The sequence below is a fragment of the Glaciecola sp. 1036 genome, assembly GCF_050306235.1.
Lineage (GTDB): Bacteria > Pseudomonadota > Gammaproteobacteria > Enterobacterales > Alteromonadaceae > Glaciecola.
The window spans coordinates 461,372-576,714 of record NZ_JBLWFH010000001.1; the positions used below are offsets into that span (position 1 = coordinate 461,372).

At 43.6% G+C, this 115,343-nt stretch carries 109 protein-coding genes, 2 tRNA genes and 5 pseudogenes (2 of these 116 running past the window's edge); 40 read left to right on the plus strand and 76 right to left on the minus strand.

Going from position 1 to position 115,343, the window contains the following annotated elements; translation table 11 throughout:
* Both ACNKW3_RS02015 and fadR read right to left on the minus strand, forming a co-directional pair.
* A protein-coding gene (locus tag ACNKW3_RS02015; RefSeq protein ID WP_427397616.1) for an FAD-dependent oxidoreductase crosses the window boundary here: on the minus strand, window positions 1-645 show its beginning. The gene continues 1,395 nt to the left of window position 1, outside the view; only the first 645 of its 2,040 coding nucleotides appear in the window; its start codon is at window positions 643-645; its stop codon lies beyond the left edge, outside the window.
* A gap of 56 nt (window positions 646-701) precedes the next feature.
* On the minus strand, window positions 702-1,412 hold the full coding sequence (fadR, locus tag ACNKW3_RS02020; protein ID WP_427397708.1) for a fatty acid metabolism transcriptional regulator FadR: 711 nt from the start codon (window positions 1,410-1,412) through the stop codon (window positions 702-704).
* A 261-nt stretch (window positions 1,413-1,673) separates the two neighbouring features.
* Between fadR and nhaB the strand changes: the two genes are divergently transcribed.
* Together nhaB and dsbB are read left to right on the plus strand one after the other, a co-directional pair.
* Complete coding sequence (gene nhaB / locus ACNKW3_RS02025; protein ID WP_427397617.1) at window positions 1,674-3,275, plus strand: sodium/proton antiporter NhaB; 1,602 nt, start codon at window positions 1,674-1,676, stop codon at window positions 3,273-3,275.
* A gap of 77 nt (window positions 3,276-3,352) precedes the next feature.
* Window positions 3,353-3,874, plus strand: coding sequence for a disulfide bond formation protein DsbB (dsbB, locus tag ACNKW3_RS02030; protein ID WP_427397618.1), 522 nt, complete (start codon window positions 3,353-3,355; stop codon window positions 3,872-3,874).
* On the opposite strand, the gene ACNKW3_RS02035 is transcribed toward dsbB, so the two are convergent.
* From ACNKW3_RS02035 to ACNKW3_RS02090, 12 genes are all read right to left on the minus strand, one after another.
* Entirely contained in the window at window positions 3,849-4,358 is a 510-nt protein-coding gene (locus tag ACNKW3_RS02035) for a YcgN family cysteine cluster protein (RefSeq protein ID WP_427397619.1), read from the minus strand. The genes dsbB and ACNKW3_RS02035 overlap by 26 nt on opposite strands.
* A complete protein-coding gene (locus tag ACNKW3_RS02040) occupies window positions 4,358-5,014 on the minus strand; it encodes a fumarylacetoacetate hydrolase family protein (RefSeq protein ID WP_427397620.1) in 657 nt (218 codons plus the stop codon). The genes ACNKW3_RS02035 and ACNKW3_RS02040 overlap by 1 nt, the downstream gene beginning before the upstream one ends.
* A gap of 3 nt (window positions 5,015-5,017) precedes the next feature.
* Window positions 5,018-5,314, minus strand: a complete 297-nt coding sequence (locus tag ACNKW3_RS02045) for a YcgL domain-containing protein (protein WP_427397621.1) — start codon at window positions 5,312-5,314, stop codon at window positions 5,018-5,020.
* Window positions 5,295-6,482, minus strand: coding sequence for a ribonuclease D (rnd, locus tag ACNKW3_RS02050; protein ID WP_427397622.1), 1,188 nt, complete (start codon window positions 6,480-6,482; stop codon window positions 5,295-5,297). The genes ACNKW3_RS02045 and rnd overlap by 20 nt, the downstream gene beginning before the upstream one ends.
* A 3-nt stretch (window positions 6,483-6,485) precedes the next feature.
* The gene (gene fadD, locus ACNKW3_RS02055; protein WP_427397623.1) at window positions 6,486-8,147 is read right to left on the minus strand and encodes a long-chain-fatty-acid--CoA ligase FadD; all 1,662 of its coding nucleotides are present in this window, start codon (window positions 8,145-8,147) and stop codon (window positions 6,486-6,488) included.
* Window positions 8,148-8,298: 151 nt separating this feature from the next.
* Window positions 8,299-9,198: an alpha/beta fold hydrolase gene (locus ACNKW3_RS02060; protein ID WP_427397624.1), complete on the minus strand. Its 900-nt coding sequence runs from the start codon at window positions 9,196-9,198 to the stop codon at window positions 8,299-8,301.
* On the minus strand, window positions 9,131-9,847 hold the full coding sequence (locus ACNKW3_RS02065) for a Slp family lipoprotein (protein ID WP_427397625.1): 717 nt from the start codon (window positions 9,845-9,847) through the stop codon (window positions 9,131-9,133). The genes ACNKW3_RS02060 and ACNKW3_RS02065 overlap by 68 nt, the downstream gene beginning before the upstream one ends.
* Window positions 9,848-9,926: 79 nt before the next feature.
* A complete protein-coding gene (locus ACNKW3_RS02070) occupies window positions 9,927-10,226 on the minus strand; it encodes a hypothetical protein (RefSeq protein ID WP_427397626.1) in 300 nt (99 codons plus the stop codon).
* A gap of 2 nt (window positions 10,227-10,228) precedes the next feature.
* Window positions 10,229-10,918 carry a tRNA (adenosine(37)-N6)-threonylcarbamoyltransferase complex dimerization subunit type 1 TsaB gene (gene tsaB, locus ACNKW3_RS02075; RefSeq protein ID WP_427397627.1) on the minus strand — a complete coding sequence of 230 codons (690 nt, stop codon included), beginning with the start codon at window positions 10,916-10,918 and terminating at the stop codon, window positions 10,229-10,231.
* Window positions 10,919-12,844, minus strand: coding sequence for an ATP-dependent DNA helicase (locus tag ACNKW3_RS02080; RefSeq protein WP_427397628.1), 1,926 nt, complete (start codon window positions 12,842-12,844; stop codon window positions 10,919-10,921). It abuts the gene before it with no gap.
* Between the two features lie 50 nt (window positions 12,845-12,894).
* On the minus strand, window positions 12,895-14,100 hold the full coding sequence (locus ACNKW3_RS02085) for an ABC transporter permease (protein ID WP_427397629.1): 1,206 nt from the start codon (window positions 14,098-14,100) through the stop codon (window positions 12,895-12,897).
* Window positions 14,100-14,882: an ATP-binding cassette domain-containing protein gene (locus ACNKW3_RS02090; RefSeq protein ID WP_427397630.1), complete on the minus strand. Its 783-nt coding sequence runs from the start codon at window positions 14,880-14,882 to the stop codon at window positions 14,100-14,102. The genes ACNKW3_RS02085 and ACNKW3_RS02090 overlap by 1 nt, the downstream gene beginning before the upstream one ends.
* Before the next feature lie 196 nt (window positions 14,883-15,078).
* Between ACNKW3_RS02090 and ACNKW3_RS02095 the strand changes: the two genes are divergently transcribed.
* A complete protein-coding gene (locus ACNKW3_RS02095; protein WP_427397631.1) occupies window positions 15,079-15,795 on the plus strand; it encodes a YIP1 family protein in 717 nt (238 codons plus the stop codon).
* 46 nt (window positions 15,796-15,841) lie between these two features.
* Here ACNKW3_RS02095 and ACNKW3_RS02100 read toward each other — a convergent pair whose 3' ends face one another.
* Entirely contained in the window at window positions 15,842-16,633 is a 792-nt protein-coding gene (locus tag ACNKW3_RS02100) for a DUF3025 domain-containing protein (protein WP_427397632.1), read from the minus strand.
* 80 nt (window positions 16,634-16,713) lie between these two features.
* On the opposite strand from ACNKW3_RS02100, the gene ACNKW3_RS02105 reads away from it, so the two are divergent.
* A complete protein-coding gene (locus ACNKW3_RS02105) occupies window positions 16,714-18,381 on the plus strand; it encodes a M28 family metallopeptidase (RefSeq protein ID WP_427397633.1) in 1,668 nt (555 codons plus the stop codon).
* A 341-nt stretch (window positions 18,382-18,722) separates the two neighbouring features.
* Complete coding sequence (gene asnB, locus ACNKW3_RS02110; RefSeq protein ID WP_427397634.1) at window positions 18,723-20,399, plus strand: asparagine synthase B; 1,677 nt, start codon at window positions 18,723-18,725, stop codon at window positions 20,397-20,399.
* Between the two features lie 80 nt (window positions 20,400-20,479).
* Here asnB and ACNKW3_RS02115 read toward each other — a convergent pair whose 3' ends face one another.
* Window positions 20,480-21,358, minus strand: coding sequence for a LysR substrate-binding domain-containing protein (locus ACNKW3_RS02115; protein WP_427397635.1), 879 nt, complete (start codon window positions 21,356-21,358; stop codon window positions 20,480-20,482).
* Between the two features lie 120 nt (window positions 21,359-21,478).
* Between ACNKW3_RS02115 and ACNKW3_RS02120 the strand changes: the two genes are divergently transcribed.
* Window positions 21,479-22,600 carry an S-(hydroxymethyl)glutathione dehydrogenase/class III alcohol dehydrogenase gene (locus ACNKW3_RS02120; protein ID WP_427397636.1) on the plus strand — a complete coding sequence of 374 codons (1,122 nt, stop codon included), beginning with the start codon at window positions 21,479-21,481 and terminating at the stop codon, window positions 22,598-22,600.
* Window positions 22,601-22,633: 33 nt separating this feature from the next.
* Here ACNKW3_RS02120 and ACNKW3_RS02125 read toward each other — a convergent pair whose 3' ends face one another.
* The gene (locus ACNKW3_RS02125) at window positions 22,634-23,521 is read right to left on the minus strand and encodes an amino acid ABC transporter substrate-binding protein (RefSeq protein ID WP_427397637.1); all 888 of its coding nucleotides are present in this window, start codon (window positions 23,519-23,521) and stop codon (window positions 22,634-22,636) included.
* A gap of 67 nt (window positions 23,522-23,588) precedes the next feature.
* Window positions 23,589-24,263: a 7-carboxy-7-deazaguanine synthase QueE gene (gene queE, locus ACNKW3_RS02130; protein WP_427397638.1), complete on the minus strand. Its 675-nt coding sequence runs from the start codon at window positions 24,261-24,263 to the stop codon at window positions 23,589-23,591.
* Window positions 24,264-24,347: 84 nt separating this feature from the next.
* Here queE and queC point away from each other — a divergent pair, with 84 nt between their 5' ends.
* Window positions 24,348-25,001 (plus strand): 7-cyano-7-deazaguanine synthase QueC, encoded by a 654-nt coding sequence (gene queC, locus ACNKW3_RS02135; protein WP_427397639.1) that lies wholly within the window; start codon window positions 24,348-24,350, stop codon window positions 24,999-25,001.
* Window positions 25,002-25,047: 46 nt separating this feature from the next.
* On the opposite strand, the gene ACNKW3_RS02140 is transcribed toward queC, so the two are convergent.
* The 3 genes from ACNKW3_RS02140 to ACNKW3_RS02150 form a co-directional block, all read right to left on the minus strand.
* Window positions 25,048-25,980 carry a LysR family transcriptional regulator gene (locus ACNKW3_RS02140; protein WP_427397640.1) on the minus strand — a complete coding sequence of 311 codons (933 nt, stop codon included), beginning with the start codon at window positions 25,978-25,980 and terminating at the stop codon, window positions 25,048-25,050.
* Window positions 25,981-26,122: 142 nt separating this feature from the next.
* Window positions 26,123-28,138, minus strand: a complete 2,016-nt coding sequence (uvrB, locus tag ACNKW3_RS02145) for an excinuclease ABC subunit UvrB (protein WP_427397641.1) — start codon at window positions 28,136-28,138, stop codon at window positions 26,123-26,125.
* Window positions 28,138-29,460: an MATE family efflux transporter gene (locus tag ACNKW3_RS02150; protein ID WP_427397709.1), complete on the minus strand. Its 1,323-nt coding sequence runs from the start codon at window positions 29,458-29,460 to the stop codon at window positions 28,138-28,140. The genes uvrB and ACNKW3_RS02150 overlap by 1 nt, the downstream gene beginning before the upstream one ends.
* An 838-nt stretch (window positions 29,461-30,298) precedes the next feature.
* On the opposite strand from ACNKW3_RS02150, the gene ACNKW3_RS02155 reads away from it, so the two are divergent.
* The 9 genes from ACNKW3_RS02155 to nth all read left to right on the plus strand — a co-directional run bounded on the left by ACNKW3_RS02155 (window position 30,299) and on the right by nth (window position 36,786).
* Window positions 30,299-30,375 (plus strand) — tRNA-Asn (locus tag ACNKW3_RS02155).
* Window positions 30,376-30,402: 27 nt separating this feature from the next.
* A tRNA-Asn gene (locus tag ACNKW3_RS02160) sits at window positions 30,403-30,479 on the plus strand.
* Between the two features lie 139 nt (window positions 30,480-30,618).
* On the plus strand, window positions 30,619-31,197 hold the full coding sequence (gene rsxA / locus ACNKW3_RS02165; RefSeq protein WP_427397642.1) for an electron transport complex subunit RsxA: 579 nt from the start codon (window positions 30,619-30,621) through the stop codon (window positions 31,195-31,197).
* On the plus strand, window positions 31,194-31,763 hold the full coding sequence (gene rsxB / locus ACNKW3_RS02170) for an electron transport complex subunit RsxB (RefSeq protein ID WP_427397643.1): 570 nt from the start codon (window positions 31,194-31,196) through the stop codon (window positions 31,761-31,763). Before rsxA ends, rsxB begins: the two co-directional genes overlap by 4 nt.
* Window positions 31,764-33,734 (plus strand): electron transport complex subunit RsxC, encoded by a 1,971-nt coding sequence (gene rsxC / locus ACNKW3_RS02175; protein ID WP_427397644.1) that lies wholly within the window; start codon window positions 31,764-31,766, stop codon window positions 33,732-33,734.
* Window positions 33,727-34,806 (plus strand): electron transport complex subunit RsxD, encoded by a 1,080-nt coding sequence (gene rsxD / locus ACNKW3_RS02180; RefSeq protein WP_427397645.1) that lies wholly within the window; start codon window positions 33,727-33,729, stop codon window positions 34,804-34,806. Before rsxC ends, rsxD begins: the two co-directional genes overlap by 8 nt.
* 6 nt (window positions 34,807-34,812) lie before the next feature.
* Complete coding sequence (rsxG, locus tag ACNKW3_RS02185) at window positions 34,813-35,475, plus strand: electron transport complex subunit RsxG (RefSeq protein WP_427397646.1); 663 nt, start codon at window positions 34,813-34,815, stop codon at window positions 35,473-35,475.
* On the plus strand, window positions 35,462-36,157 hold the full coding sequence (locus tag ACNKW3_RS02190; RefSeq protein WP_427397647.1) for an electron transport complex subunit E: 696 nt from the start codon (window positions 35,462-35,464) through the stop codon (window positions 36,155-36,157). The genes rsxG and ACNKW3_RS02190 overlap by 14 nt, the downstream gene beginning before the upstream one ends.
* A complete protein-coding gene (gene nth / locus ACNKW3_RS02195) occupies window positions 36,154-36,786 on the plus strand; it encodes an endonuclease III (protein ID WP_427397648.1) in 633 nt (210 codons plus the stop codon). Before ACNKW3_RS02190 ends, nth begins: the two co-directional genes overlap by 4 nt.
* A gap of 92 nt (window positions 36,787-36,878) precedes the next feature.
* Here the strand turns inward: nth and ACNKW3_RS02200 are convergent, their stop codons facing one another.
* Both ACNKW3_RS02200 and ACNKW3_RS02205 read right to left on the minus strand, forming a co-directional pair.
* Window positions 36,879-39,005 carry a hypothetical protein gene (locus tag ACNKW3_RS02200; RefSeq protein WP_427397649.1) on the minus strand — a complete coding sequence of 709 codons (2,127 nt, stop codon included), beginning with the start codon at window positions 39,003-39,005 and terminating at the stop codon, window positions 36,879-36,881.
* 166 nt (window positions 39,006-39,171) lie between these two features.
* Window positions 39,172-40,299 (minus strand): serine hydrolase domain-containing protein, encoded by a 1,128-nt coding sequence (locus ACNKW3_RS02205; RefSeq protein WP_427397650.1) that lies wholly within the window; start codon window positions 40,297-40,299, stop codon window positions 39,172-39,174.
* Window positions 40,300-40,435: 136 nt separating this feature from the next.
* On the opposite strand from ACNKW3_RS02205, the gene ACNKW3_RS02210 reads away from it, so the two are divergent.
* Window positions 40,436-42,358 carry an aminotransferase class I/II-fold pyridoxal phosphate-dependent enzyme gene (locus tag ACNKW3_RS02210; RefSeq protein ID WP_427397651.1) on the plus strand — a complete coding sequence of 641 codons (1,923 nt, stop codon included), beginning with the start codon at window positions 40,436-40,438 and terminating at the stop codon, window positions 42,356-42,358.
* Between the two features lie 34 nt (window positions 42,359-42,392).
* On the opposite strand, the gene ACNKW3_RS02215 is transcribed toward ACNKW3_RS02210, so the two are convergent.
* Window positions 42,393-42,875: an N-acetyltransferase family protein gene (locus ACNKW3_RS02215; RefSeq protein ID WP_427397652.1), complete on the minus strand. Its 483-nt coding sequence runs from the start codon at window positions 42,873-42,875 to the stop codon at window positions 42,393-42,395.
* Between the two features lie 190 nt (window positions 42,876-43,065).
* Here ACNKW3_RS02215 and glpQ point away from each other — a divergent pair, with 190 nt between their 5' ends.
* A complete protein-coding gene (glpQ, locus tag ACNKW3_RS02220) occupies window positions 43,066-44,058 on the plus strand; it encodes a glycerophosphodiester phosphodiesterase (RefSeq protein WP_427397653.1) in 993 nt (330 codons plus the stop codon).
* Here the strand turns inward: glpQ and ACNKW3_RS02225 are convergent.
* The gene (locus ACNKW3_RS02225; RefSeq protein ID WP_427397654.1) at window positions 44,055-44,954 is read right to left on the minus strand and encodes a flagellar protein MotY; all 900 of its coding nucleotides are present in this window, start codon (window positions 44,952-44,954) and stop codon (window positions 44,055-44,057) included. The genes glpQ and ACNKW3_RS02225 overlap by 4 nt on opposite strands.
* A 137-nt stretch (window positions 44,955-45,091) precedes the next feature.
* Here ACNKW3_RS02225 and rnt point away from each other — a divergent pair, with 137 nt between their 5' ends.
* Window positions 45,092-45,721: a ribonuclease T gene (rnt, locus tag ACNKW3_RS02230; protein ID WP_427397655.1), complete on the plus strand. Its 630-nt coding sequence runs from the start codon at window positions 45,092-45,094 to the stop codon at window positions 45,719-45,721.
* Between the two features lie 83 nt (window positions 45,722-45,804).
* On the plus strand, window positions 45,805-45,999 hold the full coding sequence (locus ACNKW3_RS02235; protein WP_427397656.1) for a (2Fe-2S)-binding protein: 195 nt from the start codon (window positions 45,805-45,807) through the stop codon (window positions 45,997-45,999).
* A 71-nt stretch (window positions 46,000-46,070) separates the two neighbouring features.
* On the opposite strand, the gene ACNKW3_RS02240 is transcribed toward ACNKW3_RS02235, so the two are convergent.
* The gene (locus ACNKW3_RS02240) at window positions 46,071-46,397 is read right to left on the minus strand and encodes a Grx4 family monothiol glutaredoxin (protein ID WP_427397657.1); all 327 of its coding nucleotides are present in this window, start codon (window positions 46,395-46,397) and stop codon (window positions 46,071-46,073) included.
* Between the two features lie 200 nt (window positions 46,398-46,597).
* Here ACNKW3_RS02240 and ACNKW3_RS02245 point away from each other — a divergent pair, with 200 nt between their 5' ends.
* On the plus strand, window positions 46,598-47,182 hold the full coding sequence (locus ACNKW3_RS02245) for a Fe-Mn family superoxide dismutase (protein WP_427397658.1): 585 nt from the start codon (window positions 46,598-46,600) through the stop codon (window positions 47,180-47,182).
* 47 nt (window positions 47,183-47,229) lie between these two features.
* Here the strand turns inward: ACNKW3_RS02245 and ACNKW3_RS02250 are convergent, their stop codons facing one another.
* The 4 genes from ACNKW3_RS02250 to prmB form a co-directional block, all read right to left on the minus strand.
* Window positions 47,230-48,123: a TolB family protein gene (locus ACNKW3_RS02250; RefSeq protein WP_427397659.1), complete on the minus strand. Its 894-nt coding sequence runs from the start codon at window positions 48,121-48,123 to the stop codon at window positions 47,230-47,232.
* 95 nt (window positions 48,124-48,218) lie between these two features.
* On the minus strand, window positions 48,219-49,397 hold the full coding sequence (locus ACNKW3_RS02255; RefSeq protein WP_427397660.1) for an MFS transporter: 1,179 nt from the start codon (window positions 49,395-49,397) through the stop codon (window positions 48,219-48,221).
* Window positions 49,394-50,497: a chorismate synthase gene (aroC, locus tag ACNKW3_RS02260; RefSeq protein ID WP_427397661.1), complete on the minus strand. Its 1,104-nt coding sequence runs from the start codon at window positions 50,495-50,497 to the stop codon at window positions 49,394-49,396. Before aroC ends, ACNKW3_RS02255 begins: the two co-directional genes overlap by 4 nt.
* An 8-nt stretch (window positions 50,498-50,505) precedes the next feature.
* Entirely contained in the window at window positions 50,506-51,462 is a 957-nt protein-coding gene (gene prmB / locus ACNKW3_RS02265; protein WP_427397662.1) for a 50S ribosomal protein L3 N(5)-glutamine methyltransferase, read from the minus strand.
* Window positions 51,463-51,546: 84 nt separating this feature from the next.
* Here prmB and smrB point away from each other — a divergent pair, with 84 nt between their 5' ends.
* Entirely contained in the window at window positions 51,547-52,098 is a 552-nt protein-coding gene (smrB, locus tag ACNKW3_RS02270) for an endonuclease SmrB (protein ID WP_427397663.1), read from the plus strand.
* A gap of 2 nt (window positions 52,099-52,100) precedes the next feature.
* Here the strand turns inward: smrB and ACNKW3_RS02275 are convergent, their stop codons facing one another.
* The 3 genes from ACNKW3_RS02275 to gshA form a co-directional block, all read right to left on the minus strand.
* On the minus strand, window positions 52,101-52,223 hold the full coding sequence (locus ACNKW3_RS02275) for a DUF3149 domain-containing protein (protein WP_427397664.1): 123 nt from the start codon (window positions 52,221-52,223) through the stop codon (window positions 52,101-52,103).
* 179 nt (window positions 52,224-52,402) lie between these two features.
* Window positions 52,403-53,023: a hypothetical protein gene (locus tag ACNKW3_RS02280; protein ID WP_427397665.1), complete on the minus strand. Its 621-nt coding sequence runs from the start codon at window positions 53,021-53,023 to the stop codon at window positions 52,403-52,405.
* A 101-nt stretch (window positions 53,024-53,124) separates the two neighbouring features.
* A complete protein-coding gene (gshA, locus tag ACNKW3_RS02285; protein ID WP_427397666.1) occupies window positions 53,125-54,726 on the minus strand; it encodes a glutamate--cysteine ligase in 1,602 nt (533 codons plus the stop codon).
* A 176-nt stretch (window positions 54,727-54,902) separates the two neighbouring features.
* Here gshA and ACNKW3_RS02290 point away from each other — a divergent pair, with 176 nt between their 5' ends.
* Genes ACNKW3_RS02290 through ACNKW3_RS02300 form a run of 3 tightly spaced genes read left to right on the plus strand, consistent with a single transcriptional unit; the run spans window position 54,903 to window position 57,020 of the window.
* Window positions 54,903-55,454 (plus strand): Hpt domain-containing protein, encoded by a 552-nt coding sequence (locus tag ACNKW3_RS02290; protein ID WP_427397667.1) that lies wholly within the window; start codon window positions 54,903-54,905, stop codon window positions 55,452-55,454.
* Window positions 55,454-56,143, plus strand: coding sequence for a TIGR01621 family pseudouridine synthase (locus ACNKW3_RS02295; protein ID WP_427397668.1), 690 nt, complete (start codon window positions 55,454-55,456; stop codon window positions 56,141-56,143). The genes ACNKW3_RS02290 and ACNKW3_RS02295 overlap by 1 nt, the downstream gene beginning before the upstream one ends.
* On the plus strand, window positions 56,136-57,020 hold the full coding sequence (locus tag ACNKW3_RS02300; protein WP_427397669.1) for a ketopantoate reductase family protein: 885 nt from the start codon (window positions 56,136-56,138) through the stop codon (window positions 57,018-57,020). Before ACNKW3_RS02295 ends, ACNKW3_RS02300 begins: the two co-directional genes overlap by 8 nt.
* Window positions 57,021-57,033: 13 nt before the next feature.
* On the opposite strand, the gene lysS is transcribed toward ACNKW3_RS02300, so the two are convergent.
* From lysS to ACNKW3_RS02330, 6 genes are all read right to left on the minus strand, one after another.
* A complete protein-coding gene (gene lysS / locus ACNKW3_RS02305; protein WP_427397670.1) occupies window positions 57,034-58,587 on the minus strand; it encodes a lysine--tRNA ligase in 1,554 nt (517 codons plus the stop codon).
* A gap of 37 nt (window positions 58,588-58,624) precedes the next feature.
* A protein-coding gene (gene prfB, locus ACNKW3_RS02310; protein WP_427397671.1) for a peptide chain release factor 2 occupies window positions 58,625-59,723 on the minus strand; the annotation gives its coding sequence in 2 pieces (ribosomal slippage) (window positions 58,625-59,647 and window positions 59,649-59,723; 1,098 coding nt in all).
* Window positions 59,724-59,893: 170 nt separating this feature from the next.
* A complete protein-coding gene (locus tag ACNKW3_RS02315; protein ID WP_427397672.1) occupies window positions 59,894-60,454 on the minus strand; it encodes an NADPH-dependent FMN reductase in 561 nt (186 codons plus the stop codon).
* An 85-nt stretch (window positions 60,455-60,539) separates the two neighbouring features.
* The gene (gene argS / locus ACNKW3_RS02320; protein ID WP_427397673.1) at window positions 60,540-62,267 is read right to left on the minus strand and encodes an arginine--tRNA ligase; all 1,728 of its coding nucleotides are present in this window, start codon (window positions 62,265-62,267) and stop codon (window positions 60,540-60,542) included.
* 10 nt (window positions 62,268-62,277) lie between these two features.
* A complete protein-coding gene (prfC, locus tag ACNKW3_RS02325; protein ID WP_427397674.1) occupies window positions 62,278-63,864 on the minus strand; it encodes a peptide chain release factor 3 in 1,587 nt (528 codons plus the stop codon).
* A 256-nt stretch (window positions 63,865-64,120) separates the two neighbouring features.
* Window positions 64,121-64,768, minus strand: a complete 648-nt coding sequence (locus ACNKW3_RS02330) for a LexA family protein (protein WP_000854920.1) — start codon at window positions 64,766-64,768, stop codon at window positions 64,121-64,123.
* Window positions 64,769-64,885: 117 nt separating this feature from the next.
* Here ACNKW3_RS02330 and ACNKW3_RS02335 point away from each other — a divergent pair, with 117 nt between their 5' ends.
* From ACNKW3_RS02335 to eexR, 7 genes are read left to right on the plus strand one after another with little or no spacing between them, the layout of a single operon-like run.
* Window positions 64,886-65,137: a helix-turn-helix domain-containing protein gene (locus ACNKW3_RS02335; RefSeq protein WP_000451746.1), complete on the plus strand. Its 252-nt coding sequence runs from the start codon at window positions 64,886-64,888 to the stop codon at window positions 65,135-65,137.
* A gap of 55 nt (window positions 65,138-65,192) precedes the next feature.
* On the plus strand, window positions 65,193-66,062 hold the full coding sequence (locus ACNKW3_RS02340; RefSeq protein ID WP_119788445.1) for a hypothetical protein: 870 nt from the start codon (window positions 65,193-65,195) through the stop codon (window positions 66,060-66,062).
* Window positions 66,049-66,711: a DUF6475 domain-containing protein gene (locus tag ACNKW3_RS02345; RefSeq protein WP_427397675.1), complete on the plus strand. Its 663-nt coding sequence runs from the start codon at window positions 66,049-66,051 to the stop codon at window positions 66,709-66,711. Before ACNKW3_RS02340 ends, ACNKW3_RS02345 begins: the two co-directional genes overlap by 14 nt.
* Entirely contained in the window at window positions 66,698-67,246 is a 549-nt protein-coding gene (locus tag ACNKW3_RS02350; RefSeq protein WP_427397676.1) for a lytic transglycosylase domain-containing protein, read from the plus strand. Before ACNKW3_RS02345 ends, ACNKW3_RS02350 begins: the two co-directional genes overlap by 14 nt.
* Window positions 67,243-67,542, plus strand: a complete 300-nt coding sequence (locus tag ACNKW3_RS02355; protein ID WP_000210563.1) for a flagellar transcriptional regulator FlhD — start codon at window positions 67,243-67,245, stop codon at window positions 67,540-67,542. The genes ACNKW3_RS02350 and ACNKW3_RS02355 overlap by 4 nt, the downstream gene beginning before the upstream one ends.
* Window positions 67,539-68,072 carry a FlhC family transcriptional regulator gene (locus ACNKW3_RS02360; RefSeq protein WP_000566753.1) on the plus strand — a complete coding sequence of 178 codons (534 nt, stop codon included), beginning with the start codon at window positions 67,539-67,541 and terminating at the stop codon, window positions 68,070-68,072. The genes ACNKW3_RS02355 and ACNKW3_RS02360 overlap by 4 nt, the downstream gene beginning before the upstream one ends.
* A 57-nt stretch (window positions 68,073-68,129) precedes the next feature.
* Complete coding sequence (eexR, locus tag ACNKW3_RS02365; protein WP_427397677.1) at window positions 68,130-68,561, plus strand: entry exclusion protein EexR; 432 nt, start codon at window positions 68,130-68,132, stop codon at window positions 68,559-68,561.
* A 32-nt stretch (window positions 68,562-68,593) separates the two neighbouring features.
* Here the strand turns inward: eexR and ACNKW3_RS02370 are convergent, their stop codons facing one another.
* From ACNKW3_RS02370 to ACNKW3_RS02380, 3 genes are read right to left on the minus strand one after another with little or no spacing between them, the layout of a single operon-like run.
* Window positions 68,594-72,163 carry a conjugal transfer protein TraG N-terminal domain-containing protein gene (locus tag ACNKW3_RS02370; protein WP_427397678.1) on the minus strand — a complete coding sequence of 1,190 codons (3,570 nt, stop codon included), beginning with the start codon at window positions 72,161-72,163 and terminating at the stop codon, window positions 68,594-68,596.
* 3 nt (window positions 72,164-72,166) lie between these two features.
* On the minus strand, window positions 72,167-73,555 hold the full coding sequence (locus ACNKW3_RS02375; protein WP_346836146.1) for a conjugal transfer protein TraH: 1,389 nt from the start codon (window positions 73,553-73,555) through the stop codon (window positions 72,167-72,169).
* A 2-nt stretch (window positions 73,556-73,557) separates the two neighbouring features.
* Entirely contained in the window at window positions 73,558-74,502 is a 945-nt protein-coding gene (locus ACNKW3_RS02380; protein WP_427397679.1) for a thioredoxin family protein, read from the minus strand.
* Between ACNKW3_RS02380 and ACNKW3_RS02385 the strand changes: the two genes are divergently transcribed.
* Entirely contained in the window at window positions 74,432-74,662 is a 231-nt protein-coding gene (locus tag ACNKW3_RS02385; RefSeq protein ID WP_427397711.1) for a hypothetical protein, read from the plus strand. The genes ACNKW3_RS02380 and ACNKW3_RS02385 overlap by 71 nt on opposite strands.
* Window positions 74,663-74,683: 21 nt before the next feature.
* Here the strand turns inward: ACNKW3_RS02385 and ACNKW3_RS02390 are convergent.
* Window positions 74,684-75,438: pseudogene (locus tag ACNKW3_RS02390) on the minus strand (IS630 family transposase); the annotation flags it as partial.
* A gap of 225 nt (window positions 75,439-75,663) precedes the next feature.
* Between ACNKW3_RS02390 and ACNKW3_RS02395 the strand changes: the two are divergent.
* A pseudogene (locus ACNKW3_RS02395) lies at window positions 75,664-76,935 on the plus strand (IS4 family transposase).
* 14 nt (window positions 76,936-76,949) lie between these two features.
* Window positions 76,950-77,693 (plus strand): annotated as a pseudogene (locus ACNKW3_RS02400) (IS5 family transposase); the annotation flags it as partial.
* 382 nt (window positions 77,694-78,075) lie between these two features.
* On the opposite strand, the gene ACNKW3_RS02405 reads toward ACNKW3_RS02400, so the two are convergent.
* From ACNKW3_RS02405 to ACNKW3_RS02475, 15 genes and pseudogenes are all read right to left on the minus strand, one after another.
* The gene (locus ACNKW3_RS02405; protein WP_427397680.1) at window positions 78,076-79,197 is read right to left on the minus strand and encodes an ABC transporter permease; all 1,122 of its coding nucleotides are present in this window, start codon (window positions 79,195-79,197) and stop codon (window positions 78,076-78,078) included.
* A gap of 3 nt (window positions 79,198-79,200) precedes the next feature.
* Complete coding sequence (gene rbbA / locus ACNKW3_RS02410; protein WP_342313699.1) at window positions 79,201-81,933, minus strand: ribosome-associated ATPase/putative transporter RbbA; 2,733 nt, start codon at window positions 81,931-81,933, stop codon at window positions 79,201-79,203.
* Window positions 81,933-82,985 carry an HlyD family secretion protein gene (locus tag ACNKW3_RS02415; protein ID WP_012516649.1) on the minus strand — a complete coding sequence of 351 codons (1,053 nt, stop codon included), beginning with the start codon at window positions 82,983-82,985 and terminating at the stop codon, window positions 81,933-81,935. Before ACNKW3_RS02415 ends, rbbA begins: the two co-directional genes overlap by 1 nt.
* 623 nt (window positions 82,986-83,608) lie before the next feature.
* Window positions 83,609-84,319 (minus strand): annotated as a pseudogene (locus tag ACNKW3_RS02420) (IS3 family transposase); the annotation flags it as partial.
* A 1,270-nt stretch (window positions 84,320-85,589) separates the two neighbouring features.
* Window positions 85,590-86,759 carry an MFS transporter gene (locus ACNKW3_RS02425; protein WP_333972655.1) on the minus strand — a complete coding sequence of 390 codons (1,170 nt, stop codon included), beginning with the start codon at window positions 86,757-86,759 and terminating at the stop codon, window positions 85,590-85,592.
* Between the two features lie 120 nt (window positions 86,760-86,879).
* On the minus strand, window positions 86,880-87,869 hold the full coding sequence (locus tag ACNKW3_RS02430) for an aldo/keto reductase (protein ID WP_333972653.1): 990 nt from the start codon (window positions 87,867-87,869) through the stop codon (window positions 86,880-86,882).
* A gap of 63 nt (window positions 87,870-87,932) precedes the next feature.
* Window positions 87,933-89,045 (minus strand): alkene reductase, encoded by a 1,113-nt coding sequence (locus tag ACNKW3_RS02435; protein WP_427397681.1) that lies wholly within the window; start codon window positions 89,043-89,045, stop codon window positions 87,933-87,935.
* A complete protein-coding gene (locus ACNKW3_RS02440; protein WP_427397682.1) occupies window positions 89,032-89,625 on the minus strand; it encodes a hypothetical protein in 594 nt (197 codons plus the stop codon). Before ACNKW3_RS02440 ends, ACNKW3_RS02435 begins: the two co-directional genes overlap by 14 nt.
* Window positions 89,626-89,737: 112 nt before the next feature.
* On the minus strand, window positions 89,738-90,415 hold the full coding sequence (locus tag ACNKW3_RS02445) for a type 1 glutamine amidotransferase domain-containing protein (protein WP_427397683.1): 678 nt from the start codon (window positions 90,413-90,415) through the stop codon (window positions 89,738-89,740).
* Between the two features lie 9 nt (window positions 90,416-90,424).
* Entirely contained in the window at window positions 90,425-91,462 is a 1,038-nt protein-coding gene (locus tag ACNKW3_RS02450; protein WP_115389047.1) for an NADP-dependent oxidoreductase, read from the minus strand.
* A gap of 12 nt (window positions 91,463-91,474) precedes the next feature.
* Complete coding sequence (locus tag ACNKW3_RS02455) at window positions 91,475-92,632, minus strand: iron-containing alcohol dehydrogenase (protein ID WP_427397684.1); 1,158 nt, start codon at window positions 92,630-92,632, stop codon at window positions 91,475-91,477.
* A 1-nt stretch (window position 92,633) separates the two neighbouring features.
* Entirely contained in the window at window positions 92,634-93,050 is a 417-nt protein-coding gene (locus tag ACNKW3_RS02460; protein WP_006814858.1) for an organic hydroperoxide resistance protein, read from the minus strand.
* Window positions 93,051-93,130: 80 nt separating this feature from the next.
* Window positions 93,131-94,522 carry an NAD-dependent succinate-semialdehyde dehydrogenase gene (locus ACNKW3_RS02465; protein ID WP_006814859.1) on the minus strand — a complete coding sequence of 464 codons (1,392 nt, stop codon included), beginning with the start codon at window positions 94,520-94,522 and terminating at the stop codon, window positions 93,131-93,133.
* Window positions 94,523-94,864: 342 nt separating this feature from the next.
* Window positions 94,865-96,031, minus strand: a complete 1,167-nt coding sequence (locus tag ACNKW3_RS02470; protein WP_052324032.1) for an alkene reductase — start codon at window positions 96,029-96,031, stop codon at window positions 94,865-94,867.
* 356 nt (window positions 96,032-96,387) lie between these two features.
* Window positions 96,388-97,353: an aldehyde dehydrogenase family protein gene (locus ACNKW3_RS02475; RefSeq protein WP_206194664.1), complete on the minus strand. Its 966-nt coding sequence runs from the start codon at window positions 97,351-97,353 to the stop codon at window positions 96,388-96,390.
* Between the two features lie 160 nt (window positions 97,354-97,513).
* Between ACNKW3_RS02475 and ACNKW3_RS02480 the strand changes: the two genes are divergently transcribed.
* Window positions 97,514-98,425, plus strand: coding sequence for a LysR family transcriptional regulator (locus tag ACNKW3_RS02480; protein WP_427397685.1), 912 nt, complete (start codon window positions 97,514-97,516; stop codon window positions 98,423-98,425).
* 13 nt (window positions 98,426-98,438) lie between these two features.
* On the opposite strand, the gene ACNKW3_RS02485 is transcribed toward ACNKW3_RS02480, so the two are convergent.
* Together ACNKW3_RS02485 and ACNKW3_RS02490 are read right to left on the minus strand one after the other, a co-directional pair.
* Window positions 98,439-99,452: a zinc-dependent alcohol dehydrogenase family protein gene (locus ACNKW3_RS02485; protein ID WP_115389051.1), complete on the minus strand. Its 1,014-nt coding sequence runs from the start codon at window positions 99,450-99,452 to the stop codon at window positions 98,439-98,441.
* Between the two features lie 61 nt (window positions 99,453-99,513).
* Window positions 99,514-100,116 (minus strand): TetR/AcrR family transcriptional regulator, encoded by a 603-nt coding sequence (locus tag ACNKW3_RS02490; RefSeq protein WP_165564670.1) that lies wholly within the window; start codon window positions 100,114-100,116, stop codon window positions 99,514-99,516.
* A gap of 242 nt (window positions 100,117-100,358) precedes the next feature.
* On the opposite strand from ACNKW3_RS02490, the gene ACNKW3_RS02495 reads away from it, so the two are divergent.
* Window positions 100,359-100,985, plus strand: a complete 627-nt coding sequence (locus tag ACNKW3_RS02495) for a glutathione S-transferase family protein (RefSeq protein ID WP_115389053.1) — start codon at window positions 100,359-100,361, stop codon at window positions 100,983-100,985.
* 184 nt (window positions 100,986-101,169) lie between these two features.
* On the opposite strand, the gene ACNKW3_RS02500 is transcribed toward ACNKW3_RS02495, so the two are convergent.
* From ACNKW3_RS02500 to ACNKW3_RS02560, 13 genes are all read right to left on the minus strand, one after another.
* Window positions 101,170-102,243, minus strand: a complete 1,074-nt coding sequence (locus ACNKW3_RS02500) for a DUF7146 domain-containing protein (protein ID WP_248953117.1) — start codon at window positions 102,241-102,243, stop codon at window positions 101,170-101,172.
* Between the two features lie 91 nt (window positions 102,244-102,334).
* A complete protein-coding gene (locus ACNKW3_RS02505; protein WP_222772678.1) occupies window positions 102,335-102,676 on the minus strand; it encodes a plasmid-related protein in 342 nt (113 codons plus the stop codon).
* Entirely contained in the window at window positions 102,676-103,173 is a 498-nt protein-coding gene (gene radC, locus ACNKW3_RS02510) for a RadC family protein (RefSeq protein WP_000791199.1), read from the minus strand. The genes ACNKW3_RS02505 and radC overlap by 1 nt, the downstream gene beginning before the upstream one ends.
* 85 nt (window positions 103,174-103,258) lie before the next feature.
* Window positions 103,259-104,914, minus strand: a complete 1,656-nt coding sequence (locus ACNKW3_RS02515) for a VWA domain-containing protein (RefSeq protein WP_427397686.1) — start codon at window positions 104,912-104,914, stop codon at window positions 103,259-103,261.
* Window positions 104,915-104,983: 69 nt separating this feature from the next.
* Window positions 104,984-105,424, minus strand: coding sequence for a hypothetical protein (locus ACNKW3_RS02520; RefSeq protein WP_023584062.1), 441 nt, complete (start codon window positions 105,422-105,424; stop codon window positions 104,984-104,986).
* A 61-nt stretch (window positions 105,425-105,485) separates the two neighbouring features.
* Window positions 105,486-106,439, minus strand: coding sequence for a DUF3150 domain-containing protein (locus ACNKW3_RS02525; RefSeq protein WP_000027441.1), 954 nt, complete (start codon window positions 106,437-106,439; stop codon window positions 105,486-105,488).
* Window positions 106,440-106,537: 98 nt separating this feature from the next.
* A complete protein-coding gene (locus ACNKW3_RS02530; RefSeq protein WP_427397710.1) occupies window positions 106,538-107,302 on the minus strand; it encodes a hypothetical protein in 765 nt (254 codons plus the stop codon).
* A gap of 2 nt (window positions 107,303-107,304) precedes the next feature.
* Window positions 107,305-108,264: an AAA family ATPase gene (locus tag ACNKW3_RS02535; RefSeq protein ID WP_007104990.1), complete on the minus strand. Its 960-nt coding sequence runs from the start codon at window positions 108,262-108,264 to the stop codon at window positions 107,305-107,307.
* A 209-nt stretch (window positions 108,265-108,473) separates the two neighbouring features.
* Window positions 108,474-109,490: a YqaJ viral recombinase family protein gene (locus tag ACNKW3_RS02540; protein ID WP_427397687.1), complete on the minus strand. Its 1,017-nt coding sequence runs from the start codon at window positions 109,488-109,490 to the stop codon at window positions 108,474-108,476.
* Between the two features lie 60 nt (window positions 109,491-109,550).
* On the minus strand, window positions 109,551-109,694 hold the full coding sequence (locus ACNKW3_RS02545; protein WP_172780803.1) for a hypothetical protein: 144 nt from the start codon (window positions 109,692-109,694) through the stop codon (window positions 109,551-109,553).
* A gap of 81 nt (window positions 109,695-109,775) precedes the next feature.
* The gene (bet, locus tag ACNKW3_RS02550) at window positions 109,776-110,594 is read right to left on the minus strand and encodes a phage recombination protein Bet (RefSeq protein ID WP_000414662.1); all 819 of its coding nucleotides are present in this window, start codon (window positions 110,592-110,594) and stop codon (window positions 109,776-109,778) included.
* Window positions 110,595-110,673: 79 nt separating this feature from the next.
* Window positions 110,674-111,093: a single-stranded DNA-binding protein gene (locus ACNKW3_RS02555; RefSeq protein ID WP_199467232.1), complete on the minus strand. Its 420-nt coding sequence runs from the start codon at window positions 111,091-111,093 to the stop codon at window positions 110,674-110,676.
* A gap of 15 nt (window positions 111,094-111,108) precedes the next feature.
* Window positions 111,109-111,435: a hypothetical protein gene (locus ACNKW3_RS02560; RefSeq protein WP_427397688.1), complete on the minus strand. Its 327-nt coding sequence runs from the start codon at window positions 111,433-111,435 to the stop codon at window positions 111,109-111,111.
* A gap of 367 nt (window positions 111,436-111,802) precedes the next feature.
* Here ACNKW3_RS02560 and ACNKW3_RS02565 point away from each other — a divergent pair, with 367 nt between their 5' ends.
* From ACNKW3_RS02565 to ACNKW3_RS02575, 3 genes are all read left to right on the plus strand, one after another.
* Window positions 111,803-112,405: a hypothetical protein gene (locus ACNKW3_RS02565; RefSeq protein ID WP_427397689.1), complete on the plus strand. Its 603-nt coding sequence runs from the start codon at window positions 111,803-111,805 to the stop codon at window positions 112,403-112,405.
* A 211-nt stretch (window positions 112,406-112,616) separates the two neighbouring features.
* On the plus strand, window positions 112,617-112,940 hold the full coding sequence (locus tag ACNKW3_RS02570; protein WP_096086396.1) for a helix-turn-helix transcriptional regulator: 324 nt from the start codon (window positions 112,617-112,619) through the stop codon (window positions 112,938-112,940).
* Window positions 112,940-114,250 carry a type II toxin-antitoxin system HipA family toxin gene (locus ACNKW3_RS02575; RefSeq protein WP_427397690.1) on the plus strand — a complete coding sequence of 437 codons (1,311 nt, stop codon included), beginning with the start codon at window positions 112,940-112,942 and terminating at the stop codon, window positions 114,248-114,250. Before ACNKW3_RS02570 ends, ACNKW3_RS02575 begins: the two co-directional genes overlap by 1 nt.
* A gap of 198 nt (window positions 114,251-114,448) precedes the next feature.
* Here the strand turns inward: ACNKW3_RS02575 and ACNKW3_RS02580 are convergent, their stop codons facing one another.
* The 3 genes and pseudogenes from ACNKW3_RS02580 to ACNKW3_RS02590 form a co-directional block, all read right to left on the minus strand.
* Window positions 114,449-114,838, minus strand: a complete 390-nt coding sequence (locus tag ACNKW3_RS02580; RefSeq protein WP_427397712.1) for a hypothetical protein — start codon at window positions 114,836-114,838, stop codon at window positions 114,449-114,451.
* Window positions 114,839-114,886: 48 nt separating this feature from the next.
* Window positions 114,887-115,072, minus strand: a pseudogene (locus ACNKW3_RS02585) (TetR family transcriptional regulator); the annotation flags it as partial.
* Between the two features lie 52 nt (window positions 115,073-115,124).
* A protein-coding gene (locus ACNKW3_RS02590) for an oleate hydratase (RefSeq protein ID WP_427397691.1) crosses the window boundary here: on the minus strand, window positions 115,125-115,343 show its 3' portion. The gene runs 1,770 nt beyond the window's last position; 219 of the gene's 1,989 nt are visible here — the last part of the coding sequence; its start codon lies off the right edge, out of view; it ends in the stop codon at window positions 115,125-115,127.

Here is a 115,343-nt window from a genome sequence, read left to right on the forward strand (position 1 = left end):
ACCGACAGCTTCTCGTACTCTACGCACTACTTCAATAGGCAAGCGGATTCGGTTTTCATATTCCCCGCCCCACTGGTCGTCACGTTTATTCGTGCGCTGAGCAATAAATTGATTTAAGAAATATCCCTCAGATCCCATGATTTCAACACCGTCGTAACCCGCACGCTGGGCTTGTTTTGCTGTATAGACAAAATCATCGATTTGCTTTTGAATGCCTTCTTCATCCAAAGCTTTTGGCGTGTATGGATTAATTGGCGCCTGTACTGCAGAAGGCGCTACTAGATTTTTATTGTATGCATAGCGGCCTGTGTGCAGAATTTGCATGCAAATTTTTGCCCCTTCAGCATGCACGGCATCTGTCACTTCTTTATGATTGATGACTGCTTGTTCAGAATCTAGGCGTTTGGTTACAGCGTGTGTAGCACCTTCGTCATTAGGGCCAATACCACCTGTCACTATCAAACCAACGCCGCCTCTGGCGCGCTCGGCAAAGAATGCGGCCATACGTTTGTGGCCATCGGGCAATTCTTCCAAACCAGTGTGCATGGAACCCATGATGATACGGTTACGTAATTGGGTAAACCCCAAATCTAAAGGTCTAAATAGATGCGGATAAGGTGTAGAAACTTTTTCTGCTAAAGACATAGTTGCCCCTCTCAGTGTGTTTTAAACTAAGGTAAATTTATGCAATTAAAAAGAGATTAATCGACAAGGTTTTTGGTCATAGTTTGACGAAATTCTTGCCAAATTTTGCCACTCTCAACGCCGTACTTACGCACAACGCCAACTACACGGTCGTGCTCGCCAGAATCAAGTACTTGTAGTAACTGCTGATAATAATCTATGGCTACGCTGCGTGCGCTGGCATAAGAGAAAAATTGACCACCGATGCGTGCATAAATGCTTTTGAATCCATTCATCATTAATACATACACAGGGTTACTAGACGCAAAGGCCAAATCATGATGCATTTGGTAATCATGTTGAGCAAACTCTTCCCCAGAATCACCTACCGAGGTATAACGCTCAATGATCTTTCTTGATTGCTCTGCATTTTGTTTAAACGCACCACGAATAAACACGGCGGATAAATTGGTTCGGGCAGATAGAAGGTTATCTAACAACTCTGGTTGTCCTTCCTGATCAAGACGCGCCAAGGTTTCTAAAATATTTAACCCGCAAGTTTCCCAGTAGTTATTTACCTTAGTAGGTTTACCATGTTGAATAGTCAGCCAACCGTCTCTGGCTAAACGCTGTAATACTTCACGTAAAGTTGTGCGAGTTACGCCTATAAGTTCAGACAGCTCCCTTTCCGCTGGTAAAATTGTACCGGGAGGGAAACGTCCACTCCATATAGATTCAACAATGTATTCTTCAGCGAATCCTGCTGGGCTCTGCGACTTATAAATAATGCTCATATTTCTATTTGTTAACGAATTTTTAACTGATTGTACCAGATGACGCAAATTAGGGAAGTATAAATGTAGCATCTTACGATAGTTAATAATATAAGCTCGCCCCCAGTTTGAAATTGGTGCGTAAAATAACCACCAAATGTAAAAAAACTAGACTAAACTACTAGTTTTTAGCACAAATTTTTTAATTAATTCACTAATTCGCCGATATTTAGGATAATGCGACCAGCCTTAACCATTCAATTTTGAGAACAAATAATGCAAACAAATGCACTTCAAGCGGTTTATAGAAATTTTCTGGGCCCTGCGCCAAATTGGTTTAAACAAGCGATCATTGCATTTTTGATCATCAATCCTTTGCTGTTTCTGGCGAACCCTTACATCGCAGGTTGGATTTTAGTAATAGAATTCATCTTTACTTTGGCGATGGCATTAAAATGCTATCCGTTACAACCTGGTGGACTCCTGCTCATTCAAGCCCTATTTATAGGCATGACGAGCCCTGATCACATGTTGCATGAAATAGAAACCAATATTGAAGTGGTTTTACTTTTGGTTTTTATGGTTGCTGGTATCTATTTTATGAAAGACTTATTGATGTTCTTATTTACCAAACTGATCATCAAAGTTCAGAATAAAACCATTCTTTCCATTTCTTTTTTAGCTGCTTCAGCTGTATTGTCAGCATTCCTAGACGCATTAACCGTGGTTGCTGTTATTATTAGTGTTGGGCTAGGCTTTTACACCATTTATCACAAAGTGGCTTCTGGAAAAGAGTTTCATGCAGATCATGATCATACCGAAGACAATGATGTAACTCAGCCAAAGAAAAATGACTTAGAAGATTTTCGCGCCTTCCTACGTAACCTTATGATGCACTCTGCCATTGGTACAGCGCTCGGTGGCGTAATGACCATGGTGGGAGAACCGCAAAACCTGATTATTGCCGATAAAGCCAGTTGGAACTTCATCGAGTTCTTTATGCGTATGTCACCGGTGACCATTCCCGTTTTTATTGGTGGTTTACTCACTTGCTGGTTATTAGAGCAATTTAAGTTTTTCAGCTATGGCGCTCAAATGCCTGAGTCTGTAAGAGCTATATTGACAGATTACGATCAGCATATGGACCAAGAACGCACGCCTCGTGATAAGGCTCGCTTGGCGGTACAAGCTTTGATCGGTCTTTGGTTAGTTGTCGCTCTAGCTACACACATGGCGTCTGTTGGCCTTGTAGGCTTAAGCGTAATAGTCTTAGCCACCTCAATGAGCGGTATTATTGAAGAACATGCAATAGGTAAAGCGTTTGAAGAAGCCCTGCCATTTACCGCTCTGCTATGTGTTTTCTTTGGCATAGTAGCTGTCATTATTGATCAAAAACTGTTTCAACCTGTGATTGAATTTGTTCTTACCTATGAAGGTGAAACGCAGTTGGTACTGTTTTATCTTGCAAACGGACTTTTGTCTATGGTCAGTGACAATGTGTTTGTTGGCTCGGTTTATATCACTGAAGTGGCAAAAGCACTGGAAGCCGGAGAAATTACCCGCGATCAATTTGACTTGCTAGCGGTCGCTATCAACACTGGTACCAATTTACCAAGTGTTGCTACGCCAAACGGGCAAGCAGCATTCTTGTTCTTGCTAACATCGGCAATCGCGCCTCTATTACGTCTCTCTTATGGTCGTATGGTATTTATGGCACTGCCCTACACCATAGTGCTCACCATAATCGGATTAAGCATTACTGCCTATGGTTTGGTGGACATGACGGAATTCTTATATCAACATCATTTGATTGAGCATCACAGCGCCAGTGCAGCAGAAGGAGCCATGCACGGCATTCAAGAAGAGCCTCATCATTGATTATATTTTGGCGCTTGATTTTATGACTCGTTAAGGTAGATTAAGCGAAAAATATTATGTGAACATGAGGAACAAAAATGGATTGGTTAGTCACTTGGAGTAAAGGTAGACAACCTTGGTTTATTTTGTTCCTCAGCGCTTTTACCCTAATATGCGCTGCGCTTTATTTTCAACATGTGCAAGGCTATTTGCCTTGTGTTAAATGCATTTACCAACGTACCGCCATTGTCGGTATCACCCTAGCCGCCGCCTTACCTCTAATAAAAATGCATTGGATAACTCGAATTATTGGCCTTATAGGTTGGATATATTCAGCTATTATGGGATTGATAGTGGCGAATGAACATTTAGAAGTAATTTTCCCCAAAAGCTTTTTAATTCCTCCTTGCCCCATTGAACCTGAATTTCCTTCTTTTCTTCCTTTACATCATTGGCTGCCGAATATTTTCGCAGGCCCTGGTAATTGTGACGACAACAGTTGGCAGTTTTTATCTATGGGAATGGCGCAATGGATGCAGATTATATTTTCTGTCTATTTAGTCTTGGGTATAGCTGTTGCTGTGACTTATTTAATTAAATTTCGTCAAGTGGCCAAGTAACAATATAGTCTTCAAAATCGTCGAGATTAACATCTTCTTCGCTGACCGTTTTATTGCGAACACTGATGCCTAGCTCATGCATTTTGGTTTTTTTGCCTTTATTTAACAGCGGATGCCAATCAGATAAGCCCTTTCCTTCATGAAAGCGTCTATAGCTACACGAAGGCGGCATAAAATACATTTGTTCGAGGTTTTGTGCAGTTAACGTGGCGCAATCGGGCACTCTCTGTGTGCGTTTTTCATAAGCCATACAGGCACAGCTTTTATCGTTCAATAAAAAGCAGGCGATATTGGTGTAGTGTAATGCGCTTTTAGGATCTTGGTCCTCAGAGCTTTCTGTATCCTCTATAAATTTATGTAGGCAACATCGACCGCAACCGTCGCAAATGGCTTCCCACTCTTGTTTTGACATCTGTGAAAGGGTTTTGTGCTTCCAAAACTCTGACTTGATTAACTGCGCAGTATGCGGAGACTTTTGCGCCATTATTGCACCTCAGTCGTTAGCTCAAGTAAGTTGTCCAAACACAAGCTAAGTTGGTCACCTGACGCTAATGGCCCAACACCTTTAGGCGTGCCAGTGAGCACAATGTCACCTGGAAGTAAGCTAAATTCACTAGAGATAATTGATAATAATTGTAAAGTCGACCAAATCATAAATCGACTATCACCTTGCTGTCTTATGCTGTTGTTAACCGTCAACGAAAATTCAAATTCTAACGGGTGTGATTTGTCCAAAGAAACAAAGGGGGTTATAGGGCAAGCGCCATCAAATGCTTTGGCCCTTTCCCATGGAAGTCGTTGTGCTTTAAGTTCATTTTGCAGATCCCTTAAGGTTAGGTCTAGCCCTAAAGCAACGCCCCAAATGGCCTGCCTGCATTCATCGATCTCTGCATTTTTGAGTGGCTTTTCAATTAAAAACGCTAGTTCAATTTCGTTGTGACATTGACCTTTATTTTCTGGCAATACAATAGGCTGGGAAAAATCACAAAGTGCGGTACTAGGCTTCATAAAAATAACAGGGTATTCAGACGCTGTATTATTAAGTTCAGCAATGTGATCCAAATAATTACGCCCGACACAAACGACTTTACCGACGGGAAGATTGATTTGAGTGTTTAGGCCGCGATGTTGGTAGTTCATGGTTTAAAACTTAATATCAGGAGTTTCAGTTAAGCCTAATGCTTTTCTATGCTCTGCCAATAAATCTTGCTCTACCGGCGGCATTTGCAAATAAAATCCTTTCTCTTTAAATTCTTTGACAAATTCCTCTGTGGGTAAATTTGCAACGCTATTTTTGTTGCTAATATCAACTAAAATTACGAATTTTGGTGTACCAAACATCTCTAGCAAAGGCTTGGGTACGTCGTCAAAATGATCTCTTTGACTGACATATAAAAAGGTGTCTTTTCGTTTTGTCGATTTATAGACTGCGACGAGCATGGTACTTTCCTGATTCTGAAAATAACTCGGATATTCTTGCGCCTAATAATTCGCGACGCCATCCCATTAATAGGTCGGGTTTTAACTGCCTATCTTCAAGATCTGATTTTTCAAACCAAGTGTATTTTAACACATCATTAATTTGTTTCTTAGACGCAATCGCCGATTCTGGCAAGCCTGTTTTTTCTGCCACTTCCATTATTTGACGCTTAATTTCACTGGATGCATTTTTATACAATGGAAAATTAATTAAGCGTTCAATTCGGTCTGGATATGCCGATTCATCCGCCATCTCGACTTGCCTGACTATACCCAGCACAGTATCAGAATAAAGCCGTATTTGTTTTCTGGTAATACCATACATTCTCGATAGTTGGTTAGGTGATTTTGGTAACTTTTGCGCAATTTCCAAAATGACATTCTCGCGAAGAATAAAATTCAAGGTAATGTTTTGCTCTCGTGCCAACTGTAATCGCCACCCAGCCAATAGCTGCAAGGCATACAAATTTTTCGGTGCGAGTTTCCAAGCATTCGAATAATTCAAATAGGCATTGTCCTCAGGAACGGCATTAAGCTTTTTATCCACCATCAACTGGGCTTCGTCAATTACCATATTTAAAAATCCTTTTTGCTGCACTTCAGCTTTTAGGATTTCGTAAACTTTATACAAGTAAGTAACGTCTGCCGACGCATATTCTAATTGTTCTTTACGCAGTGGCCGCGCAAGCCAGTCAGTGCGGGATTCGGTTTTATCTAAAGAGACATTGCACAGCTTTTCAACCAAATTGGCATAGCCGAGACTATTTCCCAAGTTTAAAAAGTGAGCGGCAATTTGGGTATCAAAAATTGGTGTTGGAAAACTCCCAACATTATAGGAAATAGCATCTAAATCCTCTGAACATGAATGAATAACCTTTACCACGTTAGGATTGATGGCCAAGGCTTTCAATGATGCCAAACTTTGCATCACAGTATTATCGATAAGATAAACCTGTTTCCCATCAAAAATTTGAATGAGTCCAAGCAATGGATATAAGGTCTTGGTTCGGACAAACTCGGTATCTAAAGAAATAAATTCATGTTCAGCGAGCCGCTCGCACAAAGCATCTAAGGCTTCTTGAGTTTCAATGTATTGATATTGAGTGTTTAGCGTTGCAAATGCGTCCATTGATTATGACTCATCGCTACGCAGTTCTCGTCGCAATATTTTACCTACGTTAGATTTAGGCAAGTCTTGTCTAAATTCAATAATTTTCGGTACTTTGTATCCAGTAAGCAAGGATTTGCAGTGAGCAATCACATCTTTTTCCGTTAACTCTGGATCTTTTTTAACTACGTACAATTTAACTACTTCGCCGCTTACTTCATGAGGAACACCGACTGCGGCGGCCTCTAGCACACCGCTGTGCATAGCAGCCACTTCTTCTATTTCATTGGGGAATACATTGAAACCTGAAACTAGAATTAGGTCTTTTTTACGATCAACTATGTAAAGATAACCTTGCTCATCTATTTTGGCTACGTCTCCTGTGGCTAACCAGCCATCTTGTAAGACTTCTGCAGTAGCTTCTTCTCTGCCTAAATAGCCAGCCATCACTTGTGGACCTTTTACAAAAAGCTCTCCTGGCTGTTCAATGTCACATTGATTCCCGTCTTCATCTTTAATCATGATTTCAGTTGAAGGCAAAGGTAGCCCAATGGAGCCTTTATATTGTGCTTTACTGACAGGATTAACTGATACCACTGGCGAACACTCAGTAAGGCCATAACCTTCCACTAACACTTTACCTGTCACCTGCTGCCATTTTTCTGCCACTGGCTTTTGCACTGCCATGCCGCCACCTAAGGCAAATTTAAAGCGTGAAAAGTCGAGTTCTGCAAAGCCAGGCGTATGCAATAAACCGTTAAACAAGGTGTTTACCCCTGTAAGCATGGCAAAGTTATGCTTTTTCAGTTCTTTTACAAAGGCATTCATGTCTCTAGGATTGGTAATTAATAAATTAGGGCAACCAAAGCGAAGAAATGTTAAGCAATTACTGGTTAATGCAAAAATATGATAAAGGGGTAATGCTGTAACTACCATGTCTTTACCTGGTGAAACAGAACCTTCAAATACTGCAGCCACCTGTTCTAAATTAGCAACCATATTTCTATGAGTCAGCATTGCGCCTTTACTAACCCCAGTAGTTCCTCCCGTATATTGGAGAAAAGCAATATCTTCGCCTATTATTGAGGGTTTTGAAAAATTGCCGGATTCCCCCATTGCCAATGCTCTATTAAATTTAATTGCATTTGGAAGCTCAAAGCTAGGAATTAGCTTCCTTACATGCTTAACGACAAAATTTACCAGCCAACGTTTAGGAAAGGGTAATAAATCCCCCATAGCGGTAAGTACCACTTGTTTGACTGGGGTTTTATCTATGACTTTTTCTAGGGTAGAGGCAAAATTTTCAACGATTACAATACATTTTGCATTTGCATCTGTTAGCTGATGTTGTAGCTCTCTTGCAGTGTATAAGGGATTAACATTTACCACCGTCATACCGGCTCTTAGAATCCCAAAAAGTGCGACAGGATATTGCAATAGATTTGGCATCATAATCGCCACAGCGTCGCCCTTTTCCAAACCTGAGGTTTGTAAATAAACAGCGAATTGCTTTGAGAGTACGTCTAAATCTTCAAACGTAATACTATGCCCCATATTAATAAAAGCACGTTTATGGGCATATTCAGATACTGACTTTTCAAAGATATCTACGAGAGAGGGGTATTTGTCTGCATCGATTTCAGGCGCAACATCATTGTCGTATTCTTTTAGCCAAATCTTTTCCACAGATACAATTCCTAATTTATTAATATTCTAATTGGTATCTGTTACCTAAGGTAACCTTCCCTACAATACTAATGGACTATACGACAAATTAAAATTAAAGTTTGCAATTGCTGTACTTTATGCGTGTTTTTTGTGCGTTATAGTCGCAAAATCACGTCAATCTTCGCAATATTATATGACTTACAGACTCCGGAGAGTCCATATGCACGTGGTGCCCCCCCTTGGCTTCGGCACAAAAAATATTCTTTATCGGTAATTTATCAATGTGTTCTTTATATTCTTTATGACCTTCAGAGCCTAAAATGACAGTGGTTGGGCAGCCTATGTTATGTAAGATATTCTGAGCTTGCTCAGGTGTAAATCTTAACGACGATTTAGTTCTCAAAGCTCTATCGCTGGACCACAATAGTTTCCCATTTTCCACTTTGGTATTGCGCTGCAAGATGCCACTAGCATTTTCTTTAGATAAACCAGTTGCTCTATGACGATGCTCTACAAGAGATTCAAAATCTTTCGGCTGTTGATGCTCTGATTCTAATAAACGATATCGACTTGTAAACGAATTCCGTAATTGCTCAACACTGGTTTCAGCTGGTTGGCTGAGTGGTCCTATAGCTTCGATAGACACAAAGTGTTTAATTAATTCAGGGTAGGTTGCTGTAAAGATTGAACTTAAAATGGCGCCAAAAGAATGTCCCATCAGAACAATATCTTTAAACCCCTGATGATGTATAAATTCGTAAAGCTCATACACATAATCAGTTAAGTGGTATAGGGATTGTCCAGCTCTATGGTCACTCTTGCCATGGCCTGCTAGATCTATGGCAATGACGTGATAATCGGTGAAGTGTGGAAACAAGGGCAAGAATGAAGCAGCATTATCTAAGTAGCCATGTAGACAAATGATTAAAGGTTTGCCCACATTATTATTGGTTAAACCAGCGATCCGGCGATCGTGGACGACCGCCGAATACTCGATACAATTAATCTCGTTTGCTATTGTTGTTTCGTCTGGGTTTTGGTTGAGAAATTTGGGGTTTGTCTGCTGCACCACTACCTCGATTTGATGTGGACGAATTATTGTTACTAGAAGAGTTATCACGACCGCCTTGAGCTGGAGCGTCTTTATATATAACCTTCACACGCTGTTTACTTCTGCTGAACCACCAAGGGTCATACCAAGGATAAAAGAAGCTATTGTGATACCGACTTCCATAAATAAAAGGGCTAAAACCTATAGTTTCCACTTCTACATCAGCAGTTTTACGCCACATGTAATAACCTTCAGCATTTATCGTAGGGTAGTTGTAAGCTTGCTCACCAATAAGACCTTCTTCAATCTTCCCTATACTACCCACAACTGTGATTAATCTGCCCTGTTCAAATACCATAGGATCAACGAAACCATCGACTACCGCCTTAAAGCGCCCGATACTTTCATCTGAAACTTTAGGCTTACCGCTTCGCAATTCTGGAAAAAATACGATTTCGATTTCAGACACGTCTTTCTTGTTGACTACCTGAGCAATTTTGCCACCCCATCGCGCTTTTTCGCCCATTTGTTCTGGCATTGGCGTAGTTTTGGAAACATCTTCAAACGGGACTAATACAGTGCTTTGTTGGACGTCAATCTCGTTTGGAACATGTGTACAAGCGGCTATCATACTAACGATTGATAAACATATTAACTTTTTAATCATAGGTAACTCCTAGTTTTCCATACATTTAGGCTAGGTATATCTCGCTTAGTTCCTTTCCTAGATAATATATTCCCGCCTTTTAGGCGTAAAGGTCGACGCCTAACAAAGTTTTAACGACTTCACGTTTATGGTTAATTTCTACTTGATGATAGGCCTCTAGGCTTTTTTGTGCACTAGAGGAAATTCCAGCATAAGTATCTGCTCGTGCAAATACTTGTTCCAACACGGCTTCTGTTGTTTCAGTCGCACTTTTTACAAAATCGTTAGTCGTTGATTGATACGTATCTTGTTGTTTGACCGGATCAACCGCTTTATGTTTTGGTTGAACTGGATTTTCATTAACAAAGAGTTGTCCTTGAAGACTTCTGATTGGCTGCATATTTATTCTCTACCGGGTAGTTTTTTCCAGGTTACCTTGTCACGTAAATATGTCGGGGCGATGGACTCAGCATCCACCAATGCATTTTTTTGTCTATAGAAATCAGCAATTTCTAACATAGCTACTGCATTAGGATACTCAACCTTTAAAGGTTTGGGTAGTGTTTTTATACCTAAGACGTCTTGATACGCTTCGTATCCAGTGCCAACAAACTGCTCAGAAGATAATCCTGCTACCAGTTCTCTCATCTCTTCCGGCGGCACTACCTGCTCTTCAGCCAGATGTAAAATACCGTCTTCACTACAGCGATAGTAGCCCGAATAAACTTCGTTCATGCGGGCATCAATCAAGGCTAGGGTTTCAGAAACCTTGTTTTCCTTGTAATTTTGATAGCACATAGCAGCCAATGTAGATACTTGAGCTACAGGTAAGTCAGTACCAAACGCCAAACCCTGCACTGTACTTGCAGCTATTCTTACCCCGGTAAAGCTTCCTGGTCCACACCCATACGCCAAGGTGTCAATCGCATTTAAGCCAATTTGATTGCGTGCTAGCAGTTGGTCAACAAAGGTTAAGATTTTCTGACTATGCTGCTGTGGACAAATTTCAAATATAAAATCCGTTTCGCCATTGTAAGTTAATGCAACGCTGCATGCTTCTGTAGAAGTATCTATTGCTAAAATATTTGCCATTTATGCGCCTTCCCCTATTTGCTTTAGAAATGCTTCCACTTTAGTTAAATCTCTGGTTTTTTGCATATTAGGTAAACTCTTTAAAAAGGTCCTTGCATATGACTTACTGACTAATCTGGTATCACAGATCACTAAAACCCCTTTGTCTTGATGATCTCGAATTAATCGTCCAGCCCCTTGTTTCAAGGTAATGACAGCTTTTGGTATTTGAATAGCATCAAATGGTATTCCACCTTTAGCTCGGCAATCTTTAATACGGGCTTTTAACAGGGGATCATCCGGTGACGCAAAAGGTAACTTATCTATCATAACACATTGCAAGGCTTCACCTTTTACATCTACGCCTTCCCAAAAGGCGCCCGTTGCAAACAAGGCAATATCGGATTTTTTAACAAAGGTATCCAGCAAGGAATGTTTGCTAGCATCCCCTTGCACTAACACTTTTATATCAAGCTTTTCTGCCACCAACTTTGCCACTTCTCGCATCATGTAGTGAGAAGTAAACAAGAAGAAAGCGCGTCCGCCACTGGCGTCAATTAATCTCACGGCAATATCCGTTAGATGCTTTTTCATATCGATGTGTTGTGGCGCAGGTAAATATCTTGGCACGCACAGCATGGCTTGATTAGGATAATCGAACGGACTGTCTAATTGCACTGTTTGCGCGTCTTCTAGCCCCATAGCCTCTTGATAATGGCTAAAACTCTCTCCCACACTGATGGTAGCCGAGGTAAAAATCCAAGCCGCTTGGCTTTTACGCACAATATTTGAAAATTGTTGACTGATATTTAACGGTGTTAAGTGGAAAACAATATGCAATTTAGTGGTTTCATACCACAAACTGACATCTTGTTGCTGAGTATTAGTAATCTCATATAAATTGGCGGTGTATTCTCGCAATCGTTCAAATAATTTATCGAGATCATCTTCCCTACCTTCATGCAAATCGGCAATTGCCAGCACCTGCTCTAGCACTTCATATAAGCGTTGTAGTTGCCCATTAAACTTGGAATCAACTAACAATTCACTCAACTCACCTTTTTTCGGTTCAGCTTGAACGCATAAGCGCAAATCGACAATATTATGTTGCGCTTTAACGGCAACATCTGAAAGTTGCTGTGCATCTTTAAGGGTTACTTTTTGTATTTTCTCAATGTCGATCAACAAATCTTTAAGTTGCCGACTAGAAAATGTTTTACCAAAGTAATCACTGGCAATATCGGGTAATAAATGCGCTTCATCGAAAACCACGGTATCCACTTGGGGAATTAGCTCACCAAAGCCACCTTCCTTTAACGCCAAATCTGCAAAAAACAAATGATGATTGACCACAATTACGTCTGCCGCTAAAGCTTTTTGTCTGGCTTTGAATAAATAACAATCGTCGTAATCTTTACAATCTTTACCTAAACAATTGTCTACAGTGGAGGTGACCAAAGGAATCACACTTGCCCCTTCTTCAAGCGCTGAAAGTTCACCGATATCCCCTGTGGTAGTGGTATTACTCCATTTTTTCACCAGATTATACTGATGTAGCGTTTGCTGATCTAAACGCATGTGATCGCCACCGTTTAAACGTAAACGGTAGGTGCATAAATAGTTTGACCGCCCTTTTAACAACGCAGTTTTACGGGTTTTATCAATGGCATTTTTAACCAAAGGTAAATCACGCTTGTATAGTTGTTCCTGCAGGTTTTTAGTACCCGTACTAACGATGGTTTTACCTTCAGATTGCAGCGCTGGCACTAAATAAGCGAATGTTTTTCCAGTGCCTGTTCCCGCTTCTGCTATCAGACATTTTTTTTGCTCTAATGCTTTGGCAATCTTGTTGGATAACTCAACCTGCTGTTCACGAACCACATAGCCTTTTACCAGCGTGGAAAGGATGCCTTGTTGAGCAAAAAATTGTTCGACAGAAGAGGACATAGATGATGGCGCTTTACAAAAATAAAGCGCCGTATTTAATAGTATTTAGCTTATCGGAACAAGACTTTTTCACGATTAAACCAATAAACGCAAAAATAAAGTAGTGCGCCGGCAAGTAATACGCTTGATCCAAATATCGCCAATAATTGGAAGTAATCCATAGTGCCTTTAACCAATTCTTTTATGGCAAGGGCTACATTGGTTAAGGGAATCCAAGCGTAAACGCCTTTAAGCTCGATTCCGGGCATCAAGGCAATCATAACAGGCACCAACACCACAAATATCAATGGTGACATATAGCCCTGAGCTTCTTTATAAGACCGAGCATAGATTGATAGCGATAATAAGGAAGCAGAAAAGATAGCGACTATGGGCACCAGCATGAAAAACACTAACAAGAAGTCAATTAGATCGATTGAAGACATGAATTCTGCTACTTTTTCTATTTGAAATCCTTGACTTACCACCAAACTCCAGATGGCGATACTCAGCACGGTAACCAATGCAGAAGTTACCCCCGCAACACATAAGGTCAAAAATTTCCCTAATACAATTTGTGTTCGGCTAATAGGCGATAATAATAAGGTTTCTAAAGTGCCTCTTTCTTTTTCACCCGCGCCTATGTCCCCAGCAGGGATCATGGCACCTTGCAAACATAGGATGAACAAGAAATACGGGATCATTCCACCTATGGTCGCCCCAATTGTTTCTCGCTGATCGGCTACGTTTTCACGCTCTATTTTAATAGGTTCTAATAAGCCCGTTTGAACCTCTGGAGAAACGCCTAATATTTCAAAGGCTGCTTTTTGATTCCGCTCTGAAATTTCTTTAGTAATCTCATCAAGCCTTTCTTGAACAAAATTTAACTGTGCAGCGTTGAGATAAAGTGTAATTAGGATCTGTCCACTATTTAACAAATCATCGCCATAGTTATCAGGAATTTTTAATACGAAATCTAGCTCGCCTGATTTTATCAGTTGCGCAATTTCTTCATCAGAACTCGGTGTTTGTGTTAATTCGATTAAGTTTAGATTATCCACCGCTGCTAATTTGTCAGCAAGTTCTACATTTGCCACATTAGTAATCACGGCAAAATCCAAGGATTTGGCTTTCGCGTCAGAAGCTGCTGAAGCCCCAAGATAAATGACACCACCAATCAATAGAGGAAAAATCAAAATTGGCAGAGCAATCATAAAAAACAGAGTCTTGCGATCTCTTGTTATTTCTAGCAGTTCCTTTTTAAGTATTTGCCACATTATACATTCTCCTTTTTCACACATGCTAAGAATGCGTGATGTAAGCTAGCATCCGATTTTGCTCTAAAGTCGTCTAAGCTACCTTGAAAGGTAGTTATACCCTGATCAATGATGGCCACTGAATCACAAAGTTCAGCCACTTCATCTAGGTGGTGAGTAGAAAAAATCACCGGGATACGGGCTTCTTTTAACGAACGAATAAATTCAATCACTGTACTAGTAGCCATGATATCCAACCCAGTGGTTGGTTCATCCAATACAATTACTTCAGGGTCGTGCACCACAGCGCGTGCAATAGATGTTTTTTGTTTCATCCCTGTTGAGTAATTTTCACTGCGTCTATCTAAAAAAGTTTCCATATCCAGCTGCTTAGCTAAAACGGTAATTTTTTCTTCGATTTGCGCATCTGACAGGCCATTCAAACGCCCAAAATATGCGATATTCTCTCGTCCAGTCAAGCGTCCATATAAGCCCGTTGAACCAGAAAGAAAACCAATTTTTTTACGCGCTTCCACTGGATTTTGAATAACATCAACACCATTGATTTCAATTGCCCCTTGGTCTGGTTCTAGGGCAGTTGATAGCACTCTTAATGTGGTAGTTTTCCCTGCCCCATTGGGACCAAGTAACCCTAGTACTTCACCGTTATCACAAGATAAACTGACGTCTTTAATGGAATGAAAATAACGCCCCTGTAAACGCGGATCTTTTTTATCTTGTTCGCTTAATTTTTTAGGGTTTTCAACTTTAAACTTTTTTGCGAGATTGGAAATTTTAATCATGCATTGAATCTTCCATGGTTTTGTTAGCTTTGTAAGGCTGACAGACAGCATAAAACAAAGAAAATAATTAACCAATAGACAGACTTATACTTTTTCCCCACTAAATTGTTACAACAGTTTTCAAACCCTGTTAAAAGTTTATAAACTGACGTAAAGTAGCGAAAAAAGGCGTAACAACAATAATCAAGGAATAATGATGTCTGAACAAGAATTGTCCGTCACTAACCCCTTACAGGCGGCCAGTGAAGTATTTTATAAGCCTAAAGCCGTGTTTACTGCCGTAGGCAAAGTCAATGGCTGGTCTTGGGTCCCCTTCATTTTAGTGATAGTTATGGGTATTTTACCTGTTTATCTGTATTACCATGTGGTTGATTTATCATGGTTAGTAAATCAAATGGCATTGGCTGCGAATCCTGATGGGAGCCCTGCAGAAATAGAAAATTACAAGCGACAAATGCCTGAAAACTTTTATGTGTACAGTTATTTTGTCATCCCTATTTTTATTTCGTTAATAACTGCAATTTTTGCTGGGTATTTTACCTTTGTGACACGCAATGATGAAACCAACGTTCAAGGTTTTACAGATTGGTATGGGGCCATGTGGTGGATCTATATGCCCACCATTATTAACAGTTTTTTTGCTTGTCTTCTTCTTGCGCTACAAGAACAGAATGTTCAAGTAAATACAGCAATAATGGCGCCTCTGTCTATGGCATATATTTTTGGTCTTGATATGACATCAGAAGCATTCAACTTTTTGAGTAACATAAGATTAGACAGTTTATGGTCAATCTTACTATCAGCTTATTGCGTAAACACCTGGACCAGTTTTAATTTTAAAAAATCCATGATAATTGCGTTAATTCCTTATGCTGTGATTTGGGGCATACCATTCCTATTTTTCATCCTGTAAAAACTAGAGCGTGTTTATTTTTGTCATTAATTGCTAGCCAGTTCTTTTACTGGCTAGCCTTTTCTCGCAATGGCATAAAATAGTCTTTATTCCCATAGAACTCTGTTGTTTGTTCTGCGCCATACCATCCTGGTACCCCCAGTATCGGCAACGGCTTCAAGGGTCTAGGCCGCTCAAATAAGTTGTTAGTAACTAAATAGTTAGCTAGATGCTGATCTAACTGGCATTGGGATAAACTGTCAACTGGACAATCCAAATTAATCACTAAGGCTTTTGCGGTTAATCCGATAAAGGGCGCTAACAACATCTCCAAATTGGCATGTCCAAATACAAACGGCCGAATATTACGGTGCCATAATTCCTTTTTATGAATAAACAGGGATTGCCAATTATGCTGAGATAAATCTGTTATCACATCCACTTGATGACAAAATAAAACGATTCCGCATTCATCAAAATGGGTGATACGATCTCGCACTCTCCCTCTAGGAGAAAGCCCAATTTTTCGAATTTGCTCAATATGAAGTTCATTCAATAGCGCTTTAGTTTTAGGCATCAATAGCCAGATAAGCCCATTACATAAATCATGCAGATTATTGCGACGGGTGGGTATTACTCGATCTCTATAAATGATTTCTTCGTAGTAACCTTGCAATTGACAACTGTCTTGATCGATAAAAGAATATTCGGCATTGTTTGGCCGCAAAGCATTTAGGCCATCTGCGTGTAAACTAATTTCTGTTGTTAGCGGAAGCGGAAGCTGTTTAAAAATATGTGCAAAGGCCTGACTTAACTCGCCTTGCTCATATTGTGAAATTAAATGGTTGAGATTATCCACTTGTGGCCTGCAATGTCATATACTCATAACCTAATCGACGTTTTAAAGATGAATTTGATAATAATAAAAGAGGAAAAACGATGGGAATGCTATCAAAGAACCCTGTAAAATTCAGTATTTTTACAGCGGTAGTACTGCTCGCCTCAGCTTGCTCCAAAGAGCCCGAAGCGCCTAGTACAACAACTGAACCACAAACACCCAGTAATTTTGAGCAAGTTTATGCTGATATTTCAGTCGATAATTTGCGTGAACACATCAAAACCCTAGCATCAGATGAATTTGCAGGTCGTTTACCTACCACTGAAGGTGAACAAAAAACCCTAGATTATCTCGTAAACTCTTTAAAAGCTTCTGGATTTGGGCCAGGCAATGGCGATAGCTTTTTTCAGCAAGTCGATCTGATGGAAATAACTGCAGATCCAGATATGACGCTAACCTTGGGTGATCAAACCCTTGAATATAAAGAAGGTATGGTTGCGGGTTCTAAACGTGAACAGGCTGAGATAACACTTAAAGATTCAGAGGTCATCTTCTTAGGTTTTGGCGTTAATGCACCTGAATATGAATGGAATGACTATGCCGATGTGGATGTAAAAGGTAAAACTGTCATTGTATTGGTAAATGATCCAGGATTTGAAAACCCTGATTCTGGTAAATTCCAAGGCAAAACCATGACCTATTATGGTAGATGGTCATACAAATATGAAGAAGCAAGCCGCCAAGGTGCTGAAGCGGTATTCATAGTACATGAAACTGCGCCGGCATCTTATGGGTGGACTGTAGTTGCCAATAGTTGGAGCGGACCTCAATACGGTTTAGTGTCGGAAGACCAAGGGGCATCTCGCGTTGCAGTCGAAGGCTGGATTTCCCGCGAAGCCGCGGTGACTTTATTTGAAAATGCCGGTTTAAACTTCGAGGAAGAAAAAGCCAAAGCGCTTTCAGGTCCTTACCAGGTTGCATTAAATCAAACTGCTTCAGTAACGGTTAAAAACGATTTTGAAAAATCTGTCAGTAATAATGTCATAGCAACATTACCAGGTAGCAAAGCGCCTAACGAACATATTATCTACACCGCCCATTGGGACCATTTAGGTACAGATGATTCTAAAGACGGCGACCATATCTATAACGGCGCCCATGACAACGCCACAGGCACAGCAGCTTTGTTATCAATGGCAGAAGCTTATGGTGATTTAAATCAAGCACCTGATAGATCTATCACCATGTTATTTGTCACCGCTGAAGAACAAGGATTACTGGGGTCTAAATACTACGCGGAAAATCCAATTATTCCGTTAAAAGACACAGTAGCCAATATCAACCTTGATGCAATGAATGTATTAGGAAGAACCAAGGATATTGCCGTTATTGGTAAAGGAAAATCAGAATTAGAAGACTACCTAAAAATAGCTGCAGATAGACAACAGCGTGAAATTGTTGAAGAAGGTCGACCTGAAGCGGGCTACTACTATCGTTCAGATCATTTTAGCTTTGCCAAACAAGGTGTCCCGGCTCTATACGCAAAAGGTGGCGAAATTCCCATTGATGAAGCTACAGCTGACTATAGAAAGCGAATGAATGTAGTGGTTACGGGTTGTTACCATCAAGTTTGCGACCAATTCAGAGAAAAATGGGATATGGGCGGAATTCTTGAAGATACTCAGTTATTGTTTGAAGTAGGTTATGAAATAGCCAACACTGATGCATGGCCAGCATGGAATCCAACCAGTGAATTCCAACGCAAATAAATAATACCAACTTAAAACCCGCCGTACCGGCGGGTTTTTTAATTATGAATTCTGAATTAACTTGGCTTTTTGTTATCTTTTAGTAAAAAAACCTATGCAATTTGGGTTTTGACATAATTAACACTTGCAAATTAATTTTAAACTGGCAAATTCCCTACCTAGAGCGTGTTTATCACTTTACAAAGATCAATAGGCTCTAGACACCATATAAAAATAAAAACAGTGTCGACAAAAATAAGTGCTGACTATTCTCGAGTAAGTAGCATCCCACGACAGTAAACAAAAAACCTGTAATCAGGTTTTCTACATCAATTACTAGTTGAACAGAGGCGAATCCTTTTATGTGCGGTATTTTTAGTATTCTAGACATCAAGTCGGATACAACAGAATTAAGAACCAAAGCCCTTGAGTTAGCCAAGCTACTCAGGCACAGAGGCCCTGATTGGTCTGGCATTTGGCATGACGACAAAGCCATCCTTTGTCATGAACGTTTGGCCATCGTAGACGTTGACACAGGCGCTCAACCATTAATCAGTGATAATGGTAATCAAATATTAGCCGTAAATGGAGAGATTTATAATCACAAGGATTTAGAAAAAGAATATTGTGGTGATTATAATTTCGCGACACGTTCTGACTGTGAAGTTATTCTGCCGCTATATCAAAAATTCGGCACTGAATTTATTGATAAATTACAAGGCATGTTTTCTTTTGTGCTCTATGATAAGTCCACAGGGGACTATTTAGTTGTTAGAGACCATATTGGCATTATTCCGCTTTATACAGGTTTCGATGAATACGGTAACTTTTATGTGGCGTCTGAAATGAAAGCCTTGGTACCTGTTTGTAAAACGGTACAAGAGTTTCCTCCTGGACATTACATGCTCAACGGTAAATTAACCAAATACTATGAGCGAGATTGGATGAGTTTCGATGCTGTTAAAGATAACGAAACTAACCTTGAAGATCTAAAACACGCATTTGAAAAAGCGGTTAAATCTCACTTGATGTCAGATGTTCCTTACGCAGTATTACTATCTGGTGGTCTTGATTCTTCATTGGTTTCTGCTGTTGCCGCACGTTATGTTGCTAAACGAGTAGAAGATGAAGACAAATCGGATGCTTGGTGGCCACGCTTACACAGCTTCGCTGTAGGTCTGAAAGGCGCACCAGATTTATTAGCTGCGAAAAAAGTAGCTGACATGATTGGAACTGTCCACCATGAAGTGCATTTTACTATTCAAGAAGGTTTAGATGCTATTCGTGATGTGATTTATCACTTAGAAACTTTTGATACTACGACTATTCGTGCCGCTACACCTATGTACCTTATGACCCGTAAGATTAAAGCTATGGGGATTAAAATGGTACTTTCGGGTGAAGGATCAGATGAAATCTTTGGTGGTTATTTGTATTTCCACAAAGCGCCTAATGAAAAAGAGTTCCATGAAGAAACGGTTAGAAAGCTTGATCGCCTGCACATGTTTGATTGTGCAAGAGCAAATAAAGCTACTTCTGCATGGGGCGTTGAAGCTCGCGTTCCTTTCTTAGATAAAGAATTTATGGACGTTGCTATGCGCCTTAATCCTAAAGATAAGATGTGTATCAATGGTCGCATGGAAAAGTGGATCTTGCGTAAAGCATTCGACGATGAAACCTATTTACCCGCAGAAGTACTGTGGCGTCAAAAAGAACAGTTTGGTGACGGTGTAGGCTATTCTTGGATTGATTCTATTCGCGAGTATGCTGATCAAATGGTGACAGACCAACAATTAGCTACCGCTGAGTTTAGATTCCCAATTAATACGCCAGACACTAAAGAAGGGTATTTTTATCGCACTATTTTTGAAGATTTCTTCCCGCAAGAAAGCGCTGCGAAATGTGTACCTGGTGGAAAATCTATCGCTTGTAGTACCGTTGAAGCACTTGAGTGGGATGCTAGCTTTAAAGAGTCAGCAGATCCATCGGGCCGTTCAATGAAAAACGTGCATGCAGGTGAATTTGGTAAACAATCTTAATCTGTGATTATGTCGGTTAGTCAAATTAACCGGCAGGCCAAATAAGACAATTAAAACGCGAACTTTATAGTTCGCGTTTTTTATTGAGCTTGCTGTATACCATTAATCAAACAATCAATAGCCACACGAATTTTCGGCGACAAATGCCTAGATGGTGGGTACAGCACCCAGATGCGTTCTTCGTTTATTTGCAAATCAGGCAATAAATCGACTAACTCACCAGATGCTAGGTAGGGCTTTACATAATAATCGGGTAATTGCACTATGCCTAAATGCTTAAGCGCCGCATCAATTAATGCTATTCCGCTATTACAGCGCAGTTTTTCATTTACCTTTACATTTTCGGTTTTACCATCTCGCAAAAACTTCCAGTTATCCGCCGTACCTAAAATACAATGGTGTTTATATAAATCAGCAATAGTCATTGGCGTTCCATGAGCTTGCAAATATTTTGGCGATGCTACCAAGTGCAAGGCACGGCTAGATAATCGACGTGCAATGTAAGAGGAATCCTCTAATTCTCCTAAGCGAACGGCCAAATCATATCCTTCTTGTATTAGGTCTACCACTTGGTTAGTTAAGTGCAAATGAATTTGCAATTCTGGATATGCTTGGGCAATATCATTTACCAGTGGTGCAATGACTCGCTCTCCATAGGTTACCGGCGCTGTCATTTTTAGTTTACCTGCAGGCTTGGCACGAAGATCTGTCATCAACTTTTCAGCTGCGTCTAATTCTTCTAAAACGGGTTTACAATGACGATAAAAGGTCTCGCCAGAATCGGTAATTGCGACTACTCTTGTAGTACGATTCACCAATTTAGTACTTAAACGGTTTTCTAACTTAGTAATTTGTCGCGATACCTGTGCGGTAGAAATACCTAAGCGCTTTGCAGCTAACGTGAAGTTTTTGGTCTCAGCAACCGCTACAAACTCGTTTATGCCGTCCCAATTTGCCACTCAACCTCATTATTACCATATGGTAAAAGTTATTTACATAGATAAGCTATTGTTACAAAATCTAACAGATATACAATAGGCATCTATAAATTAAAAGACAAAAAATAAGGATTAAAAATTATGGCAGACGTTATTACTTGTAAAGCCGCTGTTGCCTGGGAAGCGGGTAAACCCTTAAGTATTGAAGAAGTGCAAGTTGCCCCGCCTAAAGCAGGTGAAGTACGCGTAAAGATAGTTGCTACAGGTGTTTGTCATACCGATGCTTTCACATTGTCAGGTGATGATCCAGAAGGTGTATTTCCAGCAATTTTAGGTCATGAAGGTGGCGGTATAGTTGAATCTGTAGGTGAAGGTGTAACTTCTTTAAAAGTGGGTGATCATGTTATACCTTTATACACAGCTGAGTGCGGCAAGTGTAAATTTTGTTTATCCGGTAAAACCAATTTGTGTAGCGCAGTGCGCGAAACTCAAGGTAAGGGTCTAATGCCTGATGGTACTACTCGATTTACCTGTAATGGCAAAGAGATTTTTCACTACATGGGCTGTTCAACCTTTTCTGAATACACTGTATTACCAGAGATTTCATTAGCCAAAATAAACCCGTCTGCCCCCTTAGAAGAAGTATGCTTGCTTGGTTGCGGTGTTACAACTGGCATGGGCGCTGTAATGAATACAGCCAAAGTACAAGAAGGTGACACTGTTGCTATTTTTGGTCTTGGCGGTATTGGCCTTTCAGCCATCATAGGTGCCACCATGGCAAAAGCGGGTCGAATCATTGGCATTGACCTAAATGAATCTAAATTTGAATTGGCTAAAAAACTCGGAGCAACCGATTGTATTAATCCAAAAGATTACGACAAGCCTATTCAAGAAGTTATCGTGGAATTAACCGATGGTGGTGTGGACTACTCATTTGAATGTATTGGTAATGTGAACGTGATGCGTTCAGCCTTAGAGTGTTGTCATAAAGGTTGGGGAGAATCCGTCATTATCGGTGTTGCCGGTGCCGGCCAAGAAATCTCTACACGCCCGTTCCAATTAGTAACCGGTCGAGTATGGCGCGGTACTGCTTTTGGTGGTGTAAAAGGTCGCTCTCAGTTGCCAGGTATAGTTGAAGACTATCTAGCGGGTAAATTCGCATTAAATGATTTTATTACCCATACCATGCCGCTAGAAGATATTAACGAGTCATTTGATTTAATGCATGAAGGTAAGAGCATTCGTAGCGTCATTCATTACTAAATAAAACGCTTTTAAATCAAACATAAACCCGCTTTAATCAGCGGGTTTATTTTTTTCTTCCGATATTTTCATTTGTTCAGGCTTAAACCAAAACAGTTCTTGGTCGATAGGTGTTGCTATGGGTAGCAGCGGATTCTCTAGTTCAAAATAGGTGATATCATCTATTCCAAGGCGTAATAGAGTTTGTTTGAAATGTTGGAAAAATAAGGCATCAAAACTACCATCTGCGATAGCGCGATCTAGACCTGTCTGGATTAAATTTGCCATAGTTTTATTGCGTTTATTGACAAAGAAATACATGGCGGTAGGGTATTTAATGGCGACACCTTGTTTGATTCGCAAAAAACTAATTTCTTCATTATCAAGTTCGTCACTAATTTCTACCACCGAACGAGGGAAAAAATCAGCCACTTTTTCCAACATTAAGTTCCGCGATTCCAAATAATCTCGAGCTGTTACCACATTAAAGCCATTTGCTTGCAAAATCTTGGTATCTGGCCAAGCAATGCCTTGCACTGGCTTGTATTTTAATAACTGATCAAAAGAGTTTATCTTAGTAGTTAGCAACTTATTTTCGGAATGAACCAAGAACATACGCCAACCAATTAATCCCTTGGTAATTGGAATCCTAATGGGCAATAGATCTTGTTCTCGCTGAATATCCGTCATCGACCATAAGATATTTATTTCTAAATTTTCTTCGAGCCGTTTTAATGATTTTGCTTGGCGCATGGGCACTGATGACGGAATTATTTCATATCTGACACCCGTCTTTTCTAACGCCAAATCGAGTAAAGCTAGAGGATAACGGTAGCGCTCATCATTGGGCAGTGGTGATTGAGGATAAATCACCTCCCAAACCGCCGCCATTGAAGATGTTGAGAACACTAACAACAAGATTGAAACTAAGATTTTTAACATGAAGTTTCACCATTATTTGCGCAGGGTCAGGAAAAACTCGAACCCAATGCAATATTAAACTGACGATTTATTCAACACCAATAAATTTATGTGTTTGCAAAGATAACCGCCAATTCTTCTTAATGCAGGTAGCAACCGCCAAATCAGTTGCACGTTTTTGCATACTTATGGGTTGTAAATATATTACTGGTTGCGATGTATGTACACGTTTTTTCAGTAATTCTTCTAATTCCTCAATGTGCTTTTCCATGGCAATCGCATGTTTTATCTCATTCGCCCTGTATAACGCGTCCTCTCTTACTACCTTGCCACCTGGCATATTGATTTTAGGCGAAAGGGTCACCCAAGTATCTTCATGGCACAAGACTTGGTAAGTACCACTGGTTTCAATTTGGGTGTTAAATCCTTTGTCCTTGGCCAGTTGTGTAAACGGACGCAAATCAAACATGCAGGGCTCCCCCCCCGTAATGACAATATGTTTTGCGGTGTAGCCTTGAGATGCAAAAAGCTCAAAAAGTTGCTCAGGCGTGGCTGAAAAATAATGGGAAGTGTCCGTTGTTTCTTGCATTATTACCATGCTATCTCTTTCATCATCTTGTTCGACTTCCCAAGTATGTTTAGTATCACACCAAGGGCAGCCAACAAGACAGCCTTGCAGACGAACAAAAATAGAAGGCACACCGGTAAAACTGCCCTCTCCTTGAATAGATTCAAAAACTTCATTTACTAATAGCGTATTCATTATCAACTCTTTGGATTTAACCATTGGGATTTTAACAGCTATAGATTAAAATCCTGTATTAAATTCACCAAAATATCGAAAAAAATGCCAAAAGTAGTTGTCATCTATAGCGGCGGAATGGATTCTTTCACCGTACTTCATAAAGCGATTAGCCAAGGCTTCGACGTAAGCGCCGTATCATTTAACTATGGTCAGCGCCATGATAAGGAGCTTGAATACGCAGCTAATGTCTGTAAAGACCTTGGAATAGCCCATCAAATAATCGACTTATCCGCCATTAATCCTTTGCTAGCAGGTTCATCTTTAACTGATGATATTGATGTGCCAGAAGGACATTACGAAGAAGAATCCATGAAACAAACTGTGGTTCCAAATCGTAATATGATCATGCTATCTCTAGCCGTTGGATACGCGGTTTCAATCGAAGCTGAAGCAGTCTATTTTGGCGCTCATTCAGGTGACCATGCAATATACCCTGATTGCCGCACTGCCTTTGTTGATGCAATGAACGAGGTATGTAAAATTGCCAACTATCAAGCTGTAGAGATTAGAGCGCCCTATCTGCATAAAGATAAGATCGATATTTTAGAAGACGGCCTGAAAATGGGTTTGGATTATGCTAATACCTGGACCTGTTACAACGGACGCACTCATGCTTGTGGTAAATGTGGCGCTTGTCAGGAAAGGTTAGAAGCTTTTGAAAAAAATGGTCAAAAAGATCCATTGATCTATGAGTAGAACGCATAAAAAAAGCCAGCTATTGCTGGCTTTTTAAAATTCTGAATTACCGCTTCTGACTCTCAGCGACAAAATATTCTATTTCTTTTATACAATGACGTAATACTGGATTTAGTCTCGTATTTTTACCATTCATAACAAAAAGCTCGTGGGCAAATTTAAACAAACTACCTTTTGCAATAGGCACTAATCCAGTCGCAGCGCCCTGCTCTCTTGCAATATAATCAGGTAAAAGACCTAAATATTCCCCTGTCATAATTGCTGCCATACAAGCATCAAAAGAATCGGAAAATGTTTGTATCGATAGGCGTTTGTCATTATCAATGTAATTTGACGATGACAGCCCTGACATACCAATTGCGGGGTAATCTTCTATATTCACATTGTCAGGTAGCTTATCCGCTTCACGAAATTTAGCCAGCGGATGTGTAGGGGCACAATATAAACGCCCTTCACATTTAATGCCTACTGGATGAAACATTACAGATTCAGGTTTTACCATATCGTATGTCGATAAAACTAGGTGACATTCCCCAGACAACGCCACATGTTCAACTTCGTTGTAGAGTCTGGTTTGAATGTTAACGTGTATATCATCAAACTTCTTCATTGTGCTCTTAACGGCTTTACTCACTGCTAATTGCATGGACGTCGCTAATCCCGCCATTAACACTATCGTAATGTGACCGGAATAATCATCATGAAGACTTTTAAGATTGAAAACAAAGTTATCAAAAGCATTAAAGATTCGTTTGGTTTCTTGAAATACCACTTCACCTTCTTTGGTCATCTGAAAGCCGCCACGACCACGATGACACAACACAAGATCTAAACGCTCTTCGAGTTTCTTGATTGCTGCACTGATGTTGGGTCTCTGCATTCTTAACACAGGTTCAGCGGCAGTAAAGCCATTACAGGATGCCACAGCATAAAATACCCGAAGTAGCTTTATATCTGATTCTTGCAAACGATTTAGCATGAAAACTCCTTGCGCAAAGGGGTAAGCAGACATTTCTGCCAACCCAATGTCACAACTACAAATAATTAAATAATAGACTATTTAATAAGTTATCGTTTTATATAACTAAAACTTTACAAAATTTCAAATAAATGGCGAAAATTTATGAAAGTTTTACCACTTGTGCACGCAAAGTCTCCACTTCATCTCTGACTTTAGCCGCCTTCTCGAACTCTAACTCTCGGGCATGTTCAAACATACGTTTTTCCAATTCAGAGATCTTTGATAGCAGATCAGGAACCGGTTCAAGTTTATATGACTTATCTTTCTCAGCCACTTTTCTCAGTTTAACTTTACCTGTACAACCGTCTCCATCATCACCTAAGTCCATAATGTCAGTAATAGGTTTGACCAAAGATTTAGGCGTAATGTTGTTGGCTAAGTTATGTTCCTGCTGCTTTTCACGACGACGATTAGTTTCGTCAATGGCTTTTTTCATTGAACCCGTGATCTTGTCGCCATACAGGATAGCTTTGCCGTTTAAGTGTCGTGCAGCACGACCTATTGTTTGAATGAGAGATTTTTCTGCCCGTAAAAAGCCTTCTTTATCGGCATCTAAAATGGCGACCAAAGACACCTCAGGCATATCCAAACCTTCTCTAAGCAAGTTAATACCGACCAGCACATCAAATTTACCAATTCTGAGATCACGGATAATTTCTATTCGTTCGACAGTATCAATATCCGAATGCAGGTAGCGGACTTTAACCCCATGTTCACTTAAATAATCCGTAAGGTCTTCCGCCATACGTTTGGTTAAGGTCGTAATTAACACACGTTCACTTAACTCTACCCGATTATTTATTTCTGATAACACATCGTCAACTTGAGAGCCTACTGGGCGCACTTCAATAACTGGATCTAACAAGCCAGTGGGACGCACAACTTGCTCGATAACCTCACCACCTGTTTTATCCAATTCGTATTGTCCAGGAGTAGCCGAAACGTATATGGTTTGTGGAGATATATGCTCAAACTCCTCAAACTTCAGTGGGCGGTTATCCAACGCCGAGGGTAACCTGAATCCATACTCCACCAAGGTTTCTTTACGTGATCTATCGCCTTTGTACATGGCTCCAATCTGGGAAACGGTAACATGGGATTCGTCAATGAATAACAACCCGTCAGCGGGAAAATAATCTAACAATGTTGGAGGCGGCTCACCCGGCGCTCTTCCGGACAAATAACGTGAATAGTTTTCAATGCCAGAGCAGTAACCCAGTTCTAACATCATTTCTATATCAAACTGTGTGCGTTGACTAATACGTTGTTCTTCTAGTAGCTTGTGGTTCTCTTTTAGATGTTTCTGTCTAGTGGCGAGTTCTTTTTTTATTTCCTCCACCGCATTGATAATTTTCTCTCGCGGCGTTACATAGTGGGTTTTAGGAAATATTGTTGCCCGTACCACATTCTTTTCAACTGCTCCTGTTAGTGGATCAAAGAAACTAATTTTTTCTATTTCTTCGTCAAACAACTCAACTCTAACTGCTTGCTTTTCGCTGTCTGCGGGGAAAATATCTATAACGTCCCCTCGTACGCGAAAAGTCCCACGTTCAAAGGCGAGATCGTTACGCTTGTACTGTAATTCTGCTAATCGGCGTAAAATATCTCGCTGATTCATAATATCGCCTTGGCGTAGATGCAATAACATCTTCATATAGCTTTGCGGATCACCTAAGCCATAAATCGCAGAGACAGATGCGACAATAACAACATCGCGACGCTCCATAAGTGCTTTAGTGGCTGATAAGCGCATTTGTTCTATGTGATCATTAATCGAAGAGTCTTTTTCGATAAAGGTATCAGTGCTTGGCACATAGGCTTCTGGTTGATAGTAATCGTAGTAAGAAACGAAATATTCCACAGCGTTATTCGGGAAAAATTCTTTCATTTCTCCATAAAGTTGCGCTGCCAGCGTCTTATTATGCGCCAGGATAAGTGTTGGTCTTTGCACTTCGGATATGACGTTGGCCATAGTAAAGGTTTTGCCTGATCCCGTAACCCCTAACAAGGTTTGATTTGCTAACCCGTCCTCCAAACCCTCCACAAGGCTTGCTATAGCGGTTGGCTGGTCGCCAGCAGGTTGATACTTAGAGACTAATTCAAAGCCTTTAGGCATTAATCTTTACTCCTGTTTGTTTGCAATGAAGTTTCTAACATTTTATTTTTCAATAAGGTACGTTTAAACCAAGTAAATGACACAAAAGCGGTTGCCAAATTTGCAATTACACATCCCCAAAACAGTCCCACAACATCAAACAATAAGCTTCCTAAATAAGCGACAGGAACATAAAAAACAAATAACCTGACTAAACTGAGTATTAAAGCTGACATGGGCATATGCATGGCATTAAAAGAAGAGTTGGTTAGAATAATTATCCCTTGCAATCCGTAACCAAGAGGTAAAATCAAAAGAAAAACCTTTATTAGTTCTTGTACTTTCACATCATCGGCAAACATTGCCGCAAGGGGCACTGAAAGCGCTGCTAATATTAGATACATTAGGAATTGCCATGCCATCACAAATTTCATGCACATCATGTAAGCTTTTTCTATTCGATGCCAATGACTCGCCCCAAAGTTTTGACTGATAAAGGGTGGTAACGACATGGACAATGAAAGAACCACAATAGACGCTAAAGATTCAAGACGATTTCCCACCCCCCAAGCAGCTACAGCTTCTTTACCATAAGTGGCAACTATGGCGGTTAATATGGCGCCAGCAATCGGTGTTAACATATTTGCGCCGGCCGCTGGAAGACCGATACCAAGCACGCCTTTTGAGGCTTTCTTAAATTCCCGAAAGTTTAATAATTTGGCTTCCATTAATTGTCGTTTTACTGCCAACAAGTAAAGTATCCAGACGACATTCACAAGCCAAGCGATAGCAGTAGCTATTGCCGCCCCCATGATGCCATAAGCTGGAATAGGTCCAAGGCCGAAAATAAGAATGGGATCAAGCACAGCGTTTATTGCACCACCCGCTGCCATTATGATACTTGGCATTTTTGTATCACCATTTGCACGCAATACGCTATTGCCCACCATAGGAACGGCCAACAGAACAGCGGACAGTAACCAAACCGACATATAGTCATGAATAAATGGCAATATCTCTGGCGTTGCTCCCATGAGAGTGAAAATGTCATCAATAAAAAAGTAACCGGAGATAGATAACGCGGCGACTAGTAATACTGACAACATCATAGCGCCTGATGCTAACGCTTTTGCTTCGGAACTATCACCACTGCCTAAATATTTGCCTATTACAGCAGATGTTCCTATCCCTAACCCTATGGTCAAACTAATAATGGTGAAGGTCACTGGAAAGGTAAAACTGATAGCGGCTAGTTCGACTGTGCCTAACAAGCTAACAAAAAAGGTATCGACTAACGAAAAAGTCATTAACATTGTCATGCCCAAAATCATGGGCACTGTCATACCGATAAGCGTTTGCTTTATATCGCCAGTCAATAAATCTTTAGCTGTTTTTTTACTCACGTAGTGGTCTTTTTAAAAATGTATTAAAGTTAAACAAAGGCTTATGTAGAAAATGTCATACAAATAGTGAAAAAGCATTCATCTATACTAACGAGATTTTTCGCAAAATGTGCTATTTTTTCTGACGAATTTTATTCGTCAATATCTTGACTTCTTGGCGTTAATTCTATCTCTTTGTTATTACAATAAGTTAGATTCATCAAAACAACACACAAGCAAAAAACATTTTTATAATCAATGTTGCGCCTGCACAAATACTAAACAATAGTACCACATACATTTATAACCAACTGATTTATAAGTGTTATTATTTTTTATGACATAAATATTTCAATTAATCATTGACAATGATGGAAAAAAATAAATCTGTTTCAAAAAAATAATTCACAGAGTTATCCACAGATTATGTTGATAACTGATTGCGCCTTAATAATGACGCTATATGCAGGCCTGTTGATTAAATTTTGGGTAAGTTACTACTAACCTTGTAATACCTTTTCTATTGTTACAGATTTATGAATTACTGTCTATATAAACAGTAATCAACTACTTTTTAATATCATTTAAATATATAGAAATAAATATTTTGCTTATTTGGGTATCAAAAGATTAACTCTATGATTTTCAGTGTTTTTAGCTGATTTTTGCTTTTAAACCGTTCAACTGACGCATTTTTACGCAACAAAGTTAAATACGGGTCATTTCCATAAAAAAAAAGCAAAACCTAGTTGACACACAATCGGTACGTGATTAATATGCGCATCCGTTAAAAGTCAGGTCCCCCTTAGCTCAGTTGGTTAGAGCGACGGACTGTTAATCCGCAGGTCCCCCGTTCGAGTCGGGGAGGGGGAGCCAACTTTTAGCCTGAATGCACAGCATGATTCCCCCTTAGCTCAGTTGGTTAGAGCGACGGACTGTTAATCCGCAGGTCCCCCGTTCGAGTCGGGGAGGGGGAGCCATCTTCTCAAACGCCAAATTTTTCTCATAAAAGCAAAATCCTTAGCTTTTTCGTGTTGTTTACCGAGCAAGAAAAAGGGATAATTACCCTACTTCAATAAATTCATCATTTATCAAATTGTTACAGGGCAATCGCCAGATATGACAGATTTATTACTGTTACTTATTGGGACAGTGTTAGTTAATAATTTTGTGCTAGTTCAGTTTTTAGGGTTATGCCCTTTTATGGGTGTGTCTGGCAAATTAGAAACAGCCATGGGCATGTCGCTAGCCACTACCTTCGTGCTTACTATAGCATCGATGAGTAGTTACCTAGTTGAAACTTACATTTTACAGCCTTTAGAAATTTCATACCTGCGTACCTTAAGTTTCATTTTGGTGATCGCAGTCATAGTACAATTCACCGAAATGGTGGTACGAAAAACCAGCCCGACTCTCTACCGATTATTAGGCATATTTCTGCCGTTGATAACCACTAATTGTGCTGTACTAGGTGTTGCTTTACTCAATACCACCAAGCAGCATAATTTTATTGAATCTATCATTTATGGTTTTGGCGCAGCAGTTGGCTTCTCCTTCGTACTAATTTTATTTGCTGCAATGCGGGAGCGCTTAGCCGCAGCGGATGTGCCCGCCCCTTTCAAAGGTGCATCTATTGCTATGATCACTGCAGGTTTAATGTCATTGGCCTTTATGGGTTTTGCAGGGTTGATTAAATGACATTTACCTTGATAGCCATACTATCTTTTGCCGCACTAGCACTCATTTTTGGTGCTCTGCTGGGATTTGCTTCTATTAAATTTAAAGTTGAAAGCGATCCCTTAGTCGACCAAATTGATAATATTTTACCGCAAACACAATGTGGTCAATGTGGATACCCAGGTTGTAGACCCTATGCCGAAGCAATTGCCAACGGAGACGAAATAAATAAATGTCCTCCAGGCGGTGAAGCCACCATCAAAGAGCTAGCTGATCTCATGGGAGTGGAAGCAAAACCTTTAGATGCAGCCCACGGCACCGAAGACGTCAAGAAAGTAGCCTATATACGTGAAGCTGAATGTATCGGCTGTACCAAATGTATTCAAGCATGTCCGGTAGACGCCATCATTGGTGCAGCTAAACAAATGCATACTGTAATTATTGATGAATGTACAGGATGTGACCTCTGTGTAGAGCCCTGCCCTGTTGATTGTATCGACATGGTGCCGCTTGCAGAATCCTCGCAAAATTGGAAGTGGGACTTTAACACTGTCACAGTTGGTGACATTCCCATAAGGCAGTTATAAATGTTTGCAGACTTTGATCAAATAATGGAAAGACTGGCGACCAAGCAATTGTGGGATTTTGCTGGCGGTGTTCACCCTGATGGTCATAAAGGGCTATCCAACCAACACCAAATTGCTGACGCAGGTTTACCTGATTACCTTTATATACCTATCAAGCAACATATAGGTGTAGATGCTGAATTAATTGTAAATGTCGGCGACCGAGTAAAATCAGGTCAACCGTTAACCGAAAGCCATAACCCCTTTGCAGTGCCTGTGCATGCCAGTTCTTCAGGGGAAGTCATCGCTATTGACGAACATATTGCAGCTCACCCTTCTGGGATTAAAGAAGCGACTATCACCATCAAAGTAGACGGTTTAGACACGCAATACAATTTTGATCCTGTGAACAACTACAATACCCGAGACAAAGCTGAAATTGTAGAAGCCATTTGTAAAGCTGGCATCAGCGGAATGGGCGGAGCTGGCTTTCCTACCCATTTAAAATCTAATAATGTGAAACCTATTGAGTTTCTCATCATTAACGGTGTTGAATGTGAACCCTATATCACCGCCGACGATAGATTAATGCGCGAGCACGCTTGGCAAATCCGCCAAGGCATAGATGTTTTAAACTACTTGTTGAAACCTCGCCAAGTATTAATTGCAATCGAAGACAACAAGCCAGAAGCATTTGAGACCATGTCCATCGCTTGTCAGCAACAAGACAACTATCAGGTCATAAGTATTCCTACTAAGTATCCAGCTGGCGGTGAAAAACAACTCATTCAAATGTTGACGTCCAGAGAAGTGCCATCAGACGGTCTTCCTGTGGATGTTGGTTGCCTAATGTACAATGTGGGCACCTGTTATGCTGTTGCTGATGCCATCATCGAAGGGAAACCCTTAACTAAACGCGTGGTTACCCTGACCGGAAAAGCATTGGAAAAACCGCAAAACTTCTGGGTTAAAATTGGCACCCCGGTCGAACATTTATTGCAGCTAAGTGGCTACAATCCTGACAAACAAGAGTACCCCCGTATCATCATGGGCGGACCTATGATGGGTTTCACCCTAAGCAGTGTAAAAGTACCTGTCATAAAAACCACCAATTGTTTGTTAGCACCAGAGAAAAATGAACTTGCCATTGTAGAAGATGAACGCGCATGTATTCGTTGTTCAGCTTGCGCCGATGCCTGTCCTATTAGCTTATTACCCCAACAATTGTATTGGTACTCAACCTCAAAAGATTATGAAGTAGCGCAACAATATAATCTCTTTGATTGCATAGAATGTGGCGCATGTGCCTTTGTATGCCCGAGTGAAATTCCACTCGTGCACTACTACCGAATAGCAAAAGCTGAGATTCGCCAGCAAAAAGTTGAAAAAGAAAAATCCGAAAAGGCTAAACAACGTTTCGAAGCCAGAAAAGCTCGTTTGTTAAAAGAGAAAAAAGAGCGAGAAGAAAAACATCGATTAGCGGCTGAGGCTCGTAAACGCGCTATGCAATCAGACGATTCCGGTGCGAAAGACAAGATAGCCGCTGCACTTGCACGAGCTAAAGCTAAGAAAGCAGGTCAAGCTACAACTGAAGCACCTAAAGAATCGAGCGGTGCTCCTCAGGCTCAATCCCAGCAAGATAAGGTAGCCGCAGCCATTGCCCGCGCAAAGGCAAAAAAGGCAGCACAACAAAGCGACAACGCCGCCAGCGAAAAAGAGCAGAATACTGAGACTCAAAAGACGGAGGATAATCCGTCTCAAGACGATAAAAAGGCCAAAGTTGCCGCCGCCATAGCCCGCGCAAAAGCGAAAAAAGCGGCTCAGCAATCTGAGGATGCTAACGAGCCAAAACAAGAAAATGACCAACAGGCTTCTGAAGAGTCAAAACCAGCTTCGGAAATATCCGAACAAGACAAAAAAGCAAAAATAGCGGCAGCCATTGCCAGAGCAAAAGCTAAAAAGGCTGCAAATAAAAAGGCTAATGATGAGTAAATTAACAGTCGCCAGTTCTCCCCATTATCATAACCAGCGAGACACTGGTGCAGTAATGCGCATGGTGATTTTCGCTTGTATCCCGGGCATTGCTATGCAAACTTGGTTTTTCGGTTATGGCGTGTTAATTCAAGTATTTCTTTGCGTCTTAACAGCTGTTGTATCTGAAGCCATTATTCTAGAAATACGTAAAAAGAATACTGTGCGTGCGGTTAAAGATTACAGTGCAGTGCTTGCAGGCTTACTTTTGGCCATTAGTATTCCGCCTTTATCACCTTGGTGGATTTCAGTCATAGGCGCTAGCTTTGCAATTATCGTGGTTAAGCAGTTTTACGGCGGTTTAGGCTATAATATGTTTAACCCAGCAATGACCGCCTATATCATGTTGTTGATATCTTTTCCGGTGCAAATGACATCATGGCTACCTCCTATTAGTCTAACGGAACAGCAATTTAGCTTATGGGATGCTATTCATACTGTGTTCACAGGCTTTACTGCTGAAGGCTATAGTGTTGGGCAATTAAGAGTTGGGGTAGATGGCGTTACCATGGCTACGCCACTTGATCACATGAAGACCCAATTGACCCAAGGTTATACGGTAGACGAAGCCTTAACCAACGATATTTATAGCGGTAACTCAGGCATTGGATGGGCGCCAATTGCTATCGCTTTTTTACTTGGTGGATTGGCGCTGATAAAGCTAAGAGTAATTAATTGGCATATTCCATTCAGTATGATCGCAGGCGCTTTGATTACAGCGTTTATTTTTTACTTGGTAGATCCTTCAACATTCGCATCACCTTGGTTCCACTTTATTAATGGAAGCTTGGTTTTCGGTGCTTTTTTCATCGCCACAGACCCTGTATCTTCATCAACTACTAATAACGGCAGACTCATTTTTGGATTCGCCATTGGTGTGTGGATAATTATTATTCGTACATGGGGAAATTATCCTGATGCTGTGGCCTTTTCAGTGGTGTTGATGAATATGGCGGTGCCTTTAATTGACTATTACACCAAACCTCGCACCTATGGACATAAGTTGAAAGCCAAATCGATGTCGGAGAAATAACAGCTGATGTTAAAGTTTATTAGCAAAAATGCGGGAATTTTAGGACTCTTTGCCATTATCACTACCGGCTTGATTGCGCTTACTTATTGGCAAACTAAAGACCGTATTTATCAAGCCCAGCAAACGCAATTACTCAGCATTTTAAATCAACTGGTACCTGAGGAAAGTCATGATAATGCGCTACACACTGACTGCATTATTATTCCAGCAAATCCTTTACTTGGTGATCGAACCCAACGCGCTTACCGGGCACGGCTAGAACAACAAAACCAAGCGATAATTATTGAAACCACTGCACCAGATGGTTACAGCGGTGATATTCAAATAGTAGTAGCCGTCGATACTCAAGAAACCGTGCTTGGTGCGCGAGTATTAAAGCACAAAGAAACGCCTGGGCTTGGCGATAAAATTGATACGCGAGTAAGCGATTGGATTTACGGATTTGCAGAGGTAGTCTATAACGAAGAAGTCAGTAACCGCTGGAAAGTTAAAAAAGATGGCGGTCAGTTTGATCAATTTACTGGTGCTACTATTACTCCAAGAGCTGTAGTCAGAGCCATCGCTAATGCAGCCGCTTACGTAAATCAACATCAAGATCAGTTGTATACTGTACCCGCTAATTGCGAAGCTCCTGTAGAAAATGCGGAGGCCACCGATGAACGAATTTAAAAACCTATTTGTTCAAGGCATTTGGAAAAACAACCCCGCCATTGTTCAGCTATTAGGTTTGTGTCCACTGTTAGCTGTCACCGGCACTGTGATAAATGGTTTAGGCCTTGGCTTAGCCACCACTATGGTATTACTGGGATCAAATATAACTGTATCTCTTGTTCGAAATTGGGTTCCCAATGAAATTCGAATCCCTATTTTTGTTATGGTCATTGCCTGTTTTGTGACCGTGATCGAATTATTGATGAATGCTTATACCTACGAGCTTTATCTAACCCTAGGCATTTTCATCCCTTTAATTGTTACTAACTGCGCCATTATTGGAAGAGCTGAGGCTTATGCATCAAAGAATCCAATCAAGTTTGCCGCGTTTGACGGATTAATGATGGGTTTCGGCTTTACTATTATCTTGGTCATTCTTGGCGGCATGCGAGAAGTCTTAGGCCAAGGTACCTTGTTCTCTGGCGCTGAATTACTCTTTGGAGCTTGGGCAGAAAATCTAACCCTGACCTTATATACCTCTGATGCCAAATTCCTTTTGGCTATTTTACCTCCGGGTGCTTTTTTAGGTATGGGACTTTTAATAGCCGCGAAAAATGCCATTGATACTGCCATTGCTGCACGCCAACAACAAACAGAAAAAGTAGTAGCTCGCGCCAGAGTGACTGGAACAGATTTATGAATAAACAAAAACGCCTAGAAATTCTTACTAGGCTAAGAGATAACAATCCAAACCCGACCACAGAATTAAACTTTTCCTCTCCGTTCGAATTATTGATTGCCGTGATCTTATCGGCACAAGCAACTGATGTGGGCGTAAACAAAGCCACAGATAAGTTGTTTCCTGTGGCGAATACCCCTGAAGCTATTTACGCTTTGGGTTTAGAAGGTTTAAAAGACTATATCAAAACCATAGGTTTGTTTAATTCTAAAGCCAAAAACGTACTTGAGACCTGTCGTATTTTAATGACCCAATATAACTCCCAAGTACCCGAGGATCGTGCTGCACTTGAAGCCCTTCCCGGCGTTGGCAGAAAAACCGCAAACGTGGTACTCAATACCGCTTTTGGCTGGCCAACAATTGCGGTAGACACCCATATATTTCGGGTTAGCAATCGCACTAAATTCGCCATGGGTAAAAACGTTGATCAGGTAGAACAGAAACTACTAAAAGTAGTGCCAGCTGAATTTAAAGTAGATGTTCATCACTGGCTTATCCTGCATGGCCGGTATACTTGTGTCGCGCGCAAACCTCGCTGTGGTTCTTGTATTATTGAAGATTTGTGTGAGTTTAAGGATAAGACTGATTAAATCGATGCAATCCAGTGAGCTTTTCGATATTCGTTTGGTGAGCACTTATTTTGCTTTTTTAGGCGTCAATTATTTTACGCGCCCTATCGAAATTAGCGTTGCTCAAAAATTAACTTAGAATTTGATTGTTTAAACACGCTATCCATGAATTTTTGAATCGTTGACTCAAATTCAGGGTGGTTTCTCACGCCGTTGTATACCGGTGAATTGGGTAACAAAGGATATATCCCGCTATCATCAACGGATAAATAATTAAGGTGTTTAGTAAAGCTTTCAAAGCGTTGTTCAGCACTCTGTTGTTCGGTTAAATACCAGAACGTTTGACAATCAAAACTCATTTTGGCGATTAAATTAGTACTGCATTTAAGGCCATACAGTTGAATAACATTTGGTAGTAAGCCATTGACAAGATCACTTTTATTTCCTTGTTGTTTAAGTATGCTTAAATACAGGATGGAACTATTAGGATCAACAAGCATCGCTTTTTCGACTGATTCAACTGTCGGATGCGTTATCTCATACTTTTCAATAAATAACTGCGAGTTACCATTGAGCAATGCGAGGTAAATAATCAAATCTGTTCGCTGATTATCTTCAAGTACTTGTTGCAGTTTGTTTTCTTGCGCCTGTGTCAATCGGCCATAATCCCTCAATTGCAATAACAATAATGCGTTGGTACGTTCAAAATCCCACTGTGTTGCATTATTGCTTAGGTTTTTCTGCATTAAGGTCAGCGCGTCATTAATTCGATCTAAGTAGATCATCAATGTCGTTTCAAGCGCTCGCAAATCTCCGTCGAGTTCCCCTTTGTAGTTAACTAACAAGCGCAAACTTTTCTCAAAATCATGCTCGGCAGTAAAATAAACATTAAGTTGAGCGACTAGCAAAGATTTTGTACCTTGGAATTCCACTTCCATATCGTTGAGTATAGCTTTAGCCTCAGCTAAACGCCCTTGTACTACTAGCAGGTCAATTAGGTTTAGATAGTTAATTACACTTTGAGGGTTGGTTCGAAGCACGGCATAGCGTTGTTCTATGGACTGTTCGATATCATCAATTATTAGTAGGTAAAAATTTTGGATTAACGGGTCATTTGGAGCTAATTCATAGGCACGTTTACTTAATGTAAAATAAGCTTTAGGTTGGTACTTTGTAGCGGAGAAGACTGCCAGCGCGAGATATTTCAGCGCAAACTCAGGTGCCGTCTGTAGCTCCCAAAATAGTCTTTCATATTCTGAATCAATTGTATTGTAATCAATTCCACCGTATTTTGCAGCCAACGTATAGGTTAGAAATAACTGGGCCTTAGCAAGATAAAACTGCTCATCCACCTCAATGGCCTGTTTGAGCAGCTCGACAGATCGTTGTAATGACTTCGATGTGCGCTGATAGGACAACTCCCTCCCCTCGATAAACAATTCATAGGCCTTGGGGTTCATAGTCATGCCAGCTTCGTATTCTATTTGTTCGGGTAATAGGTTCAGCTTGAGAGCTTGAGTAATAGCAAAGGTCAATTCATCCTGTAGCGTGAAAATACTGTCTAGCTTACGGTCATACGTCTGTGACCAGACATGCGCACCACTTGCCACTTCAATCAACTGCGCAGAAATACGCACCTTTTCTTTATCTTTTCGCACGCTGCCTTCAAGTACATAGTTTACATTCAGTGTACGACCTATTTCCCGAATGTCGGTGTTGCTGTTTCTAAAATTAAACGATGAGGTGCGAGAAATCACGACTAACTGCTCTAAACGGGCTAATGAATTAAGAATTTCTTCGGCAATGCCATCGCCAAAATAGCCTTGCGACTTATCCGGGCTCATATCCTCAAACGGCAATACGGCAATGGAGCGTTCCAAACTATCATCGACATTTGGGAGGAAAAGCTTTTCATAGGCAATAAAACCTAAAGCTAATACCAAGGCTGCAATCAATATATAGTTAATTTTACTGCCATTCTGCTCGCGAATAGACTCGTTGACTTCCACCTCATGGGTGCGTTTGAGCCCGTCAGGAGTGAGTTCATATGCCCATGCAAAAATACATACAAATGGAAAAGCAATCGCCAGAATAACTGTAGTAATAGTGCTAAATAGAATAGGTAGGTGTAACGACGGAGTCACTACTGCAATAATTTGCAAAATAATCCAGCAGGTTACTAAATAGACACTAGCAACTTTAAACACGTTGCGTCTTTTTAACTCAGTAAAAAATGTCATGCGTCCTGCTCATTATTTTTAAAACATTAACCATACTGGAATAACCCGAGCCGTTCAAATTTTATACCGATTGGGTTACCAATTATAAAGTGTGTTCAGTGGGCCTGCTGCGGCTCATGCATAATTGAGGACTTGTGTGAGTTTAAAGAGAAGACCGATTAATCATTTACCGTTTAAAATAAGCATCCACGGTTTTTCTAACTAAATCGCTAACGTCTAAACTGGTATCGTTGCACATCAAAGCTACTGCGAACTTATGTTGCGGATATCTAGCATAAAAAGTTGAAGTTCCCAACCAACCTCCAGAGTGACTAAAGGATGTGACCCCATCCTTTTGCTGAATAAACTGACCATTAGCATATAAGCTATCGCCGGCCTTATGAAGGCTATTCGGTTGATTTATCAATGTCATCAATTCATTAGGTTCAATACCCACCTTAGGATGATAAAAGTTGCTATCCCACTTCCTCAAATCATCAAGATTAGTATGCAATCCACCGTCTCCCACCCAAAACAAATTGGTCATATCGTTTACGTAACGACCTGATTTATCTTTTGTGTAACCGCTCGCCCTATTCTTTACAATTTCCACCGGATCATCACTAAAAAAGGTATTAGTCATATCTAATGGTTCAAAAATCTTTTCTTGAGCATACATGCGAAGACTTTTACCTGACACTTCCTCTACAAGCATTGACAGTAAAAAATAGGCGAGATTGCTGTATTCGAACTTTTGATTCGGACTATGTCTTAAAGGAACGTTTTTTACGACATTATAAAATTCATCAATGGTCAAATAATCTTCATTGCCTAAACGAAACTCGCCTCCAGCAGCAGACTTTAATTCAATACGATCGTTAGATTTATCGCCTTCATATGGTCCAGCTATAAGATCATAATCACCCATGCCGCTATAGTGCCCAAGCATTGAACGAATGGTGACTGTACCTGAATATTCTCTAAGGTCTGTTAAGTAGGATCGAATATCATTGTCTAAATCTATTTTTCCTTCTTCTGCTAATAAAAGCACAGCTAAAGCGGTAAACTGTTTAGATACAGATGCCATTCTATGAACTTGCTTTCCATCTAATGGCACATTTAACTCTAAATTAGCCAAGCCATAGCCTTTCTTATGTATAAAGCGACCATCTTCGATGAGTCCAACTGAGCAACCAGGAGAATTATTAGGATCAATGGCGCTAAAAATGTTATCGATATCGGTACTTAGGGACTGCGCATGCACTTGAGGCACTAGAAACACAAATACTAAAAGGAAGAATCTATAAATAGTCATGTTGTTGTCCATCGTTTAATAATAAGATTACAACGCTAACACAAAATAATTTTGCTTATTACTTGTAATAATTTCACAAAACTCAACACTTTGTATATTCTACTGAAAATTTTTAAATGCCAATGCGAACATTCATATGTTGCCAGTCCTTCGAATTTTATTAATCGAACAAGAACCTACTGTACTGCAAGCACTCTCTTCAAATCTTGCAAAAACAATTCCCAACTTTGAAAGGGAAGACGTTCAAATAGATATTATTGATTGCCTAGAGCTGCCGCAAGCACTGGAGCATGTCACTGAGGATGGAGATATTCAAGCAGTTGTGCTCAGTTGGGATGTGCACAATAAAAGTGGAGAGCGAATCTACAGCAATTTCATCTCGCAGTTAAAACAGATTCGTCATGAATTACCTGTGTACGTTATCGGTGATGACACCAAAGGACTAGAAATCGTTAACGAGTCTGAAGAGATCGAATCCTTTTTCTTTAAAGACGATGTTATCTCTGATCCAGAAGCTATTTTAGGTTATTTATTTAACGACTTTGATGACAGAGCTGAAACTCCATTTTGGACCGCGTATCGAAGTTATGTGGGAGAAGCCAACGATTCATGGCATACACCTGGCCATAGCGGCGGCTCTAGTTTTAGAAACTCACCTTATATTAAAGATTTTTATCAATTTTATGGCCGCAATGTATTTGTCGGGGACCTATCAGTATCAGTGGATTCCTTAGGCTCCCTATCTGACAGCACAAATACTATCGGTCGAGCTCAAGAATCCGCGGCGGCCACCTTTGAGGTTAAGCGCACCTACTTTGTAACCAACGGGTCTTCTACCTCCAATAAAATCATTTTACAAACCTTACTTCGTAAGGGTGATAAGGTAATAGTAGACCGTAATTGCCATAAATCTGTGCACTATGGAATTTTGCAGTCAGCCAGCTTTCCCATTTATCTATCGAGTATTTTAAATCCGAAATATGGCATATTTGCGCCGCCTTCGTTGGCCGATATCAAGGTTTCCATTGAACAAAATACTGATGCGAAATTACTGGTGCTTACAGGTTGTACTTACGATGGTCTGCTCAGCGATTTAAAACAGGTGGTCGATATCGCGCACCAACATGGCATAAAAGTATTTATCGACGAAGCATGGTTTGCTTATTCGCTGTTTCACCCTAGTTTACGCTATTATTCTGCCATTCATGCTGGTGCTGACTATGTAACGCATTCAGCGCATAAGGTAGTGTCCGCATTTTCCCAAGCATCTTATATTCATATCAACGATCCGGATTTTGATGCGGATTTTTTCCGAGAAATTTACAGCATCTACGCCAGCACATCGCCTAAGTATCAGCTAATCGCATCATTGGATGTGTGCCAGAAACAATTGGAAATGGAAGGCTACAAGCTGCTCAATGCCTTGTTGAATCATGTGCAGGAATTTAAGCAACAGATGGCCTCACTCAGGCATATCAAAGTACTGGATAAGCAAGATTTTATGAGTATATTCCCGCATTTTAGCGGTGATAATATGGGTCATGACCCATTAAAAATTCTCATCGACATCAGTGAACTCCCCTACTCACTTAAAGATATTCATAAATTTTTGTTAGACGAAATTGGATTAGAAATTGAAAAGTATACCCACAGCACCATCTTGGTATTGTTGACCTTAGGGGGTACGCGCTCAAAGATTATTCGTTTATATAATGCTTTGAAAAAGCTTGATAGCGGCAAAGTTAAATTATCTAAATCAACGCGTAAAGCACGTTTGCCTGAGAATTTACCGGCTATTGATTTGGCATGCATTCCAAGCGATGCTTTTTATGGCGAGCGGGAATCAGTGCCGATCAGCAATAGCAATAATCGCATTTGTGCAGGATTAGTTACGCCATATCCGCCTGGCATTCCGCTCTTGGTGCCTGGGCAGCATATTACTCAAGATCATATCGACTATCTCAAAGAACTGGCTGGTCAAGGGTTAACCATTCAAGGCAGTTTCGATGGTGAGATTTATGTGCTTAAAGATAATCAGGAATCACTGACGCCTCAGTGATTCTGTTTCAAGTACTGATGATAAACGTTTATTGTTAGCCTTTAGCAAAGCTAGTTAAGGCATCCCCTGCGAGCTGATAGCCAATCCATTCACTTTTAGGCACAGCGCCTATGCTTTCATAAAAATCAATTGCTGGGGTATTCCAATCTAGTACTGACCACTCAAAACGCCCACAGCCTTTCTCTACCGCAATTTTAGCCAGCTGCTTAAGCAATGCTTTACCAGCCCCTGAGCCTCTATACTCTGGGGAAACATAAAGATCTTCTAAATAAAGGCCATGTTTACCTTGCCAAGTCGAGTAATTGTGAAAATAAATTGCAAAACCAACAGGTGTTGAGCCTGATTCACAAATTAACGCAAAAACCGTGGAATTTTCACTGAATACAGCTTCTTGAATCATATCTTCAGTAGCTTCCACTTGGTCTTCTGCTTTTTCAAAAATCGCCAACTCTTTTATAAAATGTAAAATGGTCCCAGTGTCATCGATGACGGCATCTCTTATGGTGATGTTTTCCATGCAATAATCCTGTTTTAAATGCTATGCAAATGGCGCTTTTTTTATAGAGATGGGCACTTTACGCTAACCTTTTGCTTTTGTCAGCTGTTTGCAAGTTAACTGAACAAAAAGTAAATCTTTTCAGTCATATTAGAGTAATAAAAGGTTACTATTGTGAGTTCTACATTAAATGTTTTAGCAAGGAAACTAAATGCGTTTTACCTTTTTCTTATCTCTGTTTTTTCTGCATTTTTCGTCTCAAGCGTTTGACATTATCGCCCACAGAGGAGCCTCTGGATTTTTGCCTGAACACACTAGAGAGGCTGCGGTTCTAGCCTATATGCAAGGAGCTGATTATATTGAACAAGATATAGTCGCCACCAAAGACAAAAAGCTAATTGTATTACACGATATCCATTTAGAGCGGGTTACCAATGTAGAAACCATGTATCCGACACGACATAGAGAGGATGGTCGCTATTACGCGGCTGATTTTACTCTTGATGAGCTGAAAACCTTATTGGTACATGAACGAGAAGATGAAAATGGCGAACAAGTTTTCAGTAATCGTTATAAAGGTAAAAGTGCTTTTCGCATTGCTACCTTTGAAGAACATATAGAGATGATTTTTGAACTAAATCGGCTATTCAACAAAAATGTAGGGCTATATCCAGAAATAAAATCACCTGAGTTTCACTTGGCAGAAGGTATTGATATTACGGCGCTAGTCATGCAAACGCTGAACAAATTTGAGCTCAATAGTAGTTCAGACAACATCTATGTTCAGTGCTTTTATCCTCCGACACTTGATCGAATTCGTACCGAATTTAAAAGCCAAATAAAATTAGTACAATTGATTGCTGAAAACTCATGGGCTGAATCATCAACTGATTATGATGCGTTAAAATCATCTCAAGGCTTAAAAAAGGTAGCTGAATATGCTGACGCCATTGGTCCTTGGATCCCGCAAATTCTTACCCCAGAGTTTGCGGCAACTGAATTATTAGTAGAAGCAAAAACACTGGGATTAAAAATTCATCCTTACACCTTTAGAGAAGATGCTCCCGCTTACCCAATTGAGCCTTCGGTATTATTCAAGACTCTTTTATCAGTAGGCATAGATGGCATTTTTACCGATCAAGTTTTGCCCTATATGCTTGAACTAAAAGAGGCCTTAGAAAGTTCCGCAGAAGTGAATCATTAAGATTTACTCATCCTAATGACAACTCTTCTATTTTTAGAACGATCTAATTGGTTGTCATTAGGTGCAACATGGCGTTTTTCACCATAACCACTGACTTCTATTCGATCTGTATCTACTCCTAGCGCGGAAAAATAATCACGGATCTCATTAGCGCGTCGAATAGACAGTTGTTCATTTGCCCAAGAACCACCATAACTATCCGTATAGCCTGCAACCAGCACTAATTCTAACTCTAGGTCTTCTTTCAAGTATTCCCCGATCATGTCCAAGCGCTTTTGTGAATACTTGGTTAGCTCAGCGCTATTTTTTTGATACGACAACACGGTATAAGCAATATCATCAAAATTGTATGGAAGTAAATTACTTATACATTGAGAAAATTCGAGATATGCATTTTCAAAATTACTGGCATTTAAGCTAACCGCAACTTGGTCAGTTGGATTCAACCAATCTTGATAAAAAATGGTTGGATAAAAACCTTTTTCTAGTTCAGTTAACATTTGCCAAGCAGCATCATTGGGCAAATCACCATCGTATTGTTTACGCAGTTGCATTTGAGCAATTTTGCGCGACGCCACACCAGGCATCCATTGAGGTGGTTTAGAATACAAGGTTGCAGAATCATAACGCCCCGGTAATCTCAACATATCCAAAGTAAACTCTAAATTCAGTTGTTTGGCCGCCTCTGAAATAAAGAGAGCGTTGCCATATTTGGGAATATCATGGCTTAATTCACACACTAGCCTTGTTTGTTTTGATACTTGCCAATTAGAGCTTTCTACATTGACTTGATACTGACGTAAGTTGGCAAATGATGCATGCACGGGTAACAAAATGAAGATCAAACTCACAATGATGCATCGGCTTTTGAAGAATTTTGCTTGTTTATCTGACATAATATTCTTAAGACTATATTTTAGTGACAGGCGACAATATAAATTATTAGTAATGTTATCGGCGGGAATCAGCATTTACTTTATTTTGTCAGACGTTTTTCTTAACACCGCCAAGCCTTAGAGTTTCGTCATTTTTAATGGAAAATCCCCAAACAGTTTTACAGCAAAGATTTAGAGGCTACTTTCCCGTCATTATTGACGTTGAAACTGCCGGTTTTAATGCCAACACAGATGCCATTCTGGAAATAGCGGCTATTACGTTAAAATTCGAAAACGACACCTTAATGCCAGATCAAACCTTCCATGAGCATATTGCGCCTTTTGAAGGTGCTAACATAGAGCAGTCTGCGATTGAGTTTAATGGTATAGATCCCTTTTGTGCGCTTCGAGGCGCAAAAGATGAAGGGGAAGTTTTTAGAGAGTTATGCAAGTTTGTGCGAAAAGCGCAGAAAAATGCGGATTGCCAACGCAGTGTCATAGTGGCTCACAATGCCACCTTTGATCAGAGCTTTGTCAATGCTGCAATTGCCCGTAACAATATCAAACGCATTCCTTTTCATCCTTTCGTTTCTTTCGATACCACGAGTTTATCAGCGCTTATTCTGGGACAAACAGTGTTGGTTAAAGCCTGCCAAGCAGCGAATATTGCCTTTGATAACAAAGAAGCACATTCTGCACTTTACGACACTCAAAAAACTGCTGAACTTTTTTGCTACATGGTTAATCGTTATTCCGAACTCGGGGGCTGGCCGCTAAGCGCAAAATAATTGTAAATAAGAACTATTTTCACTTGCACTTTATCTAAATAACAATTATTATCATTCCCATTGTAATAAAGTGCAGGTTCTCTATGTTTGTATGTATGTGTTATGGCGTCACTGATAAGAAGATCGAACAAGTAGTTCGAGACGGTGGTGTGGGTAACATGCGAGAGTTAAAGCATAAATTGGGTGTAGGTTCTCAATGTGGTGCTTGTATACAAATGGCACAAGCGATTATAGATAAAACCATAGTAGATGAGTCTTTATTTAAAGACGTTGGTTGAATCGCTTAAATAAAACAAATAAAAAAAGTGGCCGCGAGCCACTTTTTTTGTACTTAATTTTTTTCAAGAAACTACTCATCACCCTCAGGTGCAGCTTCTTTCAACAAAGGCTGTAGCTCACCTTGCTGGTACATTTCTAAAATAATGTCACAACCGCCGACAAGTTCACCGTTTACCCACAATTGAGGGAATGTTGGCCAATCTGCATATTTAGGCAATTCTGCACGAATATCAGGGTTTAATAGGATATCTACATAAGCAAATTGATGACCACAGGCCATGATCGCTTGAGAAGCTTGCGCTGAAAAGCCACAGCTAGGAAGTTTAGGAGACCCCTTCATATATAGTAAAATAGGGTTTTCACTGATTTGTTGCTTAATTTTTTCTACTGTTTCCATGGGTATTCCGTTTATTAGCATTGGCTAAAACATAAGGACGAAGTGACATTATATCAAGGTTTAAAAATAAATAATGCCCTTGGTGATCTTTGTATACGAAAAAACAGAAATAAGATACATAAAATAATTTTTAAAATAGGGTTTAAATTTTAACGAGTTACCCTTATTTTACAGTAAATAGATAAAAACGGAGAAAATACATGGCTTTTGAATTACCAGCTCTACCTTATGAAAAGAACGCACTTGAACCACATATATCTGCAGAAACCCTAGAGTTTCACTATGGTAAGCACCATGCAACTTATGTGACTAAGCTAAACGGCTTAGTTGAAGGCACTGATTATGCTGATAAATCACTAGAAGAAATCATTAAATCTAGTGACGGCGGCGTATTTAACAATGCAGCTCAAATCTGGAATCACACTTTTTATTGGCACAGCTTAAGCCCTAATGGCGGCGGCGAACCTACAGGTGCATTAGCGGAAGCTATCAACGCTAAGTGGGGCTCATTTGCTGAATTCAAAGCAGCATTCAATGACAAGGCAGTAAACAACTTTGGTTCAAGCTGGACTTGGTTAGTGAAAACAGTTGACGGCGGACTTGATATCGTTAACACAAGTAATGCAGGCACTCCTATTACGGAAGAAGGTGTTACTCCTCTAGTAACAGTGGACCTTTGGGAACACGCTTACTACATTGACTACAGAAACGTGCGTCCTGATTACCTAAAAGGTTTTTGGGCACTAGTAAACTGGGATTTTGCAGCAGAAAATTTTGCTAGTTAAACCAAGTGAAGAATAAGAAAAAACGGTAGCATTTAGTTACCGTTTTTTTATGGGCGATTACAAACTAACGCAATCTGTTCTTCATAGGGTGAAATCGCTATTCTGGAAACACCCGACTGACAATATTCAGATTTAATGACTACAGGCTTAAACGCCGTAAATACGATTTCTTCCCGATCAACTATAAATGGCATTGAGACTAGCTGGCCATTATCTGTGGTAAACAGCTCACTCGTTGGGCCCCACGCGTAGTAGTTAGCACCTTTGGGTAATTGACCAATTCGTTTTTGTGTTTGAGTGCTAGGGCTATACCACCAAAGCTCAGGCGCTTTGTCTTCCTCATGCACTGAATAGGTATATCCAAATGTATTTGGCATAGCAAAAAGTGAAGCGCCTATTGATGAAGCTATACTTACCCCTTCATCTGTTTCAATGAAAGGATCTGCTAGTTTTAGTTTATGAGGCTCACCTAAAACAAACAACAATACTTTATCTTGCATAGTCCATACATGGTATCCCACAGGCTCAATGGCAGGTGAAAGATGCTTCATAGGTAGACCATTGAAGCCAATTTGCCATAACTCTTGCTTACCTTCGGCATTCACTTTGATAACACTAAAACCTTCTCCATCAGGCGTCGGTGTAGGCGAATATTCGCTTTCTGAAGATTGGGTAATATTTTTGACAGATTTATCTTGAATGCTATAGCGCATAGTATCCATTTGCCCATCAATTTCTTGGGTAAAATACAATGTCTTTTCGCTAAAGAAGTAAGGTTGATTTGAGTACTCTGGGTTGTCGGTAACCTTAGTCAGTCCGTTAATCGTTAAGCCATTTTCTCCTCTTTCAATAGCCCCAATATAAATGTCCGAGCCAGGAGGCGTTTGCGCTTGCCCTAAAAGTGAAAAAGTAGATAAGAATATAGCACCCAAAAATCGCATATTGACGTTCGCCTCTTTTAAAAATATCAGTTGCATGGGTTGACTATAGTAGTGACAAACTCGACGCTTGGCTAGCAACAGCTTTTAATTCTATATTAGGCTGGCGTATTCTCTTTAGATTGCATAAATAGCACTGACAAGAACGCTAGTCCAGCTAAGATAGCACTGTAAACAAACGTCATCACCGGATTAGCGCCATTTTGCCACCATATTCCAGCAAAGTAACTTCCTGTTGCACCTCCAACGCCGAACGCCACGCTGGCATAGACTGCTTGAGCTCTGCTTTGAAATTCTGAGGAAAAATTTTGATGTAAATAATGAATAGAAGCTGAATGGGTTAAGCCAAAACTAAAGGCATGCAATACTTGGCTCAACAAAATTAACCACCAATGATGGGCAAGAAATGCCAACATTAACCATCGCAGTGTGGTTAACGATAAACTTAGCATTAACAGTCGTTTGACGGTAAACCCTTTTAAAAGTCGAACGGCATAAATAAAAATGAATATTTCGGCAAACACCCCTGTAGCCATAAATATGCCGGTTTGCCATCCTAGATAACCCAGTTGCTGGGTATAAAGGCTAAAAAAGCTATAAAAACTGCCAAAACTAATCTGAAGTAATGTATTAGCCAACAAAAATGCAATAAAGCTCTTATTCAATAAAAGTGGTAAGACAGACTTTTTAGTTTCATGCTGATGACTTACTTTGTTAGGCGTGCTTATGGTTAATGTACTTAAAAATAAGCCGAACAAGGAAACACAGGCACCAATCACAATAATAATGGATGAATAAACATCAAGCAGAAACCCCACAATAACTGAGGCAACGATAAATCCTATACTTCCCCACAAACGAACTGCGCCGTATCCTTTTCGCGTATCTTTACATGCATATACAGTGCTTACTTCTAACTGAGGAAGTATTGCTGTCCAAAACATCATCATAGCGGCGAAGACAAAGACGTAAGCGACAAATTGCTCAACATAGAAAACCGGTAGAAAGATGATCAACGCCAATAAACTTCCGCCGCTTAATATCAGCCCAAGTTTTCCTGTTTTATCTGCTAATCCGGCCCATAAATTTGGTCCTAAAATACGTGCCAAAGAAACAGTGGCAATTAAAATACCAATCTGTTCTGAGCTAAAGCCCTTATCATCCAGAAATATGCCCACGTAAGAGACAAAAACTCCCATCAGGCTAAAATAGAAAAAATATGTTAAGGAGAGAAGTCCGCGGTTTAGCGGACTTACTACTTCATGTTTGAAGATCACTTAGTTCTTTGGCTTGGTATAACGGGTGTGGGAGAAGACACCAGATAATTTTGCGCTTTATGGCGCAATAAATGGTCCATTAACACTAGTGCAAGCATGGCTTCAGCAATAGGCACAGCTCGAATACCTACACAGGGATCGTGTCGCCCTTTAGTGATTAAGTCAGTAGATTCACCTTTAACATCTATCGTTTCACCAGAGATACTGATACTAGAAGTAGGTTTTAATGCCATATGCACTAGAATTTCTTGTCCTGTAGAAATACCGCCAAGCACACCGCCAGAGTGATTGGTATGAAAACCTTCAGGGGACATTTCATCTCTGTGTTCAGTGCCTTTTTGGGTTACCACATCAAAGCCGTCACCAACTTCAACGCCTTTAACAGCATTAATGCCCATCATAGCGTGTGCGATATCTGCATCAAGACGATCAAACACAGGTTCTCCCAAACCTACTGGGACGTTAGTCGCTGATACACTGACTTTAGCCCCAATAGAATTACCTTCTTTTTTTAACTCCCGCATATAGGCGTCTAGGGCTTCTAATTTCGATTCATCTGGACAAAAGAAAGCATTGGTATTAGTGATTTCATGATCAACTTTATCAATCGCAATGGGACCTAATTGACTCAAGTAGCCACGAATCTCAATACCGTATTGTTGTTTTAGAAACTTTTTAGCAATGCCTCCTGCGGCAACACGAATGGCAGTTTCTCTTGCTGACGAACGACCTCCGCCTCTATAGTCTCTAAAACCATATTTTTGTTGATAGGTGTAATCTGCATGCCCCGGGCGAAAACTGTCTTTAATTTTAGAATAGTCTTGGCTTCGCTGGTCGGTATTCTTAATCAATAAACCTATGCTGGTGCCCGTGGTTTTACCTTCAAATACACCTGATAAAATTTGCACTTCGTCGCCTTCACGACGAGCAGTTGTGTATCGCGAAGTGCCGGGCTTTCTTCTATCTAAATCGGGCTGTAGATCATCTTCAGACAACTCCAATCCCGGAGGACAACCATCTACAACTCCACCTATAGCGATACCGTGACTTTCACCAAAAGTAGTCACGCTGAATAATTTACCGAAGGTATTCCCCGACATAAAACAGATTACTCCAATTCGTCTAAAATATCTTGCTGAGCCAATAACTCAGCCTTACTGATAGCAAATATACCACTGCCACCTTGATTCAACTCAACCCAATCAACCTTTAATCCATTCATTCGGTTATCGAAATTGACTTCACTATTTCCAACTTCAACAAATAACCAGCCATCATCCCGTAAGTATTGCGCAGCATTGGTCAAAATAGTCACTGTAAGATCCAATCCATCAAACCCAGATGCGAGCGCTAATTCCGGCTCATGATGATATTCTGTTGGTAGATCCGCCATATCCTCTGCATCAACATAAGGAGGATTTGCGATAATGAGGTCGTATTGTTGACCGGATAAACTATCAAACACATCTGATTGTAAAGGATAGACACGCTCTTCTAATTGATATTGTGCGATGTTAATTGAAGCCACATCTAGTGCATCTGGATCTATATCCACAGCATCGACCATGGCTTCTGGATACTTCATCGCCAAGGCTATGGCTATGCAGGCGCTACCTGTGCACATATCAAGGATGTGCAACGGATTTGCTGAAGCAGATACATAGGGACTGAATCCTCGAGCGATGAGTTCTGCAAAAGGTGAACGCGGGATCAACACTCGTTCATCCACATAAAACGGCATCTGACCAAACCACGCTGTGTTGGTAATGTAGGGTAACGGAAGCTGTTCTTGGGTTCGTCGCATTACCCATTCAGATAATTTTAATTTTTCTTGCTCGGTAATTTTTGCCGCTAGAAGATGGTCTTTTTGCGCACTATTAAGTTGCAAAGGCAAATGTAAACATTGATACACCAAATGCTCAGCTTCATCCCAAACATTATCAGTGCCATGACCAAAATATACGTTTTCTTGTTGCAATTGAGAAATTGTAAACCGGATCCAATCGACCACAGTGTTCAATTCTGTATAATCAAATTGTGCAGTTTGACTGATTTCGTTCGACATAGCGGCAGGATAATAGTAGTTGCCAGAAAATTGCCGTTATAATAAAGGTTATTGTAAATAATTTCGCTGTTTTAGGGTGTAAAAGTGAAAAAAAATTCGAAAAATTCGGAACAAACAGAATTTGCTTCACTTTTCGGTGATGTTACCCCACTACAACATGACAAATATGTGCCGCCACAAAAAGATCCCGCTGAAAAACGTCTAAAACTGGCGAAAAATAAAGCAAGGTTAGCAGTAAAGCGAAGAGCCTCTGATTTTCAATTTTCAGATCAGTATCAAGCTCACTTCGATCCCAACAAAGCCCTCGCCTTTATTCGAGACCCTAAATACAAATTTAAAGTAAAAGCACTTAGACGCGGCGAATTGGTCCCAGAAATTAGACTCGATTTACACGGATTAACTCGCCATCAAGCAAAACATGAAATTGCCGCTGTGATAGAAGAAGCCTACGAGCATCACCATGAATGTATCAATATCATTCATGGCGTTAGTGGCGGCGTTTTAAAACAACAGGTTCCAAGCTGGTTAGTCCAACACCCTAGAGTCATTGGATTTCACCAAGCCCCACTTGAATGGGGCGGTCAAGGCGCCCTTTTGGTGCTCATCAAATCACGCCAAAATGACAAAGCGCTGTAAACTTAGGCGTTTTCGTTTACGTTTTTCAAAAATAACCAAACGTAGTATGCGCATATAGCGATTACAACAAAGATTCCGAAAACTGAACCCCAAGCGACTGGATCTGATAATAGAAGATCTAACATTTTTATTGCCTCAATGTATTTCTTTGATGCTTCTATTTTAGTGATGCCTATGAGTAAAATAATGATACAGATCAATACTCAAATCAGGGCTAAATGGGAATAAAATAAAACCTTAATTTAGATCAATAAACCTAAGCTTTCGCAACTAGTTAGGCATGGATTAAGCATTGACGATCTAACTACGAAAACAACTTCATAAACCAACTCTTTTGTAGTTCTTCTTCACATTTTTTCAATTGCCCAGCATAGCGTTTAGAGCGTTGGTCAACCTTATTGGCTACTTTTATCAACCAAGGTTTCTTGCGGTGAGATTGACGTTTATATCCGCCCCAACCTTCATGATAATTCAGGTATTGAGTGCCAGCATCCCATTTGGAAATTCGGTTGATTTTATGGGTTTTGTAAATGAACCATCCCATGAAGTCGATAGCATCTTCAAAATCATCACGATCGGCGAAGGAATTCCCGGTTTCTCTGACATAATCATCCCAGGTCATCGTTTTAGCCTGTGCATATCCATAAGCAGAACTTACCCTACCCCAAGGAATTAAACCAAAAAACACATAATCTCTGGGAGGTAAGGCATCGTGACGAAAAGAACTTTCTTGGTACATCATTGCCATTGGCACATGAATGGGCACCCCCCATTTTTCACGCATTTCTTCGGCGGCATCGTACCAATCATCTTTTTCTTCAAAAATCTTACACAGGTCTTCGCGTTCTCGTGGAGGCGTAGTCGTACAACCTACAGCGGAGACTAAAAATGTAACAAGTAAAATAAATAAAATATTTTTTTTCATTTTTTGGGAACTAAATATCCAATTGTTTGTTCTTATACAACAGATGAAGTTTGTGTTTCCCTAAGTGTGTTTGACCCGCTCCCCTTTTTGAGCGGGTTTTTTTATGCATTTTCAGTCTGTTTATCAGCAAAATAATTAGTTACAAAGGTATCAAAATCTTCTGAATCTTGTTTTTCTAATTCTACCTGCCGTAGCACAGACGCTGATGTCTCTTCTTCAAACTCAGCTTTTTGAATATATCGATAATCTGCTTGCATAAAAAACGATTTATATTCTTTTGATAATGACAACCCAAAACCGCTATTGTCGATATCGTGCGCTTTTAATACAGATAGTAGGCGTCCAGAATATGTTTGTTCTGGCTCGTCCACCTTTAATTTTTCAACTTTAACTGCGTCTGAGTAGGCATTAGTGTTATTAACTTTATCTAAGTATTCAGCAGCTTTTGCAATGTAATCAAACAATGTACTAGCAACACTAGATAAAGCCTCTGGTCCAGACTGGGTTTCTAATTCCAAACCAGGCTTTCTACCTTCTAACACAACGCGGTTCATGTTCAGTTTACTGCGTTCATGATCATCATCGCTATAACCCGGTGATGGCATGACTAAACATGCGAGTAAAAATGCGTCCATAAATTTAATTTGATGGGCATCTATACCAACTTGAGAATAAGGGTTTACATCTAAACCACGAATTTCGATATAGCTCACACCACGATTTGCCAATGCATCCGTAGGCTTTTCTAGATAATTAGCCACCTGTTTAGGTCTCACTGGCGCATAAAGTTCGTTTTCTATTTGAAGGATATTGTCATTAAGTTGATGCCACTTTCCATCTTGCCCCGTCGGAATGTCTTTGTATTCAGGCGCTGGTAAACTAATCGCCTTTCTAAGGGTTTTCACATAGTTATCTAAGCTATCGTAACAAATACGTAAGCCTGATTGGGCTGAACTTGTATATCCTAGGTCACTCATTCTTAATGAAGTCGCATAAGGCAAATAAAGTGTGCCTTTACCAAGTTTTTCAAATGGGTGCTGAGTATCTCTGTGGGCGATAAACGAGCTACAAAGTGCAGGAGAAGCGCCAAAAAGATAGGGAACTAACCAGGCATTACGTCGGAAGTTACGAATAATTGCAAAATACTCTGAAGAAATACTGTCTTTATCCGCCTTTTTACCTTGCTGTTCTAACCAAGGCTGCCAAAACTCATCTGGCATTGAAAAATTAAGGTGCACCCCAGAAATCACTTGCATCACACTGCCGTATCTATGATGCAAACCATTGCGATAAGTCTCTTTCATTTTGGCGATATTGGATTTCCCATAGCGTGCAATAGGGATATTAGTACTGGCATTAACGAAACATGGCATACTTAATGGCCAAAGCAGCTCTTCGCCAATTTGATGACAAACAAATTTATGAATATCGACTAGCTGACCAATTGTCTTGTCTATATCGGTTTCTGGGGGAGTTATAAATTCTAATAAAGATTCTGAAAAATCCGTGGTTATCCACTCGTGTTTTAGTGCACTGCCTAAACCTGCTGGATGCGAAGTCGTTGCTATAGTGCCATTATCATTTACCCGCAAAGTTTCTCGTTCAACGCCGTGACGTATGTTTGGTAGGCACTTGAGAATCAATTCGTTGTCTAACAAAGATAAACGATGAGAAAAATCACTCATCAATAATTCTGATGTCATTTAGTTATCCATTAGTTATTTGCGTTTTTGGTCTAATAAGACGCTATTCGCTTTTGGGTAAATCCCCGTAGGTGCAATATTCGCAAAAAAGTGCGCCAGTTGAAAGAACAATGCTTTGTGATAACGAAAAAATTATATTAAGCTTTAGTTGTAATTATTCTCTATAAGGCTAAACGGTGTTTGATAGTGAACCTTTGATAGATAAAACGTTTGGGTTGTACCAGTTAGGAGGTAATCAAAGTTTATTCAATCGTATGATTGGTAAATTTAGGCACGAATTTCATCAATTTCCGGATTTGGTAAAAGAACTTCTTGCGCAAAACGACTACGAAGCTGCAAAATTAAAAGTTCACACCACAAAAGGAATTACTGGAAACCTTGGATTAAAAGCTTTGTTTGAGTGCAGTAAATTTCTAGATCACCAAATCAAAGAAAAAAATGTCTCGCCTGATATCATACTAGCGTTTGAGCAAATAATGGCCGCGACCTGTGTCGCTATCGATCAAAGCTTAGATGGCAATGAAGCGCCACCTTCTCAACAGCGCTCTAAGTGTGAAAATGCTAATCAAATTCTGCTACAAAAACTCAAAGGGCATGAATTTATTGACGATTCAGAATTACGTGATTTAGTGGAAGGCCTAGACATTAATCCTCAAGACAAACAATCTATAATTGATGCTGTTGAAGAGCTCGATTACGAAACTGCAATTGAAATCGTTCAGCGCTAATGTTGCCTATCTGTCTATATGAAGACCAAGATTTTTTGGCGGTATACAAACCCGTAGGTATTCAAATGCATGATCCAGTGGATGGTATAATTCCATCTGTGGTGCGGGCATTAGAATTAACTACGGCTCCATTATTAATTCATCGTTTAGATCAGGCTACCAGTGGTGTTTTGTTGCTTGGTAAAAACCCAACTTCCACGGCTGAAATAGCAGCTCTTTTTGCTCAAAAAGCCATTCATAAACACTACATCGCCTTGTCGGACAAAAAGCCTAAAAAGAAGCAAGGACAGATAATTGGTGATATGCAAAAAGCCCGCAACGGGAGTTATAAATTACAAAGATCGAAAGACAACCCCGCTGTTACTGAGTTTACTTCTAGCTCTGTAGCGCCTGGCGTTCGAATCTATCACCTTCACCCTAAGACAGGCAAAACCCATCAATTGAGAGTTGCATTAAAGTCCTTAGGATCTCCTATTTTAGGCGATAAGCGATACTCTGGTACTCTTAGCGACCGCATGTATTTGCATGCTTTGAGCATAAACTTTGTTTATAAGAATAAAAGTCACAACATTTTAGCGCCGCTTTGTGAAGGCGAACATTGGGAAAACTCAACCATTCAAACCGAGCTTATGCCTTTTTTCGAGAAGGCAAGCAACTCAGACGTCATCAAGGTGTTTTGCCATGATTAAGATAGGTGTTATTGGCAAAGGCTGTATAGGCAGCTATATCACTTATTTATTGCAAGACCAGAATACTAGCGTTTTTGTGAGAAACCCTTCGCAAACTAACCCGCAAATTGTGATTTCGGACAAGCAACATAAAATCTTGGGAACGCAATTAGCGTTAACACAAGACAATTTGCATCAAATTGACCTATTAATTATTCCGATTAAAAGTTATCAAAATGATACTTTGATTCAACAGTTGCTACCAATTTTACACCCTAGCACTGAGCTACTTATTTTACAAAATGGCATTCATTGGCTAACGCAATACGCAAACGCTTTTCCACACAATCCCATTTTAGGGGGCATAGTTACCGATGGTCTGTTTAAGCAATCAAAGGATACTATTGTCTTAGCGGGCCAAGGCGAACTGATTTTAGGCGCTTTGAAAGGTGCTAATCAAAAGTCCTTAGCACCTTTGATTCATGCCCATCAGAATGCTCAATGGGTGGAAGATTTACAACCCTTTATCTATAAAAAATTGCTTATCAATATTGTCATCAATAGTCTCACATTTCTTTATCAATGTAAGAACGGGGAATTAAAAGACTACCCGGAGCAAGTAGCAGCGTTAAAAAAAGAAGTGTTACAAACATACCTTGCGTTAGGAATTATTGACTCTACTGCACAGTTGGCCAGCGTAGTGGAAAATGTTATTGAATCTACCCAGCACAATAGGTCTTCAATGTTACAAGATCGTTTAGCAAAGGCTCCCTCTGAAGTCGATGCCATTTTAGGTTGCTTGTTAGAAAAAGCAAAAGCGGCGAAGATACCAACGCCGCTTATGTCTTGTTATTTAGATAAAATTAAAACCATTGAAAGGCAGTATGTAACTGCCTAATGTATTTCTAATGCTATTTTTCTTCTGGCTCAGAAACCAAAGGTCGCATGTGTGGGAACAAAATAACGTCTTTTATGGTTGGACTATCTGAGAACAGCATCACCAAACGATCTATACCGATACCCTCTCCCGCTGTTGGAGGCAACCCATATTCCAACGCAGTGATATAATCATCATCAAAATGCATAGCTTCATCATCGCCAGCTTCTTTTTCTTCAACCTGCTTTTTGAATCTTGCAGCTTGGTCTTCTGAGTCATTTAACTCTGAGAATCCATTGGCTAACTCTCGTCCGCCAACAAAAAACTCAAATCTATCTGTTACAAAAGGATTGCTATCATTTCGACGCGCTAATGGTGATACTTCCCAAGGATATTCAGTAATAAACGTGGGTTGATCCAGTTGTTCTTCAGCAGTGGCTTCAAATATTTCACACAGATATTTACCAGCGCCCCAAATACCATCCACTTCGGGTTCTTTTATGTGTAATTTCTTTGCCATCACTTTTAATTCAGCCAAGTGATTTTCAGGGTCCTTTATTGCCTCAACATCGGCGTCGGGCCAATATTTTAAGATGGCATCACCCATAGACAAGCGTTGGAAAGGTTTTCCAAAGTCATACTCAGTGGTTTCCACCACTTCGCCTTCTGAATTCTTAACCGTGTTTACCACTGTGGTTGTGCCCAACACATCTTTGGCAAGTTCCCGTAACATGTCTTCAGTTAGGTTCATCAAGTCGTTGTAATCTGCATATGCTTGATAAAACTCCAACATTGTAAATTCTGGATTATGACGGGTCGATAAACCTTCGTTTCTAAAGTTTCTGTTTATTTCAAACACTCGTTCAAATCCACCGACAACTAAACGCTTTAAGTATAATTCTGGGGCGATTCGTAGATACATATCAATATCTAAAGCGTTGTGATGAGTAACAAATGGCTTGGCAGTGGCACCACCAGGAATAACTTGCAACATAGGCGTCTCAACTTCCATAAAGCGACGCTCAGTTAAATATTTACGGATTCCATTTACCACTTTACTTCGAATTTCGAAAGTCTTACGAGTCTCTGGACTCACAATTAAGTCCACATAACGCTGACGATATTTGGTTTCTTGATCGGCTAAACCGTGGAACTTTTCAGGCAATGGACGCAACGCTTTGGTAAGTAATTCGTAGTTTTCCATGTTCACGTAAAGATCACCTTTACCTGATTTGAAAAGTTGACCTGACACACCAATGATGTCGCCAATATCTAAACTGCCGTACGCTGCTTTAATAGCTTTTTGAACACCTTTATCCGCATAAGCTTGAATGCGCCCCGTCATATCTTGGAGCAATAAAAAAGGGCCGCGTTTAGCCATTACCCTGCCCGCTACACAAATAATATTGCTTTGCTCCGCTAAGGTATCTTTATCAAAATCAGCAAATTGATCTTGCACATCTTGCGCATAATGTTCACGACGAAATTTATTTGGATAGCCATTGGCATCACAGTCTTGTCGAATAGCATCTAATTTTGCTCTTCTTTCCGCTATTAATTTATTCTCATCTTGCGCTTGATTTGTCATTCTATTTCCTGATGTATAAAACAAGAATCTAAAGTTACTATAACCCTGATTTTAAACTTGCTACGATAAACTTATTTAAATCGCCATCTAAAACGGCTTGTGTATTTCGTGTTTCTACGCCTGTTCTTAGGTCTTTTATTCGCGAGTCATCTAACACGTAAGAGCGAATCTGGCTACCCCAGCCAATATCTGACTTGCTATCTTCCATTGCCTGTTTTTCGGCATTTTGTTTCTGCAATTCCAACTCATATAACTTGGCTTTAAGTTGTTTCATTGCCTGATCTTTATTCTTATGCTGTGAACGATCATTTTGACATTGAACCACAGTATTGGTCGGTACGTGAGTGATTCGAACAGCTGAATCAGTTCGGTTAACGTGCTGACCACCGGCGCCAGACGCCCGATAAGTATCTATTCTAAGATCTGCTGGATTAATATCAATGTCAATATCTTCATTTACTTCAGGATAGGCGAAAGCTGAGGCAAAAGACGTATGACGACGGTTTCCCGAATCAAAAGGTGATTTACGTACTAAACGATGTACTCCAGTTTCCGTGCGTAACCAACCAAAAGCATATTCGCCTTCAAAGCGAATAGTGGCACTTTTAATTCCAGCAACATCCCCATCAGAGACTTCAATTAACTCGGTTTTAAAACCTTGTTCTTCGCCCCAACGCAAATACATACGTAACAACATATTTGCCCAGTCTTGAGCTTCGGTACCACCAGAACCTGACTGTATGTCTAAATAGGCATCGTTGACATCGTTAGGACCCGAGAACATGCGTCTAAATTCTAGTTGCTCCAATGCTTTTGTGAGCTCAGCAAGTTCTTTTTCTGCTTCCTCAAAAGTATCTTGATCTTCTGCTTCTACGGCAAGCTCTACCAAACCCTCGACATCTTCTGTGCCTTGGTCTAATTGAGTAATGGTATTAACAATTTTTTCTAAATCGACTTTTTCTTTGCCTAGCGCCTGAGCGCGTTCAGGATCATTCCAAACTTCGTTAGATTCCAGTTCGCGAGATACTTCTTCTAATCTTTCGTTTTTGACATCAAAGTCAAAGATACCCCCTAAGCGACTGAGTACGCTGGCGTATATCTTCTATTGCATTGTGAATTGGATTTACTTCAAACATTGATTTATTGGGTTTTAATTTTGTGCGCGAAGTTTACATCAAAACTACGCTGTGTTTAAGTAATACTGATGGTTTTGTATGAATTTTAACAAGGATTTAATGGATATCAGGAATAATGTGATACCCATTAAAGGATACCGTTCTTACCCAAGCTTAGATCTGGCGAAATACTAAAATTGCGCTACCAAATCAGCGGCCAATTTATGTAATTTCTGAACAGTTGCTTGATCACTTATTTCATGTTGTTCATCTAACAAACCTGATACGTTTGCTATGGATAACTGATTTCCCAACACATTCATGCCAATATTGGACAGTAGCAGGCGCACAGGAACTAACACGCGTATACCGCCTAAACCGCCAGGAGAAGCAGCCATTAAAGCAACAGGTTTGCCCATAAAGGCTTGCAAAGGTGTTTCTCCCTCTTCCTTACGCGATGCCCAATCAATGAGGTTTTTAAATAATGCGCTATAACCACTATTATATTCTGGGTTAGCAATTAAAAAACCATCACTGTCCAACATTAACTGTTTAAACTCTTTCGCTTTTGCTGGCATTCCAGACGCTGCTTCCAAGTCTTCAGTGAACACAGGAACGTCGGCATAATCCGCCAAATGTATAAGGGTTACGTCAGCTCCAGCCTCTTTTGCCCCTTGAGCTGCACACTTGACCACAGAATAATTATAAGATTGTCGTCGACCTGAACCAGCAAAGGCTAATATCTTAGGCATTTGAAATTCCTTTTGATTGTATTTTATTGGTTAAATTTTACGCACTTACAATATTAGTAGATCAGAAAGCCTAAAACCAAGCAACTTACATCTTGTCTAGTACGTCTATACCCAACATGTCTAAACCAAGTTTTACCGTTTTTGCTGTGATAGCGGCTAAGGTAAGTCTGCTTTGCTTGTCAGTCTCAGCGACACCATCTTTTAAAATAGGGCTATCTTCGTAGAAACGCATAAACAATGTTGCCAATTCATATAAATAGTTACAAAGCACGTGTGGCGTAGCATCCTTGGAAACCGTAATTAATGTCTCTTCTAATTGCAGGAGCTTAACCGCTAAGGCTTTTTCACTGGCGTTTTGCAATGAAATTTCAGCGTTATATGACACCAAATCTTCATTCGCTTTACGAAAGATACTACTAATTCTGGTGTAAGCATATTGTAAGTAAGGCGCCGTATTTCCCTCAAAGGACAGCATAGTATCCCAATCGAACACATAATCCGTAGTTCGGTTTTTACTTAGATCTGAGTATTTCACCGCACCAATGCCGACCTTTTTCGCAATGTCTTCGGCATCTTGCTGAGCTAAATCCCGTTGTGCCATTAATTTAGCTGCGCGATCCACGGCTTCATCTAACAAATCAGACAATTTTACCGTACCGCCAGTACGTGTTTTGAAAGGTTTGCCATCTTTACCTAACATCATGCCAAATGGGCAATGTTGATATTGGTGTTGTTCAGGCATCAAGTCGGCTTTTCTGGCTACGATTTCAGTTTGTTTAAAATGTAGCGCTTGTCTAGCATCAGTAAAAATGAGAGTACGATCTGCTTGTAATTCACCGCATCTATACTTAATTGCGGCCAAATCAGTCGTAGAATATAAAAATCCGCCGCCGGATTTTTGAATTATATAGACCGCGGGTTTACCTTCTTTGTCTGCCAATTCAGGTAAAAACACCACTTTAGCGCCTTGGTCTTCCTGCGCAATTTTGCGAGCTATCAAATCATCTACCAAAGGTTTAAGCATGTCATTGTAGGCGCTCTCACCCATGATATCCTTGCGCGATAAAGTAACCTTGAGTTTCTCATACACTTCTTCGCTGTGAGATACGGAAATATCGATGAACTTTTCCCACAGAGATAAACATTGTGGATCACCGCTTTGAAGCTTCACAACGTATTCTCTAGCGCGATCAGCAAAACCATCTTCTTCATCAAATCTTACTTTCGCTTCACGATAGAAATCTTCCAAATCAGATAAGGCGGTACTGGCAACTTCGTTGTTGGCTAATTTGTCGCTTAGGTGCGCAAGTAGCATACCAAACTGGGTGCCCCAATCGCCCATGTGATTTTGGCGAATAACGTTATGCCCTAAGAACTCTAAAATTCTCACCACAGCATCGCCGATGATAGTACTTCTAAGGTGACCAACGTGCATTTCTTTGGCCAAATTTGGCGATGAATAATCCACTACTATGGTTTCAATATTCTGTTTCGCGATCTCCAATCTATTGCTTTGGTTTGCAAGCTGTACCTGCGAAGCCAACCAAGTTGCAGATAGGTGAATATTGATAAAACCTGGTCCAGCAATTTCGCATTTTTCAGCAATACCAATAAGATCAACCGCTTCCACGATTTGTTGGGCTATTTCCCGTGGATTCTTTTTAAGTTGTTTGGCCAGCCCCATAGCACCATTGAATTGGTAATCACCAAATTCTGCTTTTGTGCTTTTACTGATTGGCGTAGGCGCATTTTCCACACCTAGTTTGACCATTGCCTGCTGAAAACGCTCAACTAATAAGTTATGCAATAACATGAAATCTCTCTTATTGTTCTCTGGTAGCGGTAAAGGTGATATCTGGATATCTTTCCTGAGCAAGGGATAAATTCACCATGGTAGGTGCAATATAGGTTAGATTATCTGCACCATCTATGGCTAAATTCACTTCTGCTTTACGTCTAAATTCATCCAGTTTTTTCTCGTCGCCATATACCCAACGAGCCGTACTAACATTAACATGTTCATACAATGCATCTACGTTATACTCAGATTTTAAACGTGCTACCACCACATCAAACTGAAGTACACCTACCGCACCTACAATGAGGTCATTATTGATTAATGGCCGAAATACCTGCACTGCACCTTCTTCAGATAATTGAATCAAGCCCTTTAATAATTGCTTTTGTTTTAAAGGATCTTTGAGACGAATGCGTTTGAATAATTCAGGCGCGAAGTTTGGAATACCTGTGAAACTATAGCTTTCCCCTTGAGTAAAGGTATCGCCTATACGCATAGACCCATGATTGTGTAAGCCAATAATATCACCTGCGTAAGCTTCTTCTAGCAGCGCCCGGTCGCCGGCTAAAAATGTCAGCGCATCTGAAATTCGCACATCCTTGCCTATTCGAGAATGGTGAAGTTTCATGCCCTTTTCATATTTACCTGACACTATGCGGCAAAACGCTATACGGTCACGGTGTTTCGGATCCATGTTCGCTTGAATCTTAAACACGAAACCACTGAATTTTTCACTGTTAGCGTCAACCTCTCCCGCATCAGTAGCTCTTCCTTGGGGCTTGGGTGCCCAAGTGATTAACCCGTCAAGCATGTGGTCTACACCAAAGTTACCTAGTGCAGTACCAAAAAATACTGGGGTTAACTGACCTTCCATGAACATTTCTTTGTCAAATTCGTTTGACGCACCTAACACAAGCTCTAGCTCATCTCTAAGCTGGCCCGCTAGGTCGCTACCTACAGCAGAATCTAATTCAGGATTATCAAGTCCTTTCACAATGCGCACTTCTTGTATCAGATGCCCTTGGCCCGATTGATACAGGTAGGTTTCGTCACGGTGTAAGTGATAGACCCCTTTAAACGATTTGCCGCAACCGATTGGCCAAGTGATTGGCGCACACATGATATCAAGCTCAGTTTCTACTTCGTCTAACAAAGCCAGCGGATCACGAATATCCCTGTCTAGCTTGTTCATGAAGGTAATTATGGGTGTATCTCTCAAGCGAGTAACTTCCATTAGCTTGCGAGTACGATCCTCAACCCCTTTTGCCGCATCAATGACCATTAAACAAGAGTCAACTGCGGTCAAGGTTCTGTAGGTATCTTCGGAGAAGTCTTCGTGCCCAGGAGTATCTAGTAAGTTAACCAAGTGGTCTTTATATGGAAACTGCATGACAGAGGTTGTGACAGAAATTCCCCGTTCCTTCTCCATCTCCATCCAGTCTGATTTGGCATGCTGGCCAGATTTTTTACCTTTAACCGTACCAGCTACCTGTAATGCTTGTCCGAATAACAATACTTTTTCGGTAATCGTGGTTTTACCAGCATCCGGGTGCGAGATGATAGCAAAGGTCCTTCGCTTATTGATTTCATTAAGAAAATCTTGGTTTGCCATGTATAAATTCTTTTAGTTTGTACACGGATTTGTACACACTTTTGGAAGTACTCTATTTTCAGTTCTTCGCTTGTCAAATCCGTCGTGTTAATCGTAATTGGCCGCTATTTTCGCTGATCTTGACTTTATAAACAATCAATGGTTATCTAATCGGTTACCATTTACTCTCAGCGTGCGCCAATGCTCAGTTGTAGCTGTTTGCAATCGTTGCTTCTTCAGCTCATGAACAACTGTGGCTAAACCACAAATTCCTTCGCTACCAGAAATCGATGATAGCTTGTCGTACTACACCGATGATGGTGCAGTTGCCGTTGATCGGTATTGCAGGGTATTGGGGGTTCAAAGGTTTTAGGTACTTCTGTTCACCATCAATAACTAACTGCTTAAAGGTTGCTTCTTTCGAATCATCCAAACGCGCAACAACCAATGAACCTGAAGAGTAAGGTAATTCAGGATCAACAACGATCACTGCTCCCTCAGGTATGGATTTTTTTCCGCTTGGATTTTCCATACTGTCGCCTTTTACGCGAAGTGCGAAACAACCCTCATGTGCTTTCCCTGTGACTTCACGCCACTCCTCAGCATCTTCATGGGCAAATCCCTCCGCTATTTCAGTCCAATCACCGGCCTGAACCCAGTTAATGAGAGGAATTCTTCCCTTAATGTCAGGCCCAACTTCTACATTACCGACCCCCAAGCCAATCTCGCCATCACCTGTGGCGAGCCAATGAGCATTCACGCGAAGCGCCTCCGCGATCTGCATGGTGTAACGAGACCTAGCCGATTTACCAGAGCAAATCTGGCTGATCGACTGCTGTTTGATACCAATGCGACGAGCCAACTCAGACTGAGTCACCCCAGTAAGCTGCAAGGCATGGTTTAGTCGTTCGGATAAAGTTTTCATAAGCCCGAATTCTACAAATAAAACTGTAGCCTTTCAACAATTTTAACTGTTGACTTATCTACAGTTTAAACTGTAACACTCAATCTTGTAACAGTTATTATTGTAACAGGAGACGGTATGGAAGTGTTCAACACGACACAAAAACATCTCCGCCGTGCCATTGACTTGGTCGGCGGGCAATCAGCATTAGCACGAGCCATCAACTCAAAACAGCAAAACGTCTGGTTTTGGTTGAATAAATCAGGGCGTGTTCCCGCTGAATTCGTTTTACCCATCGAACAAGCTACGCAAGGACAAGTAACCCGATCTCAGTTAAGACCGGACATCTACCCCGAATGCCCAAGCGAGCTGAAAGCCAGTAACCAGTAGGATTAAGGGCAAGTAATGGTCAGCATTTTACGTAAACACAAAAGCGAGTACCTCCATGCGTGATTATGGCAAGGTCTATACCCGCTTTTGGCTAAAGCAAAATGTTTTGTCCTGGAGTGACTCAGCGAAGTTGCTAGGACTGTATTTGCTTACATGCCCGCATTGTAATTTGCTTGGCTGCTTTCGATTGCCGATTGGTTACGTTGCTTCTGACTTGAACTGGGATGAGCAACAGGTTGCCAAGGCTCTAAATGAGTTAGAACAAGATCAGTTCCTCATTCGTTGCGAGGAATCCGGTTGGACTTTGATTCGGAGCTTTCTGAAGCACAACCCAATCGAAAACCCAAACCAAGGTAAGGCAGCCTTTCGGTTGCTTAAAGATGTACCTGCCGACTTCATTGGTATGGCATCGCTTTTGAAATCACTTGCCGCTTTTCAAGCTCGGCTACCAGAAGAATTTTCATCATTGTTTATGCCTGATGGCAACCCGGCAAGGGACTCTCAACGGTCGGATGACTCTGAGAGAAGCAATAAACCAACAGTTAAAACTGTTGACCACATACAGTTTGAAGACTTCTGGGATGTACAAATACGCAAAGAAAAAAAAGCGAAAGCCAAAGAAGAATGGCTACGCATGGGCCTCAATGAAGACCATGAACTCGCCTTGGAAGTGCTAACACGCTGGAAAGAGCAACGAGACAACCGATTGCAGTATCAAGATCGGACTAAGACCCCTATGCCACATAACTGGCTTTTAAACCGGCAATGGGAAGACGAGTACGTTCGCATTGATGAAGTACAGCAATCATCGACGAGCCTAAAGGGCAGCAATCACCAATTGAATATTGAAGAAAGCAATCGCCGCATTGCTGAAAGCTGGGCCGGACCAGGTATTCGGGAGGTTCGTTCAAGTGCAGGAGGTTGATAAACGCGAGTTTGCTGAAGTTTGGGGAGCAGCTTGGGCCATGTATGGCAAAAGCGTATCACCACAATTGCTATCCATCGCATTTGAAGCCCTTCGTGCTTACAGCATTGAAGAAGTGCGAATCGGTCTGACTCGGCATATTCAATCCCCGGATACTGGGCAATTTTTTCCAAAGCCCGCTGACGTCATCAAGCATATCGATGGCAACTCTGGCTCAAGAGCCATGGTTGCTTGGAACAAAGTTGACAAGGCTGTTCGTCAGGTTGGCGCTTGGACATCCGTGATGTTTGACGATGCGTTTATTCACCGCGTTATTTCAGACATGGGGGGATGGGTTGAACTCTGCAAGGTTGACGACAGGGAATACCCCTTTAAGCAAAAAGAGTTTTTAGCACGCTACCAGACTTACTTGCTCCGGGACGAAGTGGGTGAATACCCAAGGCTATTACAGGGTATTGCAGACCATCAGAACCAGCAAAAAGGATTTGATATGCAAGCGCCGGTTGCCGTGGGCGACTGGTCAAAAGCGGCACAAGTTTATACGAGAGGCATCGCCGACTTTAGCGCAGTGCCATTAAAAAGAATAAGCCCGAAAGCCATTCAGGCGCTTCTCGGAAATCAATTAGAGGACAAAAATGAAAACGATTAAAGCAAAAACCATTGCCCTAGTGATAGCCATGTCCGCAAGCACTTCAGTCTATGCGTTTCCGGGCTATCAGTGGGAAAAAGCAGCAAAAAGTGTTGGTATTGATCCAGTCATGCTCTACGCCGTTGCCTTGGCTGAGTCGGCCTCACATCGAGGTCTTAACATGACCAGTCCATGGCCATACGCAATTCGCAATGGTTCAAACGCAACCTACGCCAAATCTAAGACAGAAGCGGAGCAACTGTTAAACCAAGCACTGCAAGAGACTGAAAAATACCAGCTCGATATTGGCCTTATGCAAATCAATTTGCATTGGCATGGGCATCGAGTGAGCTCAGCAGCAGAACTGCTAGACCCCATCACCAACCTTACTGTCGGCTCCAGTATTTTGGCCGAAGCAATCAAGTCTTCACCTAACGATTTAGAGCTTGGCATAGGCCGCTATCACAGTTGGAACGAAGAGCGTGCGCGCTGGTATAGGCAAAGAGTGCTTTCTATCTATCGCAATATTTTACATGAACTGGAGGTCCGTCAATGACAACCAATCAACAAGACTTCTATCAATTAAATTTGGCGTACCTGCACGCAGCACGCGAATTGGCACGCATTGATCCGCAAGAGGCTGTCTTGCGCTTTGGACTTACACGCGATGTGGTGGATGCACTGATTAATGCCGGTGTTGACGACCTGCAACGAGTGGCGACCTCATCATTCATGCTGTTTCAACCAAGGGGTAACCAAAGCCAACTGATTGAGATGGTGAAGAGCAAAGGCACAGGTATCCCAAGAATCGCTTATTTATTATCAACCCTAAACAACAAGGGGGATGCATGATTGATAACCTGTCCAAAAGTGAGCTGTTTACCCGAGCCTCGCTGCTTATTAAATACGGATTTAGAACAACCATTATCGCGCTAGATACAGGTTTGCCAATCCACATTATCAGAAGGCTGCACAAAGAAGTGACTGGCAAGTCACCTTGTCCTGGTCAATTGCCAGAATCTGATGCCATCGTTAAAAGCAGAAGAGCATTAGTTGAAGGCTCTCTGCTGATGGCGCTTTATGTCAATATTGGTGGTGATAATGTCTACAAGCAATTAAATATCGATGCTTTGATGAAGGCTTACGATGCGTACTTGGTTGCAAGAGAAGAAGCAGATCTTCCAGCTGAGATCCCCTGGAAAAAACTGACCATCAATGAAGGTTGGGTTCTAGCTCGTGATTTAAGATCACAGCTTGCATCCTTACACCGGTGTCGATGCGGCAGTCTGTATTTGACGGTATCTCAACAGCGCATTCAGCTTAAATGTCCTGTGTGCGAGATTATGGCCGAGCAAACCACTAGAGCACTTTTTGAGAACTAACATACTGATGCATGATTTGATTGGGCACCGCCCGTGCACTTTGAGAGTACTAAGAAGATGACAAACTTACTTAAATCTTTACCAGCACGCTGCTGGTTTATATCACTGGGGCTTTTTCTGGCGACTTTGGCAGCGGCTCATTTTTTTCCATCAGAAATATTTACGGCATCTGCCAAGTTAGCGGCTTTGCCATTTCTGATTTGCACCATCGTTTTTTTCAGCTACTTGGGATTCAAAGCAACTGCTAGTCCTATCGGCCTTATAACCATCACCACTATGTGTTTAGCAATCGCATATTGGCAAGCGAGTTGGACAATTTTATGTGTCGGTTTAGCTTTCTTAGGCTTAAGCGGACTAATCCATTTATTTCAAAGACAACTGAAAGATACCGGTCGAGAACTAAGCCTGAGCGAAAAAAAATATTGGTACTGGGTAAACGAATTTGCAGACGGTCGCTCATCTATCCTCCCCAAAAGGCCAAAAAAATAGCCAGCCCATCACTAGCTGGCTACCTTCTGTTTTTAGTTCCTTCCTGAAGCCTGGTTATAGGCCCTAATATCGATCAAGTTGTTCTGAGCATAATCTCCAGCAAGGGATGCATTTGAGATCACTGCAATCTGCTTATCCACAAATGCTTTATCTTCTTCGGACACACTGTCGGGGATGTAAGCACCTCTCTCATCTTTTTGACGATACTCATTTAGCATTTGCTCCCTTAGACCAAGCATTTCAGGCGACCAACTCGATGAGTCTTCAGAGTTGAAAACGCGCCCCGCCAAACCTTCATTGAAAGCTTGAGCGAACACTTGACTTTGAATCGGGGTCAATCCCATTCTCTGCCCTTCGCTGTATGCTTCCTGTTTAAAATCATCGGCATACTGTTCTAAGAACTCACCATATCGATTGTTAACTGCCGCACCGAATGCCCCCGCCAACATGGCTTCAGACTTAGTACCCCAGTTTACTTCGGAGGCATACTGCGAACTCGATCCACTGTATGCATCATTAAACGCCGTCAATGGGTTTTCCAAAGAGGTTCCGGCGTCAACGGCTGCTTTTAAGCCATCCCAGGTTGATTTACTGGCCACCGTTGCATTGTGCAAGAAACCTCGTGAGCTAGGGTCTTCAAGTGCTTGCTCCTTGTAACTCTCATAGTCTTCGCCAAAGTGATTCAAGGTATGCAGTGCTGCATCAGTATGCTTGCCACTGAAGTCACCAATAGCACTGGCGCTGTTGAAGAACATTTCAGCACCAGAAACTCCGCTATCATCAGCCATAATGCGAGATCGCCACTGAGAGCCAGCTTCACTGTTTAGTCCAGATTGATAGGTACTTGTGTCAGAAACTACGGCCTGTTGGGCTTGTTGTTGATGCGCATTTAGTTGTCCATCAACACCAGACAAATTAGTTTGGTAAGCTGATTGAGCTGCGTTGAACTGAGTTTGAACAGTTGCAGCATCCTCGTATCCGCCCAATACACCCGATTCCACTTGGCTTTGAGTGCCACCAAAAGTAGGTGCAGTTGATGACAAGCCTTCATTAGAGCGTGGCTGAATAGATCGTAAATCGGCTGCGGTAGCCATGGCCATAACAGTCATTGCTGCTTGATAGTCATTGTCTCGTTCAGCGGGCGTCGAGGAGTTGCTATAGGTTAAAGACTCCATAGCTGCGGCTACATACGCCTGATTATCATCAGGTAGCAAGCGCTGATACATTGGAAGGTTTTCACGTAATCGGTTACCTGCTTCAACATGCTGGTTCATATAGCGACCTAAATAATCCATGACTTCAGGATTATCCGCTGCTAATCGAGTTAACGTCGCACCATCCGTGTTCCTTTGTCCTGATAGACTGTAGCTGGCCTGATCAAGCTCACTAAAGCGGTTTGATGCCGTGATAACGTCTTGTGCTGAACTCTGAAGTGACTGATAGTCTTGATTAGACAACGACATCTCAACGCCAGAGCGTCTTGAATCTGAAAGGTCTTTAACCATTGCATCGCGATACTCAGCACGTCGTGAATCACTTGATGCCAAGCTTTGCATCTCACCAGTGAGCGTATTTGCGGTCGTTGACCGAGAACTGCCCTCTGATGACTCAACTTGGCCACTAAAGTTACCACCTAAATCCAAGCCTGCTCGTAACCGTGATATTTTTGGCACTCTTGATGATTCAGGCTTATCCACTCCTGGTAGGTTGCCTTGTGGGGAGTCATTCCCCCCTGAACCAAGTAATCTTCCCAAGAACCCTTTATCTGCTACTTCTTTATCACCGGTATTTGTAATGGTTCCATCTCCACCGACCCTAAGGCCTCCCGATAACACGCCAGATACCAAGCCACGTACAGCGTCTTTTTTATCGTCTCCGAAACCATACCGTGTTTGCAGGTCATCAGTAACCTGATTAACAACGGCGCTAGATGCGGAATTAGAAGAACCGATCTGACGTCCAACCGAAGAAAGGTTGTCGTAACTTAGCTTTTCACCAAAGGTTCGACTCATGGTATTGCCAACCTGACGGCTAAAGGCTTGAGTTGCCTGAGTCATGGATTCTTTTGCAGAGCCGACCATTGAACCCACTGCGTTTCCGACAGAGAAACTGCTTAGTAGGTTTGACGCGCCGGTCATAGCAGAACCAGTGAGGGCTGAATTTTGGAACATTGACTGTGATTGCATGACCGGAGCATTTTTCGCGACATCTGGACTTGCCATTTTTTCATCAATGGCATCACCGTTTTGAAGACGCCCAGCCAAGTGGGTTGCAGTTATTGCTGAGCCATACACGAGCATGAGCGAAATCGCCGGAACACTCGACGCCAACATGCCGCCAGTAGCTATCCAGGTTTGCAGCACTGAATCCATCTGCCTCATCCCAGCAAAAGATGGCACGTCTGTACCTGCAAAGGCATCAAGAGCCGACATTTTCCCTGCAACGGTTAAATGAATATACAGGTTAATGATGGCCATGACAGGCATCCAAAGTTGAATCCAAAGCAGGATTAACAAGTACTTCCCGGCCATTCGCATCCCGATTTGGCCGAGGGCTATCACAAAGGCCATCAAAGGGGTGATGGCGTAAATGAAACCCTCAAAAAACGTCATCATCGGACGAACGATACTTTGGAACAGGGTCTGCTCCGCCGCCCATTGCGTATTGCGCTGCTCAATCGCTTGGTTAACCATAACGGCTGCGGTGAAAGCTTGATCATCCATATATTTGCCCGTCACGCTTTGCTCATAAATAGGCAAAAGCACCGACGCGGTCATGTACTCTTGGGTGTTAACCGAAGCCAAACCAAGGTTATTCAGTGCATTTCGGATCACGTCATCAGTGTCCGTTGCTGACGAAGTCCCCAATGAGGCCGACAGAACCTGTTTAAGCCTTGGAATGAAGGTTGATTCTGTCATGAGTTTCAGTTGGCTGTAGGCATCAGTGCAGTCCAGATCGCTACTGCTACCATTGAGCATGATGCGTGTGCCATAAATGCGCGAATCAAACCTAATCGCAGTCATTGGGTTAGGATCACTCAGCACCTGATCGAGGTTCTTTTGACCAATGTCGATACCAATCAAGGTGCACTCTTTGATGTAGTTAAACCACGATTGCTCGATGTCCGAGCCGCCGACACGATTTGCATCACCCAACCCAGAGCGATCCATCACCTGTTTTCTCACTTTAATCAGTGACTGTAAACTGGATGCAAAGCCGTATTCCGTCATGGCGGGAGTTGAGAACGCCGTTTCAAACAATCGCGTGATTTGAAAGCCAACAGTCGAAATCGTACTACCTGCGGCAGCAACACCGATGGGCACATTATCAACCACTCGAACTTGCCCCGTGTACGCATCCTCAATGCTCACTCGGGTACTGGGTCCAAACATGGTTGCAAAGACTAGCCATGAGACTAAAACGTGCTGAAAGTTAATCCCACGGCCACCTTGCATTAAGGCCTGAACAGAGACCATCAATACCCCAATGAGCAAGCCAATCCGAACCATTGAAGTAAAGTCGCCTGTACCAGTGATCATCGCGACAGCGTTCAAGACCTGCTCTAAAAATGCCGAATCCCCGATGGAATAGATCTCCCACATTATCTATTCCCCCAGCGCCGTAGATTTAACGGTGTAATAACGCTGTTTGCGAATGGTCTGAATCACCTGATTAAAATGCGCCAGCAATTCTTGCTCTGAGCCGTATCTTCGCTGCAACGCAGCGTACTCCTCATTGATTTGACGACGTGCACGTTCAAGGTCTTCTGTTAATAACTTCGCATAGGCATGATCTTCCACACCGGAGGTACTTCTAGCTGCATTGAGCATGTCTTCAACCAATGCTCGGGCCATTTCAACAGCAATAAATGGCGCAGCTCTTGAAGCAAACGACCTAGCAGCCCCTTCATTTAATGCAGAAAGTGTTCGAATCATGCCGCCAATGCTTGCAGGAGCCGAGGTCATAAAAGCCTTTTCGGTGGTGCTAGCAGCCCCTGTATTTCGAGCAAACTTAAAAATAATGCCGTTACTAGAACCTGTACCAAGAAGTAAATTTTCGACCTGAGTTGATAACCCGGTTAGGGTCACGTTAGTGATTGTCGGATTTAGACAGCCGTCTTGTGTCACTGTGTCACATCGGTACATAGCGACGTTACCGCCATGAATTAGATGCTCAATAGTCACTTTATTGCCATTCAGTCTGGTCAGTTTTGGGGCTTTACCTTGGCCATCAGCGGCATTCGCTAAATCACCAACGATGATTGAACCAGTCACCGACATAACTGCTTCAAGAAAACGGTCATCCCCCGATGCAAACCAGCTTGATGCCGAGTGACGTTTCAGTGCTCGCCAGACCAAATTACCTTTAATTGTTCTGTTTACATCAGATGCCGCGACACTCGAAGCGTTCTCATATGGGTTCTTACCATTGGATTCACTCCAACTGGTAAAAACGTCACCAGCCCCTTTAAGTGAGCTCAACATGCTGGCTTCTGTTTGCCCCTTTTTACCAAAAGCAGCCAGGGTATCGTTCACGACTCCCTGAGCCATTTGACAGGAATTGCCGAAATACTCGTTCAACTGCTGGATTTTCTTTTGCAAAGTCTCCATGTGCTGAGAGCATTTCTCACACATAGCACTGAGCGCCAATTGGAATGCATATCCCTTGGCGTTTGCAGCAACAGAGCGAAGTAATTGAACAAACTGATCCGCGTTAACAAATGACAAACTTCCAGCGAACATATCAATGCCGCCACAACCGGCTTGGAATGACGGTGGTACCATAGAGACGAGGTTCTCGTTCATGATCCTGTTACGAACAACAACACTTCCGCCAGATATAACGCCACGCCGTTGACTCTCAAATACGCCAGGCGCAGTGGTGTTGGTCATTGAACCAAACAACTGGTTCATCTCCTGTTGCAGGCTTGCTTGGCTCATAGACGAAAAACCAATCGCGCAGGCGATTAGCGATACTCGTAATACTTTTTTCATCGTTATAACCCTCCTTGTGCACGCAGATAGCGAACAATAAACTCAGGGTCCTGTAATATTTTTTCGTTAAGCTCTTGGGCTGACATCGCGAGTGACACGCCGGGTTGAACAGGTCTGGTGGCATAGTAAGTTTGATCGTCAATCCAACCTGCTTGATGGGCTGCGAGAATGATTCGATTATTGAGTTCATCAAGGCTCATTGCACCTTGGCCAATCGGAGTAATGACGTTAGGCGGGTCAACTAAGAACACGGCAGGGACAGTCGTAACGGACAATGATTGAGCTTGTCCTGAATCAACTTTGAAATTGGGAAACTCTCCACCCGGTAAAGGCAAGCCATCGACAGCAATAGCAAACACCTCGAAACCATAGTTCAAAACCATGGATTCGATGATAGGCGCTTGAGCATGGCAGTAAGGGCAATCCGAACGATAGAAGAAGAACAAGCCAGCCCGTTTTGCTACTTCACCTAAAGCAATATCTCGTTGAGCGCCAGCTTCTCGGTCCATCCGATTGGCAGCATAAGTCGCCAAGGGTCTGCGACTGATTTCATCCAAAACTGGATCGCCCATGACCACCTGCTGACTAACATCAGCAAATAGTGATCCCTTATCCATCATGACGCGCTGAAGATACAGATAGGCTCTGACGTTCTCACTGGTCGGCTCATCAATTGCCTTGTCCATGAACGACTGCATGTGCTCACGAAACCAGGCAGCACTGAAGGGCTTTAGCCCGCTCTGACTCGACTCTTCCGCACCATATTCCGGCTTTGTAAGCTCATCAGGCTGTTTAGGTTCAGGAATGATCTGATACCAAAACCAGCCTTCCTGACCACGCTGATAGAACGGTCCATCACTGGCATGGGCGGGCAAGATGAATAGAAAGAAAATAATGATTGGGATGGTCACCCATAGGATGAACCAAGGTAACAAAGGGGTTCTCATTGTCAGCTCCAGTAAATTTCATAGAGCTAACATGCTAAAGATCCCGGTAAGAGTGATTGGCGAGATAGATGAAGGAATCGTATGTGTTTCTGACGGTCGAAAGAAAATCGATAGGGATGATTCAGCCTATTCGGAGGGCGGTGCGTTACGAAAAACCTAAAATCGTACTAAATAAGTGATCCTAATTGTGCTCCACTTTCATGAGGCCATGCCCGCCACCAGGGAATGGGGAAGCATGGTTCATAAAGTACTTAACCCGCTCCATCAACTTCCAGATGTTTTTGCACTGATGGTTTCGGGTAACGGTTTCATGTAGTGCGTGCCACAACTGCTCTATTTTGTTGACCCAAGGTGAGTAAAACGGCTGAAACAACAAGATAAACTTTGGGTTTTTCTTGAGCCAAGCTTGAGTCTTTTTACTCTTGTGGATAATGAGCGTAATCGTTTGGACTCGTCTGTACTGTCTTTTGAGCAATTTCAGCATTGAAAGAAATAGCATAGAATCTTTGCTTGAACTGGCGACATAACTGACTTCCCCGTTCCTGTGTGTAGCGCACCTGCCAAGTATCGTTTGCTCTTCTGTCCCGGCGTTGTCACTCGTTTTTCATGGCCTTTATGCATCCAATCTGCGCCGATTTTTGGATTGAGATGGATATCAACTTCATCTTCATAAAATACGGGATGGTTTATATTGCAGCGTTTCAAAGCTGCCTTAATTTCCGCAAGCTTCTCATCTTTATGAGGATCTTTGATATGCAAGGTGGGAGCGGCTCTACGCCAAACAACGCCAAGTTTAGGCAACCACCGCCGAATCGTTGAGGGATGAACCTGCAGCGAAAATAAGCGGTTAACCTCAAGAGCTATTAATTCAGTACTCCAGCGGGAACGATGGTATCCAAGCTCTTGGGGGGACAATTGAAGCAGTAGTTTGAATACACTAGAGCGTGTTGACTTTGCGGTATAAAAAGTAAACAGCAATTGGGTCGGTTATAATGATTTCGCCAAAAAACAACATAACCGCGAATTTAACTCCCAAATGCCGAGACTCATGCTAACAGATGATCATACGTAGGATCTTAAGGAAATTAGGGGTTGAATGCATGTTCTAAATCTGATCAGATGTTTATCGCCAAAAAAACCTTCTGAAACAGATTTGAGAACATGCATAAAAATAATACCGAGCTTGCGAAGATAACGAAAGTCCTGAATGAATTTAAAATTAACGATATCGGAAAAAGCAGTGGATTTTGCTGCCGACAACGGGTCGTAAAGCCGTTTGAATTGGTAATGTCGTTACTTACGGCACTCGGCGATAAGTCTGTGGATAGCATCAGTGACTTGCACCGGTATTTTACAGGATTGACCTTTAGTGATGTACAGTACAAGCCGTTCCACAACCAGCTCAGTAAACCTGAATTTCGTGACATGATGAAGCGGTTGGTAGCGATGGCGATGGGAAACTGGCAGCAACAGATATTAGGAACTGACGTTAATCTATCGATGTTTGAGCAAATCGTGGTGCAAGATGGGAGTTCGTTTGCGGTGCACGATAGCCTGAGTGACGTGTTCAAAGGGCGCTTTACCACTATCAGCCCAGCCGCGGTAGAGATACATGTGAGCTGGGATATGTTAAGCAGCCAACCGCATGCTGTGTCAGTAAGTGCCGATAGTAAAGCGGAATATGATTACCTGCCGCCAGCGGCCTCACTAGGGAATAAGCTGTTTTTAGCCGATAGAGGCTATTTCAAACTGTCCTACTTACGTGACATTCATGCGTCAGGTGGGTTTTATACCGTGAGGGCAAAGACAACGAGTAATCCACTTGTAGCAGCGGCTTACACTGCGAAGGGCAAGCGCCTGAAGCGATTTAAAAGCGTTAGCCTTAAAAAGGTAAAGGCCCATATTCGACGTAGTGAAGTGGTCGATATGGATGTGGAAAATCCACACGGCTACCGCATGATAGCCAGTTGGCCGAAAGACAAAAACGAACCCACGTACTGGGTGACTAACTTGCCTCGGTCTGAGTACCCAGCCAACAGCATCATCAAACTCTACGGTTTACGCTGGCAAATTGAACTGCTATTTAAAGAATGGAAATCCTACTGCAACCTGCGCAAATTCAATACACGTAAGGCCAGTATGATGGAAGGTCTGATTTAGGTGAGTCTGTTAGCGCTGCTGGTAAAGCGACGAATAGGCTTTAGTATTCAACAGCTAAAAGGAATAGCAATATCAAGTTTTATGGTGGCAAAAAACACACAAGGTTGGTTTTACAAATTAATGGAATCGATAATCCACTTCGACCAGTCAACATTAATACAAACATGGAACTGGGCAGTGGATTATTTGGCAAGATACGCCAAAAGGGCGCATCCCGATAGAGACAGGGAGAGCGGGCGTTTAGCGCCCAGCCTGACACCGATTATTTCTTAATGTCCAACGTATGAACAGATGATAGCTGGAAATTGCTATCGAGAATCATGTATTTAACAGGTCGAATTTATAATAAACCTGAACACCGAATGACACTTGAAGGTATTTTGTACCGGATGCGAACGGGCATTCCGTGGCGGGATTTACCTATAGAGTTTGGCGAGTGGAGCGCGGTATTCAGACGTTTTAATTTATGGTCTAAGAAGGGCGTGCTGACTGAGATTTTCCAGTTTTTATCCCGCATTAATGATCCACAATGGTTGTTCATTGATGGCAGTATCGTTAAAGCTCATCAGGACGGGACGAACATAAGTGCTCAGGCTCAACAAGCCATTGGGAAAAGTCGCGGCGGTAAATCAACAAAAATACATTTAGCCGTTGATAGCGGAGGCTTACCTGTCTACTTTGAGTTGTCAGGAGGACAGGCTCATGATGTCAGTCATGGTCAATCTCTGGTTGAATCATCGCCTTATTCAGAAGTAGTCGTTGCCGACAAAGGCTATGACAGTCAAGCTCTACGTGAACTAGTGAGCCGCCGCAATGCGAAGCATGTCATCCCAAGAAAAGGGAACAGTAAAACAGGTAATACCGATATTGATTGGGCGATGTATCGCTATCGTCATTTGGTCGAAAATGCATTTTTGAAAATCAAAAAGTATCGAGCCGTCGCGACTCGATACGACAAATTAGCCAGAAACTACGGCAGCGTGGTGGCATTGGCTTTCGCACTTATGTGGTTACCAATGTGGATTGATTAGAAAACATACAGCAAAGATCAACACGCTCTAAAGTAAAACGATTATTTTCATTCACCAGAAATCCAATAACCAGCACATAGAAAATTATGTGGAACTAAAAATCCTAAAATCACTGTTCCAACATAAGCAACTACGACAATGATTGCTTCTGTTTCAATCCCTATCGTAATGCCTGCGAGCTAACCGAACACAGCATACAGCGCTATTTACTTTGACCAATTCACAATTTTTAATGAAGCATCTTGAATCTAATACGCCATTGCTAAAAGAGGTCTCGTTTTTTGATTAGGCAAAACTGTTGTTGCGACACCATAGATTACTAATGATAGAACGATCTACATATTAGGCACCGTGAATTCAACCCCGAAATACATACTAGCAATCAAGTCATGCTACCGATGGTGCTTTTAAATCTTCTAAGCGCTATAAAATAAAACGCACAGCCAATAGCTAAAAGCGCCAACAATTGAGGATAAACAACACTAATGCCCGCTCCTCTATACAACACGCCTTGGGAAGCCTCTACGAAATGGGTATTGGGCATTAGCAGCATTGCGCTTTGAATGAACCCAGGCATGCTTTCTCTTGGTGTTACCCCTCCAGATAGCAACTGTAGGGGCAGTAAAACTAATATAAGTAACAATCCGAACTGTGGCATAGATCGCGCAATGGTAGCCATAAAAATTCCCATACTCGAAACGGCAAATAATTGTAGAGCAACAGCCACCATGAAAAGCCATATTTCGCCATTAATGGGGACGGAGAGTACCCACTGAATAATAAAATAAACAGAAAACAAAGTAGTAACCCAAACCACTACTCCCGAGGCTAGTATTTTAGACAGCATAATTTCACTGTCTGAAACTGGCATAGCCAGCAGGTGCTCTATAGTGCCACGCTCTTTTTCTCTAATAAGCGCAGCCCCAGACAAAATTATGGCGAGCATTGTTACCGCATTAATGAGCTCCATCACAGAACCAAACCAAAAACTTTCTAGCGCTGGATTAAATCGGGCTCGCATGATCAACTCGACGGGGTAATCGATGTCGGATTTATAACCCTGTAAATAAGTGTTTACTTCACTGGTGATTATTTCTGTGATGTAACCATTACCAGTAAACGCCTGGCTAATACGTGTTGCATCAACGTTGACCTGAACATCGGGCTGCAGCCCGGCCATAATATCTTTTTCAAATTCAGGGGGAATGGTCACAACAAAGGTGTACTTACCCGTGTCTAAATGCGTGTCGGCCTCATTACTTTCAATAATATCTGGTGTTAAAAAATAAGGGGGGTAAAAGGCATCTATTATCCGCTTAGACATCTGCGAATTGTCGTGATCGACAAAGGCAATGGGCGCGTTGTGCAAAGATTCAGGTACCGCCGTGGCCGCCGTGTAGATGTTCACCGTAAACACATAAACAATAAGAATAAGCATGGCTGGGTCGCGCCACAAGCTCCAAAGTTCTTTTACACCTAGCTGGCCTACATTTTTAATATCCACGGTTCAGCGCTCCTGCTTGCGTAACAAAACAGTGGCAAGCCACAGTGTAATTGGTATAGAAATAGCTATGGCAAACACAGCAAAATCAAGGGTTTCAAAACCTAAACCTTTGCTAAATATTCCCCTGCTAGCGGTTAAAAAATAACTAATAGGGTGAAGCTCTCCTATTACGCGCCCCGCCCCTTCTAATGCAGAAACCGGTGTTATCATGCCCGCAAACTGTACGGCAGGTACCATAGTGCCAATAGTAGTAAGCAAAATAGCGGCAATTTGACTATTAGTAAAAACCGATGCCAACAAACCAAAGCTAGTGGAAAAAGTAACGAATAACAACGTTATAAGGCATAGCACTATCACATCCCCCTTCAGTGGGATGTTGAATAGCCACACCGCCATTGCAACCAACAGCAAGAAGCTAACAAACGAGGTAGCGATATAAGGAAGTTGCTTACCCAACAAAAACTCTATGCGTGTAACTGGCGTAACATATAAGTTGATTATCGAACCCAACTCTTTCTCGCGCACCACCGCCAACGACGTTAAAAGCGCAGGTATCATCAACAACAACATGGGCATTACCGCAGGTACAATGGCCACCAAGCTGCGAACATCTGGGTTATACAAATAGCGTGACTCAACATTAATACTGCTGGTCGACTGCACTTGGCTAGCTTGTGAGGCTTGCTGCAAAAGCCATTTCAGGTGAATACCTGTTACATAACCCTGTATAGTTTCGGCCCTTGAGGGCATAGACCCATCAATCCATGCCCCTATTTCCACTTGTTCGCCTTTATGCAGTTTTTGGCTAAATTCGGGGGGAATTTCCACAGCCAATGAAAGCTCTCCGCTTTTCATTCTCCTGTCCATATCGGCATAGCTGGTAATGACTGGCTGTTCATTGAAATAGCGCGAGCCTGATAAAGCACTGCGATAGTTAAGACTAGTGGAAGTTTGATCGCGATCGAATACCGCATAGCTTAAGTCATCAACGTCCATAGTAATGCCATAGCCAATAACTACCATTAACACCATGCTGCCTAAGAACGACATGGTTAAGCGAATGGGGTCGCGGATAAGCTCAAGGGTTTCACGCGAGGCATAGCTTAACAATCGCCGTAAGCCTTTTGCACGTTTATTCGGTGGCGTGGCTTTATCTGCGCTAACACCTTCTGGTGCACTTTGCTCAGTGTTTTGTGTTTGGTTCTCAGGTGTTTGCGCTTCAACTAAATAATCGATAAACGCTTGCTCTAACGTATCGGCAGATTTAGACGCTTTTATGGCTTGCGGTGTATCGGTTACCAGCACTTCGCCTGCATGCATTAGGGAAATTCTATCGCAGCGTACTGCCTCGTTCATAAAGTGTGTAGAAATAAAAATGGTTACGCCGTCTTTTCGCGCCAGAGAAATAAGCAACTGCCAAAAGTTATCTCGGGCAACTGGATCGACGCCAGAAGTGGGTTCATCGAGTATTAACACTTCAGGTCTATGCACCATGGCCACGGCCAAAGACAGACGCTGGCGAATACCTAAAGGAAGGTCGTTAGGCAAGCTGTGCTGGTGATGACTTAATGCAAAGCGGTTAAGCATTTCGTCAACGCGCGAATTTAATACGTTGCTTGCTACTTTGAAGAGCTTGGCATGAAGCGTAAGGTTTTGCCGAACGGTTAATTCGGTATACAAAGAAAAGCTTTGCGACATATAACCTACGCGGTAGCGGGTGTTAATATCGTTAGCAACAAGAGGGCTGCCCAGCAACCACGCCTCGCCAGAGGTTTGCGGCAGCAGGCCAGTAAGCATTTTCATGGTGGTAGACTTACCACAGCCATTCGACCCTAAAAACCCGAAAATCTCTCCTTTACCAATCGTGAAGCTAACGTTATTAACTGCCGTAAAATCGCCAAACTTCATAGTAAGGTTTTTAGCTTCAATCGCGGTTTGCATATGCTCACTAGCCTTATAAGGCTGCACAACTACGCTGCGATGTTCATGCTTTGCGTCTGCCGGCAAAAGCGCAATAAATGCCGCTTCTAAATTGCTGGTTTGTGTTTCACTAAGCAGTGACTTCGGTGAGCCGCTCGCCAGTATCTCACCTGCATTTAACGCTATTAGATGATCGAACTGTTGGGCTTCATCCATATAGGCAGTCGCTACCAATACGGTAATATTTGGCTGGGTTTTGCGAATGTCTTTAATAAGCGACCAAAATTGACTTCGGGCAAGGGGGTCTACCCCTGTAGTGGGTTCGTCTAGAATAAGCAGGCGGGGATCGTGTATTAAGGCACAGCATAACCCCAGTTTTTGCTTCATACCACCCGACAACTTGCCGGCTGGGCGCGATAAAAATGGATAAAGTCCGGTTCGTTTGGTAAGGATATCTATTCGTGCACGACGCTGAGCACGATTGTGCCCAAAAAGTTTGGCAAAAAACTGTAAGTTTTCTTCTACAGACAGCGTGGGATATAAGTTTTTGCCTAAGCCTTGTGGCATGTATGCAATATCAGAACATATCGCGGCGCGGTGTTTTTCATCACGCATATCGCCACCAAGAACCTGCAACTGCCCCTTTTGCATAACTCGCTCACCAGCAATAAGCGACAGCAACGTAGATTTGCCCACGCCATCAGGGCCAATTACGCCTACCGTTAGGCCCGCGGGAATAGAAAGCGCAAGATTGTGAATAGCTGTGGTGCTTTTGTAGCGAACCGTTAGCGAATTGCATTCAATAATGTTGCCCATTAGTCGACAAGCTCAGGTAGGTCGCTAGGCCATTCAGCGGTATCGTTTAGCTTTACCCATACTTCACCCGGCAACCCTGTTTTCACTTTTTCAATGTGCTGCTTTAATAAGTTTTCAGGAATTTGCGCTTTAACCCTGAACATAAGTTTTTCTCGCTCACTTTGGGTTTCAACCGACTTAGGAGTAAATTGCGCTACGTCGGCAACGTAAGAAATGGTGGCCGGAATAGCGATGTCGGGCGCGGCATCTAGCACAATAAGTGCTTCACCGCCCATAGTAAGCTTGCCCACCTGCGAAGCAGGCAAAAAGAATGTCATGTATACGTTTGTTAGGTCGACCAAACTAAGTACACGCCCACCTGCACTAACAACTTCGCCAGGCTCCACTACGCGGTATTGAATACGCCCATTACGTGGTGCTTTTAACACCATATCGTTAATTTCAGATTGGATTTGCGCAATAGTGGCATTGGCAGCGCTGACCGCTGCTTGTGCCGAGTAGTATTGCGCGCGCGAAGCTTCAATGGTGGCGTCAGCCGCTGTCAAACGAGCCTTAGCTGCATTTACCGCCGCCTTTGCGCTTTCAACATTGGTAAGGTTATCTTCTGCCAATTGTTTAGACACGGCGCCTGTTTTTGCCAATTCATTAGTACGGGCAGCATGAGCTTCAGCTGCTTTTAGCTCGGCTTTAGTTTGCAGCAGCGCGGCTTCAAGCGCTGACTTTTCACTTTGGCGCTGTGCAACAGCCATATTTGCAGCTTCTACCGCACTTTTGGCTTGCTGGTGCTGTGCCTTGGCCTGCTGAAGCTGGCTATTAATGGTGGTGGTATCAAGTTTGGCGACCACATCGCCCGCCGTTACTCTGTCTCCTTCGCTGACATAAATTTCTTCTACACGCCCTGCTACTTTTGCAGAAATGCCAATTTCAGTAGCTTCAATGCGGCCATTCCCTGACACCACATCGACATTTTCAGGGCCACTGAAAACAGTACTAAAAACCACAATTAAAAACACAACGAACATAATGGATAGAATAAACGGCGTTTTTTTCACAGTGACGCTCCTTGCGTTCCATAACAACAGTAAAGATTTATAGTGCTAATATTGATTAAAATACACTATTGATGATTAGAATACACTGTTCAGTGTTCTTTTTGTCACATGTTACGAGGAAACATACTCATTTTATATTAGACGAAATTTAAAGCTGTTAAATTTTTAAATGTATAGTATCCATGTTATTTGGATTGAAGTATCTTGTTTTTTTCGATGGCGAGTCTAAGGGAAATACGCATCCATAAAAGCCAGGCTCAAGAATTAACCAATACAATTGCCGTATCGAACGCTCTTAACACAACGAAGCGGCTTCTATTAATCAATCGATGGACAAACCGAAACCAAGGCGTCAGTTTAAAGACGAAAGACTGATGGGCTAAATTAAACATTCTTGGCTAGAAAGTTGTTGTGTTGTGGGCATAGAAAGCACAGAAGGTATTACAGAGGCAAACCATCAATCGTACCGAATAAAGTGGTAAACGGGGAATTTACTGTAGTAACGCCTAATTGTTATTGACAAATAGATATTATCTTCAGTAAACCTAGAATCCGGCATTTACTTGGATGTCATAAACAGAGCATTAATCTGTGACATGGGCAACCAAAATTGACCAACCCAGTTAAGCTACTTTTTTAAATTTTTTCATGTCCACATCATATTGATTTGGACTCCTGTAATCAAGATACGAGTGCAGTCGCTCAGGATTATAAAATGTTGTGATGTAACGCAGTATTTCTCGCGTACATCATAACGAATTTGGTAATGTTTCCAATGCACCAGATCTTGCTTCAAGCTACCGAAGAAACTCTCAACTACACAATTTTCCCAACAATCAACTTTACGACTCATGCTGCCAACAAATTGTTGTCCTCAAAGCACGCGTCGATAGTCTGCACTAGCGTATTGGCTGTCGCAATCCGAATGGACAACCAATCCAGCTTTTGGATTTCGCCGCCATATCGCCATCGTTAGCGCATCACATACCAGTTTTGCTTTCATCCTTGACCCCATACTCCATCCAACGACTTGTATCGAGTACTGGTCAATAACAACTGCCAAATATAACCAGCCTTCTTGTGTCCAGATATAGTTTATATCCTGCACATAAGCTAGATTGGGTGTCCAGCACATTTTCTAATACAGGCAGTGTGTGATTGCTGTTTGTGATAACTTTGTATTTCTTCTTGTAACGGACCTGCACACCTGCCTCTTTCATCAGTCTGTGTGTAAGACGCCTACCGATAGGGTAGCCCAAACAATTCAGTGCTTTTTGCATTCGTCGGCTGACGTAGCTATGCTCACAGGCTTTCACTATCCTGTGCACCCATTTCTAGCTATTTCAACTGCGCTTTAAGCTTTCTGCCTGCTCTGGCGTCAGTTTGCCGTTCCCTCAGAATGCTTGGCCGTCATCATCTTGACCCGACGACCAATATTTTGGTGACTCACATCCAACATTCAGGCGGCTTCAGAGCACGTTTGACCTTGATCTAGCACCGGGCTCGCAGCATCCAGTTTAAATTCTTTCGTATATTGCTTTCTTCCGGCCATTTACATTCTCCAGCTAAGACTTCATTATATCCTTAACTAGCCTGGTCAACTCGATTAAACCACCTCACTATATGTTTGAAACCAGAATGGATAACATATAGCTTTATCGGTTTTTGAGGTTAATCGTAGAGCGTTGAGTACGCCAACAACTTGGCATCATTTAGACGGATAAAACTTTCTTCTTTGAGTCGTTGAAAGAGCGGCGTAAACTCCTGCTCTCGCCCGACATCGAAGAGGAGTGAACAACACCCAAGACGCAGGAGCGGACCAAACACCCGTCTAAGTTATAAGAAACCGCGCCGTAACAACGAAAAATTGAAGGTGCACGTGTCAACGAAGCACTCAAGTAGTTGGTGGATGGGCATACCTGTCTGTGTGCGGGGTTATCAAGAACAACATCGCTCATCAAGTGATTTCCGCGCGATGGGCTTACTCAGAAGCCTGAGTACTCAGAACGTTACGCGTGCGCTAGCCGCCTAAACGCTCTAAATGAGACGTGTTCGCGGCGTGACGACTACGTGCCTAAAGTATGACTTCAGGTGGAGCTGTATTCTCGAGAGACACAGTGCAATGATCTTGGAGCCTTTTTAAGGTAACCGGGTAGATTGCACAGAAGTTAGCTCAGACATAGCTTTTATGAACCTAATTGAAAAACATATAGAAGGAAACGGCTTTTCACTTCAAAACGTCATTTCACCTCGCTGACATACTGATCGGCAGGCTGAAATCTATATGTGCAACATTACCGTAATTTGAGCGTGAAGAATCTCACTATCCTCTGCTAACGGGCCGCCGAAAGCATGACCGATGTCGATGAACTCGGCCCTGCTTGCAATCTGGCAATCCATCCGAAAATGGAAAATTTCTTTACGAATCTACCGACGCTTACTGGAGCATTCGTTATTGGTAAATGAGAGTTAGTGCTGACCTAATCCTTGTCAAACTGAGTGAGTACATAATCTTACATCAGAGACTTATTCACACCTTTCTTAGAGAAAACATGGATAGCCTTCACCTTGAAGACTGTTCTAAGAATTAGAATAAACACACGCTCAGCAATAAGTTGTTTTTCCTGAACTCCTGCTTTCAATCCTCTGGATTCTCCCATATACCCCCAGAGCCAGAATTGTAAAACCGGCCGCAACCATGCTCAGATACTCGCTGCCAAACGTTTGAGATACATGCTTTCCAATAGATGCAGAAAGCGAAACCCCCAGATATATAGCTGAAGTATTCAGCCCCAGAACGATGGATGCGCTAGACGGCGCCGCTTTCACTAACTGATGCTGCAGTGGCACTAGACAGCTCCACGCAATCCCCCCCCAAACGGCAAGCGGCAAAACCGATATGAACGGAGAATAGGTGAGCACTGGCAATAGTAAGAAGTTGAGGCTCAAAACCATGAGACCGCCAACAATAATTGGTCTCGCACCCCATCGGTCGGTCAGCCTGCCCGCGGTAAAGGTTCCAATAGTAGCTGCAACGCCCCAAGCCGCCATTAAAAGGGCCAATGTCTCTCCCCTTCCATTAGTGGCGGGCATAAGAATTACACTGGCATAGGTGTGAACGATGTAGGATCCGATCATTAAAAACAGTGTCGTTCCCAGCACGCCCAATACAGCCGGTTTCGCCACAGAGGCCAGCAAATCCCCGACCATCCTCTTTGCATCCGGTTTTGGAATGGGGGCCAATAGAGTACCAAGCCCGATAGCCGCTGCACCGGCTAGTGCAGCGACAAGCCACATACCCAGCCGCCAGTCACCAAAACTCGTTGAGAGTGCAATTCCCACCGGCGCTCCAATTGCGGTTGACGCACTCAAGCCGGCTGTAATGATAGCCAATGAACGCCCCCAATGTTCCTGCGCGACTATCGCGGTCGCCGCTGCTCCGGCAATTGGCATAAACAGTGCCCCGCCCAAGCCTCCCAGCGCACGACCGGCAATCGCCGCTTCCAGATTTGGCGCCAGCGCTGAAACCACATGGCCTACGGCAAGAATGCTCATGCCCACCACCAGTATTGGCTTATAAGGCAAGTTCACCAACAGAGTTGCTGCGATCGGTAGCATCAGAGCATAAGCGACGGCGAACGCAGCGATCATACTCGCCGCGTCACCAACACTGATATTAAAACTGGCTGCCATCTCTGGCAGAAGGCCTGCCATAACGAAACTGGCCGTGCCAATGGAAAACATTCCTAAAGCCAGGATGAGTAATCTATTCATTGGTTCTTCAAACGCCTGTTACAAGATATCACTCCGCATTGCAGAGCCATTCGGTTAACGAGAAAGCCCGTTCAGTCTGCCGCGACCTCTTCATGACGGGTTTTGTTAGGTTTAGGACCATTAAATATTGACGTGCCGCATACCTTCAGACGTATAACGCTCACCGCTTACCGCGCCTTTCGGTACAATTTCATCAAGGGCAGAAATCTCTTCCGCTGTCAGCGACAACGATCCTGCACTTATATTTTCGTCGATATAACGCTCAGTACGTGTACCAGGGATAGGGATCACATGATCGCCCTGTGCCAGAACCCACGCCAAAGCCAACTGTGCTGGTGTACAGCCTTTTGAATCCGCAAATCTGGTCAGTGCATCAACCACAGACAGATTCTTCTGCAAATTTTCTCCCTGGAACCGTGGTTGAGAGGTACGCCTAAAATCATCGACGACCATGTCGTCAACCGACCGGATCTTACCCGTCAAAAAACCCCGACCAAGCGGGCTATATGGAACAAAAGCCACACCCAACTCCTTACAGGTCTGCAACATTCCGTCTTCTGGATCGCGCGTCCACAGGGAGTATTCCGATTGCACTGCAGCGATAGGATGAATGGCATGCGCTCGGCGCAGGGTCTCAGGGGACACCTCACTCAACCCCAATCCACGAACTTTGCCTTGCTTGACAAGTTCAGCCATCGCTCCGACCGTTTCTTCGACGGGTACGTCCGGATTTAGACGGTGAGCATAGTAGAGATCGATCGTTTCTATACCTAGGCGTTTTAGCGAAGCCTCACAGGCGTTGGCCATGTAAGTCGCGGTATTGTCAATACGACGATCCGCAAGTGGGCCATCGCGTACAATGCCGAACTTGGTCGCCAGAGTGATCTGCTCTCGGTGTCGGGCAAGAAAGCTACTGAGAAGTTTTTCATTACGGCCAAGACCATAGGTATCTGCTGTATCAAAAAACGTTATCCCTTTTTCAAGCGCATACTCCAGCGTTGCAAGCGATTGCGCTTTATCAGCGGGTCCATAGAATTCAGACATTCCCATGCAGCCTAGGCCAATAGCGGAGACAGAGCCCAGTCCGGCACCTAAATTACGAGATTTCATAGTCGTTCCCCTCTTTTCTCTTCCAGAAACCTGCCATAAATGGTTTCAACTAGGAGTATTTACTTACAGGAATGGGTAATCGATATACCCTTCGGCTCCTCCACCATAGGCCGTTTCGACATCAAGCGGATTGAGAGGCGCACCTCGCTCGAGTCGAGTTACCAGATCAGGGTTGGCAATATAAGGGCGCCCAAATGCAATCAAATCAGCGGTATTACTACGCCGAGCTAAAAGAGCCAGTTTGCGGTCATAGCCATTGTTAACCATGTACAGCCCTTTGAAGCGCTGTCGCAAAACATTCAGATCAAATCCGCCTTCAACCGTTCGCGATCCACCTGTCACACCTTCCACAACGTGAAGATACGCCAGATCAATATTATTCAGTTGGTCAACAAGCGCTGTGAAAACCGGCTCAGGGTTGCTGTCACTAAGGCCGTTGGCGGTACTGAGCGGAGATATCCGCAATCCCGTGCGCCCACCATCACAGATCGCAGCAACAGCTCTGGTAACCTCAAGTGTCAGCCGAATACGATTCTCGACCGCCCCACCATAGGCATCAGTACGCTGATTGGCCCCATCTCGCATAAACTGATCAAGCAGGTAGCCATTTGCAGCGTGAATTTCAACGCCATCAAAACCAGCATCCAGTGCATTGCGGGCGGCTTGCTCATAATCCGCCACAATCTCCGTCAACTCATCTACCCGCAGCGCTCTAGGCGTCTTTACTGGTTTCTTGCCCTCAGCGGTGAATGCGTCAACATTGGGGCGAACTGCAGATGGTGCAACAGGCAACAGGCCACCAAGTTGCAAGTCTGGGTGAGAAACCCTACCAACATGCCATAGCTGAGCGAATATGCGTCCACCTTTATCATGAACAGCCGAAGTTACAGGACGCCAGCTTTCGATCTGTTCAGTGGTCCAAAGGCCAGGAGTGAAGGCGTAACCCACTGCCTGCGGCGAAATGTTCAACCCCTCGCTGATGATCAGTCCTGCCGATGCACGCTGCGTGTAATACTCTTGCATCATCGAAGTAGCAATACCTTCAGGCGAGCGCGCCCGCGTCAGTGGTGCCATAACAATGCGGTTTGTCAGAGCGTAAGGCCCTATTTCAATTGGAGAAAAGAGGTCAGTTTCAGGAACGTTAGTCGTATTGATGTTCGAGTTAAGAGTTTTCACGTGTTTTCTCCTTGGGTTGACGCTGCGTACAACGAGGATCTGCAGCCTGAAAAGCAGCGATCTCTTTATCACCAATGGACAATGGCGCACAGCCGTGATCTTTCTCACAAACGAAATCGTATTTAATGCCAGCAGCATGACAGCTCAGGCACTCACGCCCCTCAAAATTTACCGCGTGATCTCCTCGGCTCGTGATCGTGGTGCTCTCTTCAGTCACTGTGAGGGCGAGAAACTCCCAGCCATTACTGTCTGGATATTTCTCACTTGATTGTTTGACCATCGCTTCAAATGGAACGAGTTGCATCACAGTCCCAACAGGATACTCCATATCAGGGACGCGTTCAGAAAAAATATGGATGGCTTCCTTAAGTTTTTCCGGATCAGAATGGAACAAGAAGGTATTACGTACTTTGGGTAAATCATAAATGCAGCCAAACATTTCCGCGGTAACCTGAACGTTATTGTCGGATCGGGTCGAAGCTCCTGCTTGAGTTGGAAAGGCAATGAAAGATGCGGCAAACAAGATTATTATTGCAACCAGTATGGGATTATCTTCAGAACTTAGATTGATTATTCTCATGCGTTTTCTACCTATGTGAACGATGTATTAAACCCTTTACTTCTATTCCAACCTAAGCGGAATAGAAGGAGGCTTCATCGTTGTGCTGGATCAATTCGGTCGTCGTTTTCCGTTATTTCAGCAACGCCAGAATCTCGCGCGCGGCGGCAGCGGATGAGGCAGGGTTCTGACCGGTGACGAGCTTGCCGTCCCGCAGAACAAAGCTGGCCCAATCGGCGCCTTTCTCATAATTGCCACCATTAGCTTTGAGCATATCCTCGACCAGGAAGGGCACTACGTTGGTCAGGCCAACAGCCTCTTCTTCGGTGTTGGTGAAGCCTGTCACACGTCGCCCTGAGACCAAGGGCTTGCCGTCTGTGCCTTGAGTGTGGCGGAATACAGCGGGTGCGTGGCAGACTGCCCCAACAGGCAAGCCAGCAGCCGCAAAGGCTTCGATCAGGCGTTTGCTGTCTGCATCCTCGGCTAGATCCCACAAAGGGCCATGACCACCGGGATAGAAGATTGCATCGAACCTGTCTTCTGTCATCTCGGATAGTTTCACCGTTGTCGCAAGATGCTTTTGCGTCTCAGCATCGCCCTTGAAACGACGGGTGTCGTCAGTTTGCGCTTCCAGACTATCGCTGGACGGATCAATGGGTGGTTGCCCCCCCTTTGGCGTGGCCAGAGTAATATCCGCTCCGGCATCCTTAAAGACATAATAGGGCGCAGCAAACTCCTCCAGCCAAAAGCCTGTTTTTTTACCAGTGTCTCCAAGTTCGTCATGGGACGTGAGTATCATCAGAATTTTCATGTAATTCTCCTATTTTGTGGTGCTAACGCGGATCACGCGCTTGCCAAAGTTATCGCCGTTGAGAAGGCCGATGAAGGCTTCCGGGGCATTTTCCAAGCCACCAATGACCTCTTCGCGATACTTGATTTTTCCACTTTCCACCCAAGCACCCATCTGTTTGGCGAATTCCGGATATAGGTGACCGAAACTGTCAAAGATGATAAATCCTTGAACCTTTACCTTGTTCCGAAGAATCTGCCCCATTAACCAATTCATTCGGTCTGGCCCGCCGGGCAGTTCGGTGGCGTTGTATTGCGAGACCAGTCCACACACCGGCACACGCGCATGCGGGTTCAAAAGCGGGATCACCGCATCCAGAACCTTGCCGCCCACGTTTTCGAAATAGACATCGATGCCGTCCGGACTGGCCTTGGCAAGCTGATCCGCAAAGTCTGGTGCCTTGTGGTCGATGCATGCATCGAAACCCAGCTCGTCAACCGCATAGGCGCATTTTTCCGGCCCGCCTGCGATGCCAACAACACGGCAGCCCAGCAGTTTGCCAATTTGGCCTACGGTTGCGCCGACCGGACCCGTCGCCGCGGCCACCACAATTGTCTCCCCGGGTTTGGGCTCACCGATCTGCGTCAGGCCAGCCCAGGCGGTAAACCCAGGCATGCCTAAGATCCCAAGTGCCCAGGATGGGTGCTCTGGCGAAACGCCAAGATTAGTAACCCCTTCACCATCGGAAAGAGCGTAATCCTGCCAGCCGTTGAAGCTAAGCACCCAGTCGCCCTCCGCGAAGCCATCAAGCTTCGAAGTAACCACTTTGGCAACCGTGCCGCCAACCATGACATCGCCGACCTCAACCGGTGCAGCATAAGAAGGCGCATCACTCATTCTGCCGCGCATATACGGGTCGAGTGACAAGTACTCGGTACGCAAAAGCATCTGATTGTCACCGACAGAAGGAATCGCCTCCTCTTCTAGCCTTAGAGTGTCCAGAGTCGGCTCGCCCGTAGGGCGCTTCGCCAACACGAGCTTGCGGTTTGCGGTGTCTGTTTGTTTCATGTTCGACTCCTCCTACAAAGCAGCTTCAAGAATGCGACGAGCTTCATCGGGGCCGATAGCGTTATGTTCCCCAAGTGCAGTCATTCCATGTTCCTTTAAGGCACTAACGATGTGATTGATTCCGTCAGCATCAACGTCATAGTCGCCTAACCGAGTCTTGATACCCATCTGCTCGAAGAAACCGCGCGTTGCTTCGATTACCGCGTCAATTCGTTCATCATCGGATCCTTCGCGGATATTCCAGACATTGCTGGCATACTGGAGAAGCTTTTCACGCTTAGCTTCGCGCTGATCATCGATCAATGATGGCAGCACAACCGCCAGCGTGCGGGCGTGATCGGTATCATTCAGTGCAGTAATTTCGTGCCCAATCATATGAGTGGCCCAGTCTTGAGGTACACCTGCACCAATAAGCCCATTCAGAGCCATGGTCGCAGTCCACATCAAATTGGCACGAATGTCGTAATCTTTGGGAGTCTCAAGTGCCTTGGGGCCAAGCTCGATCAATGTGCGCAGAAGGGTTTCAGCAAAACCGTCCTGAACTGGCGCGGCAACTGGATAGGTCAGATACTGCTCGGTCGTATGAACGAAGGCGTCCACTACACCGTTGGCAATCTGGCGAGATGGCAGAGTGTAGGTGACCTCCGGATCCAGAACCGAGAACACCGGGTAGCAATAAAGGCTACTAAACGGCAGTTTTGCCTCTTTTTCTGGATTGGTAATCACCCCGCCAGAGTTCATCTCGGATCCCGTAGCTGGTAGCGTCAACACAGAGCCAAACGGCACCGCTTGGGTAATGACTGATCCACGTGAGGTAAGAATGTCCCAGGCGTCACCGTCATACTTTACCGCCGCCGCAATAAACTTGGTGGCGTCGATGACCGACCCGCCGCCAACGGCAAGCAAGAAAGTAACGGCATTTTCGCGAATCATCTCAACTGCTTTTAGCGTTGTAGCATAGCGTGGGTTAGGTTCAATACCTCCAAACTCCAGGATTGCCCGGCCAGCAAGAGCTTCGCGTACTTGGTCCAGCACACCCGTACGTTCGGCACTGCCACCGCCATATAGAATCAAAACTTTCGCATCAGCGGGAACCTGATCTTTCAGCTCCGCAATACTGCCTTTGCCAAACAAAATTCTGGTAGGGTTGTGAAAGTTGAAATTTTTCATATCAGTTTCCTTCAGTTTCAATATGTAAACGGACATCAATATTCCCGCGGATGGCATTGGAGTAAGGACAAAGTTGATGTGTCGCCTCAACCAGTCGCTGTGCGTCCTCGCGGGCCATTCCTAGCAAGTGAGCAGTGATGTCGAGGTCAAGCCCGTATCCACCACCGGATCGTTGGCCGATACCCACTTCAATCGAAGTTTTTGCCCCCTTGGCATTAAGCTTGAGTTGCTTTGCGGTGATCTCCATCGCGCTGTCAAAACAAGCGGCATAACCAAGTGCAAACAATTGTTCAGGGTTTACACCATCTTCATCGCTATCGGGTCGAACCATTTGGACCGAAAAGCTACCGTCGTTCAGGGTTGAAGTTCCTGAGCGTCCGCCCGTTGCCGTTGCCGCAGTTTTGTAGAAAATCTTCATGATCTATCACTCCTTATTAGACCGGTCGACTATTTGATGATAAAAAAATACCTCGGGGGCATCTTTTGGCGCGTCACCATCTAAAATGGCGCGTCAATATCAACCACCGAAATGAGCTTGTGGTTGACAAATTCCCTGATTCCGAGCCCGATCAGTTCTCGGCCGTAGCCAGACCGCCCGATACCACCGAAAGGTAAGTCAGCCTTGGCCATGGTCGGGTGATTTACAAAGACCATCCCAGTAGAAATCTGTTTCGCAACATCAGCACCACGCTTTGGGTCGGCAGTAAATACAGACCCGCCAAGCCCGAACGGTGAATCATTGGCAATGCGTATTGCATCTACCTCATCCTTCGCACGAAACAGCATCGAGACTGGGCCGAAGAATTCCCAATATCGAGCCGGGTTATCTTCTGAAAGATTAGTCAGAATGGTCGGTTGTACAAAAGCACCCGAACTGGGAACCTTTGGCCCAACTTCCGTTGCCGTAGCTCCGTAAAAAACTGCTTGGCGTATCTTGTCTTTAATCTCGTTTGCAGCAGCCTCGGAAGACAGGGGCGCTAACGTCGTGGTAGGATCCGCCGGATCACCTGCCCGAAGCTTCGCAACGCCGGCGGTGTAACCTTCAAAAAATTGGTCATATACGTCATCAACGACGATCATGCGCTTAGAAGAGACACAGACTTGACCGCCATTCCAGTGCCGTCCAAAGACCGCCCAATTAATGGTCTTCTCCATTTCCGCATCGGCCAACACCACAAACGCGTCTGCGCCTCCAAGTTCGAGCGTGGATTTCTTCAGTGCTTTGCCTGCCTGTGAGGCAACAATCGAGCCCGCACCTTCCGATCCGGTCAGCGCAACGCCATGGACACGTGGATCGTTAATGATGGTTTCGATTTGAGAACGTGTCGCATAAAGGTTTTTGAACGCCCCTTGGGGCAAACCCGCCTCCAACATTAATTTTTCGAATGCTGCAGCTGCCTGCGGAACATTCGAGGCATGCTTGAGCAACATGGTATTGCCAGCAGACAATTGTGGCGCTGCAATACGAGCCACTTGGTAAAACGGAAAGTTCCACGGCTCAATTGCCAACAAGACCCCCAAAGGCTCTGCGGACAGAACAGCATCACCTTCATCGGGATTGGCTACTGGCAGCTTTTCAGGCGCCAGTAAGGCTTCTGCATTGTTGGCATAATAGTCAAAGATATCCGCTGACAAGGCGATTTCGGCTTTAGCTTCGGAGACAAGCTTGCCCATTTCAACTGTCAACAACTTGGCAAAAAAATCGACGTCACGACGTAATATGGTTGCGGCGGAGTGCATTACACAGGCACGTTCTGCAAACTCAGTTTCCTTCCACAATAAAAATGCCGCATGAGCATTTTCAATAGCTTGATTAACTTCAGTATCGGTCGCGTCCGGGTACGCTTCCAAGAGTTCGCCGGTGTAAGGGTTTCGTGTTTCATAAGCCATAATTAAATCCTTTCGCGTGGGGCGCGTTTGGGTTGTAAATCTCGAGTTTATTCATAACCCGCAAACTACTAGACCGGTCATCTAGATGACCGGGAAAATAAAAACATGAAATCTAATTGCTTATCATGCCAAGTTTCAGCTTAACCTCGAATAGACCAGTCGTCTATAATTTTTTTGAAATAACTATAATCTTTAAGGGTAACAACCCCTCAAAAGGTCGTTAGTCCGCCTCATGAATTCTCTCGGATCAGTATTTCAACATGCCACACCTTTCCACCATAAACTGGACAGGCCCGTGCCGACGTTATCAACATGTCCCGCATATCCAGAACGATGATAAATTTAGTCCGACACCTTCTCAGGTATTCTGGGCGCCGAGGCAGCCTGCGAATCGTAGGTGGGGTAGTCGACATATCCCTTGTCAGTTCCACCGTACATTGTTGTGGGATCAACCTCGTTCCAAGGCAGCCCTTGCCGTATTCGATACGGTAAATCCGGGTTTGCAATAAACGGCTTCCCAAAAGCGAACAAGTCGCCGTATCCAGCATCAAGCATACGAAGCGCTTTCTCCGGAGTGTATCGGCCTGCATAAATCAGAGCGCCACTAAAAGCACCTCGGAGCGCACTGCAGAAGCTGTCAGGCAATTCTGGTGCATTGTCCCAGTCGGCTTCAGCGATAGAAATATAGGCAATACCCATGCGCTCTAACAATTTTGCCGCTTCTAGGTAGGTTTCGTGAGGGTCTGTTTCAACCAATCCCAGATAAACACGTGCCTCTTCCGTGCTCTCGAATAAGGGAGCAAACCTCACTCCCAAGCGCTCAGCCCCCACTTCTTCTGAAATTGCGGCCACAATCTCTTCCAGGAAGCGCAGGCGGTTCCGCAAACTTCCGCCGTATTGATCCGTCCGATGATTAGTATGCTCTGAGATGAACTGGTTAACCAGATAGCCATTCGCGCTGTGGATTTCTACGCCATCAAAGCCGGCTTCCACGGCGTTACGAGCAGCGCGAGCATATAGCTTCACAAGCTCTTGAATTTCCTCGGTTGAAAGTGCGCGGGGCTCATCCGGATCAGCCAGTGCGCCCTCCCCTGGTGCTGTTTCTACGAACACTTTCACACCTTCTGCACGAATGGCTGAGGGTGCTACCGGAGCCTGTCCGTCCGGCTGAAGAGAATTATGAGAAACTCGCCCTACATGCCACAGCTGACAAAAGATTTTGCCGCCTTCACGATGAACAGCACCGGTTACTTTTTTCCAACCCTCAATTTGTGCCGCTGTAAAAATACCCGGCGTCCAAGCGTACCCCTGACCTCTGGGCTCTATCTGCGTGCCTTCTGTGACCATGAAGCCAGCAGAAGCCCGCTGCGCATAGTAGTCAGCCATCAGATCGTTCGGAATATTTCCTGGCTGAGTGCTTCTTGAACGCGTGAGAGGCGGCAGAACAATACGATTTTTCAGTTCAAGCGAACCCAGACGAAAGGGCTCAAAAAGAGGGTTTACATTCATAACGCTATTTCCTTTAAATAAAGTTTTCATACCGGAGCAAACAGTGCTCCATTACATTAAAAGAGCCCCAGACCGGACTCATTCAGGCTGATAATAATATTTTTCTTCTCGGTGTAACTATCCAGCACCATTTTGTGAGCCTCCCGACCAATACTGGATTTTGTTGCTGGCATCTACAATAATCGTCGGAGAGATAAAGCAACTACGGGCCAGACTCGCAACAACCAGTCGCTCCCGCAATAATTATCCTTGCGCCTTCCTGAGTCGCCAGATCGATATAGCCGAGGATCCTTTCCATCTGTTGCTGGCTGAACTGCCTTCCCATTTGAGTGTTAAGGTCCAAGGATCTCCAACTTTTATCTCCTCAAAACGCTCCTTAAGCACACCAATAAATTCGTCAAAGATAGCCCGATGGACAAACAGTCAAGCGCCGGACTCACACACTTTTCCCTAATTGAGGAAAATCGATATGATAATCCCTTCCAAAGCCTTCTCGATATTCGCATCGGGAACACAATGTTGGCCGATTTTCCACCCAGCTCTAGAGTCGCCGGTATTAGCTTTTCAGCCGCGGCTTTAGCTACGCGATATCCAACGGCTGTCGATCCGGTAAATGCCAACTTGTCGACATCGGGGTGATCAAGTAGCGCTTGTCCAGCCTCAGGACCGTCGCCGGTAACAATGTTGACGGTTCCTTGAGGTAATACTTCGTTAAGAATCTCTCCCAAAGTGAGCAAAGTAATCGAGGTCATCTCTGATGGTTTGATAACAACCGTGTTGCCAGCCGCTAGGGCCGGAGCCAACTTCCAGGCCGCCATCAACAGAGGAAAGTTCCACGGAATAATCTGCCCGACGACACCTATAAGCTCACTCAACACCAAACTCAGAGTCTGATTATCAAGTTGCGTTGCCTCGTCGCTATGCGAGCGAACAACACCCGCGAAATAACGAAAATGATCAACGGCCAGCGGGATATCGATTTGGCTGGATTCCCGCAAAGGCTTACCGTTATCCAGAGTTTCTAAGTACGCAAACTCTTGTGCTCGAGCCTCAAGCAAGTCCGCTATCGAGAGCAACGCGCGCTGACGCTCCATCGGAGATGTGCTGCTCCAACGGGGAAAAGCCTCACGAGCAGCCTTTACAGCCAAATCCACGTCTTCGCTACTGGCCATCTGCAAATGTGAGAATGTTTCTCCTGTGGCAGGGCTAACCGTTGGGATCATCCGGCGAGACCGGCTGTCTACCCATTGCCCGCCAATTAGCATTCGATAGCTAGGCTTAATATTCTCTAGCGCTTTCTCTTTAGTGGCACTATGACTCATTCTCTGCTCCTACCTTTGCCGAAACATCGTTTCCAAACACAATCCATAGCGAACTAGCACTCAAAATTGCGCGTGCACCTGGTACCGAGTCATGACAAGGGCAATGTTACGGTGGTAATATCACAAACAGAAACAGTAATTATTTGTTACAAATACAAATATGAATGATATTAGTCTGATCGACCTAAAGCAGCTACGGGTCTTTAAAGCACTCTTAAAAGAGCGAAACGTGACACGTGCCGCCGCCCAGATGGGCCTTACTCAGCAGGCTGTAAGCGCTCAACTGAGCAAGCTAAGGGACACGTTTCAAGATCATCTATTCTTGCGCTCCGCACAGGGCATCATTCCCACGCCACTCGCCGAACAGCTTGAGCCAAGAGTAAATGCAGTGTTCGAGAGTCTTGCGGCATTAGCACCGCCTGACAGGTTCGATCCTGCCGAGGTGCAAACGACCTTTGCGATATCCGCAACGGATTATGCTGTGGCAGTTATATTGCCCAGGTTGATGGCGAAGGTAAGAGCTCAAGCTCCAGGGCTAAAGCTGATTATCAGGGACTTTGAAAGCGATAGACTGTATCCGCTCCTGACCTCTGGAGACCTCGATCTGGCTTTAACCTTTCCGGCGTTCGTCCCCAATAATTGTCAAACGAAATGGTTGTTCTCCGAGCACCACATCTGCGTAACAAGGAGCGACTCTCCATTGCAAAACCGGCAACTCTCCATTGGAGACATTGCCGACTTGCCTCAGATTATCGTCTCCCCGACAAGGGCAAACCTGATCGGTTCAGCGGATGACTGGTTTGCGAGCAAGGGCTACAGCCGAAATATCGTCATGTCGGTACCGAGCTTCTCAGCTGCACCGGCCTGTATCGCCTCAACCGACTGCATAGCCTTCCTGCCCTCACGCATTCTGCCGAATCCGCTGGTTCGTCCGATCCTGCTCGATGACTCGCCACCCTGCTTCGATGTCATTGCCGCATGGCACCCTTGCTCAAGCCGGGACCCGCTGCACAAGTGGATACTGTCACTTCTCCAGCAGGCATTCCCGGCGCAAGAAAGCACTAAACTATAGGAGTGCCCTGCGGCTACCACTCAACAACGATTTTGCCAAAGTGGCTACCACTTTCCTGAAGCCGAAAAGCATCCGCTAAACGATCTAGAGGGAAACTGCAGTCGATCACTGGGCGAAGATTGTTTTGTTTCAACGCTGCAACGTATTCCTGCTGCTGACGACGGCTGCCAACCACCAACCCTTGCAAGCGAGCCTGTTTGGCCATCAACAACGAGGTGGGTACATCGCCACCTCGTCCTGTCAACACGCCAATCAAAGCTACGTGGCCGCCAACGCGAACCGCCTGCAAGGACTGTGCAAGCGTGCCAGGTCCACCGACCTCAACAACGTGGTCAACACCCCGTCCATTCGTCAATTCGAGCACTTCAGTACCCCAATCAGGATTCGTCCGATAGTTAATAACATCGGTTGCCCCAAGAGACCGAGCCCTTTCAAGCTTTTTGTCAGAGGAGGAGGTTACGATGACGCGCGCGCCCATGGCTCTGGCAATCTGTAAGGCTGCAATAGATACCCCCCCGGTGCCGAGCAACAGCACACTATCACCGGCCTTGATTCCCCCCTCAACCACCAAAGCCCGCCATGCTGTCAGGCCAGCTGTGGTGATCGTCGCTGCTTCGGAATGGCCCCAACACGAAGGCGCATGGGTAAAATAGTGTGCTGGCCGCACCACATACTCAGTCGCGTAACCGTCTATTCCATCACCTGGCGTTCTTCGGAAACTGCCCACATCATCAAATGCGCGACCGTCCTGCCATTGAGGGAAAAAACTAGACACAACACTTTCGCCAACAGCGAACTCAGTCACGCCTTCACCCACAGCCTCGACCACTCCCGCACCGTCAGACATTAGAATTCGCCCATCAGTGGTTGGGATACTCCCATTAGCGACCAGTAAGTCGTGGAAATTGAGGGAGGTTGCATGTATTGCCACGCGTATCTGTCCCACTCCAGGTTGACCAGGATCGGGCAGATCTCTCAGCTCTAATTGATTCAGCCCACCCGGGGCCCGCAGAACAACTGCTCTCATAAGGATTCCCTATTTTTATAAATAGACTGGTCGTCTATAACTGGATGAAAATTTTTACCGATTAGTTCTTTTTTAACCCCAGCAAACCTTGTGTTGCCTCAAACGCAGACTCCATGGGCTCACGGCTGCGTGTGATTTTCGCACGCAAGCTCGCACCCAACCATAATTGATAGAGAGTTGACGCTGTCGTTTTCGCATCCAGATGAGCAGATAACGAGCCATCAGCAATGCCGTCTTCAACCGCTCGGGCAAGTCTTGCGATAACTCGATCTGTTCCCTGCTGCAACACAATACGCATAGTTTCGGATAAATCGCTAACTTCGGCTGCAAGTTTGACCGCCAGACACTTGCCTTTCGGGTCGCAGGCCGACTGAGTTTCCAGCCAGGCTTCCCAGTAACTCATCAATCGCTCTGCTCCGGACAAACCCGGTCGAGAGAGCAGTGCCTCCAGAGACGCTTGGTAGCCGGAAAAATAGCTCTTTAGTAATTCCTCACCAAAGGCCTCTTTGGATCCAAAATAATGATAAAAGGACCCTTTAGGCACATCAGCGGTCTTCAGAATTTCGCTCAATCCGACAGCACTAAACCCTTTACCACTGATAATACACTGGCCGGTTTCCAAGATATGACTACGTACATCGTGAACATTAACTTTTGATTTCATAGGTAGATTCTAAGCCGGACTAGACCAATTGTCTAGACTAGAGACTCTGGTTGTGCACGGAAACCTATGGAAAACAAACGCTCGACCGAATACTTTTATTACGCTTGGCTGCAAGACGGCGGTGCATTATGATTAGACTGGTCGTATATGATGTGAGATAGTAACAATCTAACACTTGAGTGGGTAGTCACCCAGCAAAACCGCCTCTTCACTCATCTCGCACAAATCTTCCGGAGTTATATATGATCCTCATTCATCACTTAAACGATTCGCGCTCACAGCGTATTCTCTGGTTGCTCGAAGAGCTAGGCCTTGAGTACGACATTAAACGCTATGAGCGTGATTCGGTTACACATTTGGCGCCACCAGAGCTGTTGCACATTCACCCATTAGGTAAGTCGCCGGTCATTGAAGACGGCAATTTCATCATCCATGAATCCGGGGCAATTATTGATTATCTCATCAGAAAATATGCTGGAGACCTCCTGCACCCTACTCCTGAAAGCCGGGCGTATGAGCAATATGTGCAATGGCTTCACTACGCTGAGGGATCAGCAATGCTTCCTCTGCTGTTGAAGGTTTATGTTGATCCTCTGGGAGATGGAGGTGCAGCTCTGCAGCCGCGCATAAACAGCGAACTAGATAATCATTTGGGTTTTGTTGAAGCTTCGTTGGAGGGTAAAACCTTTCTGCTAGATGAACTGTTCAGTGCCGCAGATATCCAGATGAGCTTTGTTGGGGAGATTGCAGGCTCATTTGGTCTATTACACCAACGCCCCAACCTGACAGCTTGGATCAAACGGCTCCAAGCCCGCCCCGCATACCAATCTGCCTTAACCAGAGGTGGTACCTACCGTTTAGCCAACTAGTATAAAACCTGTAGGTCTGATTGAGGTGTTTAGCACCTCTTCAATGGCCGAGCTTTCCCATCAATCTGCTTTGTTAACAGAGTTAATACCATCATGTTTGTTTCTCCAATTGGTTATCTGTTTTTCATTCTCCATGTTTTTTCAAATATGCAAGGCGCAAAAAAAGGGGCCGAAGCCCCTTGGATCAGATATGAACTTTCGGAAAGCCTATGGCACCGTAAACATTCAGAACATCATTCCAATCCCAACTTTTCACGCCGAGTGACGTTGGTATCGGAGGGATTAGGACTTGTGTCAGAACGCCTTTCTGCCAGGCTTTTTTCTTGAGTTCATTCGCTGCATTCAGGCCAGTCTCAGAGAGATCGTGGTCTGCCCAGATGTACAGCATTTTCACATTACTTGGTGGTTCAAACCTAGCCAGTAGCGTTGCATTCACAACCGACCAACATGTCTGTCCCGTAACCCTGGTAACCGCTAAAGCTGTTTCGATGCCTTCAGAAACACCTAGTACCTCACCAGGCTCACCAATCGGAATGGCACCACCAGTGATTGTTCTGTCACTTGGTATCGGCATCATCTTTTTAGGCTTTTCGACCGGCGCTTTGAATCCATCTTCACTTAGGTAGATCCGATGGAACGTGGCCGAACGCCGTTGCTGCGTGACGATTTTACCTAGCAGCGCTGGGTAGCTATCGATAAACAGACCATCTTCATCATGGTAAGGCAAGTTTGGATGAAACCTCAGCACCGAATCCCATTCAGGACGAAGCCGCGTAACAATGCCACGACGATGCAAGTAGTTCCAAACCGGTTGCGCACGAGTATCTGCAAGAGATAACGTTTCTCCCCAAGTTTGATTCAAGCGATGGATAATCGCTTTGTCCTCGTCCTGCTTTCTAGCCCTCCAATCAACTGCGTTACTCGGTATTGGCCGAATAGGTGCTTGTATTTGTCCGGGTTGAATACCAAGAACCTGGCCGATTGCTTCAACAGACTGAGCAAAGTTCCATCCATTAATCCAAGACAACAGTTCAAAACCATCATGAAAAATCCCGCAGGTGTTACAAACGCCACCTCCGGTATATTCAGCATCTTTGAATAGCCTAAAGCCATCACGACCGCCATGAACAGGGCAAGCCACATGACGGCCTTTTCGAGCAATAGCGGCATCAAGTTCTGGCACCAATGCCGCCAAGACTTGAAGCCATTGGCCATTAAGATATGGCCTCACTGTTTCAATCTGTAAAGGTAACGCCATATAACCTCCTTAAGTAAAAAGCCGACTCCTACCACTGGTGGTAAAAGTCAGCTTGGGTCCTGCATTGAGCCGTTTGGTTAATGCAGGAACGTTAGTCAAGCTGGATACCATGTCGTCCTAATAGACACATGATGGAATCACGAAGCACATCAGGATCGACAACCGCAGCCATCGCGCAAACACGAAAGCAAAATGGCGCTATTTCGTCATTTTGAATCCACGACAACACATCCTTGCGCAACCGAGTACTGACACGACCATCCAGCAATACTCGGATCGCATCCAATAGAATGCCTTCGCGTAACTGCCAGATTTCCGTGTCAGACCAAGTGACTGGGGCATCATCAAACTCAAATAGAAATTCGAGCTGTGATGACGTGTGTCGATGGGACTGCTTTTGTGATGTAGGAGAATGGGCAATGCGCCCATTCATTAAAGATAACCGCGTTCAGCAAGCGAAACGCAGCCCTCGGATGCGACCACGACATGGTCAAGCGTTCGAATATCAACAAGTGACAAGGCGTCACGGAGTCGATGAGTTATGCGTTTATCAGCTTCACTGGGCTCAGGATCACCCGATGGATGGTTATGAACCAGTATCACTGCTGCCGCATTAAGCTCTAGCGCACGCTTTGTTACTTCCCTTGGATACACGCTCGCCGCATCTAAAGTGCCTTTGAACAGCTCTTCAAATCGAATAACGCGATGCTTTGTATCAAGAAACAGCACGCCAAAGACTTCGTGCTCATACTCGTGCATCAGTGTTTGCAGGTATGAGAACGCCGATGATGGCTGTTCAATTTTGCGACCTTTACTCAATCGACCACGGGCAAGCTTGAGCGCCATATCTAAAATATCCGCTTCAGTCACTTGCTCAGGAACGATGTAAGTACCGGCTTCTTCGCCAGCTAAGAACTTTTTGTTTTTCATAGGAGTCTCCACAAAAAAAAGCGGAGACGAACCCATGCCCTGAAGGGGACGGAATCGTCCCCGCAGGGTGGTATAATTGATGTGGTTACTGAATTAACAGTTGTTGTGTTACTTCGAATAACTCACGCTTTAGATCTTTGACGTCATTAATCACAATGCTTTGAGGAAAGAATTTCTCAACACTGCGTGTTTGAATCCCGATCCCCAGCAGCTCAAAGCCACTGCGTCTGCACCGGTCAACAATGTCATGCGTGGCAGCCCAATCATCTGGGTCACCATCCGTTAGCACTATCATTAGCTTTCGCTTCTGTTTTTGCGCTAACAAACTGTTTGCCGCAAACCACATTGCTTGTGCCATAGGCGTACAACCTCGTGGTTTTTGGTCAAAACAGGCGGCCCGATGTCGAACCGATTGCTTGGGCAATAACGCGATAGAAACTTCCTGATGAATACCAGGAAAATAACTGACCGCAGGTACAACACCCGGTATGCCTTCCAGTGCCATGGCCAAAGCCAAAGCGGCTTCATTGGCAACATGAAAGTACTTTCGATTACCTTCGCCAATGGGTTTACCCATTGAACCCGATATATCGACCAGCAAGTGCACAGCAGCATTGGGCGCAATGCGAGGTTGCCTTTGAATAAACAATCTCGACTCACCGGCTTGTGAAGCGGCAAGACGATGGGTTGCAACTCGAAGACCGTGCCTTTTGGCATGATTCCGATTGTCCTGACTGGACTGAACCATGCCCCTAAGTCGGGCTCGAATTTGAGCGGACTCAGACGCCGAAAAGGTCAAGATCGCCTCATCACCCAACATAGCGTGCTCTGCTTGGGGCAAACTGAGTGGAGTGACACCCTGATGTCCTTCAGCTTGTTCCGACAACACTTCTGCCACTTGGGCAAAGGTATCGGGTTCAAACTGAGCGGCACTGGCCTCTAAGGCTTGTCGCAAATTGTCAGCTTGATCAGAGTTATCTGAATCCCCCGTTTCAGCAGCATCCCCCATTGCAGACGAGTCTGCTTCCGGGGTTTGACTGTCACTACTGTTATTGCTGTCATTACTCGCATCTTGTCCAATGTCATTACCGTTATCAGCATCCGACTCATCCTGTGGTGGACGAGATTCTTCTTCCAACATGGCAACGATGGCATCGACAAGTTTCAGCACTTCACCTGTAGACGCTAGGCTAGGCACTGCTGTCAGCATGGCGCTTAACCGGCTCATCGCTGCGGCAGGAAAGAGTTGTCTCACTCTTTCATCGACTGCTTGATACAAAGGCGTCAGTGCTTTCTGACCGAGAAAATGGCATCTCAAGCGGAACAACAACCAGGCTTGCAAGTTAGATGCAGGCTCAAGCTGTTCAGGTACACACATCTGCTGAGTTTCCACCATGTACTCAATCACTTGCGAAATACTGCGCCGGGTTCCGGGGTAATCCTTTCCCAATTCGTTTTCAATGCGAACGTCCTCAATGATATTGAGAAGTGCCTTACGGATCGGTTTGGACGACGCCTTCTGCACCATTTCAAAATTAGTATGCCGAATATGCGCCGCTTCATGAGCCAGATAACCCCAAGCTATCTGTTGATAGTGTGGGTCGTCTGGGTTTGCTGTTGGGATCACAATCCGCTCACCATCGGTAAACGCATCTTGTCCTTGAATAAGCACCTTCACACCAAACTTTTCGCCATAAGCGGCGGCAACGATTGGCAGTGCGTTTTTTAATGGATGATTCATGGGAGTCTCCTAATCATTAGGGGGAATACTCCCTCAGCGGGAGCGTTTCCCCGCTGGGAATGTGGATGTTTAAACCTGTGCTTTTAGCTTATCCAGGTCGTATTTTTGACCTAACCAAGCCACCAATTGAGCTGGACTCTCGTGCTGTTCAAATGACGTTTTAAGCTGGTCTAAACTCAGGATGTCATCCAATGTCAGACCGTACTGGTCTTGTAACTGAGTAGACACCTCGTGTTGATATTGCAGCCAGGCCCGCTCAAAAGCGGTTTGCTGCAATGCCATGTTTGGAACAAATACCATGGCCGTGACCCAAACACCTTGCCCGTCCGCATCTGCGATCAGCACAGGGTTCTTGGGGATCAAAACACTATGTGTTGAGTACGACCGTTGTACTAACGCTCGACAACACGCCACTTCTGGTATCGATTCGCTTTCAACAGCATCAGTCACACCACGAAAATGTGGTTCAAACTGGTTCAGTTGGCTGGGGTTATGGATGGTTGATTGCATAATTTCCTCTTACATAGTTCAGAGGACATGCGCCCTTCAGGGCAACATGCCCTCAAGGACGTTAGAAATAAAATGAGTTTGGTACAGTCGAACCAAGGTTCGGTCTGACGGTTGGTTGTGGTATTGCACGTAAGTTATCTGCCTGAGCAGATACTGGCTGTGCGGGTTTAGGTTCAGGTTTGGGCATCAGTTGCCTGATATCCAATTGACCTTCACCGTGCATTCTCATCTTGTCTGGATCAGACAAAATTAAAATGGTCGCCATCAGTTCGTGATAGAGATTGTCTGTCACAGGGCCGGTCTTCGGCAGACGAACAAATAAATTGTCCATCGCTTCAACCATTGGCTGAACTCGGTGATCCAGGAATGACAAACCATCCAACTTGTCTCTTAATCGCTTGAGAGGATTAAGGGCTCGCTGGCTGATTTGATTCTTACCTGCAACGGAACGCTCAAACAGTTCATTGGCATCACGAGCCACCTCCCTAAAGAGGGTGTGTCCCATACCATTGACCTTGTCATCTAAGCCACCAGCTTGTTCAGCTGGTTGCATTCGATAAATGGCATAATCGAACTGAAGCCGTTGTTCCACGTCTTCGATGGGTGACAGCGCACGCCGGATTGCATCTGCAAATTCCGGGTGTTTTGCAACCCAGTCAAAAGTCACCTGATCATAGTTGTCCAAGAACAACTGCTTGCACTGCGCAAACTCCTGACCGATCCGGTCAAGCTCTGGAACAATCTGATCAATTCGGTCTTCAGGGACGGCATAGCCACCTAAAAACCGCACACCGACTTGCTCACACAAGCGCTGTGCTTCTTTCTTAAGCCTTTCAAAGTTCGCCAATGCCTCTGGGTCGCAAATTTTTTTACTCCCTAAGCTGGCAACATCCTTCGGTGGAAGTTGGCTGCCATTGGCTAATCTGAAATCTTCAGGCCTTAGTTTTTTTCTACCGCTCCAGATGGAACAGTCGATGTGACAAATCAAAAGTTTGTCGAGGGTTTGAATACTCATAGTGCATCCTCATGCGAGATGGGGACGCACCACTCCCAACAGGAGCAATGGCCCCCATTTGGGTGGTAGTAGTTGACGCGCTAATGGCAACATCACTATCAGAAATAGTAATTTTGCGAATCAGGCGACGATTGGTTGAGATCGATTTTCGCAGGCATTAAGTCCAGTGCTTCAGCAATCGGGCGAACCCGCTCTAAATCACTGCCTAGCAACCGCAATACATCTTTTTCCAACTTCAGCTGGTCGGATACTTCTATCCCTTCAGGACTCGCTACTGTGAGCGAACACAGAGGTGGTAATTGACGCTTAAAGGCCAGTAACAGCAACAATGGCCACGGGCCATCATCAGTGTTAACAATGCCAGCGCCTTCACCTGACACCATGCTGATTTGATTGGTACTAGGTAATCCGCTTTGGCAAAACCCTAATGACCATTCTCCAATCCTGACCTGGTTATCACCAATGACAGCCAAGCCATAGGCTTCAAGCAGCTTTGCCATATCGAACAACGCTTTTTGCGCCAGCGAGATTTGGCCATTGACGTCCTTGCGAGTACGAAACTCCCAACTGACGTTATTGGCGCACGCGACGCTATCTAGCGCATTTGAGAGTTCAAATGGCCGCCCTTGATGAGCAATGCCGACTTGTCCAACAAATCGATAACCCTTGTTGATTTTCTCATTGATTCTTCGGTCTGCTTCAGCGTTAGGATCAGTCGAATCAATCAATCGCTGCTGCGATAATTGACCGGCTTTTCCAAACCGAACTTCAATCTCCTTGGTATCTGATCCAACGTAAATGGCCCATTCTTTGGCTGTCCCATCAGAATGACTGTAACGGTAAAGAGCAAAGCACTTTTCCATCATCAATCCTCCCAATGGTCACCGAAGACATCAGCGGCAATACGGTGAATGGCTTCTCGTTGCTCCAACTCAGCACGAGCCGTCAAAGACCGAACCAGTGCATACTCCACTGCGTTAGGAGCGCCTTTAAAAGCAAGTGTTAACTTTGCCCAGCGCACCAAGGTCCTAGTGGACATCGTGATACTAAGCTCTGCTCCGCCATCCGCGCCCCCAATAAAAAGACGACGAATGTCACCGGCTACTTTCACCATTTTTTGGCGAAAGACTTCTGGCAAGCCCGGCGCAACATTCTCCAGAATGGCTTCCTCTACAGATGGCTCTGCATAGGTCGCTTCAATGATTCTAAAGCGATCAAGGAAAGCCAAATTCTGTTGAAGCACACCTTGATACAAGCCCGTCTGGTCACCGCTGCCCGCACTGTTACCGGTAGCGATAAAACGAAACTTGTTATGTGGCATGATGATCTCTCCGCCATTTTGTGCGATGACCAACGGGGCACCTTCCAAAATGTCATTGAGCCCAGCCAGTTCAGCAGGCTCAGCAAGATCCATTTCATTAATGATCAGCAAATGGCCATGCTTAACAGCCAGTGCCAGCGGCCCATACACAAAGGTCATATTGCCATTAACCAGTGTGTGGTGACCGATAAGATCGGACAACTCCAATCGACCGTGCGCAGTAATTTGCTGAACAGGCCAATTCAATCGAGAAGCAACTTGGCAAATTAGCGAGGTCTTACCGCATCCAGTGGGGCCAGTAATATACAAACCGTCACCGTCTGGGTTAGACAAAAACGCCAATACGTCACGTAAGTCTTCTTTTCTAAAAACATACTCGTCCTTGCGAACGGGAATGTTTGGATGGGTAGTGTCGGCACTAAATCCTTCCAGAACGAAAGCATCAGGAGCCGGGACATTAAACGCTTGATTCACTTGAACCAAAAATGGAGATTGTTCAGTCATGGTAAACCTCATCTGTTTTGACGAGGCCCCATGCCCCAACAGGGAATGAAGTCCCCGTCGGGTAGTGTGTTGATTGTGGTATGGCTGTGTATGTAAGAGTTCAGCTCGCTCTATCATTCGTACCCAGCATTGGCTACGAGTGAAACTGCTTTCTGATGCACTCGATGTAAGCACATGAGAAAGGAGCCGAAATCGGCTCCAAGTGAACGTTAAAAATAAAATGAGCTCGGCGAGTCACCTGGCAGAACCAAGTTCTCTTGCTCAAGGCTGATTTTGATTGGTGTTTCAACGGGCTGCTCTGGCTTATTGGTGCTGATGCGCAACCGCTCTTGTGGCGCTTTTCGGTAAGCGGCTAAAACCTGTTCATCCAGCTCGCCTAACTTATCGGTGGCCAATTGCTTATAGTCCACCGTGCCCGCCATCATGTAGCGGCTGAGTTTGACCCCAGCATAATCCGCATGAGCGTAGTTACCCATCATGGCGACCAATTTTGACTGAGCTTCTCGCATTTCCTCTTTCAAAGATTTAATGTAATTTTCCAGTCGGACCACTTCGGCATGTGCTGAGCAATACTGTCGAGACAGCGATGTCCAACGGTATTGGGCTTCACCCTTGGGAACAAAACAATCTTGCTCAGGGCATTTTGACGGTTCTTTTTTGGTCTGTACTAACTCCCAAAACTGTAGCGCTGTTTCTTGCAACTCAGTTAAGAACGCCGCGTCTCGTTGTATTTCAAACTCAATCAGTTGATCCTCAAAATAGAATACCAACCAACCACGCGTGCTATTGGCGACCAGTATTTGATGCTGTACTTGTACCCAATACAACTGGTACGCCTCGCTTTGTTCTCGGTGAGCTTGCACATCCTCAAAAACTGACTGGCAAGGACATTTCAGTTCAACGGGTTCGCCCGCATCGTTGATGCCATCAAAGCTGGCTCGAAAGATTGCGTTATGATCGGCTTCGGCACATAACGGCAGAAGAAAATCATTATGCGCATTCTCAAATGCTCGCCTTGCTTGAGGCTCCAACCTTATACCGCGAAGCACATTTGGATTATTCGACAGGTCTTCCGGTAATACGAATCCGGTTTTTTCTGCCCATAATCGCCAAGGTGTTTTGTAGGGTGAACGCCCCATAATAATTGGGGCTTCAGATGCCGTAACCCCTGCAATGCGCCACTGGTGCCATGCAGGAGTACGTTGTGATAGGTCGATAACCTTCATATTGCCTCCTTTGAGGGGATACTCCCCCGAAGGAGAGAACTCCCCTTCAGGGTTAAGTGGTTACTTTGCAGCTTGTACTAACGCTGTTTGGTGCTGAACAACACTTGCTTGAACCGAATCAATTGCCGCTTTACCGGCTTGAATCGAACCTACGACAAGGGCAACAACCAATACCAAGCGAAAAAGTGAGGCTGATTTAGTCATGGAAGATCTCCAAAAAAAGACGAGACCTTCCCCCTGACGGGAGAATAATCCCGCCAGGGTTAGTAAAATGAATGCGTGGCGCTAAGAAGCTAAAGGCTGTGTGAGCGCTTTGGCTGCTTGTTGCTGTGCATTAAATATTTCTTGTTTCGCAAACGTCAGTTCAACACCTTGAAAATGTTCATTGGCATATTCCAATGCACTATTCCAAGCGTTTGAAGCTTCCGCCCGCTCGATAAGCTTGTAAACAAGCCCTCGGGTTCGATCATCAACTTGCTCGGGTGGAATCACCGATGGCTCAACAACGTGTGTTGCTTGGCCTTCGATAATTCGCTCCGCTTCGTCTTGATCGAAAATTCCCACAAAGCCAAACGCAATGCGGGAACACTGGATCATGGATTTATGCCTTAGCATTCGCTTAGTGTGCGTCTGCCATGGACCATCTACACGGTAAGGGCCATTTTTGCCGTTACCTTCAAAAGGCGGTCGATAGACTTCATCCAGGTACTCAGTGATTTTGACTGGGTGCGAACGGTCGCGCCGATAGATGATGCATTCCATCCATTCAGGGCATTCTTTCGCGCCATCCAGTGAGACTTTGTTTTCTGAAGTCTTAAACTCCATGCCATCAAACTGGTCGTGTTGATTGATGATGCGAGACCATCCATCGACACCTACCACTGGAATAATTCCAGCTTGCTTATCAGGGAACGCAAAAATCTCTTTGGTGAAAGGGTTCAAGCCGTACTGATCTGCAACCACCAAAAGCGCCATCATCTGCTCATTGGTCGGTGCACTACCGTCACGTTGCTTGAATGCTGTTGCTTTTAGTGTATCGAACAACTTGTTTGGATCGACACTAAAGCGCTCAGCAAAGCGTTGGATTAGCTTTGGTTTTTCCATTGTGGACTCCGACAATCAAAGTGGGAGTCTGACCCTGACGGGAAAGTACTCCCGGCTGGGTTAAAGCGTTTTCACTCGGTTAAAAATCTGGTTCAGGATAAGTTTGTGCCCAATTAGTTTGGGAGCCTGCATCATCCGCCGCTGATGGCTCAGATGCTTTGTTCACACTATCCAGTAGCAGAAACTCGTCCGCGTCCACTTCGGTCAATCGATGCTTAATGCCATCTTTCTCCCATGAGCGCGTGCGCTGAGGCCCTTGAACAAAAAGCTTCGCTCCTTTTTGGATCAAATCTTTTGCCCTGAGCCCTAACTTAAATCCACCACGATCTCGAAAAACGACCCGATGCCATTCCGTATGCTCTTTGAGCTCATTGGATTGACGGTCGCGCCATTTCTCAGAAGTGGCCAGCGAAATGCTGGTCACCAAATCACCTGATGGATAGGCTCGCGTCTCTGGCTCAGCGCCAACGTAGCCTATGAGTGTTACTTGGTTTTTCATGATGTTCTCCTCGTCTTAGTTGAACTCTGTGCACACAGTCGTTTCTGCCCGGTTAGGCAAAGAAGACTGACAACGCAGATAGGTTGGTATTTCGAGTAAAGCCATGTCGTACTGATGTGGCTCTTTGTAAAACGCAGGTGTCAAACGTGGCATACCAGGAGCTTTAGGCACCGCCATTGGACGACGTTTTGGTGTTGGTGTGAGCAATCGCTTGATTTGAGTAAGTACAAATCGAAACGGGCGCACGCTTTGACGAGCAACCAATCGCAAAAGCGACCAGCTCAGTTTTGCAAGCAACATAATGCCTGCGATTTGGATAATAAATCCGAAGATATATTCCATTGGTGACTCCTTAATTTGGTTGTGAAGGAGTCACCCCCAACTGGGGAAAACTCCCCCAGTTGGGTGGTGAAAAGGCGAACCGTAAGGAACGCATGGTTGAGCATGTAAAAACATGCAGGCTATTTGTTTAAGGAGGCTAGCTACCTCTTAGTACCACTGAGAAAACTCAGCGGTGGGCTTCCTTTGAGCTCATGCTCTTCGGCGCAGATATCACTGAAACAGATCAGCAATATTTGATAGTCAGTGTAACCGTCTTATCCAGACAGGATAGTTAGAAAGATGCCCAATTCTTCCACCTAGCTGAAAGGCCATTACCTCACAGAGGATTAGGCTAGGGACTGATTATTGTCATATCAGGAGCAAACTTATGGCCCAAGCAAAACCCAATTACTCAAAACCCATCTTTGAACAATCATTCACAATTAATAGCTTACAGGCGCAACGTGTCGTTGACCGTGTTTTTAGACGGACGGTCAGTGCGCTCTACGGAATCGATGTCATCCTGCGCATCATTGGCGATGAGAACGAAATTGATGAAGTGGAACAGATCATTAGCCAGCTGATCGAGGATTGCGCTATGGCGGTAGACAACGAACAAGCTCGTTTGGACAAACTGATGGAGTCCAACGGTATCGATGAAGTACCTGACTACACCGATCCGATTACCTTCAACGCCAAAATCAGCTCGCCTCAGGTTGGCCAGTTTGTTGGCTTAGTGCGCAAACTCGATGCGTTGATGATCTCAATGGACACACTCTGGTTGTCTAGCGTGCTTAGCAACAAGCAACGTGTTGATGGCAACTACGCATGGCAACAGCGCATTATCAAACTTGCACGACGCATTATTGATATCGAAATTCGAGCACGGAAATCAGCCCAAGCTAAGGGTAAAGAAGCAGAGGTTGAACAAGCGGTGCCTTTAACCGATGACGATATCAGTGAAGAGGAAACAGATACTCCCTCCAACTAGCCAGCTAGGCTCCCATCACACAGCCCCTCTCGAAGGGGCTTCATATAAAGCACATAAAGTCCACATATGGTTACTCTAACGAATGAAAACCCACTTAATGTAACCAATTAGGCTCGCTAAAACCATCAGTTGACAATCTCACATTAAAGTCCTAAATTAAGAACATTAATTGAGAACATCTCGCATAGTGTAACCAAAGTAGGACTTTATAGTGAAAGGCGTGACAGCTACAGCATTAGCAGAAGAGATCGGCGACAGATTGAAGCAAGCTCGACTAAATAGAGACCTAACACAATCTGAAGTTGCACAACTTGCTGGCATTGCCCGCAAAACGGTTTTGAATGCAGAAAAGGGAAAAGTTCAGCTCGACATCATGATTGCTATATTAATGGCATTAGACCTCACACAGCAGATTGATCTTTTTCTCCCTAAACAAGAAATTTCTCCCTTACAGCTGGCCAAACTGCAAGGCAAGAAAAGGCAGAGAGCCTCTGGCCAGCGCAGTAACAAAGATGAGGAAGCACCAGAATGGTAATGGAAGTCATTACAATAACATACCAAGACGATGTTGTTGGAGCAGTGAGTTTTGACACTGAAAAGGGACTTGGATCATTTGAATATGATCCAGGATTCATAAAAAAAGGTGTCGAGCTGTCCCCAATCAAAATGCCATTATCGAATCGCATTTATAGCTTTCCCGAACTGGATTTCAATACCTTTAAAGGACTACCAGGTTTAATAGCTGACTCCTTACCTGATGATTTTGGTAACGCAGTTCTCAACGCATGGGTTGCAGGTCAAGGTCGTTCACCGGGTGACATTACACCACTGCAACGCCTCCAATATACGGGAAAGCGAGGCATGGGAGCTCTTGAGTATGCGCCAGCTAAAAAGTTACGAAGCTTAAATGCTTCACAACAAGTAGAAATCCAATCGCTCGTTTCTATTGCACAAGAAATCTTAGATTCACGAGGTAATTTTGAAGTAGAACTCAAACAAAATGGCCAAGACGATAGAGAGGCAATGCTGTCTTTATTATCAGTTGGCATGAGTGCGGGAGGAGCACGACCGAAAGCCGTATTAGCATTTAATGAAGATTTCACTCAAGTTCGCTCCGGCCAAGCCAAAGTGCCAAGTGGTTTTACTCATTATTTGATGAAATTTGACGGTGTTAGTGAACATAACAAAAATCAAGAAACCTTCGGTGACCCATTAGGCTATGGAGCAATGGAGTTTGTTTATCATCTAATGGCAAACAAATGCGGTGTCGATATGATGCCATGCCGCTTACTCCAAGAAGGCAACCGACGCCACTTTATTACACAACGGTTTGATCGAATTAAAAACAACAAGGTACACGTACAAACGCTAAACGGGCTTGCCCACGTTGATTATAAAAAGCCGGGGGCATTTTCTTACGCAGAGTTATTTGGCATTGCCAGACAATTGAAGCTTTCTGCTGTTGAAGCTGAGCAGCTATTCAAGCGCATGACGTTCAATATCATTGCTCGAAATCATGACGACCACTCAAAGAACTTTGCCTTTATTCTGAAAAAAGACAAATGGTCTCTCGCACCAGCTTATGATTTAGCTTATAGCTATAAACCTGGCAGTAAATGGGTGAACAGCCATTGGATGAGCTTGAATGGTAAAAGAGATAACTTTGCACGAAGTGATTTCTATAGTTTAGAGAAACTTAGCCCTGTTTTTAACAAGAAAAAGATCGACGATATTATTGATGCAACGATTGAGCACGTATCAACTTGGCGTCAGCTTGCTGGGGAATGGGATGTGCCAAAAACACTGATAGATGAAATACAAGAAAACTTGCGGCTCGATATTTAGTTAGCAGTAAAGTAACTATTCCTGTGAGCAAAAAGGATGGCCTCTTATTTTGCAAAAACTCACCCTAATTTACCACTAAGCTCACTTTCGTCTTACCACTCGTTGCATTTCCACTGAACCACAACCTTCAAGCCTGTAGACCACTAGTTTCATCAATCATCCAGCAATTGAAAACATGTGAACCAATAGTTTCACTGTTCATCCACTACTTTCACGCGTGACGATCATGTTACGTAAAAAAGAGAGGAACACCTGATCTCGGGGCAACGCTTCCTTAATCGATCCTTGTAACGCTAGTCCGGACCAGAGTGCGTAAAGACCTCTTGCGAGATCAAAAACTGGCATAACTGGGGTCAGATTGTGACGATTAATCAGGTTTTCCAACAGAATGGAAAATTCTCGGAGACTCGCCATTTTAACTTTTTCACTACGCTCAGCGAAACTCGGGTCGCGTCGGGAATGAAGTTGCAGTTCAACGGAGAGAAGCGACCATTGTGGATCACGCGCCAGCTCCGACAGGCGGCAGGCCAATCGTTCCAATGCTCCATCGATACCTTCGCTATCTGATTTAGATACTAGCTCTTGCATGAGGGAGACTTCCTGTTGGATATGTCTCTCTATGACTGAGAGCAAGAGTTCGTCTTTGCTTGTAAAGTTAGAGTAAAACGCTCCCTGAGAAAAACCCGCACGTGCACAGAGGTTTCGCAGAGAGGCGGCAATTATTCCTCCTTCTGCGAACATGCGATTGGCGGCGTCAATTAGGCGAACACGGGTTTGCTCTTGTTGTTCACGCCTCGTTAGGCGCCGAGCCGTATACGTCATTTTTAAATCCTCTCAAGCGACGCGCCGTTTTGGCGCGTCGTTATCGTTTTGTTTACTTATCGTTATTAGAAAAGCTGCCGCGAAGCTTGGTAATCCAAGCTCCAATCCCTTTGACTGCCTCGCTTCCTTTACTCAAAATCTCTCCGACTTCCTGTGCCAGCATTTCATGTTTAGAGCTCTCAGAATCTGGTAAGGGGGGTAGGATATGAGCAAAATAAGTCTTATCGAGGAACCAGTGTAACAGACGTTCGCCCATAAAGGGTTTACCATT

What these genes read in the sequence shown, in the direction of transcription:
- ACNKW3_RS02560 (WP_427397688.1), bottom strand. Translation starts at nt 111,435, where the DNA reads ATGGAATATATCTTCGGATTTATTATCCAAATCGCAGGCATTATGTTG.
- rnt (WP_427397655.1), top strand. Translation starts at nt 45,092, where the DNA reads ATGGAAAATCCCCAAACAGTTTTACAGCAAAGATTTAGAGGCTACTTT.
- prmB (WP_427397662.1), bottom strand. Translation starts at nt 51,462, where the DNA reads ATGTCGAACGAAATCAGTCAAACTGCACAATTTGATTATACAGAATTG.
- ACNKW3_RS02210 (WP_427397651.1), top strand. Translation starts at nt 40,436, where the DNA reads ATGTTGCCAGTCCTTCGAATTTTATTAATCGAACAAGAACCTACTGTA.
- ACNKW3_RS02340 (WP_119788445.1), top strand. Translation starts at nt 65,193, where the DNA reads ATGCGTGATTATGGCAAGGTCTATACCCGCTTTTGGCTAAAGCAAAAT.
- ACNKW3_RS02035 (WP_427397619.1), bottom strand. Translation starts at nt 4,358, where the DNA reads ATGGCGCAAAAGTCTCCGCATACTGCGCAGTTAATCAAGTCAGAGTTT.
- queC (WP_427397639.1), top strand. Translation starts at nt 24,348, where the DNA reads ATGCCAAAAGTAGTTGTCATCTATAGCGGCGGAATGGATTCTTTCACC.
- ACNKW3_RS02460 (WP_006814858.1), bottom strand. Translation starts at nt 93,050, where the DNA reads ATGAAGATTTTCTACAAAACTGCGGCAACGGCAACGGGCGGACGCTCA.
- prfC (WP_427397674.1), bottom strand. Translation starts at nt 63,864, where the DNA reads ATGGCAAACCAAGATTTTCTTAATGAAATCAATAAGCGAAGGACCTTT.
- nth (WP_427397648.1), top strand. Translation starts at nt 36,154, where the DNA reads ATGAATAAACAAAAACGCCTAGAAATTCTTACTAGGCTAAGAGATAAC.
- ACNKW3_RS02490 (WP_165564670.1), bottom strand. Translation starts at nt 100,116, where the DNA reads ATGAAATCAAAAGTTAATGTTCACGATGTACGTAGTCATATCTTGGAA.
- ACNKW3_RS02085 (WP_427397629.1), bottom strand. Translation starts at nt 14,100, where the DNA reads ATGTGGCAAATACTTAAAAAGGAACTGCTAGAAATAACAAGAGATCGC.
- ACNKW3_RS02090 (WP_427397630.1), bottom strand. Translation starts at nt 14,882, where the DNA reads ATGATTAAAATTTCCAATCTCGCAAAAAAGTTTAAAGTTGAAAACCCT.
- ACNKW3_RS02515 (WP_427397686.1), bottom strand. Translation starts at nt 104,914, where the DNA reads ATGAATCATCCATTAAAAAACGCACTGCCAATCGTTGCCGCCGCTTAT.
- ACNKW3_RS02455 (WP_427397684.1), bottom strand. Translation starts at nt 92,632, where the DNA reads ATGAAAAATTTCAACTTTCACAACCCTACCAGAATTTTGTTTGGCAAA.
- dsbB (WP_427397618.1), top strand. Translation starts at nt 3,353, where the DNA reads ATGGATTGGTTAGTCACTTGGAGTAAAGGTAGACAACCTTGGTTTATT.
- ACNKW3_RS02465 (WP_006814859.1), bottom strand. Translation starts at nt 94,522, where the DNA reads ATGGCTTATGAAACACGAAACCCTTACACCGGCGAACTCTTGGAAGCG.
- ACNKW3_RS02245 (WP_427397658.1), top strand. Translation starts at nt 46,598, where the DNA reads ATGGCTTTTGAATTACCAGCTCTACCTTATGAAAAGAACGCACTTGAA.
- rsxD (WP_427397645.1), top strand. Translation starts at nt 33,727, where the DNA reads ATGAGTAAATTAACAGTCGCCAGTTCTCCCCATTATCATAACCAGCGA.
- ACNKW3_RS02480 (WP_427397685.1), top strand. Translation starts at nt 97,514, where the DNA reads ATGAATGATATTAGTCTGATCGACCTAAAGCAGCTACGGGTCTTTAAA.
- ACNKW3_RS02520 (WP_023584062.1), bottom strand. Translation starts at nt 105,424, where the DNA reads ATGCAATCAACCATCCATAACCCCAGCCAACTGAACCAGTTTGAACCA.
- bet (WP_000414662.1), bottom strand. Translation starts at nt 110,594, where the DNA reads ATGGAAAAACCAAAGCTAATCCAACGCTTTGCTGAGCGCTTTAGTGTC.
- ACNKW3_RS02500 (WP_248953117.1), bottom strand. Translation starts at nt 102,243, where the DNA reads ATGGCGTTACCTTTACAGATTGAAACAGTGAGGCCATATCTTAATGGC.
- ACNKW3_RS02545 (WP_172780803.1), bottom strand. Translation starts at nt 109,694, where the DNA reads ATGACTAAATCAGCCTCACTTTTTCGCTTGGTATTGGTTGTTGCCCTT.
- ACNKW3_RS02205 (WP_427397650.1), bottom strand. Translation starts at nt 40,299, where the DNA reads ATGACTATTTATAGATTCTTCCTTTTAGTATTTGTGTTTCTAGTGCCT.
- ACNKW3_RS02275 (WP_427397664.1), bottom strand. Translation starts at nt 52,223, where the DNA reads ATGTTAGATCTTCTATTATCAGATCCAGTCGCTTGGGGTTCAGTTTTC.
- aroC (WP_427397661.1), bottom strand. Translation starts at nt 50,497, where the DNA reads ATGTCGGGGAATACCTTCGGTAAATTATTCAGCGTGACTACTTTTGGT.
- ACNKW3_RS02575 (WP_427397690.1), top strand. Translation starts at nt 112,940, where the DNA reads ATGGAAGTCATTACAATAACATACCAAGACGATGTTGTTGGAGCAGTG.
- ACNKW3_RS02360 (WP_000566753.1), top strand. Translation starts at nt 67,539, where the DNA reads ATGATTGATAACCTGTCCAAAAGTGAGCTGTTTACCCGAGCCTCGCTG.
- ACNKW3_RS02495 (WP_115389053.1), top strand. Translation starts at nt 100,359, where the DNA reads ATGATCCTCATTCATCACTTAAACGATTCGCGCTCACAGCGTATTCTC.
- ACNKW3_RS02280 (WP_427397665.1), bottom strand. Translation starts at nt 53,023, where the DNA reads ATGAAAAAAAATATTTTATTTATTTTACTTGTTACATTTTTAGTCTCC.
- ACNKW3_RS02150 (WP_427397709.1), bottom strand. Translation starts at nt 29,460, where the DNA reads ATGACAGTGCCCATGATTTTGGGCATGACAATGTTAATGACTTTTTCG.
- queE (WP_427397638.1), bottom strand. Translation starts at nt 24,263, where the DNA reads ATGAATACGCTATTAGTAAATGAAGTTTTTGAATCTATTCAAGGAGAG.
- nhaB (WP_427397617.1), top strand. Translation starts at nt 1,674, where the DNA reads ATGCAAACAAATGCACTTCAAGCGGTTTATAGAAATTTTCTGGGCCCT.
- ACNKW3_RS02380 (WP_427397679.1), bottom strand. Translation starts at nt 74,502, where the DNA reads ATGAGAACCCCTTTGTTACCTTGGTTCATCCTATGGGTGACCATCCCA.
- ACNKW3_RS02335 (WP_000451746.1), top strand. Translation starts at nt 64,886, where the DNA reads ATGGAAGTGTTCAACACGACACAAAAACATCTCCGCCGTGCCATTGAC.
- ACNKW3_RS02105 (WP_427397633.1), top strand. Translation starts at nt 16,714, where the DNA reads ATGGGAATGCTATCAAAGAACCCTGTAAAATTCAGTATTTTTACAGCG.
- ACNKW3_RS02120 (WP_427397636.1), top strand. Translation starts at nt 21,479, where the DNA reads ATGGCAGACGTTATTACTTGTAAAGCCGCTGTTGCCTGGGAAGCGGGT.
- ACNKW3_RS02525 (WP_000027441.1), bottom strand. Translation starts at nt 106,439, where the DNA reads ATGAGTATTCAAACCCTCGACAAACTTTTGATTTGTCACATCGACTGT.
- ACNKW3_RS02125 (WP_427397637.1), bottom strand. Translation starts at nt 23,521, where the DNA reads ATGTTAAAAATCTTAGTTTCAATCTTGTTGTTAGTGTTCTCAACATCT.
- uvrB (WP_427397641.1), bottom strand. Translation starts at nt 28,138, where the DNA reads ATGCCTAAAGGCTTTGAATTAGTCTCTAAGTATCAACCTGCTGGCGAC.
- ACNKW3_RS02070 (WP_427397626.1), bottom strand. Translation starts at nt 10,226, where the DNA reads ATGCAGCCAATCAGAAGTCTTCAAGGACAACTCTTTGTTAATGAAAAT.
- lysS (WP_427397670.1), bottom strand. Translation starts at nt 58,587, where the DNA reads ATGACAAATCAAGCGCAAGATGAGAATAAATTAATAGCGGAAAGAAGA.
- glpQ (WP_427397653.1), top strand. Translation starts at nt 43,066, where the DNA reads ATGCGTTTTACCTTTTTCTTATCTCTGTTTTTTCTGCATTTTTCGTCT.
- rsxB (WP_427397643.1), top strand. Translation starts at nt 31,194, where the DNA reads ATGACATTTACCTTGATAGCCATACTATCTTTTGCCGCACTAGCACTC.
- ACNKW3_RS02470 (WP_052324032.1), bottom strand. Translation starts at nt 96,031, where the DNA reads ATGAATGTAAACCCTCTTTTTGAGCCCTTTCGTCTGGGTTCGCTTGAA.
- ACNKW3_RS02095 (WP_427397631.1), top strand. Translation starts at nt 15,079, where the DNA reads ATGTCTGAACAAGAATTGTCCGTCACTAACCCCTTACAGGCGGCCAGT.
- ACNKW3_RS02535 (WP_007104990.1), bottom strand. Translation starts at nt 108,264, where the DNA reads ATGACTGAACAATCTCCATTTTTGGTTCAAGTGAATCAAGCGTTTAAT.
- ACNKW3_RS02250 (WP_427397659.1), bottom strand. Translation starts at nt 48,123, where the DNA reads ATGCGATTTTTGGGTGCTATATTCTTATCTACTTTTTCACTTTTAGGG.
- ACNKW3_RS02215 (WP_427397652.1), bottom strand. Translation starts at nt 42,875, where the DNA reads ATGGAAAACATCACCATAAGAGATGCCGTCATCGATGACACTGGGACC.
- ACNKW3_RS02355 (WP_000210563.1), top strand. Translation starts at nt 67,243, where the DNA reads ATGACAACCAATCAACAAGACTTCTATCAATTAAATTTGGCGTACCTG.
- ACNKW3_RS02555 (WP_199467232.1), bottom strand. Translation starts at nt 111,093, where the DNA reads ATGAAAAACCAAGTAACACTCATAGGCTACGTTGGCGCTGAGCCAGAG.
- ACNKW3_RS02425 (WP_333972655.1), bottom strand. Translation starts at nt 86,759, where the DNA reads ATGAATAGATTACTCATCCTGGCTTTAGGAATGTTTTCCATTGGCACG.
- ACNKW3_RS02295 (WP_427397668.1), top strand. Translation starts at nt 55,454, where the DNA reads ATGTTGCCTATCTGTCTATATGAAGACCAAGATTTTTTGGCGGTATAC.
- ACNKW3_RS02140 (WP_427397640.1), bottom strand. Translation starts at nt 25,980, where the DNA reads ATGCTAAATCGTTTGCAAGAATCAGATATAAAGCTACTTCGGGTATTT.
- ACNKW3_RS02530 (WP_427397710.1), bottom strand. Translation starts at nt 107,302, where the DNA reads ATGGAAAAGTGCTTTGCTCTTTACCGTTACAGTCATTCTGATGGGACA.
- rbbA (WP_342313699.1), bottom strand. Translation starts at nt 81,933, where the DNA reads ATGGGCAACATTATTGAATGCAATTCGCTAACGGTTCGCTACAAAAGC.
- ACNKW3_RS02450 (WP_115389047.1), bottom strand. Translation starts at nt 91,462, where the DNA reads ATGAAACAAACAGACACCGCAAACCGCAAGCTCGTGTTGGCGAAGCGC.
- ACNKW3_RS02065 (WP_427397625.1), bottom strand. Translation starts at nt 9,847, where the DNA reads ATGATTAAAAAGTTAATATGTTTATCAATCGTTAGTATGATAGCCGCT.
- asnB (WP_427397634.1), top strand. Translation starts at nt 18,723, where the DNA reads ATGTGCGGTATTTTTAGTATTCTAGACATCAAGTCGGATACAACAGAA.
- ACNKW3_RS02370 (WP_427397678.1), bottom strand. Translation starts at nt 72,163, where the DNA reads ATGTGGGAGATCTATTCCATCGGGGATTCGGCATTTTTAGAGCAGGTC.
- rsxG (WP_427397646.1), top strand. Translation starts at nt 34,813, where the DNA reads ATGTTAAAGTTTATTAGCAAAAATGCGGGAATTTTAGGACTCTTTGCC.
- ACNKW3_RS02240 (WP_427397657.1), bottom strand. Translation starts at nt 46,397, where the DNA reads ATGGAAACAGTAGAAAAAATTAAGCAACAAATCAGTGAAAACCCTATT.
- ACNKW3_RS02300 (WP_427397669.1), top strand. Translation starts at nt 56,136, where the DNA reads ATGATTAAGATAGGTGTTATTGGCAAAGGCTGTATAGGCAGCTATATC.
- ACNKW3_RS02445 (WP_427397683.1), bottom strand. Translation starts at nt 90,415, where the DNA reads ATGAAAATTCTGATGATACTCACGTCCCATGACGAACTTGGAGACACT.
- ACNKW3_RS02350 (WP_427397676.1), top strand. Translation starts at nt 66,698, where the DNA reads ATGAAAACGATTAAAGCAAAAACCATTGCCCTAGTGATAGCCATGTCC.
- rsxA (WP_427397642.1), top strand. Translation starts at nt 30,619, where the DNA reads ATGACAGATTTATTACTGTTACTTATTGGGACAGTGTTAGTTAATAAT.
- ACNKW3_RS02235 (WP_427397656.1), top strand. Translation starts at nt 45,805, where the DNA reads ATGTTTGTATGTATGTGTTATGGCGTCACTGATAAGAAGATCGAACAA.
- gshA (WP_427397666.1), bottom strand. Translation starts at nt 54,726, where the DNA reads ATGACATCAGAATTATTGATGAGTGATTTTTCTCATCGTTTATCTTTG.
- ACNKW3_RS02225 (WP_427397654.1), bottom strand. Translation starts at nt 44,954, where the DNA reads ATGTCAGATAAACAAGCAAAATTCTTCAAAAGCCGATGCATCATTGTG.
- ACNKW3_RS02190 (WP_427397647.1), top strand. Translation starts at nt 35,462, where the DNA reads ATGAACGAATTTAAAAACCTATTTGTTCAAGGCATTTGGAAAAACAAC.
- ACNKW3_RS02565 (WP_427397689.1), top strand. Translation starts at nt 111,803, where the DNA reads ATGGCCCAAGCAAAACCCAATTACTCAAAACCCATCTTTGAACAATCA.
- rnd (WP_427397622.1), bottom strand. Translation starts at nt 6,482, where the DNA reads ATGGACGCATTTGCAACGCTAAACACTCAATATCAATACATTGAAACT.
- ACNKW3_RS02485 (WP_115389051.1), bottom strand. Translation starts at nt 99,452, where the DNA reads ATGAGAGCAGTTGTTCTGCGGGCCCCGGGTGGGCTGAATCAATTAGAG.
- ACNKW3_RS02080 (WP_427397628.1), bottom strand. Translation starts at nt 12,844, where the DNA reads ATGTCCTCTTCTGTCGAACAATTTTTTGCTCAACAAGGCATCCTTTCC.
- eexR (WP_427397677.1), top strand. Translation starts at nt 68,130, where the DNA reads ATGACAAACTTACTTAAATCTTTACCAGCACGCTGCTGGTTTATATCA.
- ACNKW3_RS02045 (WP_427397621.1), bottom strand. Translation starts at nt 5,314, where the DNA reads ATGCTCGTCGCAGTCTATAAATCGACAAAACGAAAAGACACCTTTTTA.
- ACNKW3_RS02580 (WP_427397712.1), bottom strand. Translation starts at nt 114,838, where the DNA reads ATGCAAGAGCTAGTATCTAAATCAGATAGCGAAGGTATCGATGGAGCA.
- ACNKW3_RS02430 (WP_333972653.1), bottom strand. Translation starts at nt 87,869, where the DNA reads ATGAAATCTCGTAATTTAGGTGCCGGACTGGGCTCTGTCTCCGCTATT.
- radC (WP_000791199.1), bottom strand. Translation starts at nt 103,173, where the DNA reads ATGAAAAACAAAAAGTTCTTAGCTGGCGAAGAAGCCGGTACTTACATC.
- ACNKW3_RS02315 (WP_427397672.1), bottom strand. Translation starts at nt 60,454, where the DNA reads ATGCCTAAGATATTAGCCTTTGCTGGTTCAGGTCGACGACAATCTTAT.
- ACNKW3_RS02330 (WP_000854920.1), bottom strand. Translation starts at nt 64,768, where the DNA reads ATGAAAACTTTATCCGAACGACTAAACCATGCCTTGCAGCTTACTGGG.
- ACNKW3_RS02475 (WP_206194664.1), bottom strand. Translation starts at nt 97,353, where the DNA reads ATGAGTCATAGTGCCACTAAAGAGAAAGCGCTAGAGAATATTAAGCCT.
- ACNKW3_RS02540 (WP_427397687.1), bottom strand. Translation starts at nt 109,490, where the DNA reads ATGAAGGTTATCGACCTATCACAACGTACTCCTGCATGGCACCAGTGG.
- tsaB (WP_427397627.1), bottom strand. Translation starts at nt 10,918, where the DNA reads ATGGCAAATATTTTAGCAATAGATACTTCTACAGAAGCATGCAGCGTT.
- argS (WP_427397673.1), bottom strand. Translation starts at nt 62,267, where the DNA reads ATGTTATTGCATAACTTATTAGTTGAGCGTTTTCAGCAGGCAATGGTC.
- ACNKW3_RS02440 (WP_427397682.1), bottom strand. Translation starts at nt 89,625, where the DNA reads ATGAGAATAATCAATCTAAGTTCTGAAGATAATCCCATACTGGTTGCA.
- ACNKW3_RS02375 (WP_346836146.1), bottom strand. Translation starts at nt 73,555, where the DNA reads ATGAAAAAAGTATTACGAGTATCGCTAATCGCCTGCGCGATTGGTTTT.
- ACNKW3_RS02200 (WP_427397649.1), bottom strand. Translation starts at nt 39,005, where the DNA reads ATGACATTTTTTACTGAGTTAAAAAGACGCAACGTGTTTAAAGTTGCT.
- ACNKW3_RS02505 (WP_222772678.1), bottom strand. Translation starts at nt 102,676, where the DNA reads ATGAATGGGCGCATTGCCCATTCTCCTACATCACAAAAGCAGTCCCAT.
- ACNKW3_RS02385 (WP_427397711.1), top strand. Translation starts at nt 74,432, where the DNA reads ATGAATAGAAAGAAAATAATGATTGGGATGGTCACCCATAGGATGAAC.
- rsxC (WP_427397644.1), top strand. Translation starts at nt 31,764, where the DNA reads ATGTTTGCAGACTTTGATCAAATAATGGAAAGACTGGCGACCAAGCAA.
- ACNKW3_RS02040 (WP_427397620.1), bottom strand. Translation starts at nt 5,014, where the DNA reads ATGAACTACCAACATCGCGGCCTAAACACTCAAATCAATCTTCCCGTC.